Source organism: Variovorax sp. AC194 (genome assembly GCF_979257995.1).
Map to the genome: position 1 here is coordinate 1,539,938 of NZ_OZ409823.1, position 110,678 is coordinate 1,650,615.

At 68.2% G+C, this 110,678-nt stretch carries 104 protein-coding genes and 1 pseudogene (1 of these 105 cut by a window edge); 51 read left to right on the forward strand and 54 right to left on the reverse strand.

Going from position 1 to position 110,678, the window contains the following annotated elements:
- The 11 genes from ACZYRS_RS07415 to ACZYRS_RS07465 all read right to left on the reverse strand — a co-directional run.
- Positions 1-1,140 carry the 5' portion of an aldehyde dehydrogenase family protein gene (locus ACZYRS_RS07415; RefSeq protein ID WP_463418717.1) on the reverse strand. Its footprint begins 300 nt before the window's first position, so the window shows 1,140 of its 1,440 coding nt (coding positions 1-1,140); the start codon lies at positions 1,138-1,140; the stop codon falls past the left edge of the window.
- A gap of 51 nt (positions 1,141-1,191) precedes the next feature.
- Positions 1,192-1,545, reverse strand: coding sequence for a cupin domain-containing protein (locus tag ACZYRS_RS07420; protein WP_198785006.1), 354 nt, complete (start codon positions 1,543-1,545; stop codon positions 1,192-1,194).
- Positions 1,546-1,796: 251 nt separating this feature from the next.
- A complete protein-coding gene (locus ACZYRS_RS07425) occupies positions 1,797-3,275 on the reverse strand; it encodes an NAD-dependent succinate-semialdehyde dehydrogenase (protein WP_463418718.1) in 1,479 nt (492 codons plus the stop codon).
- Between the two features lie 40 nt (positions 3,276-3,315).
- Complete coding sequence (locus tag ACZYRS_RS07430) at positions 3,316-4,404, reverse strand: tartrate dehydrogenase (RefSeq protein ID WP_463418719.1); 1,089 nt, start codon at positions 4,402-4,404, stop codon at positions 3,316-3,318.
- Positions 4,405-4,415: 11 nt separating this feature from the next.
- Positions 4,416-6,062 carry an ABC transporter ATP-binding protein gene (locus ACZYRS_RS07435; RefSeq protein WP_463418720.1) on the reverse strand — a complete coding sequence of 549 codons (1,647 nt, stop codon included), beginning with the start codon at positions 6,060-6,062 and terminating at the stop codon, positions 4,416-4,418.
- A complete protein-coding gene (locus ACZYRS_RS07440) occupies positions 6,062-6,994 on the reverse strand; it encodes an ABC transporter permease (protein WP_463418721.1) in 933 nt (310 codons plus the stop codon). The genes ACZYRS_RS07435 and ACZYRS_RS07440 overlap by 1 nt, the downstream gene beginning before the upstream one ends.
- A gap of 10 nt (positions 6,995-7,004) precedes the next feature.
- The gene (locus ACZYRS_RS07445) at positions 7,005-7,961 is read right to left on the reverse strand and encodes an ABC transporter permease (RefSeq protein ID WP_463418722.1); all 957 of its coding nucleotides are present in this window, start codon (positions 7,959-7,961) and stop codon (positions 7,005-7,007) included.
- A gap of 34 nt (positions 7,962-7,995) precedes the next feature.
- Entirely contained in the window at positions 7,996-9,618 is a 1,623-nt protein-coding gene (locus ACZYRS_RS07450; RefSeq protein WP_198785012.1) for an ABC transporter substrate-binding protein, read from the reverse strand.
- A gap of 65 nt (positions 9,619-9,683) precedes the next feature.
- Positions 9,684-10,976: an NAD(P)/FAD-dependent oxidoreductase gene (locus ACZYRS_RS07455; RefSeq protein WP_463418723.1), complete on the reverse strand. Its 1,293-nt coding sequence runs from the start codon at positions 10,974-10,976 to the stop codon at positions 9,684-9,686.
- A gap of 31 nt (positions 10,977-11,007) precedes the next feature.
- Positions 11,008-11,673 (reverse strand): haloacid dehalogenase type II, encoded by a 666-nt coding sequence (locus ACZYRS_RS07460; protein ID WP_198785014.1) that lies wholly within the window; start codon positions 11,671-11,673, stop codon positions 11,008-11,010.
- A 16-nt stretch (positions 11,674-11,689) separates the two neighbouring features.
- Positions 11,690-11,950 carry a hypothetical protein gene (locus ACZYRS_RS07465; protein ID WP_463418724.1) on the reverse strand — a complete coding sequence of 87 codons (261 nt, stop codon included), beginning with the start codon at positions 11,948-11,950 and terminating at the stop codon, positions 11,690-11,692.
- 236 nt (positions 11,951-12,186) lie between these two features.
- Here ACZYRS_RS07465 and ACZYRS_RS07470 point away from each other — a divergent pair, with 236 nt between their 5' ends.
- The 4 genes from ACZYRS_RS07470 (at position 12,187) to ACZYRS_RS07485 (ending at position 16,175) form a co-directional block, all read left to right on the forward strand.
- Complete coding sequence (locus ACZYRS_RS07470; protein WP_198785016.1) at positions 12,187-13,065, forward strand: GNAT family N-acetyltransferase; 879 nt, start codon at positions 12,187-12,189, stop codon at positions 13,063-13,065.
- A gap of 12 nt (positions 13,066-13,077) precedes the next feature.
- Positions 13,078-14,025 carry a 2-hydroxyacid dehydrogenase gene (locus ACZYRS_RS07475; RefSeq protein WP_463418725.1) on the forward strand — a complete coding sequence of 316 codons (948 nt, stop codon included), beginning with the start codon at positions 13,078-13,080 and terminating at the stop codon, positions 14,023-14,025.
- Positions 14,026-14,198: 173 nt separating this feature from the next.
- A complete protein-coding gene (locus ACZYRS_RS07480; RefSeq protein ID WP_463418726.1) occupies positions 14,199-15,602 on the forward strand; it encodes an aminotransferase class III-fold pyridoxal phosphate-dependent enzyme in 1,404 nt (467 codons plus the stop codon).
- Positions 15,603-15,680: 78 nt separating this feature from the next.
- On the forward strand, positions 15,681-16,175 hold the full coding sequence (locus ACZYRS_RS07485) for an Lrp/AsnC family transcriptional regulator (RefSeq protein WP_013539071.1): 495 nt from the start codon (positions 15,681-15,683) through the stop codon (positions 16,173-16,175).
- Positions 16,176-16,208: 33 nt separating this feature from the next.
- Here ACZYRS_RS07485 and ACZYRS_RS07490 read toward each other — a convergent pair whose 3' ends face one another.
- Together ACZYRS_RS07490 and ACZYRS_RS07495 are read right to left on the reverse strand one after the other, a co-directional pair.
- The gene (locus tag ACZYRS_RS07490) at positions 16,209-17,762 is read right to left on the reverse strand and encodes an amidase (RefSeq protein ID WP_463418727.1); all 1,554 of its coding nucleotides are present in this window, start codon (positions 17,760-17,762) and stop codon (positions 16,209-16,211) included.
- On the reverse strand, positions 17,762-18,736 hold the full coding sequence (locus ACZYRS_RS07495) for a Bug family tripartite tricarboxylate transporter substrate binding protein (RefSeq protein WP_463422462.1): 975 nt from the start codon (positions 18,734-18,736) through the stop codon (positions 17,762-17,764). Before ACZYRS_RS07495 ends, ACZYRS_RS07490 begins: the two co-directional genes overlap by 1 nt.
- Positions 18,737-18,929: 193 nt before the next feature.
- On the opposite strand from ACZYRS_RS07495, the gene ACZYRS_RS07500 reads away from it, so the two are divergent.
- Positions 18,930-19,841, forward strand: coding sequence for a LysR family transcriptional regulator (locus tag ACZYRS_RS07500; protein WP_463418728.1), 912 nt, complete (start codon positions 18,930-18,932; stop codon positions 19,839-19,841).
- Between the two features lie 76 nt (positions 19,842-19,917).
- Here ACZYRS_RS07500 and ACZYRS_RS07505 read toward each other — a convergent pair whose 3' ends face one another.
- Positions 19,918-20,124, reverse strand: coding sequence for a hypothetical protein (locus tag ACZYRS_RS07505; protein ID WP_463422565.1), 207 nt, complete (start codon positions 20,122-20,124; stop codon positions 19,918-19,920).
- A gap of 463 nt (positions 20,125-20,587) precedes the next feature.
- Here ACZYRS_RS07505 and ACZYRS_RS07510 point away from each other — a divergent pair, with 463 nt between their 5' ends.
- The gene (locus tag ACZYRS_RS07510) at positions 20,588-21,367 is read left to right on the forward strand and encodes a winged helix-turn-helix domain-containing protein (RefSeq protein ID WP_463418729.1); all 780 of its coding nucleotides are present in this window, start codon (positions 20,588-20,590) and stop codon (positions 21,365-21,367) included.
- 99 nt (positions 21,368-21,466) lie between these two features.
- On the opposite strand, the gene ACZYRS_RS07515 is transcribed toward ACZYRS_RS07510, so the two are convergent.
- Positions 21,467-22,405 (reverse strand): LysR family transcriptional regulator, encoded by a 939-nt coding sequence (locus ACZYRS_RS07515; RefSeq protein WP_463418730.1) that lies wholly within the window; start codon positions 22,403-22,405, stop codon positions 21,467-21,469.
- A 69-nt stretch (positions 22,406-22,474) separates the two neighbouring features.
- A complete protein-coding gene (locus ACZYRS_RS07520; RefSeq protein ID WP_463418731.1) occupies positions 22,475-23,413 on the reverse strand; it encodes a LysR family transcriptional regulator in 939 nt (312 codons plus the stop codon).
- Between the two features lie 335 nt (positions 23,414-23,748).
- Between ACZYRS_RS07520 and ACZYRS_RS07525 the strand changes: the two genes are divergently transcribed.
- From ACZYRS_RS07525 to ACZYRS_RS07540, 4 genes are all read left to right on the forward strand, one after another.
- The gene (locus tag ACZYRS_RS07525) at positions 23,749-24,354 is read left to right on the forward strand and encodes a winged helix-turn-helix transcriptional regulator (protein WP_463418732.1); all 606 of its coding nucleotides are present in this window, start codon (positions 23,749-23,751) and stop codon (positions 24,352-24,354) included.
- A 41-nt stretch (positions 24,355-24,395) separates the two neighbouring features.
- Positions 24,396-24,893, forward strand: a complete 498-nt coding sequence (locus ACZYRS_RS07530) for a MarR family winged helix-turn-helix transcriptional regulator (protein ID WP_463418733.1) — start codon at positions 24,396-24,398, stop codon at positions 24,891-24,893.
- A gap of 161 nt (positions 24,894-25,054) precedes the next feature.
- Positions 25,055-26,299, forward strand: coding sequence for an acyl-CoA dehydrogenase family protein (locus tag ACZYRS_RS07535; protein WP_463418734.1), 1,245 nt, complete (start codon positions 25,055-25,057; stop codon positions 26,297-26,299).
- Between the two features lie 620 nt (positions 26,300-26,919).
- Complete coding sequence (locus tag ACZYRS_RS07540) at positions 26,920-28,137, forward strand: hypothetical protein (RefSeq protein ID WP_463422463.1); 1,218 nt, start codon at positions 26,920-26,922, stop codon at positions 28,135-28,137.
- A gap of 73 nt (positions 28,138-28,210) precedes the next feature.
- On the opposite strand, the gene ACZYRS_RS07545 is transcribed toward ACZYRS_RS07540, so the two are convergent.
- Positions 28,211-28,768, reverse strand: a complete 558-nt coding sequence (locus ACZYRS_RS07545; protein ID WP_463418735.1) for a MarR family winged helix-turn-helix transcriptional regulator — start codon at positions 28,766-28,768, stop codon at positions 28,211-28,213.
- 318 nt (positions 28,769-29,086) lie between these two features.
- On the opposite strand from ACZYRS_RS07545, the gene ACZYRS_RS07550 reads away from it, so the two are divergent.
- The 11 genes from ACZYRS_RS07550 (at position 29,087) to ACZYRS_RS07600 (ending at position 39,275) form a co-directional block, all read left to right on the forward strand.
- Positions 29,087-30,001 (forward strand): LysR family transcriptional regulator, encoded by a 915-nt coding sequence (locus ACZYRS_RS07550; RefSeq protein WP_463418736.1) that lies wholly within the window; start codon positions 29,087-29,089, stop codon positions 29,999-30,001.
- 148 nt (positions 30,002-30,149) lie between these two features.
- Positions 30,150-30,659, forward strand: coding sequence for a type IV pilin protein (locus ACZYRS_RS07555; RefSeq protein ID WP_463418737.1), 510 nt, complete (start codon positions 30,150-30,152; stop codon positions 30,657-30,659).
- Positions 30,656-31,243, forward strand: coding sequence for a GspH/FimT family pseudopilin (locus tag ACZYRS_RS07560; protein ID WP_463418738.1), 588 nt, complete (start codon positions 30,656-30,658; stop codon positions 31,241-31,243). The genes ACZYRS_RS07555 and ACZYRS_RS07560 overlap by 4 nt, the downstream gene beginning before the upstream one ends.
- Complete coding sequence (locus tag ACZYRS_RS07565) at positions 31,240-31,656, forward strand: fimbrial assembly protein (protein ID WP_463418739.1); 417 nt, start codon at positions 31,240-31,242, stop codon at positions 31,654-31,656. The genes ACZYRS_RS07560 and ACZYRS_RS07565 overlap by 4 nt, the downstream gene beginning before the upstream one ends.
- The gene (locus ACZYRS_RS07570) at positions 31,653-32,777 is read left to right on the forward strand and encodes a PilW family protein (protein WP_463418740.1); all 1,125 of its coding nucleotides are present in this window, start codon (positions 31,653-31,655) and stop codon (positions 32,775-32,777) included. The genes ACZYRS_RS07565 and ACZYRS_RS07570 overlap by 4 nt, the downstream gene beginning before the upstream one ends.
- Positions 32,774-33,412 carry a pilus assembly PilX family protein gene (locus ACZYRS_RS07575; protein ID WP_463418741.1) on the forward strand — a complete coding sequence of 213 codons (639 nt, stop codon included), beginning with the start codon at positions 32,774-32,776 and terminating at the stop codon, positions 33,410-33,412. Before ACZYRS_RS07570 ends, ACZYRS_RS07575 begins: the two co-directional genes overlap by 4 nt.
- Positions 33,409-37,185: a pilus assembly protein gene (locus ACZYRS_RS07580; protein ID WP_463418742.1), complete on the forward strand. Its 3,777-nt coding sequence runs from the start codon at positions 33,409-33,411 to the stop codon at positions 37,183-37,185. The genes ACZYRS_RS07575 and ACZYRS_RS07580 overlap by 4 nt, the downstream gene beginning before the upstream one ends.
- Before the next feature lie 38 nt (positions 37,186-37,223).
- On the forward strand, positions 37,224-37,928 hold the full coding sequence (locus ACZYRS_RS07585) for a hypothetical protein (RefSeq protein WP_463418743.1): 705 nt from the start codon (positions 37,224-37,226) through the stop codon (positions 37,926-37,928).
- Entirely contained in the window at positions 37,925-38,467 is a 543-nt protein-coding gene (locus tag ACZYRS_RS07590) for a GTP-binding protein (RefSeq protein WP_463418744.1), read from the forward strand. Before ACZYRS_RS07585 ends, ACZYRS_RS07590 begins: the two co-directional genes overlap by 4 nt.
- A complete protein-coding gene (locus ACZYRS_RS07595) occupies positions 38,464-38,859 on the forward strand; it encodes a roadblock/LC7 domain-containing protein (RefSeq protein ID WP_463418745.1) in 396 nt (131 codons plus the stop codon). Before ACZYRS_RS07590 ends, ACZYRS_RS07595 begins: the two co-directional genes overlap by 4 nt.
- A gap of 56 nt (positions 38,860-38,915) precedes the next feature.
- Entirely contained in the window at positions 38,916-39,275 is a 360-nt protein-coding gene (locus tag ACZYRS_RS07600) for a hypothetical protein (protein ID WP_463418746.1), read from the forward strand.
- Between the two features lie 44 nt (positions 39,276-39,319).
- Here the strand turns inward: ACZYRS_RS07600 and ACZYRS_RS07605 are convergent, their stop codons facing one another.
- Positions 39,320-40,360, reverse strand: coding sequence for an AraC family transcriptional regulator (locus tag ACZYRS_RS07605; RefSeq protein ID WP_463418747.1), 1,041 nt, complete (start codon positions 40,358-40,360; stop codon positions 39,320-39,322).
- Positions 40,361-40,556: 196 nt separating this feature from the next.
- On the opposite strand from ACZYRS_RS07605, the gene ACZYRS_RS07610 reads away from it, so the two are divergent.
- The 5 genes and pseudogenes from ACZYRS_RS07610 to ACZYRS_RS07630 all read left to right on the forward strand — a co-directional run bounded on the left by ACZYRS_RS07610 (position 40,557) and on the right by ACZYRS_RS07630 (position 45,644).
- The gene (locus ACZYRS_RS07610; protein WP_463418748.1) at positions 40,557-41,348 is read left to right on the forward strand and encodes an SDR family oxidoreductase; all 792 of its coding nucleotides are present in this window, start codon (positions 40,557-40,559) and stop codon (positions 41,346-41,348) included.
- Positions 41,349-41,383: 35 nt separating this feature from the next.
- Positions 41,384-42,622 (forward strand): styrene monooxygenase/indole monooxygenase family protein, encoded by a 1,239-nt coding sequence (locus ACZYRS_RS07615; RefSeq protein ID WP_463418749.1) that lies wholly within the window; start codon positions 41,384-41,386, stop codon positions 42,620-42,622.
- A gap of 14 nt (positions 42,623-42,636) precedes the next feature.
- A pseudogene (locus ACZYRS_RS07620) lies at positions 42,637-43,878 on the forward strand (styrene monooxygenase/indole monooxygenase family protein); the annotation flags it as partial.
- Positions 43,876-44,373, forward strand: coding sequence for a flavin reductase family protein (locus ACZYRS_RS07625; protein WP_332875207.1), 498 nt, complete (start codon positions 43,876-43,878; stop codon positions 44,371-44,373). The pseudogene ACZYRS_RS07620 and the gene ACZYRS_RS07625, both read left to right, overlap by 3 nt.
- 50 nt (positions 44,374-44,423) lie before the next feature.
- Positions 44,424-45,644, forward strand: a complete 1,221-nt coding sequence (locus tag ACZYRS_RS07630; protein WP_463418750.1) for a dienelactone hydrolase family protein — start codon at positions 44,424-44,426, stop codon at positions 45,642-45,644.
- 31 nt (positions 45,645-45,675) lie between these two features.
- Here the strand turns inward: ACZYRS_RS07630 and ACZYRS_RS07635 are convergent, their stop codons facing one another.
- Positions 45,676-46,530 carry a LysR family transcriptional regulator gene (locus ACZYRS_RS07635; RefSeq protein ID WP_463418751.1) on the reverse strand — a complete coding sequence of 285 codons (855 nt, stop codon included), beginning with the start codon at positions 46,528-46,530 and terminating at the stop codon, positions 45,676-45,678.
- A gap of 96 nt (positions 46,531-46,626) precedes the next feature.
- Here ACZYRS_RS07635 and ACZYRS_RS07640 point away from each other — a divergent pair, with 96 nt between their 5' ends.
- The gene (locus tag ACZYRS_RS07640) at positions 46,627-47,940 is read left to right on the forward strand and encodes an aspartate aminotransferase family protein (protein ID WP_463418752.1); all 1,314 of its coding nucleotides are present in this window, start codon (positions 46,627-46,629) and stop codon (positions 47,938-47,940) included.
- Positions 47,941-48,001: 61 nt separating this feature from the next.
- Here the strand turns inward: ACZYRS_RS07640 and ACZYRS_RS07645 are convergent, their stop codons facing one another.
- The 3 genes from ACZYRS_RS07645 to ACZYRS_RS07655 all read right to left on the reverse strand — a co-directional run bounded on the left by ACZYRS_RS07645 (position 48,002) and on the right by ACZYRS_RS07655 (position 51,418).
- Positions 48,002-49,459, reverse strand: coding sequence for a catalase (locus ACZYRS_RS07645; RefSeq protein WP_463418753.1), 1,458 nt, complete (start codon positions 49,457-49,459; stop codon positions 48,002-48,004).
- 163 nt (positions 49,460-49,622) lie between these two features.
- Entirely contained in the window at positions 49,623-50,333 is a 711-nt protein-coding gene (locus ACZYRS_RS07650) for a nitroreductase (RefSeq protein WP_463418754.1), read from the reverse strand.
- An 89-nt stretch (positions 50,334-50,422) separates the two neighbouring features.
- On the reverse strand, positions 50,423-51,418 hold the full coding sequence (locus ACZYRS_RS07655) for a LysR family transcriptional regulator (protein WP_463422464.1): 996 nt from the start codon (positions 51,416-51,418) through the stop codon (positions 50,423-50,425).
- Positions 51,419-51,573: 155 nt separating this feature from the next.
- On the opposite strand from ACZYRS_RS07655, the gene ACZYRS_RS07660 reads away from it, so the two are divergent.
- Together ACZYRS_RS07660 and ACZYRS_RS07665 are read left to right on the forward strand one after the other, a co-directional pair.
- Positions 51,574-52,569, forward strand: a complete 996-nt coding sequence (locus ACZYRS_RS07660; protein ID WP_463418755.1) for a tripartite tricarboxylate transporter substrate-binding protein — start codon at positions 51,574-51,576, stop codon at positions 52,567-52,569.
- Between the two features lie 48 nt (positions 52,570-52,617).
- Positions 52,618-53,157 (forward strand): 4-hydroxylaminobenzoate lyase, encoded by a 540-nt coding sequence (locus tag ACZYRS_RS07665; RefSeq protein ID WP_463418756.1) that lies wholly within the window; start codon positions 52,618-52,620, stop codon positions 53,155-53,157.
- 23 nt (positions 53,158-53,180) lie between these two features.
- Here the strand turns inward: ACZYRS_RS07665 and gcvA are convergent, their stop codons facing one another.
- Complete coding sequence (gene gcvA / locus ACZYRS_RS07670) at positions 53,181-54,080, reverse strand: transcriptional regulator GcvA (protein ID WP_463418757.1); 900 nt, start codon at positions 54,078-54,080, stop codon at positions 53,181-53,183.
- Positions 54,081-54,180: 100 nt separating this feature from the next.
- On the opposite strand from gcvA, the gene ACZYRS_RS07675 reads away from it, so the two are divergent.
- From ACZYRS_RS07675 to leuB, 4 genes are read left to right on the forward strand one after another with little or no spacing between them, the layout of a single operon-like run.
- A complete protein-coding gene (locus ACZYRS_RS07675) occupies positions 54,181-55,179 on the forward strand; it encodes a Bug family tripartite tricarboxylate transporter substrate binding protein (protein ID WP_198785034.1) in 999 nt (332 codons plus the stop codon).
- A 28-nt stretch (positions 55,180-55,207) separates the two neighbouring features.
- Positions 55,208-56,626: a 3-isopropylmalate dehydratase large subunit gene (gene leuC / locus ACZYRS_RS07680; protein ID WP_463418758.1), complete on the forward strand. Its 1,419-nt coding sequence runs from the start codon at positions 55,208-55,210 to the stop codon at positions 56,624-56,626.
- A 24-nt stretch (positions 56,627-56,650) separates the two neighbouring features.
- Complete coding sequence (gene leuD / locus ACZYRS_RS07685; protein ID WP_198785036.1) at positions 56,651-57,256, forward strand: 3-isopropylmalate dehydratase small subunit; 606 nt, start codon at positions 56,651-56,653, stop codon at positions 57,254-57,256.
- A 23-nt stretch (positions 57,257-57,279) separates the two neighbouring features.
- On the forward strand, positions 57,280-58,359 hold the full coding sequence (leuB, locus tag ACZYRS_RS07690; protein ID WP_463418759.1) for a 3-isopropylmalate dehydrogenase: 1,080 nt from the start codon (positions 57,280-57,282) through the stop codon (positions 58,357-58,359).
- A gap of 73 nt (positions 58,360-58,432) precedes the next feature.
- On the opposite strand, the gene ACZYRS_RS07695 is transcribed toward leuB, so the two are convergent.
- Entirely contained in the window at positions 58,433-58,978 is a 546-nt protein-coding gene (locus ACZYRS_RS07695; RefSeq protein ID WP_463418760.1) for a MarR family winged helix-turn-helix transcriptional regulator, read from the reverse strand.
- Between the two features lie 123 nt (positions 58,979-59,101).
- On the opposite strand from ACZYRS_RS07695, the gene ACZYRS_RS07700 reads away from it, so the two are divergent.
- Complete coding sequence (locus ACZYRS_RS07700; RefSeq protein ID WP_463418761.1) at positions 59,102-60,082, forward strand: tripartite tricarboxylate transporter substrate-binding protein; 981 nt, start codon at positions 59,102-59,104, stop codon at positions 60,080-60,082.
- Here ACZYRS_RS07700 and ACZYRS_RS07705 read toward each other — a convergent pair whose 3' ends face one another.
- Positions 60,083-61,300: an ABA4-like family protein gene (locus ACZYRS_RS07705; RefSeq protein WP_463418762.1), complete on the reverse strand. Its 1,218-nt coding sequence runs from the start codon at positions 61,298-61,300 to the stop codon at positions 60,083-60,085.
- A gap of 151 nt (positions 61,301-61,451) precedes the next feature.
- Here ACZYRS_RS07705 and ACZYRS_RS07710 point away from each other — a divergent pair, with 151 nt between their 5' ends.
- Both ACZYRS_RS07710 and ACZYRS_RS07715 read left to right on the forward strand, forming a co-directional pair.
- Complete coding sequence (locus ACZYRS_RS07710) at positions 61,452-62,060, forward strand: TetR/AcrR family transcriptional regulator (RefSeq protein ID WP_198785042.1); 609 nt, start codon at positions 61,452-61,454, stop codon at positions 62,058-62,060.
- Between the two features lie 174 nt (positions 62,061-62,234).
- Positions 62,235-63,140, forward strand: coding sequence for a DMT family transporter (locus ACZYRS_RS07715; RefSeq protein WP_463418763.1), 906 nt, complete (start codon positions 62,235-62,237; stop codon positions 63,138-63,140).
- A gap of 4 nt (positions 63,141-63,144) precedes the next feature.
- On the opposite strand, the gene ACZYRS_RS07720 is transcribed toward ACZYRS_RS07715, so the two are convergent.
- The 7 genes from ACZYRS_RS07720 to ACZYRS_RS07750 form a co-directional block, all read right to left on the reverse strand.
- Positions 63,145-63,426, reverse strand: coding sequence for a hypothetical protein (locus ACZYRS_RS07720; RefSeq protein WP_463418764.1), 282 nt, complete (start codon positions 63,424-63,426; stop codon positions 63,145-63,147).
- A 233-nt stretch (positions 63,427-63,659) separates the two neighbouring features.
- Positions 63,660-64,205: an Rrf2 family transcriptional regulator gene (locus ACZYRS_RS07725; RefSeq protein ID WP_198785045.1), complete on the reverse strand. Its 546-nt coding sequence runs from the start codon at positions 64,203-64,205 to the stop codon at positions 63,660-63,662.
- A 29-nt stretch (positions 64,206-64,234) separates the two neighbouring features.
- A complete protein-coding gene (locus ACZYRS_RS07730) occupies positions 64,235-64,933 on the reverse strand; it encodes a Bax inhibitor-1/YccA family protein (RefSeq protein ID WP_463418765.1) in 699 nt (232 codons plus the stop codon).
- A gap of 154 nt (positions 64,934-65,087) precedes the next feature.
- Positions 65,088-65,453, reverse strand: coding sequence for a hypothetical protein (locus ACZYRS_RS07735; RefSeq protein WP_463418766.1), 366 nt, complete (start codon positions 65,451-65,453; stop codon positions 65,088-65,090).
- A 76-nt stretch (positions 65,454-65,529) separates the two neighbouring features.
- A complete protein-coding gene (gene yccS, locus ACZYRS_RS07740) occupies positions 65,530-67,740 on the reverse strand; it encodes a YccS family putative transporter (protein ID WP_463418767.1) in 2,211 nt (736 codons plus the stop codon).
- 54 nt (positions 67,741-67,794) lie between these two features.
- Entirely contained in the window at positions 67,795-68,502 is a 708-nt protein-coding gene (locus ACZYRS_RS07745; RefSeq protein WP_463418768.1) for a response regulator, read from the reverse strand.
- Entirely contained in the window at positions 68,499-70,088 is a 1,590-nt protein-coding gene (locus ACZYRS_RS07750) for an ATP-binding protein (RefSeq protein ID WP_463418769.1), read from the reverse strand. Before ACZYRS_RS07750 ends, ACZYRS_RS07745 begins: the two co-directional genes overlap by 4 nt.
- A gap of 309 nt (positions 70,089-70,397) precedes the next feature.
- Here ACZYRS_RS07750 and ACZYRS_RS07755 point away from each other — a divergent pair, with 309 nt between their 5' ends.
- Positions 70,398-70,673 carry a hypothetical protein gene (locus ACZYRS_RS07755; RefSeq protein ID WP_463418770.1) on the forward strand — a complete coding sequence of 92 codons (276 nt, stop codon included), beginning with the start codon at positions 70,398-70,400 and terminating at the stop codon, positions 70,671-70,673.
- A 289-nt stretch (positions 70,674-70,962) separates the two neighbouring features.
- On the opposite strand, the gene ACZYRS_RS07760 is transcribed toward ACZYRS_RS07755, so the two are convergent.
- The 3 genes from ACZYRS_RS07760 to ACZYRS_RS07770 form a co-directional block, all read right to left on the reverse strand.
- A complete protein-coding gene (locus tag ACZYRS_RS07760) occupies positions 70,963-71,646 on the reverse strand; it encodes a response regulator (RefSeq protein ID WP_463418771.1) in 684 nt (227 codons plus the stop codon).
- A gap of 25 nt (positions 71,647-71,671) precedes the next feature.
- A complete protein-coding gene (gene bamA / locus ACZYRS_RS07765; RefSeq protein WP_463418772.1) occupies positions 71,672-74,074 on the reverse strand; it encodes an outer membrane protein assembly factor BamA in 2,403 nt (800 codons plus the stop codon).
- 66 nt (positions 74,075-74,140) lie between these two features.
- Positions 74,141-74,797 carry a nuclease-related domain-containing protein gene (locus tag ACZYRS_RS07770; protein WP_198785059.1) on the reverse strand — a complete coding sequence of 219 codons (657 nt, stop codon included), beginning with the start codon at positions 74,795-74,797 and terminating at the stop codon, positions 74,141-74,143.
- Positions 74,798-75,021: 224 nt separating this feature from the next.
- Here ACZYRS_RS07770 and ACZYRS_RS07775 point away from each other — a divergent pair, with 224 nt between their 5' ends.
- From ACZYRS_RS07775 to ACZYRS_RS07785, 3 genes are all read left to right on the forward strand, one after another.
- Positions 75,022-76,179: a porin gene (locus ACZYRS_RS07775; RefSeq protein WP_198785061.1), complete on the forward strand. Its 1,158-nt coding sequence runs from the start codon at positions 75,022-75,024 to the stop codon at positions 76,177-76,179.
- 395 nt (positions 76,180-76,574) lie between these two features.
- Positions 76,575-77,168 (forward strand): ATP-binding protein, encoded by a 594-nt coding sequence (locus ACZYRS_RS07780; RefSeq protein WP_463418773.1) that lies wholly within the window; start codon positions 76,575-76,577, stop codon positions 77,166-77,168.
- A 73-nt stretch (positions 77,169-77,241) separates the two neighbouring features.
- Positions 77,242-77,769 carry a hypothetical protein gene (locus ACZYRS_RS07785; RefSeq protein WP_463418774.1) on the forward strand — a complete coding sequence of 176 codons (528 nt, stop codon included), beginning with the start codon at positions 77,242-77,244 and terminating at the stop codon, positions 77,767-77,769.
- 10 nt (positions 77,770-77,779) lie between these two features.
- On the opposite strand, the gene ureG is transcribed toward ACZYRS_RS07785, so the two are convergent.
- The 7 genes from ureG to ACZYRS_RS07820 form a co-directional block, all read right to left on the reverse strand.
- The gene (ureG, locus tag ACZYRS_RS07790; protein ID WP_463418775.1) at positions 77,780-78,430 is read right to left on the reverse strand and encodes an urease accessory protein UreG; all 651 of its coding nucleotides are present in this window, start codon (positions 78,428-78,430) and stop codon (positions 77,780-77,782) included.
- A gap of 18 nt (positions 78,431-78,448) precedes the next feature.
- Positions 78,449-79,129, reverse strand: coding sequence for an urease accessory protein UreF (locus ACZYRS_RS07795; protein ID WP_463418776.1), 681 nt, complete (start codon positions 79,127-79,129; stop codon positions 78,449-78,451).
- A gap of 26 nt (positions 79,130-79,155) precedes the next feature.
- The gene (gene ureE, locus ACZYRS_RS07800) at positions 79,156-79,746 is read right to left on the reverse strand and encodes an urease accessory protein UreE (protein WP_463418777.1); all 591 of its coding nucleotides are present in this window, start codon (positions 79,744-79,746) and stop codon (positions 79,156-79,158) included.
- 90 nt (positions 79,747-79,836) lie between these two features.
- Complete coding sequence (gene ureC, locus ACZYRS_RS07805; RefSeq protein WP_463418778.1) at positions 79,837-81,579, reverse strand: urease subunit alpha; 1,743 nt, start codon at positions 81,577-81,579, stop codon at positions 79,837-79,839.
- Positions 81,580-81,582: 3 nt separating this feature from the next.
- Positions 81,583-81,888: an urease subunit beta gene (locus ACZYRS_RS07810; RefSeq protein WP_257861769.1), complete on the reverse strand. Its 306-nt coding sequence runs from the start codon at positions 81,886-81,888 to the stop codon at positions 81,583-81,585.
- Positions 81,889-81,893: 5 nt separating this feature from the next.
- The gene (locus ACZYRS_RS07815) at positions 81,894-82,493 is read right to left on the reverse strand and encodes a HupE/UreJ family protein (protein ID WP_463418779.1); all 600 of its coding nucleotides are present in this window, start codon (positions 82,491-82,493) and stop codon (positions 81,894-81,896) included.
- Positions 82,494-82,518: 25 nt separating this feature from the next.
- A complete protein-coding gene (locus ACZYRS_RS07820) occupies positions 82,519-82,821 on the reverse strand; it encodes an urease subunit gamma (protein ID WP_018906796.1) in 303 nt (100 codons plus the stop codon).
- 107 nt (positions 82,822-82,928) lie between these two features.
- Between ACZYRS_RS07820 and ACZYRS_RS07825 the strand changes: the two genes are divergently transcribed.
- The 3 genes from ACZYRS_RS07825 (at position 82,929) to ACZYRS_RS07835 (ending at position 88,373) form a co-directional block, all read left to right on the forward strand.
- Positions 82,929-86,522 (forward strand): hybrid sensor histidine kinase/response regulator, encoded by a 3,594-nt coding sequence (locus tag ACZYRS_RS07825; protein WP_463418780.1) that lies wholly within the window; start codon positions 82,929-82,931, stop codon positions 86,520-86,522.
- Positions 86,523-86,551: 29 nt separating this feature from the next.
- Positions 86,552-87,556, forward strand: coding sequence for a response regulator (locus tag ACZYRS_RS07830; protein WP_198785088.1), 1,005 nt, complete (start codon positions 86,552-86,554; stop codon positions 87,554-87,556).
- Positions 87,557-87,650: 94 nt separating this feature from the next.
- Entirely contained in the window at positions 87,651-88,373 is a 723-nt protein-coding gene (locus ACZYRS_RS07835) for a hypothetical protein (RefSeq protein ID WP_463418781.1), read from the forward strand.
- A 27-nt stretch (positions 88,374-88,400) separates the two neighbouring features.
- Here ACZYRS_RS07835 and ACZYRS_RS07840 read toward each other — a convergent pair whose 3' ends face one another.
- Entirely contained in the window at positions 88,401-89,321 is a 921-nt protein-coding gene (locus ACZYRS_RS07840; protein WP_463418782.1) for a LysR substrate-binding domain-containing protein, read from the reverse strand.
- Positions 89,322-89,423: 102 nt separating this feature from the next.
- On the opposite strand from ACZYRS_RS07840, the gene ACZYRS_RS07845 reads away from it, so the two are divergent.
- Positions 89,424-90,662 (forward strand): threonine synthase, encoded by a 1,239-nt coding sequence (locus tag ACZYRS_RS07845; RefSeq protein ID WP_463418783.1) that lies wholly within the window; start codon positions 89,424-89,426, stop codon positions 90,660-90,662.
- An 18-nt stretch (positions 90,663-90,680) separates the two neighbouring features.
- Entirely contained in the window at positions 90,681-91,661 is a 981-nt protein-coding gene (locus ACZYRS_RS07850; RefSeq protein ID WP_463418784.1) for a Bug family tripartite tricarboxylate transporter substrate binding protein, read from the forward strand.
- A 14-nt stretch (positions 91,662-91,675) separates the two neighbouring features.
- Here ACZYRS_RS07850 and ACZYRS_RS07855 read toward each other — a convergent pair whose 3' ends face one another.
- Positions 91,676-92,302 carry a helix-turn-helix transcriptional regulator gene (locus ACZYRS_RS07855; protein ID WP_463418785.1) on the reverse strand — a complete coding sequence of 209 codons (627 nt, stop codon included), beginning with the start codon at positions 92,300-92,302 and terminating at the stop codon, positions 91,676-91,678.
- A gap of 104 nt (positions 92,303-92,406) precedes the next feature.
- On the opposite strand from ACZYRS_RS07855, the gene ACZYRS_RS07860 reads away from it, so the two are divergent.
- On the forward strand, positions 92,407-93,555 hold the full coding sequence (locus ACZYRS_RS07860) for a threonine synthase (protein WP_463418786.1): 1,149 nt from the start codon (positions 92,407-92,409) through the stop codon (positions 93,553-93,555).
- Between the two features lie 9 nt (positions 93,556-93,564).
- Here ACZYRS_RS07860 and ACZYRS_RS07865 read toward each other — a convergent pair whose 3' ends face one another.
- Positions 93,565-94,551: an ornithine cyclodeaminase family protein gene (locus ACZYRS_RS07865; RefSeq protein ID WP_463418787.1), complete on the reverse strand. Its 987-nt coding sequence runs from the start codon at positions 94,549-94,551 to the stop codon at positions 93,565-93,567.
- Positions 94,552-94,607: 56 nt separating this feature from the next.
- Positions 94,608-94,916 carry a hypothetical protein gene (locus ACZYRS_RS07870; protein ID WP_463418788.1) on the reverse strand — a complete coding sequence of 103 codons (309 nt, stop codon included), beginning with the start codon at positions 94,914-94,916 and terminating at the stop codon, positions 94,608-94,610.
- Between the two features lie 182 nt (positions 94,917-95,098).
- Here ACZYRS_RS07870 and secA point away from each other — a divergent pair, with 182 nt between their 5' ends.
- From secA to ACZYRS_RS07895, 5 genes are read left to right on the forward strand one after another with little or no spacing between them, the layout of a single operon-like run.
- On the forward strand, positions 95,099-97,885 hold the full coding sequence (gene secA, locus ACZYRS_RS07875) for a preprotein translocase subunit SecA (RefSeq protein WP_463418789.1): 2,787 nt from the start codon (positions 95,099-95,101) through the stop codon (positions 97,883-97,885).
- 29 nt (positions 97,886-97,914) lie between these two features.
- Positions 97,915-99,144 (forward strand): bifunctional glutamate N-acetyltransferase/amino-acid acetyltransferase ArgJ, encoded by a 1,230-nt coding sequence (gene argJ / locus ACZYRS_RS07880; RefSeq protein WP_463418790.1) that lies wholly within the window; start codon positions 97,915-97,917, stop codon positions 99,142-99,144.
- The gene (locus tag ACZYRS_RS07885; protein WP_093438874.1) at positions 99,141-100,016 is read left to right on the forward strand and encodes an ATP-binding protein; all 876 of its coding nucleotides are present in this window, start codon (positions 99,141-99,143) and stop codon (positions 100,014-100,016) included. The genes argJ and ACZYRS_RS07885 overlap by 4 nt, the downstream gene beginning before the upstream one ends.
- Positions 100,013-100,471 carry an NUDIX domain-containing protein gene (locus ACZYRS_RS07890; protein ID WP_463418791.1) on the forward strand — a complete coding sequence of 153 codons (459 nt, stop codon included), beginning with the start codon at positions 100,013-100,015 and terminating at the stop codon, positions 100,469-100,471. The genes ACZYRS_RS07885 and ACZYRS_RS07890 overlap by 4 nt, the downstream gene beginning before the upstream one ends.
- A 55-nt stretch (positions 100,472-100,526) precedes the next feature.
- Positions 100,527-102,473: an acyltransferase family protein gene (locus ACZYRS_RS07895; RefSeq protein ID WP_463422465.1), complete on the forward strand. Its 1,947-nt coding sequence runs from the start codon at positions 100,527-100,529 to the stop codon at positions 102,471-102,473.
- A gap of 15 nt (positions 102,474-102,488) precedes the next feature.
- On the opposite strand, the gene ACZYRS_RS07900 is transcribed toward ACZYRS_RS07895, so the two are convergent.
- The 8 genes from ACZYRS_RS07900 to pilB all read right to left on the reverse strand — a co-directional run bounded on the left by ACZYRS_RS07900 (position 102,489) and on the right by pilB (position 110,657).
- Positions 102,489-102,701: a DNA gyrase inhibitor YacG gene (locus ACZYRS_RS07900; RefSeq protein ID WP_198785108.1), complete on the reverse strand. Its 213-nt coding sequence runs from the start codon at positions 102,699-102,701 to the stop codon at positions 102,489-102,491.
- Positions 102,698-103,453, reverse strand: a complete 756-nt coding sequence (gene zapD, locus ACZYRS_RS07905) for a cell division protein ZapD (RefSeq protein ID WP_198785111.1) — start codon at positions 103,451-103,453, stop codon at positions 102,698-102,700. Before zapD ends, ACZYRS_RS07900 begins: the two co-directional genes overlap by 4 nt.
- Before the next feature lie 36 nt (positions 103,454-103,489).
- On the reverse strand, positions 103,490-104,503 hold the full coding sequence (locus tag ACZYRS_RS07910) for a hypothetical protein (protein WP_463418792.1): 1,014 nt from the start codon (positions 104,501-104,503) through the stop codon (positions 103,490-103,492).
- Between the two features lie 12 nt (positions 104,504-104,515).
- Complete coding sequence (locus ACZYRS_RS07915) at positions 104,516-106,009, reverse strand: MBOAT family O-acyltransferase (protein WP_463418793.1); 1,494 nt, start codon at positions 106,007-106,009, stop codon at positions 104,516-104,518.
- 73 nt (positions 106,010-106,082) lie between these two features.
- Entirely contained in the window at positions 106,083-106,691 is a 609-nt protein-coding gene (gene coaE / locus ACZYRS_RS07920) for a dephospho-CoA kinase (RefSeq protein WP_463418794.1), read from the reverse strand.
- Between the two features lie 10 nt (positions 106,692-106,701).
- Entirely contained in the window at positions 106,702-107,667 is a 966-nt protein-coding gene (locus tag ACZYRS_RS07925; protein ID WP_463418795.1) for a prepilin peptidase, read from the reverse strand.
- Positions 107,667-108,899 carry a type II secretion system F family protein gene (locus ACZYRS_RS07930; RefSeq protein WP_198785121.1) on the reverse strand — a complete coding sequence of 411 codons (1,233 nt, stop codon included), beginning with the start codon at positions 108,897-108,899 and terminating at the stop codon, positions 107,667-107,669. Before ACZYRS_RS07930 ends, ACZYRS_RS07925 begins: the two co-directional genes overlap by 1 nt.
- Before the next feature lie 24 nt (positions 108,900-108,923).
- On the reverse strand, positions 108,924-110,657 hold the full coding sequence (gene pilB, locus ACZYRS_RS07935; RefSeq protein WP_463418796.1) for a type IV-A pilus assembly ATPase PilB: 1,734 nt from the start codon (positions 110,655-110,657) through the stop codon (positions 108,924-108,926).
- Between the last annotated feature and the right edge of the window lie 21 nt (positions 110,658-110,678).

Below are 110,678 nucleotides of genomic sequence, written 5' to 3' on the forward strand. Positions count from 1 at the left end.
CCGCATCGCGGGCGTCACTTCGGACAGCACCGTCGGCCGCGCGAAGTAGCCGTGCGCCAGGCCCGCGGGCCTGCCGGGACCGCCGCAGACCAGCCTGGCGCCTTCTTCGATGCCGCTGGCGATCAGCGCCTGCACCCGCGCGTACTGCGCGGCGTTGGCGATCGGGCCCATCGATGTCTTCTCGTCGCGCGGGTCGCCCACCGCGATGCCCCCCGCCGCCGCCAGTGCCAATGCCTCGACCTCGGCCAGCCGCGATGCGGGCACCAGCATGCGCGTGGGCGCGCTGCACGACTGGCCCGCGTTGCGCATGCCCGCCAACACGCCCTTGGCCACGCCTTGCTCGAAATCGGCATCGTCCAGAAAGAGGTTCGGCGACTTGCCGCCCAGTTCCTGCACCACGCGCTTGACCGTCACCGCGGCCGCCTGGGCCACGAGCACGCCGGCGCGCGTCGATCCGGTGATGGAGATCATGTCCACATCGGGGTGCGCCGCCAGCGCCGCACCGACCACTTCGCCCGTGCCGCCGACCAGGTTGAAGACCCCGGCGGGCGTGCCCGCATCGTGCATCACCTGCGCGAAGAGCTGCGCGCTGTAGGGCGACAGCTCGCTGGGCTTGAGCACGACCGTGCAGCCGGCGGCGATGGCCGGCGCGACCTTGGCGGTGATCTGGTACAGCGGCCAGTTCCATGGCGTGATCAACGCGCACACGCCGATCGGTTCCTTCGAAATGGCGATGCCGTCTTTGCGGGACAGAAAGCTGTAGTGCGCAAGCACTTCCATCTGGGTGCGAACGTGCGCGATGCCGAAGGGCACGTGGGCAGAGCGGGCGAACGCGATCGGCGCGCCCATCTCCGCCACGATGGCTTGCGCGAACGCTTCCGCACGCTCCTCCAGCAGCGCGAGGATTCGGCCCAGCAGCGCCAGCCGATCCTGGACGGTGCTTCGAGAAAACGTCTCGAACGCGCGCCGTGCCGCGGCGACGGCCAGTTCGACGTCGGCCGAGGAACCCGCCGCGACATGCCCGATGACCTCTTCGGAAAACGGATCGACGACCGCGATGCTTGCGGCACCGGCGCGGTCCTGCCAGCCCCCATCGATGTAGAGCCGGGTGTCGTCGCGCCTGAGGTGGTTAACTGCCATGCCAAACTTTCATTCGATGGAGCGTCCGGCCGCGGCCGGTCAAACTTCGGTTCAAGCGATAACCCACACCTTGCGCACCGTCTCGATGGTGCGCCAGGTGCCGACATAGCCCGGCTTCATGATGAAGCAGTCGCCCGCCTTGAAGGTCGAGGGCGGCTGGCCCTGCTCGGTGATTTCCACCACGCCCGAAAGGATCAGGCAGAACTCCCACGCCTCTCCCTTGATGGAATGGTTCACGCCCACGCTCGACTCGAACACGCCCGCGCGCACCTTGCCGTCCTTGGCGCTGTCCACATCCCAGTTGCGGCATACGACATCGCCCTCGATCACGCGTTCTGCCGGCGGACGGTATTCACGCGGCTCGCCGAGTTCGTCGAAGTTGAAAGGCACAAGAAGTCTGGACATGAGGAACCTTGTTCGCATGGATCGGATGGTGGCTCCATGCTAGAGAAAGCACTGCCGCGTTGGTGCTGAACCATGTACCCCGAAAAGCGTGAAATGCGTGTTTGCGAGTGCCCATCGGTGGATCGTGCCGGCACCGGAAAACGGGTGACGTGTTCGCATGGCAAGGCACGCGGGCTCAGGCGATTTCACTGGCTTGCGCGGTCTTGTCGAACACGAGGCCGAATGAACGCCGATGGCCGACTCGAGCGCGCCTACAACCCGCCCTGGCACAGGTACTTGATGTGCATGTAGTCGTCCAGGCCGTGCACCGAGCCCTCGCGGCCATAGCCCGATTCCTTGACCCCGCCGAAGGGCGCCGCCTCGGCGGCCAGCGCGCCTTCGTTGATGCCCACGATGCCCGATTCGAGGGCCTCGGCCACGCGCCAGATGCGGCGCACGTCGCTCGAATAGAAGTACGCGGCAAGCCCGAAGGGCGTGTCGTTGGCGGCCGCGATCACCTCGGCCTCGGTCTCGAAGCGCGTGACCGGAACCACGGGCCCGAAGGTTTCCTCGCAGCTGCATTCCATGCTGGCGTCGGCGTTCACCAGCACGGTCGGCGCGTAGTAGTTGGGACCGTCGCAGCGCGCCGAACGCAGCCGCTCGCCGCCGACCGCGATGCGCGCGCCCCGGGCCACGGCATCGCGCACATGGCGCTCGATCTTGTCGACGGCGCGCGCGTTGATCATCGGGCCGATCTGCGAGTCGGGCTCGGCGGCGGGGCCGACCTTCAGTGCGCCGACGCGCGCCGCCAGCTTGTCGACGAAGGCCTCGTGCACCTTGGCCTGCACGAACACGCGGTTCGGGCACACGCAGGTCTGTCCGCCGTTGCGGAACTTGGCGGCCATCAGGCCTTCCACCGCGGCGTCGATGTCGGCGTCCTCGAACACGATGAAGGGCGCATTGCCGCCCAGCTCGAGCGAGAGCTTCTTGAGCGTATCGGCCGAGGCGCGCGCGAGGTGCTTGCCGACCGGCGTGGAACCGGTGAAGCTGATCTTGCGCACGCGCGCATCGGCCAGCCACACATCGACCACGTCGGGCGTGCGTTCGCGCGACGCCGTCACGATGTTGAGCACGCCCGCCGGCACGCCCGCTTCCTGCGCGAGCTTCACGAGCGCGAGCGAAGTGAGCGGCGTGTCCTCGGCCGGTTTGCAGACCACGGTGCAGCCCGCGGCCAGCGCGGGGGCGATCTTGCGGGCGATCATCGCGGCCGGAAAATTCCACGGCGTGATGGCAGCCACCACGCCTACCGGTTCTTTCAACGCGAGCATGCGCCGGCCGCTCACCGGTGCGGGAATCACCTCGCCATTGGCGCGCGTGGCCTCTTCGGCGAACCATTCGACATAGCTGGCCGCATAGGCCACTTCGCCGCGGCCCTCGGCCAGTGGCTTGCCCTGTTCGCGCGAGATGAGGCGGCCCAGATCCTCCTGATGCGCGAGCATCAGGTCGTTCCAGCGCTTGAGGATTTGCGCGCGCTGCTTGGCCGGCACGGCGCGCCACGCGGGGAAGGCGGCATGCGCCGCATCGACCGCGGCGCGCGCGTCGGCGGCGGTGCCGTCGGGCACGCTCGCGAACACGGCGTCGGTGGCGGGATCGGTCACGTCGAGCCGGCGGGCATCGCTGGCTTCGCGCCATTCGGCGCCGATGAGATGGCGGCCAGGCAGCAGGTCCTGGCGTTGGAGAGTGAGTGGCATGGAATGAAGAGGTCGGTGAGGAGTTGGAGCAAGAAACGCTTCAGGCCGCGGCGACGCGCTCGGCAACGGCGATGCCCAGTTCCGTCGTGGAAGCCGTGCCGCCCAGATCGCGCGTGCGTGGCCCGTCGCGCAGCACCGCCTCGATGGCGCCGAGGATCGCGTCATGCGCGGCGCGGCCCGCGCCCTGGCCCTGCGTGAGAAAGTCCAGCATCAGCGCGCCCGACCAGATCATCGCGATCGGGTTGGCGATGTTCTGGCCGTAGATGTCGGGCGCCGAGCCGTGCACCGGCTCGAAGAGCGACGGAAACTTGCGCTCCGGATTGAGGTTGGCCGAGGGCGCGAGACCGATCGTGCCGGTGGTCGCGGGCCCCAGGTCCGAGAGGATGTCGCCGAACAGGTTGCTCGCCACCACCACGTCGAAGCGCGTGGGCTGCAGCACGAAGCGGGCCGAGAGGATGTCGATGTGCTGCTTGTCGATCGTCACTTCGGGGTACTCGCGGCCGATGGCATCGGCGCGGCCGTCCCACCACGGCATGCTGATCGCGATGCCGTTGCTCTTGGTGGCCACCGTCAGGTGCTTGCGCGCGCGGCCGCGGGCCAGCTCACAGGCGTAGCGCAGCACGCGGTCGGTGCCATGGCGCGAGAACACCGACTCCTGCACCACGATCTCGCGCTCGGTGCCTTCGTACATCACACCGCCGAGCGACGTGTATTCGCCCTCGGTGTTCTCGCGCACCACCAGGTAGTCGATGTCGCCGGGTTTGCGGCCGGCCAGCGGGCAGGGCACGCCCTCGAAGAGGCGCACCGGCCGCAGGTTGATGTACTGGTCGAACTCGCGCCGGAACTTCAGCAGCGACCCCCAGAGCGACACATGGTCGGGCACGGTCGCGGGCCAGCCGACGGCGCCGAAGAAGAGCGCATCGACGCCCTTGAGCTGCGCCTTCCAGTCGTCGGGCATCATCTGGCCGTGCGCGGCGTGGTAGTCCGCGCTGGCCCAGTCGAAGGTGCGGCAGTCCAGCTCGAAGCCGAAGCGCTCGGCCGCGGCCAGCACCACGCGCAGGCCCTCGGGCATCACTTCCTTGCCGATGCCGTCGCCGGCGATCAGCGCAATGCGAAAGGTCGGGGTCATCTCGGTCCTTGTCATGGTGTGGCGGTGGCGGTTGCCGTGGCGGTCGCGGCGCGGTCCATCTCGTCGAGCCAGCCGCAGCGCAGTTCGGGGACCGAGCGCGCCAGCAGCTCGTAGTAGGGGTGGTGCGGGCCGCGGTCGTAGTCGGCGCGCGCCACCTGCGCGAGCTTCTTGCCGTGCTGCATCACCACGATCTCGTCGCACACCGCGCGCACCGTGTGCAGGTCGTGGCTGATGAAGAGGTACGACACCCCCAGCTCGCGCCGGAGGTCCGCCATCAGGTCCAGCACCGCCGCGCCGACCACCGTGTCCAGCGCGGAGGTCACCTCGTCGCAGAGGATCAGGTCCGGATCGGCCGCCAGCGCGCGCGCCAGGTTCACGCGCTGCTTCTGCCCGCCCGAGAGGCCGCCCGGCAGGCGCCCGGCCACCGTCTGCGGCAGCTTCACCAGGTCCAGCAGCTCGCGGATGCGGTGGCGCAGCGGCTCGCCGCGCAGGCCCTTGTAGAACTGCAGCGGCCGCGCCAGGATGCGCTCGATGGTCTGCGACGGGTTGAGCGCCGTGTCGGCCATCTGGAACACGATCTGGATGCGGCGCAGCTCGTCGCGCTCGCGCTGCCGCAGCGTCGGCTTCAGTTCGCGGCCATGGAACAGCACGCTGCCGTGGCTGGGCTCCAGCAGGCCCGCCACCGCGCGCGCGAGCGTGGTCTTGCCCGAGCCCGATTCGCCGATCACACCGATGGCCTGCCCGCGGTAGAGCTTCAGGTCGATGCCTTCCAGGATCGGCTTGGCCGGACGCCCCTGCGCGTCCACCGGGCCGTAGCCGGCCGAGAGCTGGCGCACCTCGAGCAGCAGCTCGGGATCGTCGCTCGCGGCCTGGGCCGGTGCGCGCACCGCCGGCCGGGCGGCGGCCAGCAGACTCTTGGTGTAGTCGTCGACCGGCGTTGCCAGCAACTGCGCGGTCGCGTTCAGCTCCCGCATGGCGCCGTTGCGCAGCACCAGCACGTGGTCCGCCATTTGCGCCACCACCGCGAGGTCGTGGCTCACGTACACGGCGGTCGCGCGGCGCTCGCGCACCACGCGCCGGAAGGCGCGCAGCACCTCGATCTGCGTGGTCACGTCCAGCGCGGTGGTCGGCTCGTCCAGGATCACCAGGTCGGGGTCGCCGATCAGCGCCATCGCCGCCATCAGCCGCTGCAGCTGGCCGCCCGACACCTGGTGCGGATAGCGCGCGCCGATGCCTTCCGGGTCGGGCAGCGCGAGTTCGCGGAACAGCTGCACCGCTTTCGCCTCGGCCTCGGCCCGCTTGCACAGGCCGTGGATCACCGTGGGCTCGACCACCTGGTCCATGATCGTGCGCGAAGGGTTGAACGATGCAGCCGCGCTCTGCGCGATGTAGGCGACGGTGCGGCCGCGCAATGCGCGCTGCGCACGGGCATCGAGCGCCAGCACGTCGATGTCGCCGATCTGCACGCGGCCGGCCGCGATGCGGCAGCCGCTTCGCGCATGGCCCATCAATGCGAGCGCGGTGGTGGTCTTGCCCGAGCCCGATTCGCCGATCAGCGCCAGCACTTCGCCGGGCCGCACCGAGAAGCTCAGGGAATCGACCAGCGTGCTGCCGCCGGCCACGATGCACAGGCCTTCGACGGTGAGTGGGGCGCCCATCAGCGTGCTCCTCGTTCGCGCGCGGCACGGCCGGGCAGGTTGTCGATGACCAGGTTCACCGCGATGGTCAGGCTCGCGATGGCCAGCGCCGGCACGATCACCGAGGCGCCGCCCATGGCCAGCGCGCCGATGTTCTCGCGCACGAGCGAGCCCCAGTCGGCCGCCGGCGGCTGGATGCCCAGCCCGAGGAAGCTCAGGCTCGCCAGCAGCAGCACGACGTAGACGAAGCGCAGCCCCAGGTCGGCCAGCATCGGGCCCAGGATGTTGGGCAGGATCTCGCGCAGCATGATGTAGAGCGTGCCTTCGCCACGCGTGCGCGCCACGGTCACGTAATCCAGCGCATTGATGTTCACGGCCAGCGAGCGCGCCATGCGGTAGGCGCCCGGCACGTAGATGATGGCCGCGGTGACCACCAGCATCGCCACCGACGAGCCGAAGCCCGCCACCATGATGAGCGCGAACATCTTGCTCGGGATCGCGGTCAGCGTGTCCAGGCCGCGGCTGAGCAGGGTGTCGGTCCAGCGGCCGCTGGCGGCGGCCAGCAGCGCGAGCGTGGTGCCGGTGCCGCTGGCCAGCAGCGTGGCCAGCAGCGCGACGCCGATCGTGTAGCGCGCACCTTCGATGATGAGCGCCAGCATGTCGCGGCCCAGGTAGTCGGTCCCGAGCCAGTGCGCCGCGCTCATCGGCTCGAAGACGTTGGAGGTGCCCATCGCCGCCGTGCCGTGCGAGAGCAGCCATGGACCCAGCAGCGCCGCGAGCAGCCAGAACAGCAGGACCGCCAGGCCCAGCAGGCCCGAGACGCCGAAGCCGCCGAGCCACGGCAGCATGCGGCGCCTGCGTTCCTGCGGTGCCGGCACCACTGGCACCACTGGCACCAGGGGCACCACGGGCGCCGCGGCACTCGCGGCGGCTGAAGAGGTGGAGGTTTCCATGAGGTTTCCTTCAGCGATGCCGCAGCCGCGGGTTGGCCAGGATGCCGAAGATGTCGGCCGTCGTCACCAGGATCAGGTAGGCGCAGCAGAAGATCATGGCGCAGGTCTGCACGAGCGGCATGTCGCGCTGCGAGACGCCGTCGACCATGAGCTTGGCGATGCCCGGATAGTTGAAGATCGTCTCCACGATGATCACGCCGCCCAGCAGGTACGACAGGCTCAGCGCCACCGCATTGGCGATCGGGCCCACCGCATTGGGCAACGCATGCGCGAGCACCATGCGCATCGGCGAGGCGCCCTTCAGGCGCACCATCTCGATGTAGGGCGCCTCCAGCTGGTCGATCACCGCGGCGCGCGTCATGCGCATCATCTGCGCCACGATCACGCAGCACAGCACCAGCACCGGCATCGCGAAGGCGCGCAGCAGCTGGCCCAGCGACTCGATGTCGTTGACGAACGAAAGCGCCGGCAGCCATCGCAGCTTGACCGCGAACACCAGCACCGCCAGCGTCGCGACCAGGAACTCCGGCACCGACACCACCGCCACCGCGCTGGTGGAGGCGGCGCGGTCGAACCACGAGCCGCGCCACACCGCCGAGGCGATGCCCAGCGCCAGCGCGATCGGCACCGAGAACAGCGCCGTGACCGCGGCCAGCAGCAGCGAGTTGGGCAGGCGGCTCGCAATCAGCTCGGCCACCGGCATCTGCGTGGTGGCCGAGAGACCCGGGTCGCCCTTGAGCATGCCCAGGAGCCACTTCGCATAGCGCTGGGGCGCCGGCACGTCCAGGCCCATCTGGGCGCGCAGCGCAGCCACCGCTTCGGGCGTGGCGTCCTGGCCCAGCTGCTCCTGCGCGGCATCGCCGGGCAGCACCGCGGTGATCGCGAACACGATCACCGACACTGCCAGCAGCGACACGAGCGCGAGCGCGATGCGCTGGCCCAGGAGCTTGAGGATCACGCGGTTCATGGCGAACATCCGATCGAGCGACGGCCCGCGCGGCTCATGCCTCGAGCCACACGTTCTCGGCGAAGTTGTAACCCATGAGCCCGCCCAGCGGAATGGGCGCGAGGCCCTTGAGCTTGGCGCTGTGGCCGTCGATGCTCGCCAGGAACAGCGGGATGCCGATGCCCGCGTCCTGGTGGATCATGGTCTGCATGTCGGCATACATCTGCTTGCGCTTGGCCAGGTCGGTTTCGGCGCGCGAGGCCAGCAGCAGCTGGTCGAACTTCTCGCTCTTCCAGCGCGACTCGTTCCATGCCGCGCCCGACTGGAAGAACTGCGTGAGCAGCACGTCGGCGCTCGGTCGCGGGTTCACGTTGCCGAAGCCGACGTGGCTGTTGAGCCAGTGGTTGGACCAGTAGCCGTCGGCCGGCATGCGCTTGATATCGAGCTCCAGGCCCGCGCGCTGCGCCGTCTGCTGCAGCAACAGGGACATCTCCACCGAGTACAGCGCCGCGGGCGATGCCACCATCGGCACCTTGCCGGTGATGCCGGCCTTCTGCAGGTGGAACTTGGCCTTGTCCAGGTCGAAGGGGCGCTGTGGCAGGCCGGCGAAGTGGAAGCGGTTGGTCGGGTCGATGGGCTGATCGTTGCCGATCACCGCGTAGTCCAGCGCGATGGTCTTTTTCATCTGCTCGCGGTCGAACAGGTGCTTCATGCCGAGCACGAAATCCGGGTTGGCGCCCGGCCCCACGTCCTTGCGCATCACCAGGTCGGAGTACTGGCCCGACTGGGTGACGAAGATGCCGAAGCCGGGCGTGCCCTTCACGCGGTCCACCGAGCGCGGGTTGACCGAGCCCACCAGGTCCATGCCGCCGGAGAGCAACGCGTTCACGCGCGCGCTCTCGTCGCCGATGCCCACGAATTCGATCTCGTCCAGGTAGGGCCTGCCCGGTTTCCAGTAGGCGTCGTTGCGCACCACCAGCGAGCGGATGCCGGGCTTGAATTCCTTGAGCTTGTAGGGGCCGGTGCCGATGCCCGCGTTGAAGTCGGTGGTGCCCTCCTTGACGATCTGGAAGTGCGAGGTGCCCAGGATCACCGGCAGGTCGGCGTTCGGTGCGCTGAGCACGAAGGTCACCTCGTTCGCGCCCGTGGCCTTGGCGCTCTCGATCTGGTCGGCCAGCACCTTGGCCTTGGACGCGGTGGCCGGGTCCTTGTGGCGCATCACCGAGAACACCACGTCGGCCGGCGAGAGCGCCTTGCCGTCGTGAAAGGTAACGCCCTTGCGCAGGGTGAAGACCCAGGTCTTGGCGTCCTTGGTGCTGAACGATTCGGCCAGCGCGGGCTGCGGCGTGAGGCTGCCGTCCAGCGAGGTCAGGCCGTTGTAGACCATGTTGCAGCGCGAGTAGTCGGTCTGGTTCGACTGCTTGGCCGGATCGAGCGTGTCGGTGGCCGCGGCCGTGGCGCCCGCCACCCGGATGCGCCCGCCGCGCCGCGGCGTCTGCGCATGCGCCGACACCGCCATGCCCGCCAGGCTGCCGGCCAGCGTGGCCTGCATGCCGCCGGCCACGAGCATCGCCAGGATGTCGCGCCGCGAGGCGCCGCGCTGCAGCGACCCCATCATGCGAAGGCTTTCGCCGGGGCCGACGAGTTGTTCGAGGCTCTTGTTCTTGCTGTCGCTCATGGTGGGTACTCCTGGGAGGCCGTGGGTGGAAGAAATCGAGGGGAACGCAGATCGGGCGGCGGCGCTCAGGCCAGCCTGTCCTTGAGCCGGTAGTACATGCCCACCGCCGGCAGGAACCAGGGCGGGCCGAAGTGACCGGGAATGGCGGGCCAGTCGCGGCCCTGCCAGGGGTTGGCGCGCGCATCGCCGCCCATCGCGGCGGCCATGCGCTCGCCCATGTGGACCGACATCTGCGTGCCGTGGCCGCTGTAGCCCATGGCGTAGTAGAGGCCGTCGCGCTCGCCGGCATGGGGCAGGCGGTCCTGTGTCATGTCCACGAGGCCGCCCCAGCAGTAGTCCAGCCGCACGGCGCCCAACTGCGGAAAGGTCTGGGCCAGCCCTGCGCGCAGGACCTCGCCGCTCGCCGCATCCGACTGCGGGCTGGAGACGGCGAAGCGCGCCCGCCCGCCGAACACCAGCCGGTGATCGGCCGTGAGGCGGAAGTAGTGATGGATGTTCGCCACCGTCGTGTAGGTGCGCCGCGCCGCCAGCAGCGCCTGCGCGCGCTCGGCGCCCAGCGGCTCGGTCACCACGATGAAGCTGCCGATCGGCACGATGCGCCGGCGCAGCCAGCCGAAGCTGCCGTAGCCCCCATGGCGCGTGGCGCCGGTGGCCAGCAGCACCTGCTGCGCGGTGACGCTGCCGCGCGCGGTGTGCAACCGGTGCGCGTGGCCCTGGCCGATGCGCTCGATGCGTTCCACGGCGGTGGCGGTGTGGATCTGCGCGCCGTGGCGCTGAGCGGCGGTGGCCAGGCCGTGGGCGAAGCGGCCCATGTGCATCTGGCCGCTGCGCTTGTAGAGCAGCCCGCCGTGGAAACGCTCGCTCTGCACCTCGGCGCGCACCTGTGCCGCGTCCAGCACTTCGACGTCGGTGTCCACGCCGTCGTCGGCCAGGCGCTGCGCGCTGCGTTCGAGCGCGGCCATCTGGTTCGCCCGCGTGGCGAGCTTGAGCTTGCCGTGGCGCAGGAAGTCGCAGTCGATCTCCTCCTCGCGCACCAGCCGCGCCACGCTGTCCACCGCGGCGTCGTAGGCGTGGTACCAGGCGCGGGCTTTCTCGATGCCGACCTTGGCCGCCACATCGGCATAGTCCATGGCCAGCCCGTTGTTCACGTGCCCGCCGTTGCGCCCCGATGCTTCGGCCGCCACCCGCGTGCCGGCCTCCAGCACCGCCACGCGGGCGCCGCGCCGTGCGAATGCCAGCGCCGCCGACAGGCCCGTGAAGCCGCCGCCCACGATCGCGACGTCGACCTGCCCCGGCAGCGCGTGCGCCGCGGGCGAGAAGGCCGGTGCCGAATCGGTCCAGTAGGAATCGAGCTTCATGGCATGAAGAGAAGAGCGGACCGCTGGCGGATCAGAGGCCCACGACGCCGGGAAGGCCGCCGATGTCCTTGATCTCCGTGTAGCGGTAGGCCGGGTTGCCCGGGCCGTGGCCGCGGTTCACGAACACCTTGTTGACGATGCCCATGTCGTCCGCCGACATGAGGTCGTAGCGCAGGCTGGACGACACGTGCAGCACGTCTTCCGGGTTGCAGCCGAGCGAATCGAGCATGTACTCGAAGGCCTGCAGCCGCGGCTTGTACGCCTGCGCCTGCTGCGCGGTGTAGACGCGATGAAATGGCGCGCCGAGCATGGCCACGTTCTTCTGGATCTGGTCGTCCGAGGCGTTCGAGAGAATCACCAGCGGGATCTCCTTGGCCACCTTGGCCAGGCCCGCGGCCACGTCGGCGTGCGGGCCCCAGGTGGGCACCGCGTCGTAGTACTTCTGCGCGTCGCTGTCCAGGTACTGGATCTTCCATTTCCTGCACAGGCGCCGCACCGCGTTCTTGAGCACCACCTCGTAGGGCTTCCAGGCGCCCAGCACCTCGTCGAAGCGATAGGCGGTGAAGTTGGCGACGAACTCGGCCATGCGCTCGGTCGGAATGCGGTCGGCGAAGAGGTCGGCGGTCATCTCGTCCATGCGGAACCGGGTGAGGGTGCCGTAGCAATCGAAGGTGACGTATTTGGGACGGAAGGTCATGGTCTCGAATCCTTTTTCAACGGTGGCGGAAAGATGGTGATTGCGACAAGCTCATTACGAAGTGATTGCAGCACGCAGCCGCTTGGGGGATGTAGGGAAAAACGGCGTCCGCCGCAACGAAGCTGCGGTTTGCAGGGCCGATGACGGCATGCCGTGCGGTCTGCCCTTTGTGCGTGCGGCCATGCACCTCGGTGCGCCGCGCCAAAGCCGGCGAGCACGCTTTTGAAGCGCGGGCCGGCGTCGGCTGCTGGATGTGTCGTGGCGCGAAGCGTTGCATGGCGATGGAGCGATGGAGCGAAGAGAAGCGGCATGTGGGAATGGCGATCGATGCTAGGCAGGTTGGCGCAGCATTTGTGTGCGTATGAGGGCGCGCCACCGCAGCGAATTGCAAAACCGGGGGGCGCGGCGGGCGAAGCTTGCGAGTTGCGGCGCAGGCCTGATTCGCTCTGGTGCGGCGCGGCGATGTCGTCCAAGATGGACGCGAAATTTCCACCGCCACAGAGAGTTTTTCCGATGCCCGAACCCACTTCGAACGCACCCGCCATGGACGGCGTGGTGCTCAGGCCGATGACGCCCGCGGACCTGCCGCGCGCGCATGCGCTGTCCGCCGAACTGCGCTGGCCGCATCGCCCCGCGGACTGGGCGCAGACCTTCGCGCATGCCGAGGGCATCGCCGCCGAGCGCGACGGCGAGATCGTCGCGACCGGCCAGCGCTGGCTCTGGGGCGAGGGCCACGCCACCATCGGGCTGGTGATCGTTTCGCCCGCGTGCCAGGGCCGCCGCATCGGGCACCGGCTGATGAGTGCGCTGCTCGAAGGCCTGGAAGAGCGCACCGTGCTGCTGCATGCGACCGCCGAAGGGCGCGGCCTTTATGAGCGGCTGGGTTTCGTGCGCACCGGCGAGATGCGCCAGCACCAGGGCATCGCGTTGCCGCCGCCGCTGGTCGCGCTGAAGCCGGGCTGGCGCCTGCGCCCCGCGGGCCTGAACGAATTGCCCGCGCTGCAGGCGCTCGATGCGGCGGCGCGCGGCATGCGGCGCGATGCGCTGATCGCCGATCTGCTGCAGAGCGCCGATGCCTGCGTGGTGCTCGATCGCGACAACGAGCCGGTCGGCTTCGCGATGCTGCGGCGCTTCGGTCGCGGGCATTCGATCGGCCCGGTGGTCGCCCCCGATGCCGAAGGCGCGAAGGCGCTGATCGCGCACCTCGCGGGACTGAATGCCGGCCAGTTCACGCGCATCGACATCGACTTCGCAAGCGGCCTGGCCGAGTGGCTCGAGAGCATCGGCCTCTTGCGCGTGGACGCGCCCACGACGATGGTGCGCGGCACGCCGCTGGCCGTGCCGCCGGCGGGACCGACGCTGTTCGCGATCGTCACGCAGGCCGTGGGCTGAAGGGGCGAGCCCATGATCACCACCATCACCACCACCACCTTCCTCTACAAGTCGGACCCCGTGCGCGGGCGCCAGTGGGCCGAGGTGTTCGGCCGCCGCCGGCCCGACATCGACTTTCGCATCTGGCCCGACATCGGCGATCCGGCGCAGGTGCGTTTTCTTGCGGCCTGGGAGCCGCCGGCAGACATGGCGGCGCGCTTCCCGAACCTGCAGGTGCTGTTTTCCTCGGGCGCGGGCGTCGACCAGTTCGACTTCGCGGCACTGCCGCCCGCGCTGCCGGTGGTGCGCATGGTCGAGCCCGGCATCGTGCGCGGCATGGTGGAGTACGTGACGCATGCGGTGCTCGGCCTGCACCGCAACATGCCGCAGTACGAGCGCCAGCAGGCGCAGGGCCTGTGGAAGCCGCTGCCGGTGCTGCCGGCCGGCGAGCGGCGCATCGGCGTGCTGGGGCTGGGCTCGCTCGGGCAGGCCGCACTGGCGCAGCTCGTCGCGCTGGGCTTCGACTGCGCCGGATGGAGCCGCTCGCGGCACGCGGTCGAGGGCGTGCGGTGCCATGCCGGCGCCGATGAACTGCCGGGCTTCCTCGCGCGCACCGACATCCTCGTGTGCCTGTTGCCGCTGACCGATTCGACGCGCGGCTTCCTCGATGCGCGGCTGTTCTCGCTGCTGCCCGCGGGCGCGGGGCTGGTGCACGTGGGGCGCGGGCCGCAACTGGTGGATGCGCACCTGCTCGCGGCGCTGGCCAGCGGGCAGATCGGCGATGCGGTGCTCGATGTGACCGACCCCGAGCCGTTGCCGCCGACGCACGCCTTCTGGGGCCATCCCCGCATCCGGCTCACGCCGCACATCGCGAGCATGACGCAGCCGCTGAGCGCCGCGCAGGCGCTGCTGGACAACCTCGCGCGCTTCGAAGCCGGCGAGCCGATGGTCGGCCTGGTCGATCGTGCGCGCGGGTATTGAGGGGCGCGATCGGTCGGCTTGAAAAGACGACCGCACGATCTGCTGAGCGCGCCGCACACAACCGCAGCCTGCTGCGCGCAGCACCCCCAAAGCAGCACCACCTCGCGCGATGCGCCGCCTAAGCTGGAGGCATCGAAAGCCTTCTTCGCTCTCGCTTCCACACACACACCGTCATGACGCATCCCACCGCATTGCCCCACCATGCCGCGCTCGACGCGATCGACCGCGCGCACCTCATCCATCCCGTCTCGCCCTGGCGCGTGCACGAGCAGCGCGGCCCGACCGTGCTGGCCTCGGGCCGCGGCGCCTGGTTGACCGACGGCAGCGGCCACGAACTGCTCGATGCCTTCGCGGGCCTGTGGTGCGTGAACGTGGGCTACGGGCAGGAGAGCGTGGTGCAGGCCGCCGCCGAGCAGATGCGCCGGCTGCCGTACGCGACCGGCTACTTCCACTTCAGCAGCGAGCCGGCCATTCGCCTCGCGGAGAAGCTGGTGCAGATCACGCCCGCGTCGCTGACCCGCGTGTACCTGACGCTGGGCGGTTCCGATTCGGTCGATGCGGCGGTGCGCTTCATCGTGCAGTACTACAACGCGACCGGCCGGCCGGCCAAGAAGCAGTTCATTGCGCTGGAGCGCGGCTACCACGGCTCGTCGTCCACCGGCGCGGGCCTCACGGCGCTGCCGGCCTTTCACCGCGGCTTCGACCTGCCGCTGCCCACGCAGCACTACATCGCCTCGCCCTATGCCTACCGCCGCGCCGACGGCGGCGACCCGCAGGCGCTGATCGCCGCGTCGGTCGCGGCGCTGCGCGCCAAGGTGGCGGAGCTGGGCGCCGACAACGTGGCCGCCTTCTTCTGCGAACCCATCCAGGGCTCGGGCGGCGTCATCGTGCCGCCCGTGGGCTGGCTCAAGGCGATGCGCGAGGCCGCGCGCGAGCTGGACATCCTCTTCGTCGTGGACGAGGTCATCACCGGCTTCGGACGCACCGGCCCCATGTTCGCCTGCGAGGCCGAAGGGGTGGAACCCGACCTCATGACCATGGCCAAGGGGCTCACCGCCGGCTATGTGCCGATGGGCGCCACCCTGATGTCCGAGAAGGTGTACGCCGGCATCGCCGACGGCGCACCCGCCGGCGCGTCGATCGGCCACGGCGCCACCTATTCGGCGCACCCCGTGGGCGCCGCGGTCGCGCTGGAGGTGCTGCGGCTCTACGAAGAAGGCGGCGTGCTGGCCAACGGCCAGCGCGGCGCCGCGCATTTCGCGGCCGGGCTCGATGCGCTGCGCGGCCATCCGCTGGTGGGCGATGCGCGCCACCGCGGCCTGCTGGGCGCGCTGGAACTGGTGAGCGACAAGGCGAGCAAGCGCGGTTTCGATTCGGCGCTCGGACTGTCCGAGCGCATCTTCGCCGCCGGCTATCGCAACGGGCTGGTGTTCCGCTCCTTCGGCGACCACATCCTGGGCTTTGCGCCCGCGCTCACCTTCACCGAGGACGAATTCGCGCAGCTGTTCACGCGGCTCGCGAAGACGCTGGACGACGTGCTCGAGGCGCCCGACGTGCGCGCCGCGCTGGCCGCCTGAACGGGCCGGCGCGCAAAAGCCCCCGGCATCACCGGGCGACGACGCAGAATCGGATCTTTCCCGTCATCAGGCACCGCCATGTCAGAAGCTTTCAAGATCGACCGCCTGGACCTGCGCATCCTGGCCCAGTTGCAGAAGAACGGGCGCATGACCAACGTGGACCTGGCGGACGCGGTCGGACTGTCGCCCAGCCCGTGCCTGATCCGAGTCAAGCGGCTGGAGCAGGCCGGCTACATCGCCGGCTACGGCGCGCACTTGCGGCTGGAGAAGCTCGGCGACACGCTGACGGTGTTCACCGAGGTCACGCTGCAGGACCACCACCGCGAGGACTTCGTGCGCTTCGAGGCCGCGATCCGCGAGGTGGACGAGGTGCTGGAGTGCCACCTGGTGAGCGGCGGCTACGACTACCTGCTGCGCTTTCTCACGCGGGGCGTGAACCATTACCAGGAAGTGATCGAGGGCCTGCTGGAGCGCAACATCGGCATCTCGAAGTACTTCAGCTACATCGTCATCAAGTCGCCGTTCATCAAGACGCACTGCCCGATCGAGCGGCTCTTTCCCCACGAGCATTGACCGGGCTTTGGACGCGGCGAATGCCGCGCATCCTCAGACGGCGGAGATGGCAGACGCCGACGCGGTTCCGCCGCCGCCCCGCAACGCCGGCGGCGTCCTGACGATCGAGGTCAGCGCGGGTTCGGCCGCGCGCAGCGACGCCAGGTCGGGCCGCGGGCGGCGCAGCTGCGCGTGCGCCGCGAAGGCTTTTTCCATCGCCCATGCCGCGCCCAGCACCTGGTGGTCGGCCCGAAAGCCGCCCACGACCTGCAGGCCGAACGGCATGCCGGCGTGGTCCAGCCCGCAGGGCAGCGAAATGGCCGGATGCGTGGTGAGCGTGACCACGTAGGTGAGCGCCAGCCAGCGGTAGTAGTTGGCCTGCGGCTCGCCGTTGATGTGGGCGGCATACAGCTGCGTCCATGGAAAGGGCGACACCGGCGTGGTGGGCGAGAGCACCAGGTCGTAGTCGGCGAAGGTCGCCTGGAAGCGCTGGATGAGCCGCGTCTGCTCGGCCTGTGCCCAGGCGCTGTCCAGCAGGCTCATGCGCGCGCCCATTTCGTAGTTCGCGCGCGGGTTGGGCCCCAGGCTCTCGGGGTCGCGCTCGTAGGCGGCCTGCATGCCCGCCACGAAGGCTTCCGCGCGCAGCACGTCAAAGCAGCGGTGCGCCTCGCCCAGCTCGAAGTCGACGCGGTCGCAGCGGCGAAACAGGTGCCGCATCGCCTCGATCTTCTGGCGGAAGACCGCGCGGATGCGCTCGTCCACGGCGCAGGTGCCGAAATCTTCGGTCCACGCCACGCGCAGGCCGGCCAGGTCGACCTGCTGGGGCGCGAGGAAGGACATCGGATCGAGCGGATAGCTCAGCGGGTCGCCCGCGTGCGGGCCGGCCGAGGCGGCCAGCTGCAGGCAGGCGTCTTCCACGGTGCGGCCCATGGGGCCGACGACTGAAATGGGCGTCCAGCCCAGGGGCTTGCGCACGCTGGGCACGATGCCCGGCGAGGGCCGGAAGCCCACCACGCCGCACTTGGCCGCCGGAATGCGCAGCGACCCGCCGGTGTCCGAGCCCGTGCACACCGGCAGCATGTCGCAGGCCAGCGCGGCCGCCGAACCGCCGGAGGAACCGCCGGCATTGAGGTTCGGATCGAAGGGGTTGCCCGTGGCGCCCCACACGTCGTTGCGCGAGTTGGCGCCCGCGCCCATCTCGGGCACGTTGGTCTTGCCCGCCACGATGGCGCCCGCGCGGCGCAGGCGCGCCACCAGCTCGATGTCCTGCGTGGGCACGTGGTCGCGGTAGATCGCCGAGCCCCAGGTCGTGAGCAGGCCTTCGGTGGGCTCCAGGTCCTTCACGCCCAGCGGCAGGCCGTGCAGCAGGCCGAGCGTGTCGCCGCGCATCACCGCGCTTTCGGCCGCCGCGGCCTCGGCGCGTGCGCGCTCGAAGCACGTCGCGGTCACCGCGTTGACGAAGGGGTTCACGCGCTCGATCCGCGCAATGCACGCCTGCAGCAGCTCGACGGGCGAGATGGCCTTGCTGCCGATCAGGCGGCGCAATTCGACGGCGGATTTCTCCACGAGCTCGCAGCCCGCGGTGTGAGAGGTGGTGTTCGGCTTCATCAGTCGGCGGTGATGTTCGCGCGCGCCGCAACGGCGCGCATCAGGGGCAGTTCCCGGTTGATGAGTTCGCTCGACGCGGCGGCGTTGCTGAAGGCCGGCTCCAGCCCCTGGCCCAGCAGCTTGGCGCGCGTGTCGGGGTCGGCGATGGTCGCGACCAGCGCTTTCTCCAGCCTGGCCTTCACATCGGCGGGCAGGCCCTTGGGCGCCGCCAGCAGCAGCCACGAATCCATGTCCACGCCGGCGTAGCCGCTCTCGGCGAACGTGGGCACGTCGGGCAGCAGCGCCGAGCGCCTGGCCGTGGTCAGCGCAATGGCCTTGACCTTGCCGCTCTTGAGCTGGGGCATCGCGGCGCTCACCGTGTCGATGCTGAACTGGATCTGGCCGCCCATGAGATCGGTCATCGCGGGGGCGCTGCCCTTGTAGGGCACGTGCGTCATCTTCAGGCCGGTCGCATGCAGCACGCTTTCGCCGGCGAACTGCGCGGTGGTGCCAGTGCCGAAGGAGCCGTACGAATACTTGCCCGGCGCGGCCTTCACGTAGTCCACGAACTGCTGGACCGTCTGCACCGGCACCTCGCTGTTGGCCAGCAGGATCAGCGCCACGCGCCCCGCTATGCCGATCGGCTCGAAGCTCTTGACCGGGTCGTAGGGCAGGTTGGGGCGGATCGCCGGGTTGACGGTGAAGGTGGAGCCCGAACTGAGCAGCAGCGTGTAGCCGTCGGGCGCGGCCTTGGACACATAGCTTGCGCCGACCACCGTGCCGGCGCCCGCGCGGTTCTCGATCACCACGGGCTGGCCGAGCTCCTTGCCCAGGCGCTGCGCGATCACCCGCCCGTTGACGTCGGTCGCGCCGCCCGGCGGGAAGGGAATGACCAGCGTGACCGGATGCGAGGGAAAGTCGGCCGCGGCGGCCGGCGCGACGGCGCCGAGCCCGAGCCCCAAGCCGAGGCCGCACAGCAGCGCCGTGCGCGTCATGCGCTCGATACGCGAGAAATGATTCATCGTGAACTCCTGGGATTTCGACGGGGAATTTCGGCGGGGACTTCAGGGGCCGGCGGATTCATCCTAGGAGCGCCACGCCGGTGCCACAAGCGCAATGTTTAGAATTCTTCGTTGCCGAATCGGCAATCAATGCAGGCCGCGTCGCCTTGCGTCAAAGGAGAAATTCATGCCGCTTCGCGCCTTGCAGGAAACCGCCGTTCGCTACTTTCTCGAGGTCGTGAAAACCGGCTCGGTGAAAGAGGCCGCGCTCAAGCTCAACGTGGCGCCCTCGGCGGTGAGCCGGCAGGTGGCGCGGCTGGAGCGCGAGCTGGACACCCTGCTCTTCGAGCGCCATGCGCGCGGCATGCAGCCCAATGCCGCGGGCGAGCTGCTGGCCGCGCATGCCAAGCGGGCGCAGCAGGACATCGAGCGGGTCGCGAACGATATCGCCAGCCTGCGCGGGCTGCGCAGCGGGCATGTGCGCGTGGCGAGCACCGAGGGCTTCGCCTTCGATTTCGTGCCCACGCTGATCGCGCACTTTCGCCGCAAGCACGAGGGCATCCGCTTTCACCTGGAGGTCTGTTCGCTCGCCGATATTTCCAGGCGGGTTCGCGATGGCGAAGCGGACGTGGGCATTACCCTGAGCGCCGTGCCCGAGCCCGGCATCGAGATCGAGCTGCGGCACCCGAGCCCCATCCTGGCCGTGATGGCCAGGGCCCATCCGCTGGCCTCGCAGCGGCAGCTGTCGCTGCGCCAGGTGGTGGGCTACCCGCTCGGGCTTCCGCAGGAGGACAGCTCGATACGCCGCCTGCTGGACGCCAGCTGCACCCGGCAGGGCCTGCGCTATGCGCAAGCCATGTCCAGCAACCACGCGAATGCGCTGCTGAGCTTTGCGGCGGCCGGCGGCGGCATCGCCTTCTACGGTGCGCTGTCGATACGCACGTTGCTGCAGAGCAAGGCGCTGGTGGCCATCCCGTTGAAGGACCGCGAAATGAACGCGCGGCACCTGGAGATCGAGACCATGGCCGGCCGGTCGCTCCCCGATGCGTCCAAGGCCTTCGTGCGGTATCTGGTGGACGCCATCAAGACCAGCGGCTGACGATCGCACGGCCTCACGCGGCTCACGTGGCTCACGCGGCCTCGCGTTGCAAGCGCCGGCCGCGCGGAATGCAGGATCAACCGGCCTTGCGCGCCGTCACCCATTGCGCCGGCGCGAGCGCCGCGGCCACCACGCGCACTTCGCCGATGTTGCCGAAGAAGCCATCGGCGCGCGCCCCGTCCCACGAGCCGCCGCCCACCACCCACGGCGAAGTGGCCGAGAGCGTGGCCAGGCCTGGAACGGCCGCGGCGTTGTGTAAGGCCAGACGTTGCGAAGCGCGCAAGCGTAGAAAGCGTCGATGACGTTTCGGTGTAGGGCCGATGACACTTGTTCGCCGCTCGCTGCGCCGAAGGTTTTTTTCGATCGATCCGGTGCGATGGCGCAGCTTCGAAGATGCCGAATTCCCGACGTTGGCATTGGCGTTCCATCGAACCCTCGGCCCCTCTGGTGCAAGCTCTCCACGGCCCCGATAAGGATCGTCGCCGGTGCGCTGCGACGTGGCCGAAAGGCAGACGTCATTCCATCGATTGCATGGAAAAGTGAGAGGCTTGATCTCATTCATCGACGCAATGAAGAAAACTCCCTGCGAAGGGGCCGATCGCCGTGGTGAAGCGGGGTGTCGAGAGACGATGATGAATTAGGTCAACGATCTATCGCAAACCTATAAAAGCGCGACAGCCCCTCCTGGCGCTGGAACAGGAGAGATCGTGCGACTTCATGTTTCCCCACTTCCTTTCGAGACCGTATTGAGCGGCTCGTTTCTCGGCACCGGCCAAGCGGGCGCGGTTCAGGTCGATGAGGAGATCGACCCCTTGCGCATCCTGCTCATCGACCACCAGTCGACCCAGTGCAGCTCGTTCAGCGAGGGGTTGGAGCGCAACGGCTTTGCCATCGATGTCGCGACCGGCGACAACGCCACGGCGAACGCGGCGCTCGCGCAAGACTACGCGCTCATCCTCCTGAATTCGATGCGGACCGGACACGCGGGACTCAGTGCCGTCCAGGCGATCCGGCGCAAGACCGATGCGCCTCTGCTGGTCTTGTCCGAACGCGACAGCGTTGCCGCTCGCATCGCGGGTCTGGAACTGGGAGCGAGCGACTACCTGGTCAAGCCCTTCTCGCTCTCTGACCTGCTTGCGCGCGTCAAGGCGTTGGCCCGCCGCCCGCGCGTGGTCCGCCAGCCGGTGTTGCGCATGGGCGATCTGGAACTCGACGAGCGCACCACGAGGTGCACCCGCGAGGGCGCGGAACTCGATCTGACCCGGATGGAGTTTGCGTTGCTGCTCGTGCTGCTTCGCAGCCAGGGCGAAGTGCTATCCCGCCAAGAGCTCTCGCAGCGCGTATGGAACAGGGAGTTCGACGCCAGGAACAACGCCATCGACGTGGCCGTGCTGCGCCTGCGAAGCAAGCTCGATGCACCGTTCGAGACGAAGCTGCTGCATGCCGTGTGGGGCAGGGGATATGTGCTCGAGGAGCGCTTTCAGGAGCGTGTTGAAGGGCCCGTTCTGGGGCCTGTTGGCGCTTGATCGCGCAAGCCGACAGGGCCTGGCGCTTCGCGAGGATGACGCAGGCAAGCTGCCCATCGTCGCGCGTCGTCGCACATCACCGGCCGCTGAGCGGCGCGCTCAGCCCGGCGGGCCCTGGTCTGCTCCGGCATCCATGCGCAGGACGGCCTCGTGCATCAGTCCGCGCAGCCAGGTCAGCCCCGGGTCCCGGGTGCGGTGCCTGTGCCACTGCTGCATCTGCGCCATGCCGGGCATCGGTGTGGGCAGCGCGAACAGCGTGACCGGCAGCGACTTGCGGGCGATGCGGGCGAGCCTGGCATGCATGGTGGCGATGCGCTCGGTGCCCACGACCAGATGCGCAGCGCTCACGAAGCTGAAGGTCGTGACCTCGATGTGCTCCGCCTTGAGGTAGCGCTGCTTGTACCAGCCCTCCAGCGTCGGCTTGTCCATGGCCGGAGGCTGCACGGCCACATGACCGCCTGCTTCGTATTGCCCCCGCGTCAGTCCACCCGATCGCGCAAAGCGGCTGTCGTTGCACACCACGCAGCAAAACTCTTCCTCGAACAGCAACTCGGTGGGATGGTCCTGCAAGGCGTAGCTGCGCGGGATCACCATGAGGTCCGTCTCGCCGCTGTCCAGTGCACGCTGGGGCCGGTCCAGCAACGGCACCAGGTCGAAGCGCACGGTGCGCGACTGGCTCTCGGCCAGCGCCAGCAGGTGGGGTATCAGGACGGCTGCCGTGTAGTCGGAGACGACCAGCTGGAATCGTCGGTCCGACGCCGACGGATTGAACTCGGGAGGCGTTGCAATGGCGGTGTCTATGCGCGCGAGGACCTCGCGCACGGCGTCCTTCAATACCGCGGCCCGGTCGGTGAGCTCCAGCTTGCGGCCCACGGGTACCAGCAGGTCGTCGTCGAAGTAAGCCCGCAGCCGCGCGAGCGCACTGCTCATTGCGGACTGGCTCAGGTGCAGTTGCGCCGCCGCCCGGCTGATGCTGCGCTCCCGCAGGAGCGCATCCATTGCCACCAGCAGGTTCAGGTCCAGGTTCTGGAATCGCATGATTTTTCTTCTTCTCCTCCGGGTTCGGATGACGGAGCCATCCTTTGCATGGGCGCGGCTGCGGCGCGTTCAACCTGCCTGGCGCTTGTCGGTTGCGGCATCCATGCGCAGAGCGGCTTCATGCATCAACCCGCGCAGCCACAGCAGCCCGGGGTCCCGGCTGCGGTGCCGGTGCCACTGCTGCATTTGCTCCATGCGCAGCGGTGGCGTGGGCAGCGGGAACAGCGTCACCGGCAGCGATTCGCAGGCGATGCGAGCGAGCCTGGCATGCATGATGGCAATGCGCTCGGTGCCCACGACGAGATAGGGCGCACTCACGAAGCTGAAGGTCGTGACCTCGATGCGCTCTGCCTTCACATAGCGTTGCCTGAACCAGCTCTCCAGCGTCGGCTTGTCCATGGCCGGAGGCTGCACCGCGACATGGCCGGCCGCTGCGTACTGCGCGAGCGTGAGTTCGCCGGACTGCGCGAAGCTGCTGCTGTTGCACACCAGGCAGCAAAGCCCTTCCTCGTACAGCATCTCGGCGGGGTGGTCCGGCAAGGCGTAGGTGCGGGAGATGACCATGAGGTCCGTATCGCCGCTCTCCAGGGCGCGCTGGGGCCGGCCCGGCACCGGTACCAGGTCGAAGCGCACGGTGCGCGATTGCTGCGCGGCCAGCGCGAGCACATGCGGTATCAGGATCGCCGCGGTGTAGTCGGAGACGGCCAGCTGGAACCTGCGGTCCGAGGCCGGCGCGTCGAACTGCGGCGCCGTGGCGATGGTGGTGTCCACGCGCATGAGGATGTCGCGCACGGCGTCCTTCAGCACCTCGGCGCGGCTGGTGGGTTCGAGCTTGCGGCCCACCGGGACCAGCAGGTCGTCTTCGAAGTAGGCCCGCAGCCGCGCGAGCGAACTGCTCATGGCCGACTGGCTCAGGTGCAGGTGCTCCGCCGCCCGGCTGATGCTGCGTTCCCTCAGCAACGCATCCAGAGCGACCAGCAGGTTCAGGTCCAGCTTCTGGAATCGCATGGTTGCTCTTCTCGCGGATTTTTGTGCGGGTCCACCCTTTGTTCCGGTGTGGATGCGGTGCCGGCCTCCGTTCGATGCCCAGGTATCTCCCATATCGATACGAGGTATCGAGCGAAACGTTTTTGTGTATGCATCCCGCGCTCCTATGCTTCGCCACTTCGTTGCATTACCGTTTGTTTCACCATCTCTGCCTACCGTTTTTTCCCTAATCCGCCCTGTCCGTCAATTCATCGCCGACAAGTCTTCCTTGTCTTTGCCAGGTGGTCAGGTTCCAGGCGGGATCGAATCTCCAACTCCAGAGTGATTGCTTGCCCCATGCATCTCGAAGGCAACGCATGCCCAGGCTGAGGCTCGGCTTGTTCAGATTGCCGGCCGTCGAAGTCGTCGTCGTCCAGACGATCGTCCGGCTGTCCGCACAGAACGGCGCGTTCCCCTGGAAGCTGGTCGATGCCCCGCCGTTCGACGCGTTGATCGTCGACGCAAACCTCATCGAAGACCGTTTGGCCGAGGTCGAGCAGATGGCGCCCGCGGTGCTGACCGTGACGCGCACGCATTCGGCGGGCACGGCGAACACACTGGAGCGCCCGATCCGTGCCGAGAAGCTGCAGCATTGGCTCGTGAACACAGGCCAGGAACTTCTCGAGGCACGGCGATCGACGGGCCCGGCAACGCGGGTGTCGGCGATGCCGCAGGCGCTCCTCGACTCGGCGCGCTTCTCGTTGCACCGCTGGCCTCCGGCCGCCTTGATGGGGCGCAGCGAGGACAGCGACCGAATGGCGAATCTGCTCTGGCGGCGCCCACTGAGCGCGAGCGAGCTGGCCGACCGCTGCGGGCAATCGGTGTCCCGCTGCATGCGTTTCCTGCAGGCATTGCGCAACGCAGGCGTGTTGGAAGTGCATGCATCGTTGCCCGCAGGAAATTCCCGGCCCCAACCCTTCTGATCCTTCCGATTCATATGCGCGCTTTCCCCGACGCGGTTGCCTTGCGCACACCCCAATCGCTGGACCACCTGCTCCTCTACCGGATATGGCGCGCGGCATGCGTGAGCAATGGCATGGTGACCCGGATGGTCGAGGGCGGCTTCGGCATCACGCGCCGCGAGCTGGGAATGATCGGCGTGCTCGAGGAGCTGGGGGAGATTCCCGCCTCGAAATTTGCCGAGCGACTGCACCTTGACCGCGCGAGCGCCTCGCTGGCCCTGCGCAGCCTGACCGAGAAGAAGCTGGTGGAGCGGCGCCAGGACGAAGGAGACGGCCGCATCGTGCATGTGCGCCTGAGCCCCGCGGGCCAGCAACTCTTCGACGATCTCTTCCCACGGCTCTCGCGCCTGAACGTCGATCTGCTCGATGGCATCGATGCCGCGCAGCTGGAAGTTTTCCTGGACTGCCTGCAGGGCCTCGAACTGCGTGGAAGCGAGCTGAACGAGCAAGGTGCGAGCACCGGCAAGAACCAGCCGTCGCGCGAGCGGCAGGCGGCATAGACGCAGCGTTCGCGGGCCGCACGAAGCGGCCAGAACCTCGGCTGCGGCATGGACCGGGGCCGCGCGCGCCGTCATGCAGGAGACAGCCCGAGGGCCGCGGGCCGGGCACCATCGCGCAGGTCCATTCCTCGACCCGCAACCCCAACCCGGAAGACATCCGCATGGAATTCGCCTACACGCCCAAGGTCCAGGATCTGCGCACGCGCCTCCTGGCCTTCATGGACGCGCACATCTACCCGAACGAGAAACGCCAGGCCGAGGAGGCGCACCAGTCGTGGCTGAATGCGCAGAAGAGCGGCGGCTTCTACACCGGCCTGCCGCTCCTGGAGGAACTCAAGGAAAAGGCGCGCGCCGCGGGCCTCTGGAATCTCTTCCTGCCCGAGACCGCGCACGGCGCGGGGCTCTCGAACCTGGAATACGCGCCGCTGTGCGAGATCATGGGCCGCCGCTACTGGAGCGCCGAGGCCTTCAACTGCAGCGCGCCGGACACGGGCAACACCGAGGTGATCGAGCGCTATGGCTCGGCCGCGCAGAAGGCGCGCTGGCTGCAGCCGCTGCTCGACGGACAGATCCGCTCGGCCTTCGCGATGACCGAGCCCGCCGTTGCATCCTCGGACGCCACCAACATCGCATGCAGCATCCGGCGCGAGGGCGACGAGTACGTCATCGACGGGCGCAAGTGGTACATCACCGGTGCGATGAACGAGCGTTGCAAGCTCTTCATCCTGATGGGCAAGACCGACCCCGACAACGCCGACCGCCACCGCCAGCAGTCGATGGTCATCGTGCCGGCCGACACGCCCGGCATCACGGTGCTGCGCGACATGGCGCTGGTCAATCACTACGACGCGCCCTTCGGCCACCCGGAGGTGCTGTTCGAGAACGTGCGCGTGCCGGTGGACAACATCCTCTTGGGCGAGGGCCGCGGCTTCGAGATCGCGCAGGGGCGCCTCGGCCCGGGGCGCATCCACCACTGCATGCGCATGATCGGCATGGCCGAGTCGGCGCTGGAGATGATGTGCGAGCGCGTGGTATCGCGCGTGGCCTTCGGCAAGCCGTTGGCCGAGCAGGGCGTCTGGCGCGAACGCATCGCCAAAAGCCGGATGCTCATCGACCAGACGCGCTGGATGGTGCTGCACGCGGCCTGGCGCATGGACACCGTGGGCAACAAGGTGGCGGCCAAGGAGATCGCGATGATCAAGGTGATTGCGCCCAACAACTGCATCCAGGTGATCGACGATGCGATGCAGGCCTTCGGCGCGATGGGACTGAGCCAGGACACGCTGCTGGTGAACTTCTGGGCCTACGCGCGCCATCTGCGCATGGCCGACGGGCCGGACGAAGTGCATCGCAACGCGATCGCCAAGCACGAGCTCGCGGGCTACCGGCCGAAGCAGAAGGCCTGAGGCCCTGGGCCCTTCAGGCTCTCGCCGGGCAAGCCGCATCAGGCCCGGCCGGCGCCGCAATCTCCGTGGAGATTCGGCGATCCGGGGCGGTGTTGTTTTCGTTGTCGGATAAAGGCACTGAGAACGCAGAGAGGGACAGAGAGAGAGCGCTGTGATCGGGGTTCCCCCGGTCGCGCGCAGGAACTTGCGCACCGCATTGTTGGCGCGGCAGGTACTTTGCGCCAGCAGCAGGAATGAAATTCAGCCACTCGGTTTTCGTCGCAATCGACAAGGCAGCCCGTGTCGAATGCAAATCCGCTGCGCGACCTGCATGCTGTTCGCTCCGGAGAGGTCGCGTCATTGCGCTGAAAAATGAGTGGCTGCATCTCACTTTTTCGCCTAGTCGAAGGCAGCCGCACCTCGAACAATCGCCACCTTCGGTCTCGTCATGACGCGGGCCACGGTCGGCTTGCCCCTGCCTTGCGTTCGATCGACTGTCGATGTCCAGGCGGCTTTCGGTCGCCGACCGATCGCCGCGGGCGAAGTACGCATTGCGCGCCGCAGCCGGTCGTCTCTTCAAACTCAAACTCAAACTTCGTAGCTCCATGAATCTGTCCACTCGACGATGCGTTTCCGTGCTGATGCTTTCGGCGCTCTTGTCCAGTTGCGGTGGTGGCGGCGGTGGCAATCAAGGCAGCAGCTTCGCCGGCCTCGCCGGCGTGGGCGGCAACGGTGGCAACCAAGGCGGCAATGCCGGCGCGCAGGGGAGCGATGGCCAGAGCGGCACCGGCACTGCGGATGGCGGCGCTTTGCCCGTCGCGGCGAGCACCGCCTTGGTCATGCAGCTCGGCAAGCCCGCACGGGTGCTGATCGGCCTGGGCGCGGCCAGCTCCATCGATCAGATGAAGAGCCAGGACATCCACCCCGACATCGTGGACACCTACCTCGTGGGCGTCGGCCCGAAGTCCTGGCCCTTCTGGAACAGCCCCGACGGGGCCTACCTCACGGTCACCGCGCAGGCCATCCAGGCCTACGGCGCGACTCCCATGTACACGCTCTACCAGATGCAAGGTGACCTCAGCCGCATCGACGATGCGGCGTTCATGAACACGTACTGGGCGCAGCTGCGGCTGATGTACCAGCGCATTGCAGACCTGCGCAGCCCCGTCCTGGTGAACCTGGAGCCGGACCTCTGGGGATTCCTTGCATCGCAGGCGCCCGGACGCGATGCGACGCGGGTGCCGGCCGTCGTGAGCAATCAGGCCGAATGCGCCGGCTTGCCCGACACCGCCGCGGGGCTCGGCCAGTGCCTCGTGCAGATGGGCAGGCAGATCGCGCCCAAGGCGCTCCTGGGATTCCCGCCGGCCTTCTGGAGCGGCACCCCCGCCGAGATCGGGGCGCAGATGCGCGCGGTCGGCGCCGACCGCGCGGACTTCATCGTTGCGCAGACGAGCGACCGCGATGCCGGCTGCTGGGAGGCCGCATCGCCGCCGGACGAATGCCTCGGGCGAACCGGCCCGTTCTATTGGGACGCAAGCAACAAGACCAGCCCGAACTTCCACGATTCGCAGAACCAGGTTTCGGACTACCGCGCGGCGCTGGGCAACGGCCTTCCGATCCTGTGGTGGCAGACCCCGATGGGTGTGCCGTCCGACACGCCCGGCGGCAGCGACCAGCGCTACCGCGACAACCATGTCGACTACATGCTGCGCAACACCCAGGAGTACGGCGACATCCACACCTTCGGCATCGTCTTCAGCCCGGGTGGGAGCCACCAGACCTCGATCGCCACCGACGGCGGCCAGTTCGCGCGCCTCTCTGGCCAGTACCTCGCGCGAGGCGGTGCCGCCTTGAAGTAGCGGTGGGCCGGCGCCGCATGCATGGGCGCAGGGCGGAATCCGCTGAACTGCTCGGGGCCCGAGCGGCCCTTCGCTACCTCAGGCAGAGGTCGACCTGCCGGGACCAATGGTGGCGTGTGCCACCCGCGCGGCGATCGGCTTTTTCCGGCACGGCACGCTGCGCATTCAACGCGCTGCCGCGCGACTCGAGCACGCGCAGGCACTGGAGAAAGGTGTCGTGGTGTTCGGCGTCGAGGGCTTCGAGCAGTTCGATGTTGAGACTGGCAATGCGTGGGAACAACTCGCCGAAGACCTGTCGGCCGGCATCGCTCAACTGCACGTGGACTTCGCGGCCGTCGTCGGCGCTCTGGCGCCGCTCGATCAGGCGCTTGTCCAGGAGGCTGCGCAGGGCGCGCGATGTGCGCACGCGGTCCAGTTGCAGTTGCTCGGCAAGCGCCGAGGGCCTGATCTCGCCGACCTGCGCGAGCATGCCGATCATTCCCCACTCGCGGTGCGTGATGCCGAAGGCCCCTTCCACGATGCGTGTCGCCATGGCCGTGCTTTCGCGCGTGGCACGCCACAGGCGGTAAAGCAGGAGGTCGTCCAGTGCGCGCGGCGCGCGCAGTGCTGTCGTGTCGGGAAAGGCTTGCATGTGGATCAAGGCTCGGTGACGAAGCTGCCGGGTAGTTGATTAGGTCAATTGATCGTTATGTTTTTATAACCATCAACAGACGACATGCTGCGACAACTTGGCGCGAACGGCGAGCTTTTTTCGCAAAGTACATCGCGCTGCCGGGGATGTCAGCTGCCGTTCAGCGTGCCGGGTGAGGGGCGTACCTCAAGCACGCCGGCACCCCATGGTGGTGCATCCGGCGCACCCCCGATTGGTGCTTGCTAAGGCGGTCAAGAAAGTTGGAGAAGCGCCAAGAAAAGTCGGCTCGCGCCCGACGAAAACAACAGGAAGAATCTCATGCTCGATCTGAACGAAGTGGCGATGTTTGTGCAGGTGGCCCGCAGCGGCAGCTTCGCCGAGGCGGCAAGGCGATTGAGCGTGCCTTCTGCCACGGTGAGCCGCCGCATCCAGCAACTGGAGGCGCGGCTGGGCACGCGGTTGATGCAGCGTTCGACGCGCAAGCTCACGTTGACCAGCGCCGGCGAATCGTTTCATGAGCGATGCGGCCCGGCGGTCGAGGAACTCATCGAGGCCGGTCAACTGCATGTGGCGGACAACGCGGAGCCGAGCGGCGTCGTGCGCGTGACCGCGCCCACCAGCTTCTTCGACTTCTTCCAGATGCAATGGGTGGAGATGTTTCTGGCCGAGCATCCGCTGGTGCGCCTGGATTTCGTGCTCAGCGATGTGCTGGTCGACCTCATTGCGGACCGCATCGACATCGCGTTTCGCGGCGGGCCCCTGCAGGACTCCTGCTATGTGGCCCGGCGCATCTTCGCGAGCTACGGCGAACTGACGGCCAGCCCGGCCTATCTCACCGCGCTTGGCGTGCCCACGACACTCGAAGACCTGAGCGAGCACGAGTGCCTGGTGCGGCCCGATGCCAGCGGCAACGCCATCTGGCGCCTGCAGGACGCCGAGGGTGTGGAGACCGACGTGCGCGTGAGAGGGCGTTTCAACAGCAACGCGCAAGAGGTGCTGCGCAAGGCCGCATGCGCGGGCCTGGGCATCGCCGCGCTCCCCTCGATCCTCACGGCCTCCGACATCGCCGCCGGCAGGCTGGTGCGGGTTCTGCCCGAATACACGCGGGCAGGCCGCGGCCTGAGCGTTGTCTACCCCAGTCGCCAGCAGCGCCCGCTGGCCGTTTCGATGTTCGCCGACATGGCCGTGGAAAAACTGAGCCAGCTGGCTTGGGCGCCCGCATCTGGTGCGTAGCGTGGGGCCGCGCCCATTGCCCTTAAAAATGAGTGGCTCTATTTCATTCGTCGGTCTAGTCGAAAGTATTCGCCCCTGCAAACAATCGTCACATTGGTTTCTTGATGACACCGGCAACGAGCCGGGCTTTTGTGGCAGGGAAGCAGCAATGCACATACGAATTTCGACGACGGCGAGGCAGCAGCACGCAGCCGTCGCCGCGCACCGACCCGTCGCGGGCTTCACGTTGATCGAGATGATGATCACCGTGGCCATCGTGGCCATCCTCGCGGCGATCGCCATTCCCAGCTATCGCGACTACGTGCTGCGAGGGCAGCTCGTCGACGGCACCAACGGCCTGTCGGTCATGCGCGCGGACATGGAGCGCTACTACCAGGACAACCGGACCTATCTCAAGACGGGCGCCTTCGTTCCGCCGTGCACCGCCACTGCTGCCCGCGCCAACGTCTCGGGCACTTTCCAGCTGTCTTGCGCGGCCACGCCCGCGGCCACCTCCACCACGTACACGCTGCAGGCCGTGGGCAGCGGTCCGACCGACGGATTCACCTTCAAGGTGGACCAGCTGGGCGTCCAGAGCACCACGGTCACCAACAAGACGGGCTGGACGGGCTGCGACAAGGCCTGGGTGACGCGACGAGGCCAGGCGTGCCCCGCATGAAGAATCGCCGCACCCGGGCGGCGGGATTCACCCTCATCGAGATGATGGTGACGATCGCGTTGATGTGCATCCTCACGATGCTGGCCATGCCCTCGTTCACCACCTGGGTTGCCAACAACAAGGTGCGCACCGTCAGCGATTCGCTGCAGAACGGCTTGCGCTTCGCGCAGTCCGAAGCGTTGCGCCGCAGCCGGCCCATGGTCTTCTCGCTCACCGACAGCGCCGCGCCCGACAAGGCACTGGCCGCCGTGGACAACGGCGGCTACTGGTCGATCAATGTCTCCAAATCGAGCCTGGATGCGAGCAGCGCGTTCGTGCAGGCGGGCGTGCTTTCCGATGTGGCCTCCGGCGTCGGCATCACCGGGCCGGCGGCCATCTGCTTCAACGCCATGGGGCGCCTGGCCGCGAACACCGACACCGGCGTGAACGGCGCCAGTTGCAACACCGGCTCTTCTGTCTTTGCCTACGGAATCGGTGCGACCGGCTCCGACCGACCGCTGCGCGTGCTCGTCGGCCTGGGCGGCCAGGTCCGCATGTGCGATCCGGCCCGCAAGCTCGCCGATTCCCCTGACGGCTGCCCATGAAGAAAAGTCTCCGCAACGCCTCTGCGTCGAGGCAGCAGGGCATCGCCCTGCTCGAAGTGCTCGTCTCGCTCCTGCTGTTCTCGCTGGGCATCCTCGGGCTCATCGGCCTGCAGGCGCGCGCCATCGGCCTGTCGACGGACGCGCAGGACCGCAACCGCGCCGCCTTGCTGGCCAACGACGTCGCCAGCGCGATGTGGCTGGGCAAGTCGGTGGCGGTGGACACCGGCGCGACCTCGGTCTGGCAGAAACGTGCAGGCGATGCGGCGGGCGCGGGCCTGCCGGACGGTGTGGTGACCGTCACCGCGGTGAGCGGCACCACCAACAGCGCCGACATCCTCGTCACCTGGAAAGCGCCCGGCCGCGCGGCCGCCGACCAGCGCAGCACGCTCACTACGCGGGTGACCCTGCCATGAAGCAACGCGGTCTCACGCTGATCGAGCTGCTGGTGGCCATGGTCATCGGCCTGATCGTGACGCTGGCCGTGACCAGCATCGTGGTGACGGGCGAGAGCCACAAGCGCATCACCACCTCGACCAACGACATGGAGCAGGCCGGCGCGTACGCGGCCTTCGTGCTGGACCGCGCCGTGCGCAGCGCCGGCTCGAGCCTGGTGCAGTCGGTGCAGCCGACGGACCGCGGCGTCTTCGGCTGCAAGCTCAACGTAGCGGCCAGGTTGCCGGCGAGCGAATTTCCAGCGTCCTTCAAGGAGGCCTTTCTGGCCAAGGCCGCATCGGACTTGCGGGTGGCGCCCTTGCTCATCGGCAAGCGCCAGTCCGACACCGACTCCGACGTGCTGGTCGTCATGGGCGGCGATGCGGTGGCCGGCGGCGTGCCGCGCGGCCTGACGGACCCGGGCAGCGCAACGACGCTCGCGATGGACAACACGGTCGGCGTGTCCGCGGGCGACCTCGTGCTGGTGAGCCAGCAGGGCACGACCGACTGCCTGCTCGAGCAGGTCTCGGGCGTCGCGAGCAAGGTGCTGACGCTGGGCGGCGAGGACTACACGGCCGGCGAGTCCACCTCGCTGCAGACCCTGGCGGCGAGCACATCCACCTATGTCACGCCGCTGGGCAATCCCGCCAACGGCAACGTGCAGTTCCAGCTCTTCGGCGTGGGCGACAACCGCACGCTGGTCGGCTACGACCTGCTGCAGGGCGCCGGCGGCGCGACGCAGGCGCTGGCCGACGGCGTGGCCGAACTGCATGCCATCTACGGCGTGGACAGCGACGGCGACGGCATCCTGGACAGCTGGGCGGACCCGGGCGCCGCGGGCTTCGACATCGCCGCGGTCATGCAGACGCCCGAGACGATGCGCAAGATCGTCGCCGTTCGCATCGCGCTGGTCATGCGCAGCGCGAACAAGGAGAAGGAGGCCGTGTCCTCCGCCACTCTCAAGCTCTTCGGCGCCGACTTCCAGGACGCCTCGAAGAATCCGATCGCGCAGACCGTGACGTTGGGCGAGGACGAGCAGCACTACCGCCACCGGGTCGTCGAATTCACCATTCCGCTGCGCAACATGCTGCTGCTGCCATGAAGATTTCCAGGGTCTCCTCCCCTTCCTCTTGCGCTTCACGGGCCGGACGCCAGCGCGGCGTCGTCCTGCTGCTGTGCCTCATCGTGCTCGTGATCCTGCTGGCCGGCGGGGTCGCGGTGGTGCGGTCCATGAACACCTCGCTGACCTCGGCCGGCAACCTGGCCTTCCGGCGCGACCTGGTGAACCAGGGCGAGCGGGCCGTGTCCTTCGTGCTGGCGAACAAGCTGGCCAGCGGCGGCGCGCTCGCCAATGCGACCGACGATCTGCCGGGCGAGAACTTCAAGGCGACCAAGCTGGACACCAACACGCAAGGCGTGCCGCTCGCGCTGCTGGACGACAAGACCTTCGCCACCGTCGACAAGGCTGCCAACGACCTGGCCGACACGGTGGCGCAGGTCAGCATCCGCTACGTGATCGATCGCCTCTGCAGCAGCACCGGCCCGGCCACCAGCACCGGCTGCGTCCAGTCGTCCGCGGCCCCTGCCGGCGGCACGGCCAGCCCGACGCCGCCGCCCGCGCCGCCCACCGCCACGGTCTACCGCCTGAGCCTTCGCGTCAGCGGTCCGCGCGACACGCAGGTGTTCATGCAGTCCACGTTCACCAAGCCAGACCAGGAAGGCACAGCATCTCCATGACAAGCGTTTTTCGTCGTCCGCCGACTGTCGACGGGGCCCGCGGCATCGGTGCGGTCGCGGCCGCCTGCCTGGTCCTCTCGCTCTGGAGCACGGCCGCGCTGGCAGCCACCGCGAAGCTGTCGGACCAGCCGGTGTTCGCCACCTCCGACGTGCCGGGCAACCTCGCGCTCGCACTGTCGGTGGAGTACCCCACCGCGATCAGCGTGGCGAACCTCTACGACTACGCGGACGCCACCGAATACCTGGGCTACTTCGATCCCCGCAAGTGCTACACGTACCAGTACGTCAAGCCGGCGCAGAAAAAGGGCGCCGCCTCCGACAGCTACTTCCAGCCCGCGGGCGCGGCCACCGGCGCCAGCAAGCACGGCTGCTCGGGCCAATGGAGCGGCAACTTCATGAACTGGGCCACGATGCAGACCATCGACCCGTTTCGATGGGCACTCTCGGGCGGCTACCGCAGCGTCGACACCGTGGGCGAGACCATCCTGGAGAAGGCCTGGGGCTCCAGCCAGGGCAACCCGACCAACTTCCCGTTGCGGGGAACCGACCAGGGCTCGGGGCACAAGCTGCCCAAGGCGTCGGTCGCCTCGGCCACGCCGTTCGGCAACTGGAGCAACTTCAACACCAGCATCTGGTCGCGCGGCAACACCATGGTGTTCACCGGAACCGGCGACCCCAACGGCGCCGGAGACGACCTGAAGGACCTGGACGCCGCCAACAACGCGAAGAAGGCGAACGCCGTCTACCAGGTCTATGTGCGGGTGAAGGTGTGCGATGCGTCGGCCTCGGCCGGCGGCGTGGAAGCCAACTGCGTCAGGTACGGCGCCAACTACAAGCCCGAAGGCCTGCTGCAGCAGAACGCCAACAAGATCCGCTACGGCACCTTCTCGTTTCTCAACGCCGGCGGCGACGCGCAGCAGGGCGGCGTGATGCGCGCGCCGATGGGATTCATCGGCCCGACCTATCCGCAGCCGCTGTCCACCGCGGTGGTCGCCAACACCCGCGGCGAGTGGGATGCCGCGACCGGCATCATGAACACCAATCCGGACAGCGTGTCGGCCGCGGCGAGCGGCGTCAGCCAGAGCGGGGTGATGAACTACCTGAACAAGTTCGGCCAGTCCGCCCGGAACTACATGACGTACGACAACGTCAGCGAGCTCTACTACGCGGCCGTGCGCTACTTCGAGAACCTGGGCAACGTGCCCGAATGGACCAACTCGGTGGCGGCCGACGTGGCCGGCAGGGACACCCGGCTGGACGGCTTTCCCGCGGTGGCCGACTGGAGCGGCAAGGACCCCATCGCCTATTCGTGCCAGAAGAATTTCATCCTGGGCATCGGCGACGACCACACCCACTACGACTACAACGTGGGCGGAAGCGCCGCAACGAGCTGGCGGCCCGATCCCGCAACGGTTGCCGCGGACTCGTTGAACAAGGCGGATGCGTGGACGAAGAACCTGCAGACGCTGGAAGGCTTCAAGACCCCGACGCCCTGGTGGAAGTCCGGCGGCTCCGATTCGACCTACTACATCGCGGGCCTGGCCTACGGCACGCACGTCAACGACATCCGCCCCGACATGGCCGGCGTGCAGACCATCTCCACCTACTGGATGGACGTGATGGAGTACCAGCGCGCCGAGGACCTGAACCCCTACTACCTGGCGGCCAAGTACGGCGGCTTCAGCGTGCCCGCGGCCTACGACCCGGCCAGCACCGCCGCGCCGCTCGCCAAGGAATGGTGGAACACCTCGGGCGACAGCATCGACATGAACGGCAACAAGCGTCTTCGGCCCGACAACTATTTCCTGGCCGGCAATGCCGGACAGATGGTGAGCGGCCTGCGCGCGGCGTTCACCGACATCGCCAACGCCATCAAGGCCTACACCACGTCTTTCTCGCTCTCCACGGCGCAGGCCGCGTCCTCCGGCAGCGCCTCGTATGCATCGCAGTACGACTCCAAGGGATGGACCGGCGTGGTCACCGCCAGCAAGCTCACCTTCGCCAGCGACGGCACGCCGTCCGCCGCGCCGGTCTGGACCACCAGCACCACGCTGGAGGCGCAACTGGCCAACGGCGGCTGGGACACGGCGCGCCGCGTCGTGACATGGGACGGCAGCAAGGGCGTGGCCTTTCGTGCCGGCAGCGTGACCTCGGCGCAACTGGCCGCCCTGGCTCCCGCCTACGCCACCACCACCAGCAGCACCGAGTACCTGAACTACCTGCGCGGCGATCGCAAGAACGAGGGCAGCTCGACAGCGGCCGCAAGCACGCGGGCACTGCGCAGCCGGGCCTTGCTGCTGGGCGATATCGTCAACTCGAAGGTCGCGCCCGTGGGGCCGCCCGCCACCGGCTATTCGGAGAAGAGCAACCCGGGCTACGCGGCCTTCAAGACCCGATGGGCCCAGCGCCCCACCATGGTCTACGTGGGCGCCAACGACGGCATGCTGCACGCATTCAACGGCGCGCTGGACGGCGCGACCGCCGGGACCGAGCAGTTCGCCTACGTGCCGGCCGCGCTGTTCAACGGGCCGAACGGCACGCCGCAGGTGGACGGCCTCGCCCAACTGGGAAGTCCCAAGTACGCCCACCGCTACTACGTGGACGCGACGCCGCTGGTCTTCGACATCGACCTGAACAGCGCCGGCGGCACATTCACCACCGCGAGCGGCGGCAGCGGCGCCGACTGGCACAGCCTGCTGATCGGCGGGCTGGGCAAGGGCGGCAAGAGCTACTACGCCATCGACGTGACCGACCCGGCAGGCATGGGCAGCGAAGCCGCGGTGGCGGGCAAGGTGAAGTGGGAATTCACCGACCCCACCATGGGCTACAGCTACGGCGCGCCGACGCTCGCCAAGACGAAGAAGTACGGCTGGGTCGCGATCCTCACCTCGGGCTACAACAACAGCGACGGCAAGGGCTACCTGTACATCGTCAACCCGAAGACCGGTGCGCTGCTGGAGAAAATGGCAACGCCCACGTCCTCCAGCGGCCTTGCGCAGGCGTCCACGTACATCGTGGATCGTGCGGACAGCACGGCCGATTCCGTCTACGCGGCGGACCTGGACGGGCAGCTCTGGCGCTTCGATCTGAGCGCCGCCAAGGGCAGCACCGCGCCCTACCCGGCGCCGACCTTGCTGGCCACGCTGACCGACGCGTCGGGCAACGCGCAGCCTGTCACCACCGCGCCGCTGATCGAGATCAACCCGGTCACGCGCAAGCGCTTCGTGCTGCTCGGAACCGGCGAGCTGCTGGATGCCTCGGACGTGACTTCGAAGGCGCCGCAGTCGTTCTACGCCATCGTGGACGGCACGGCCGGCAGCTTCAACGCCGTGAGCGCTCCCATCACGCGCAGCCAGCTCACCCGGGTGGACGACGTGTTGAAGGGCATCAGCCTCTCGAACACGTCGCCCGGCTGGTACCTGGACCTCGGTGTCGATGCCAATGTCGGCTGGCGCCTGGTCTCCAACCCGGCGGCCTTCAACGGCATCGTGGCTTTCTCCAGCCTCCTGACCACCGGCGATGCCTGCAGTCCTTCGGGGCAAAGCCATACCTATGCCATCAACTACGGAACGGGGACCTCGGTGCTGCTGCCCGCCGGAACCGCGTATCAGAGCTTCTCCACAGCCGTTACCGACCTGCGATTCGTGAGCGTGGACGGCACCACCCGCATCATCGTCGGGACGGACGGAAGGCCGGTCCCCGTGAAGGCCGACCTGACCAAGGGCATCTCGCTGCGCCTGCTGAACTGGCGCGAAGTGCCGGCGGTGAACTGATGCCTGATGCGCAACCGCATGCGCAAGGAAGGCGCGACATGACCGTTCTGAGACTCGGCGTCCACGGGTTGCCCGCGCCCGAGGCGGCCGTGATCCGCACCATCGTGCAGCTGTATGCGAACGATGTGGCCTTTCCGTGGACGATGGTCGATGCGCCGCCGTACGACGCATTGCTCGTCGACGAGAGCGCGACGGCCACCGAGCGCGCCGAGTTCGCCCGCATGGCCGGCGCCGTGCTCGCGCTCGCCCGCAGGAATTCCGGCGGCTTGCCGCATACGATGGAGCGCCCGATACGCGCCGACAAGCTGCAGCAATGGCTCAGGCGCACCGAGCGCGCATGGCTGGACGCGCGGCCCGCGACGCTCGCGCACGCAGCCATGCAAGAGCAGGCCGCGCTGGAAATCGAGGTTTCCGATGCGGTCCGCTTCACGCTGCAGCGCTGGCCTTCGGCCCTGCTGTTGCGCAACGACCCGGGCAAGGTGCGCATGGCCAGCCTGCTGGCGCGCCGCACGCTGAGCGCGATCGAGCTGGCCGAGCTGGGCGAGATACCGCTTCCCCGGTGCGTCACGTTCCTGCAGACGCTGCGCTCGGCCGGCGTGCTGGAGCTGCATGTGGAGCGCGCCGCCGCAAGGGGCCATGCGCCGGCGCCGGGCGTGCAGGGAACGTCCGCCCCGATGCGCGGCGAATTCATGCGCAGCCTCATCGGCGGCATCCGTCGCCGGCTGGGGCTCCCAGCGCCATGAGGGAATACAAGATCCTCTTCACCGGCTCGGTGGGTGCCGGCAAGACCACCGCGATCGGCTGCGTGAGCGATGCGATGCCGGTCATGACCGACGTGCGCAACTCCGACGCATCGATCGACAAGGAACGCACCACCGTGGGCCTGGATTTCGGCCTCCTCACGCTGGAGAGCGGCGACCGCGTGCGCATGTACGGCACGCCCGGGCAGCCGCGCTTCGAGTTCCTCTGGAAGATCCTGGTGCGCAACGCGTTGGGCGTGATCGTGCTGATCGACAACTCGCGGCCCGATCCGCTGGCGGACCTGGCCATCTACATGGCCGGCTTTTCCGAGGCGCTTCGCACGATGCCCTGCGTCGTCGGCGTGGGGCGGCTGCAGGCGCATCCGGTGCCGACCCTGGACGACTACGCGCAAGCGCTCGCCGCGACCGGCCGGGTGCAGCCGATTCTCGAAGTGGACGTGCGAGACAGGCGCGATGTGCTCCTCTTGATCGACACGCTGCTGGTGCAACTCGAAGCTGACTGTGGGAGAGAGACGAAGTGATCGATCGACAGGACCTGTCCCGTACGGCAGCGGCGCACGCGCAGCGCGAGGCCCGCAAACTGGTCGACGAGCTGGACGGCGTGACGGCCGCGGTGATTGCGACCATCGACGGCTTCAATGTGGCCTCCGCGGTCATCGGCGATGCGGACCCCGCCCGCGTCGCGGCGATGGCCAGCTCCATCGTGGCCATCGCCAGCGTCGTCTCCGAAGAGGCGGGCCTGGGCCGCCACAAGAGCGTGATCGTGCAGACGGAGTCGGGCTTCGCGGTTTTTTGCAGCGTGCCCCGGCGCGACGTCGAACTCGTCATCAACGTTCTCGCCCGCGATGCGGCCGTTCTGGCGCTGGTCGCCTATCGGGCCGCGCAGCTGGCCAGGACCCTCACCGACGCGTGACCCATCGAGCGGGCACGCCGCATTTTCCCGACCGTTTTTTTTGACTGGAGAACAACTTGGCAACCATCAAGCAGACCCTGGACGACATCCTGACCCTGGACGGCGCCATGTGCGCGGCCGTGGTCGACTCGGCCAGCGGCATGATCCTGGGCACCGCGGGCGCGGGCCTGGACATGGAGATCGCCGCGGCCGGCAACACCGAGGTCGTGCGCGCCAAGCTCAAGACGATGCGGGCGCTGGGCCTGAGCGACGTGATCGAGGACATGCTGATCACGCTGGGAAAGCAGTACCACATCATCCGTCCCTCGGCCTCCAAGGAGGGTGTGTTCATCTACGTCGTGCTGGACAAGCAGCGCGCGAACCTCGCGCTGGCGCGCCGCAAGACCCAGGAGGTCGACAAGGTGATGGATTTCTGAGGCCCCGGACGGCGTACCGGCGGGCCGCTCGGCCTCGCACCGCCTCAAAGGCCTTGCGATCCCCGCGATCCCTGTGTCTCGGACGGCCGCTCCCCGAAGCGCGCACGGTATTGCGCCGCGAAGTGCCCCATGTGAAGAAATCCGTATTTCTGGGCCGCCTCGCGCACGCCGCTCCCTGCGGCGCCGGCCGAGGCCTGCAATTCGGCGCGGACCCTCTCCAGCCGCATCTCGCGCAGGAACTCCATGGGCCCTTGCCCCGCATGCGCGCGAAACGCCATCTGCAACGCCCGCGCACTGCACCCGACTTCCCGGCAAACATCCGCCAGCGACAGCGGCTCCTGCGCATGCGCAGCCATGTATTCCTGCGCCCTGCGCACCACCCGCGGCAACAGCCGCCGCTGCGCATCCCCGGCGAGCGCGCGTGAGTAGTTGTGCCCCGCCGACATCAACAGGCTGGACATCAGATAAGCCTCCGCATGCTCCCCCAGCGCGCTGCCAGTCTGCAGCGCATTCCCTGCATCGAGCGTCAGCCGCAGGTAGTCGATGAAGTGCACCAGCGGCGCCAGCGCCGGGTTGTCCAACGGCACCCCCAGGTCGAACACCAGCGCCTGCCCGACAGGCGCCTGCAGCAATGATTCCAGCCGCGTGAGCAGCGCCGAGCGCGCCAGCTGCACGATCAGGTGCGGGCTGTCGTCGGCCCAGCGCATCGAGAGCGGCTCGGTCGGCGAGGGCAGCGACGCGAGCCGCGGCGTCGCATCCACCTGCTGCGCGCCGCAACGGATCTCCGCACCGCCGCGCAGCGGAATCTGCAGCAGGAAAAAGTCCTGCAGATACCCCGGATCGATCTGCACGCCGGGCCCGTACTGCACGTAATTGAGGCTCACGTCCCGGTGCAGCCGCGCGCTGTGGTGGCAGGCGTCCAGTTCGGTGCGGGGCTTCAGCATCACCAGCCCGTGCGGGCAGAACACGCGCGCGACGCTTTCGCGCGCCTCGTCCATGTCGTGGCTCTCGAACAGCCGATAGCGCTGCAGCGGCAGCGCTGGAAGGGCCTGCAGAGGCAGCGTGGGGGTGGTGACGGTTTCCATGGGGGCGAGGGCACCGTAGCAAAAACCATCCCCGCCCACAATTCGGACCTCCCCTCGGCAAAAACCTGCGTGCCAGGGACATCGCCTGCGTTTGCGGGACGCTCCGGCGGCCCGCCCCCTCGTAACGTTCGTCCCACAGGCCAGCCCGGCCTGCGTGATCAATCCATCGATCGACCCACCGAGGAGAGCCAACGTCATGTTCAAGGGACTCGCAGGCAAGAGCGCCATCGTCACCGGCGGTGCCACATTGATAGGCGTGGGGCTGGTGCGCGCGCTGCATGCGGCCGGCGTGAAGGTCGTGGTCGCCGACATCGATGCCGACAACGGCCAGGCGCTGGCCGATTCGCTCGGCGCGGGCGTGCGCTTCGTGCGCACCGACATCACCGACGACGCGCAGGTGAAGGCGTGCGTGGCCGAGGCCGCCGCGCAGCACGGCGGGGTGCACTTTCTCGTCAACCTCGCGTGCTCGTACGTGGACGACGGCTTCAAGTCGCCGCGCGCCGACTGGCTCACCTCGTTCAACGTGAACGTGGCCAGCGCGGTGGCAATGCTGCAGGCCGCGCACCCGCACATGGTGGCGGCCGGCGGCGGGGCGGTGGTCAATTTCACGAGCATCTCTTCGCGCGTGGCGCAGACGGGGCGCTGGCTCTATCCGGTGAGCAAGGCCGCGATGGCGCAGCTCACCCGCAACATGGCGATGGACCTCGCGCAGGACAACATCCGGGTGAACAGCGTCTCGCCGGGCTGGACGTGGTCGGCCGTGATGGAGCGCCTGAGCGGCGGCGACCGCGCCAAGACCGATCGCGTGGCCGCGCCCTTTCACCTGCTTGGGCGCGTGGGCGATCCGGACGAGGTGGCGCAGGTGGTGCTCTTCCTGTGCTCGGACCACGCGAGCTTCGTGACCGGCGCCGACTACGCGGTGGACGGCGGCTACGCCGCCATGGGCCCCGAGCAGGCCGTGCCCGCCATTCCCCAGCTGATGGACTGAACAGCGCTCTGCGCAGAACACCAAGGAGAAATGAAATGAAGCGAATCGCCATCGTCGGCGCGGGCCAGTCGGGCCTGCAACTGGGGCTCGGCCTGCTCTCGGCAGGCTACGAGGTCACGATGTTCAGCAACCGCACGGGCGAAGACATCCGCCGCGGCAAGGTGATGTCGAGCCAGTGCATGTTCGACACCTCGCTGCAGATCGAGCGCGACCTGGGCCTGGACCACTGGGCGAGCGTTTGCCCCACAGTGGACGGCATCGGCCTGGCCGTGCCGCACCCCGAGCAGAAGGGCGCCAAGGCCATCGACTGGGCCGCGCGCCTGAACGCGAGCGCGCAGTCGGTCGACCAGCGCGTGAAGATCCCGGCGTGGATGGACGAATTCCAGAAGAAGGGCGGCGAGCTCGTCTTCAAGGACGCAGGCATCGACGAGCTGGAAGCGTGCACGCAGCGCCACGACCTCACGCTGGTGGCGAGCGGCAAGGGCGAGATCTCCAAGCTCTTCGAGCGCGACGCGCACAGGTCGCCCTACGACAAGCCGCAGCGCACGCTGGCGCTCACCTATGTGAAGGGCATGGCGCCGCGCGCGCCGTTCTCGGCGGTGTGCTTCAACCTGATTCCCGGCGTGGGCGAATACTTCGTGTTCCCGGCGCTCACCACGACGGGGCCGTGCGAGATCATGGTGTTCGAAGGCGTGCCCGGCGGCCCGATGGACTGTTGGGCCGACGTGAAGACGCCCGAGGAACATCTCGCGCGCAGCAAGTGGATCCTGGACACCTTCACACCATGGGAGGCCGAGCGCTGCAAGGACATCGAGCTGACCGACGACAACGGCATCCTCGCGGGCCGCTTCGCGCCGACGGTGCGCAAGCCCGTGGCAACGCTGCCATCGGGCCGCAAGGTGCTGGGCCTGGCCGACGTGGTGGTGCTCAACGATCCGATCACGGGGCAGGGCTCGAACAACGCGGCCAAGTGCGCCGACACGTACCTCAAAAGCATCCTCGCGCGCGGCGACGGCGCGGCCGATGCGGCCTGGATGCAGCAGACCTTCGACCGCTACTGGTTCGGCTACGCGCAATGGGTCACGCAGTGGACCAACATGCTGCTCGCGCCGCCGCCGCCCCATGTGCTCAACCTGCTCGGCAGCGCCGGTGGGGTGCCGCCGCTGGCGAGCGCTTTCGCCAACGGCTTTGACGATCCGCGCACCTTCTTCCCGTGGTTCGCGGACCCCGCAGAGTCGGAGCGCTACATCGCCACCTGCGCGGCCGTCGCGTAACCCGGAGCGAGCGCATGAAGCAGCGACGCGTGGCCATCGTTGGCGCCGGGCAGTCCGGCATGCAGCTCGCGCTCGGCCTGCAGCGCGCGGGGCACGAGGTGACGGTGTTCTCCAACCGCTCGGCGCGCGAGATTCTCGAAGGGCCGGTGATGTCCAGCCAGTGCATGTTCGAGACTGCGCTGCAGACCGAGCGCGAACTGGAACTGGATGGGTGGGCCGGCGCATGCCCCGCCATCGAAGGCATCGGCATCGCGGTGCGCAACCCCGAGGGCGGCAAGGCCATCGAATGGCACGCGCGGCTCGATGGGCCCGCGCAGTCGGTCGACCAGCGGCTCAAGATCCCCGCGTGGATGGCCGAGTTCGAAAAGCGCGGCGGGCAGCTGGTGCTGAAAGACGTGGGCCTCGACGACCTGGAGACCTGCGCGCAGACGCACGACCTCGTGGTCGTGGCGAGCGGCAAGGGCGAGATCTCGAAGCTTTTCGAGCGCGACGATGCGCGCTCGCCGTGCGACCAGCCGCAGCGCGTGCTGGCGCTCACCTACGTGAAGGGCATGAAGTCGGCCGATTCGTATGCGCGCGTGTGCTTCAACCTGATTCCGGGTGTGGGCGAGTACTTCGTGTTCCCGGCGCTGACCACGACAGGGCCCTGCGAGATCATGGTGTTCGAAGGCGTGCCCGGCGGCCCGATGGACTGCTGGACCGATGTGAAGACGCCGCAAGAGCATCTCGCGCGCAGCAAGCAGATCCTCGAGACCTTCCTGCCGTGGGAGGCCGAGCGCTGCACGCACATCGAGCTGACCGACGACCACGGCATCCTCACGGGCCGCGTCACGCCGACGGTGCGCAAGCCCGTGGCAACGCTGCCATCGGGCCGCAAGGTGCTGGGCCTGGCCGATGCGGTGGTGCTCAACGATCCGATCACGGGGCAGGGCGCCAACAACGCGGCCAAGTGCGCCGACATTTACCTGAAGCGCATTCTCGAACACGGCGACGCGCCGTTCGACGCCGCCTGGATGCAGGAGACCTTCGACCGCTACTGGGAGGGCTACGCGCGCTGGGCCACCGACTGGACGAACAGCCTGCTCGCGCCGCCAACCTCGCACCTGCAGAAGCTGCTGCAGAGTGCGACCCACATGCCCGCGGTGGCGAGCACCATCGTCAATGGCTTCGACGATCCGCGCGTCTTCGCGCCGTGGTGGTTCGACGCCGCGGAGGCCGACCGCTTTCTCGAAACCCGGGCGCGCGAGGCGGCCGTGGACCGCTTCGACCGGCGCGACTTCCGCAAGGCGCTCGGCCAGTTCAGCACCGGGGTGACGGTCATCACTACCCGCGCCATCGACGGCCGCCGCGTGGGCATGACCGCCAATTCGTTCTCCTCGGTCTCGCTCGATCCGCCGCTGGTGCTGTGGAGCCTCGCGCGGCAGGCGCCGAGCGTGGCCGATTTCACCGGCGCCAGCCACTTCGCGATCAATGTGCTCGCGGCGAACCAGCATCACCTGTCGCGGCAGTTTTCCACGCCGCAGGCGGACAAGTTCGCCAGCGTCGACTGCTGCGAGGGCACGGCCGGCGTGCCGCTGCTGGAGGGCGCCATCGCGCGCTTCGTCTGCCGCAACGTGAAGCAGTACGACGGCGGCGACCACCTCATTTTCATCGGCGAGGTGGAGCGCTACGATCGCCTGGACGGCGAGCCGCTGGTCTTTCATTCGGGCTACTACCAGGTGACGACCAGGCACCCCGAATGCATGCAGTGAGGCACGCGGCCCCGCACCACCCTCTCACCTCACCCCACGGAGCAGTTCACATGCAGCAAAAAATCCGCATCCAGGCCACCGACGGCAGCGGCAGTTTCAACGGCTATCTCGCACTGCCCAAGGGCGGCAGCGGCCCCGGCCTGGTGATCGCGCAGGAAATCTTCGGCATCAACCACACGATGCGCGAGGTGGCCGACTACTACGCCGAAGAAGGCTACGTCGTGCTGGTGCCCGACCTCTTCTGGCGCCAGGAGCCCGATGTCGAACTCGGCTACAGCGAGGCCGACTGGCAGCGCGCGTTCGCGCTCTACGGCGGCTTCGACGAGGCCAAGGGCATGGAAGACATGCAGGCCGCGATCACGGCGCTGCGCCAGCGGCCCGAAGTGCAGCACAAGAAGGTCGGCGTGCTGGGCTTTTGCCTCGGCGGCAAGCTCGCGTACCTGGCGGCCTGCCGCACCGATGCGGACGTGGCCGTGGGCTACTACGGCGTGGGCATCGACGCCGCGCTCGGCGAGGCCGATCAGATCAAGCGCCCGCTCACGCTGCACATCGCCGAGCTCGACAAGTTCTGCCCGCCCGAGGCGCGCGACCGCATCGTGCAGACGCTGCAAGGCCGGCCCGGCGTTTCGCTCTACGTGTACCCCGGCATGGACCATGCCTTCGCACGCAACGGCGGCGAGCACTTCCACAAGCCCTCGGCGCTGATGGCGCACGAGCGCAGCATCGCCGCGCTCAAGGGCGCGATCGGCCCGAACTACGATCTCTCGGCGCTCTGGGACAAGCACTGCGAGTACGAGTTCGGCACGCGCAACGTCGACGACACGATGGGCACCATGGTCGCCGAGCCGTATGTGAACCACATCCCGACCATGACGGGCGGCGTGGGCCACAAGGCGCTGCACGCGTTCTATACGAACCACTTCGTCAACAGCAATCCGCCCGATACCTCGCTGGTGCCGATTTCGCGCACCGTGGGCGCCTCGCAGGTGGTCGACGAGATGCTGTTCTGCTTCACGCACACCACCGAAATCCCGTGGATGCTCCCGGGCGTGCCGCCGACCGGCAAGCGCGTGGAGATCCCGCTGCTCGCGGTCATCAAGTTCCGCGGCGACAAGCTCTACCACGAGCACATCTACTGGGACCAGGCCAGCGTGCTGGTGCAGGTGGGCCTGCTCGATGCGAAGCTGCTGCCGGTGGCGGGCATCGAGACGGCGCGCAAGCTGCTGGACGAGACGCTGCCGTCGAACACCTTGATGCGCGAGAGGGGCTAGGCCGCGGCTGGGGCTGGGCGGGCTAGGCCGCTCAAGCCGCCGGAAGAAACTTCCTGACATGCGCCGCGAATGCAGCCGTCAACGCTGTCGGCGCCTCGCGGTCGAACGCCAGCGTGACCCCGACGCTCGGCAGATCGGGAAACCCTTGCGCTGGGGTGAGGATCTGCAGGTCGTCGGGAACGGCCGTGCGCGTGAGCACGATGACGGCCTGGCCCGAGCGCGCCATGCCGACCAGGCCCGAGAGGCTGCTGCTGGCATAGGCGAGCCGGTAGGCGCGGCCCGCGGCTTCGAGCGCTTGCCTGGGCAGCCGGTGGTCCAGCGCATCGGGTGCGCCCAGCGCGAGCGGCAGCGGGTCCAGCGACGCGGCAACGCCGTCGCGGTGCGCCACCCACACGAGCGGCTCGTGGCGGATCACGTCGCCGGCCGTGTCACTCGCCACCGACACCAGCGCCAGGTCCACCGCGTGCCGCGCCAGGAGCTCTTGCAGCCGCGGCGTCGGCGCGCACATCACTTCCAGCTGCACGCGCGGATGCAGGCTCGCGAAGCTCTGCAAGAGGTACGGCAGGAAGACGACCGCATAGTCGTCAGGGCAACTGAAGCGCAGCACGCCCGACAGCTGCTCGCCGCGCAGCTCGGCCAGCGCCTCGTCGTGCTTGCGCAGCAGTTCGCCCGCGCGCACGAGGAGCCGCTCGCCGGTCGCGGTGAGCGTGACGCCTCGGCCGGTGCGGTGCAAGAGCGGCTGCTCGACGATGCCTTCGAGCCGCTGCATCTGCATGCTCAGCGCCGACTGCGTGCGCCCCACGCGCACGGCCGCCTGGCCCAGCACGCCGGTCTCGGCGATGGCGACGAAGCTGCGCAAGAGGTCGATGTCCAGCGACTGGCTCACGGCATGAATTCTCCTGATAGCTGATGTCAAAACAATTCGCTTCCCGGCGGAGGCGCCCCTGCGTAATGTGCGTCATTTTGATCGGCACGCATCGACATGAGCAGCAACGACGACCCCAAGTTCTGGCAGCAGGCCCGGCAGCACCTGGTGCGCTACGGCGGCACCTTCGAGCCGTTGATCATCGAGCGCGCACAGGGCTGCTTCGTCTACGACGCCGATGGCCGCGGCATCCTGGATTTCACCTCGGGCCAGATGAGCGCGCTGCTGGGGCATTCGCACCCTGACATCGTCGCGGTGGTCACCGAGCAGATCCGCTCGCTCGACCACCTCTTCAGCGGCATGCTGTCGCGGCCGGTGGTGGCGCTCGCCGCAGAGATCGCGCGGCACGCGCCGCCGGGGCTGGAGCGCTGCCTCCTGCTGAGCACCGGCGCGGAGTCGAACGAGGCGGCGCTGCGCATGGCCAAGCTGGTGACGGGCCGGCACGAGGTGGTGGCCTTCACGCAGTCGTGGCACGGCATGACGGGCAGCGCGGCCGCGGCCACCTACAGCGCCGGCCGCAAGGGCTACGGGCCGGCCGCGGCGGGCTCGCTGGCCATACCGGCGCCCAACGCCTACCGGCCGCGCTTCGCGACGCCGGACGGCGCGCTCGACTGGCGCCGCGAACTCGACGACGGCTTCGAGCAGGTCGACCGGCAGTCCACCGGCGCGCTGGCCGCCTTCATCGCCGAGCCCATCCTCAGCAGCGGCGGCATCCTGGAGCTGCCGCCCGGCTACATGGCGGCGCTCAAGCAGAAGTGCCAGGAGCGCGGCATGCTGCTGATCCTGGACGAGGCGCAGACCGGCGTCGGGCGCACCGGCCTCATGTTCGCGTGCGAGCGCGACGGCGTTGCGCCCGACATCCTCACGCTCTCCAAGACGCTGGGCGCGGGCCTGCCGCTCGCGGCGATGGTGACGACCGCCGCCATCGAGGAGGAGGCCCACGCGCGCGGCTTCCTCTTCTACACGACGCACGTCTCCGATCCGCTGCCGGCCGCGGTCGGGCTGAAGGTGCTGGAGGTGGTGGAGCGCGACGGGCTGGTCGAGCGCGCGCGTGTCGCGGGCGCGCGTCTTGAAAAGGGACTGCGGGAGCTTCAGTCGCGCCACGCATGCATCGGCGACGTGCGCGGCCGCGGCCTGCTGCTCGGGCTGGAAGTGGTCGCCAGCCGCGAGACGCGCGAGCCGGCCTTCGAACTGGGCGAAGCCGTCACACGCGAGTGCATGAAGCTCGGCCTGAGCATGAACATCGTGAAGCTGCCCTCGATGGGCGGCGTGTTCCGCATCGCGCCGCCGCTGACGATCAGCGACAGCGAGATCGATCTGGGCCTGGAGCTGCTCGACAAGGCGATCGCGACGGCGGTTCGCGGCGCGTAGCGAACGCAGAAAGCCCCGGCGTCGGTGCCGGGGCCCGCGCTCAGCTCATCAGCTCATCAGCTCAAAGGCCCAGCGCCTTCGCCACGCCCGCGCCGTAGGCCGGATCGGCCTTGGTGCAGTTGTCGATGTGCCGGCGCTTGATGAATTCCGGCGCATCGCCCATCGCGCGCGCCGTGTTGCCGAACAGCGCCTCCTGCTGCTCGGGCTTCATCAGGCGGAACAGGTCACCCGGCTGCTTGTAGTAGTCGGCGTCGTCCTCGCGGAAATTCCAGAAGTCCGCATCGCCGCGCAGCTTGAGCGGCGGCTCGCGGAAGTCGGGTTGCTCCTGCCACTGGCCGAAGCTGTTGGGCTCGTAGTGCAGCGTGCCGCCGTAGTTGCCGTCCACGCGCATCGTGCCGTCGCGGTGGTTGCTGTGCACCGGGCAGCGCGCGGCGTTCACCGGGATCTGGTGGTGGTTCACGCCCAGTCGGTAGCGCTGCGCATCCGAGTAGGCGAAGAGGCGCGCCTGCAGCATCTTGTCGGGCGACACGCTGATGCCGGGCACGAGGTTGTTGGGCGCGAAGGCGCTCTGCTCCACGTCGGCGAAGAAGTTCTCGGGGTTGCGGTTCAACTCCATCACACCCACCTCGATCAGCGGGTAGTCCTTCTTGGGCCAGACCTTGGTGAGGTCGAAGGGGTGGTAGGGCACCTTCTCGGCATCGGCTTCGGCCATCACCTGCACGTACAGCGTCCACTTGGGGAAGTCGCCGCGGCCGATCGAGTCGAACAGGTCGCGCTGGTGGCTCTCGCGGTCGCCGCCCACCAGGGCCGAGGCCTCGGCGTCGGTGAGGTTCTCGATGCCCTGCTGCGTCTTGAAGTGGAACTTGACCCAGAAGCGCTCGTTGGCCGCGTTGACGAAGCTGTAGGTGTGCGAGCCGAAGCCATGCATGTGGCGGTAGCTGGAAGGAATGCCGCGGTCGCTCATCACGATGGTGACCTGGTGCAGCGCCTCGGGCAGCAGCGTCCAGAAGTCCCAGTTGTTGGTGGCGCTGCGCATGTTGGTCTTGGGGTCGCGCTTCACAGCCTTGTTGAGGTCCGGAAACTTGCGCGGGTCGCGCAGGAAGAACACCGGCGTGTTGTTGCCCACCAGGTCCCAGTTGCCTTCCTCCGTGTAGAACTTGAGCGCGAAGCCGCGGATGTCGCGCTCGGCATCGGCCGCGCCGCGCTCGCCGGCCACGGTAGTGAAGCGGGCGAACATCTCGGTCTTCTTGCCCACGGCGGCAAAGAGCTTGGCGCGGGTGTACTTCGTGATGTCGTGCGTGACGGTGAAGGTGCCGAAAGCGCCCGAGCCCTTGGCGTGCATGCGGCGCTCGGGAATGATCTCGCGGTTCAGGTTGGCCAGCTTCTCGAGCAGCCACACGTCCTGCATCAGCACGGGGCCCCGCGGGCCGGCGGTGAGGCTGTTCTGGTTGTCGACCACGGGCGCGCCGAAGGCGGTGGTCAGCGGGGTCTTTTTGGAATCATCGGTGGGATTGGTCATGGGTGTCCGTCTTTTGGGGATGAAAGCGGTGCCACTCTACGTTCATTCGATGGCGGTTCACAACCTCGCCCTATGGCCATGCGGGGCGCTTGCCCGAAAGGGGGAGCGCGGTGGCATACGAAAGGATGAGTGCGCCCTCACGCCGCGCCGTCATGTCACGCCTTCACGCCGCATCGTCGAAACCGTGGAACGTCGCGAACGCCTGCACCGGGTCCCTGGGCATCGCAAGGCGGTGCAACGGCGCATCGGTCTGCGCGTAGCCCAGCGACATGCCGCACACCACCGTCTGGCCCGCGGGCAATTGCAGGCATTCGCGGATGACCGGTTCGTGCCGCACGAAAGACACCTGCGGGCAGGTGTCGAGCCCGCGCGCCTTGGCCGCGAGCATGAAGGTCTGCAGGAACATGCCGTAGTCGGCCCAGCTGTGCGGCATCAGCCGCTCGTCGATCGTGAAGATGAGGCCGATGGGCGCATCGAAGAACAGGTAGTTGCGCCCCGTCTGCGTGTAGCGCGCGGCCGCATCCGCGCGGTCGATGCCCAGCGTCGTGTAGTAGCGCGCGCCGAAATCCGATTGCCGCGACCTGCACGGCGCGGGCAGCTCGTCGGGAAAGTGCCGCGAGGCCGGCAGGTCGTCGCGCTCGTGCGAGCGCAGCAGCGCCTGGCTGAACCGGCGCTTGGCGTCGCCTTCGAGCACGTGCACCGACCAGGGCTGCGTGTTCGAGTTGCTCGGCGCGCAGCGCGCGACCTCGAGGATTTCCACCACCAGCGCCTTGGGAACCGGTGTGGGCTGGAAGGCGCGAACCGCCGCGCGCGAGCGGATGACCTCGTCGACAACGCCTCGCGCCGCGTCGTCCTTGGGGGGAGCTTTCGTCATGGCGCGATGCTCGCACGCAGGTGCGCGGCTGCCCATTGAAACTTGCACAGCATGGGTATGCACGCCGTCGGATTTGGGTGGGTTACCCCTTAGCTCACGCTGCGCGAGAGGCCCTCGCCGCGCGTGGATTCCGCGAGTTCCGTGAGCTGCTCCCGGAGCCAGACGTGGGCCGGATCGTGTTCGTGGCGCCGGTGCCAGATCGCGCGCAGGCTCCCGTTCGCCACCTCGTAGGGCAGCGGCTTTGCATGCAGGTCGCCGCGGCGCACGAAGGCCTCGGCGAGCGGCGCGGGCACGATGGAAACCATGTCGGTGCCCAGCAGCAGATCGGGCACCGCGAGCGAGTGCGGCACCGTGATGCGGTAGCGCGGGCGCCGGCCGATGGCCGCGAGCGCATCTTCCAGCGCCTGCCGGTCGAACATCTCCGACTGGCGCGCCAGCCCGCGCTCGACGATGTAGCCGCTCACCGCGCCTTCCTCCTGGCCGCCGAGCGACACGGTCACCAGCGGAAATTCCGCCAGGTCTTCCACGCGCAGCCGGCGACGACGCAGCGGATGGCCCTTGCGCATGACCAGCACGTCCTCCTGCGTCCACACGGGCCCGCTCTGGAAGCGCGGCGGCACCTCCGCGAAGATGCCGATCGCCAGGTCGATGCGGCCCACGTCGATCTGCTCGGCCAGATCGAGCCGCGTGGACGGCCGCACGACCAGGTCCACTGCCGGCGCGAGGGCGTTCACGCGGTGGCTCAGGTCCACCAGCAGCACCGAGGTCACGTAGTCGTTCGCAGCCAGCACGAAGGTGCGCGAGGCGGTGGCGGGATCGAAGGGCTGCACGCCCAGCGTGTCGTGGATGCTGCGCAGGGCCTCCCGCAGCGGCGCGGCCACGGCCAGTGCGCGCGCGGTGGGCTCCATGCCGCGGGCGGTGCGGATGAAGAGCTCGTCCTGCAGCGCTTCGCGCAGGCGCGACAGCGCATGGCTGATCGCGGACTGGCTCAGGTGCAGGCGCTTGCCCGCGCGCAGCAGGTTCTGGTCCTCGAAGACGGCATCGAAGACGCGCAGCAGGTTCAGGTCCATCCGGCTCGGGTTCACCGCCATCTCGTTCTCCTCATGTTGCACGCGCTGCATTGTCGTGTTGCAGATTCATCGCTTCCAGTGGCGGATGCCCGGTGGCACCGTTCGCCCATGCGTTGCCGTCGAACCGGAACATCGCCGAGACAGGGCCGAGACAACCAACTGGAGCAATCATGGTGCATCACATTTCGAGGCGGACTTTCGCCAAACGCGCTGCGTGTCTCGTGCCGGGCGCGGCGCTGCTGCCGGCTCTCGCATTCGCGCAGGGCGATGCGGCGATGGGGCGGCTGATCGTGGGCTATCCGCCCGGCGGCACGCTCGACCAGACCGCGCGGCGCCTGACCGAAGCGTGGCGCACGCAGGGCCGGCCGTACCTGGTGGACAACCGGCCGGGCGCCGCCGGGCGCATTGCCAATGCGCAGCTCAAGCGCGAGAAGCCGGACGGCAGCGTGCTCCTGTGCACGCACACCTCGGCCATGACGATCTACCCGCACGTGTACACCCGCCTCGCGTACGACCCCGCGAAGGATTTCAGGCCCGTCGCCTTGCTGTCCTCCGCGGCCTGCGCCCTGGCCGTGAGCAGCGCGGTGCCGCCCGAGGTGAAGACGCTGGCCGACTACGTGCGCTGGCTCCAGCGCACCGAGACCGGACGCACCTACGCATCGCCCGCGGCCGGCTCGCTCGCGCAGTTCCTGGGCTACCGCTTTTCGCAGGCGGCGGGCGTGCCGCTCACGCACGTGGCCTATCGCGGCTCCGCGCCCGCGGTGCAGGACCTGCTGGGCGGCCAGATTCCCGCCTACCTCGGCTTCGTGGGCGACTTCCTGCAGTACCTGGACAGCGGCAAGCTGCGCCTCCTGGCCGTGACCAGCGAACGCCGCTCGCGCTTTCTGAAAAACGTGCCGACCTTCGCGGAGCAGGGCTTCGAGACCGTGACCGGGCTCGAGAGCTACGGCGTCTACGCACCGGCCGCCACGCCGGAGAAAACGGCGGCCGCGCTCGCCGAAGCCACGCAGGCCGCATCGCGCGACAGCACGCTCATCGCCGGCCTCTCGCAGATCGGCCTGGAAGTGGCCTACCTCGGGCCGGCCGACTGCGTGCGCCTCATCGCCGCCGAGCAGGAGCGATGGAAGCCGGTGGTCGCGGCCTCCGGCTTCAAGGCCGACGAGTAAGGCGGGCAAGCAAGAAAACCCCTCAAGCAGAAAAAGGAAAAAACACCCATGACCGACCAGGAACAACTGATCGAGACCAGCCTTCCGTTCCTCGCGGAAATCCAGAACATGACCACGGGCACCGAGGTGGAGCAGTGGCTCAACGCCACCTACCCGCCGGGCTCGCCGCTCTACGACGCGCTGGCCGCGCTGGTGCAGGCGGGCGTGCGCGACGGCTGGGCCGCCAACGTCGAGATCCAGGGGCGCAAGTACCGGCGCGCGCGGCTGTGCGATCCGTCGGCGCGCACGTTCGGCTTCAGCATCACCGCGGTCTACATGGACAGCGCGGACAACACGCAGGGCAACCCCGAGGAGAGCTTTCGCGGCGACTACCACGCGCACCCCTACGGCGAATTCAACATGGTGGTGCCGCTGAACGACGGCGCCGCGCTGGCGGGGCCCAACGGGTGGTGCTACGGCGGATGGACCGCGCCCGCGCCGGGGAGCCATCACTATCCGGAGGCCAAGGGCGGCGCTGTCATCGCGCTGTTCTATCTGCCGGCGGGGCGGATTTCGTACGACATGAAGGCGCCGGGCATCGCGTCGTAGCGCACGCGTCGCACAAGTCTTGTTCAGGCCTCGCTGGCCGCGGCTTCCGCTGCGATCCAGCTCTCGAAATCGCGCACGCGCTGGGGCACCGGCCGGTCCGCGCGCCAGGCCATGAAGTAGCCGCCCTCGGTGGGCACGCGCAGGTCGAAGGGCGCCGCCAGCCGGCCGCTGGCCAGGTCGTCGCGCACGAACGCGAAGAGGCCCACCATCACGCCCAGCTCCTCGGCCGCCGCCTGGTAGGCCATGGCGGCGTTCTCGAACTGCAGGCCGCGCCGCGTGTCGATGCCGGGCGCACCGGCCGCCGCGAGCCAGGTCTGCCAGTCGTGCGGCCGGTTGAGCGAACTGAGCAGCGCCTGGTGCGCGAGATCGGCCGGCGCCTTCAGCGGCGGCTCGCGCCGCAGCAGCGCCGGCGCGCACACCGGCAGCAGCGTCTCGCGGAACAGCAGCCGGTAGCCGGGGCCGACCGGCGGGCTCGGCTCCGAGTGGATGCTCACGTCGATGTCGTCGCGATCGAAATCGGTCGGCTTGTGCGAGGTGGTGATCTGCACGTCGATGCGCGGATGCAGCGCATGAAAGCGCGCGAGCCGCGGAATCAGCCAGCGGATCGCAAACGTCGGCGGCAGCTTGATGCGCAGCAGCCATTCGTCGGGGCTCTGCTGCTGCAGCTGGCGGGTGCCGTGCTCGATCTGGTCGAGGGCCACCCGCATGCTCGCGAAATAGCTCTCGCCCGCGGGCGTGAGGCGGATGCCGTGCCGTCCGCGCTCGAAGAGCTGCACCCCGAGCCAGTCTTCCAGCGTGGCGATGTGACGGCTGACGGCGCCCTGCGTCACGAACAGCTCCTGCGCGGCGCGCGTGAAGTTGCCGCAGCGCGCGGCCGCCTCGAAGGCGCGCAAGGCGTTGAGCGGGGGCAGTTTGCGTGTCATGGGGTATGAAGTTTACTCATGCCTGCATGCCTTTATTGTGATTGCGAGGCGTGCGGGTCGAGGCATAGCATGCGCTCATTACAAAGACAGGAGACACGCGATGACGATGAAGAAACTGCATGCCTGCTTGCATTCTTGCCTGATGACCGCGGTGCTGCTCGGCGCGCACGGCGCGGCATCGGCCGATGACTCGGCCGCCAAGGGCTATCCCGCCCAGCCCATCAAGCTGATGGTGCCGTGGCCCGCGGGCGGCGGCGTGGACACCACCGCGCGCATCGTGTCCGAGCTCTTGGGCCATCGCCTGGGCCAGCCCTTCGTGGTGGACAACCGCGCGGGCGCGGGCGGCAACATCGGCACCGAGCTCGCGGCGCGGCAGAAGGCCGATGGCTACAACCTGCTGATGTCCTCGATCAGCCCGAACGCGGTCAACATCAGCCTCTACACCAAGCTGGGCTTCGATCCGGTGAAGGACTTCGAGCCGATCGTCTACGTCTCGGCCGTGCCCAACATCCTGGTGGTGCCGGCCAACTCGCCGTTCAAGACGGTCAAGGACGTGATCGACGCGGCGCGCGCGAACCCGGGCAAGCTCAACTACGGCTCGGGCGGCATCGGCTCCTCGCAGCATCTGGCCGCGGTGCAGTTCGCCGCCGCCGCGAAGATCGACATCGTGCACGTGCCCTACAAGGGCACCGCGCCGGCCGAGGCCGACCTCGCGGCGGGCCATGTCTCGCTGATGCTCGACACCACCACCTGCCTGCCCTTCATCGCCGGCGGCCGCATGCGCGCGCTGGCCGTGGCCTCCAAGGTGCGCAACCCGGCGCTCCCCGATGTGCCGACCTTCGACGAGGTGGGCCTGAAGGGCGTCTACGCCTCGTCGTGGTACGGCCTCTCGGCGCCGGCCGGCACGCCGCGCCCGATCATCGACAAGCTCAACGCCGAGGCCAACGCGGTGCTCAAGTCGCCCGAGTTGCAGAAGCGCATGGCCGCCTTCGGCGCCGAGGTCGGCGGCGGCACGCCCGAGGACTTCGGCCGCTTCATGGCGAGCGAGACCAAGCGCTATGCGGAGATCGTGCGCATCTCCGGCGTGAAGCTCGACTGATCGTTTCTTCCTTTTCTCCTTTCCCCTCATGTCCCTCGCTCCCCGCACCCTCTTCGACAAGATCTGGCAGCCGCACGTGGTGACGCAGCGCGACGACGGCCAGAGCCTGCTGTACGTCGACCGCCACCTGGTGCAGGACGGCTCCGCGCCGGCCTTCGAGATGCTGCGCCAGCGCGGCCTTCCCGTGCGCCGCCCGGAGCGTGCCTTCGCCACGCCCGACCACTACGTGCCCACCGGCTCGCGCGCGCTCGCCGACATCGCCGACCCCGAGAAGCGCGCGATGGCACAAGCGCTGCAGGACGACAGCGCGGCCGCTGGCATCCGCTTCTTCGGCCTCGATGATCTGCGCCAGGGCATCGTGCATGTGGTGGGCCCGGAGCAGGGCCTGAGCCTGCCGGGCAGCGTGATCGTCTGCGGCGACAGCCACACCGCCACGCACGGCGCGCTCGGCGCGCTGGCCTTCGGCATCGGCGCCTCGGAAGTGGCGCACGTGCTCGCCACGCAGACGCTGTGGCAGCGCAAGCCCCGCACGCTGCGCGTGACGATCGACGGGCGGCTGTCCGAGGGCGTTTCGGCCAAGGACATCATCCTGGCGGTCATCGCGCGGCTGGGCGCTGCGGGCGGCACGGGGCACGTCATCGAATACGCGGGCGAAGCGATCCGCGCGCTCTCGATGGCGGGGCGCATGACGGTGTGCAACATGTCCATCGAGGCCGGCGCGCGCGCGGGCATGGTGGCGCCCGACGACACCACCTTCGAATGGCTCGCGGGCCGGCCCGAGGCGCCGCAGGGCGCCGCGTGGGACGAGGCCGTCGCGCGCTGGCGCGAGCTGCCCAGCGACGAGGGCGCGGTGTTCGACGCCGAGCTGCGCCTCTCGGCCGGCGACATCGCGCCGATGGTCACCTGGGGCAACAGCCCCGAGGACGCGCTGCCGATCACCGGCCGCGTGCCCGACCCCGCCGACGCCACCACCGCCGAGCGCCGCGCATCGATGCAGCGCACGCTCGCCTACATGGGTCTCGAAGCGGGGCAGATGCTCGACGAGGTGGCGGTCGACCGCGTCTTCATCGGCTCCTGCACCAACGGCCGCATCGAGGACATGCGCAGCGCCGCCGAGGTGGTGCGCGGGCGGCGCGTGGCCGAGGGCGTAGAGGCCTGGGTCGTGCCCGGCTCGGGCCTCGTGAAGCAGCAGGCCGAGGCCGAGGGGCTCGACGCCGTGTTCCGCGCGGCGGGCCTGCAGTGGCGCCATGCCGGCTGCTCGATGTGCCTGGGCACCAACGGCGACCAGGTGGCCGCGGGCCAGCGCTGCGCCTCGACCTCCAACCGCAACTTCGTCGGCCGCCAGGGGCCGGGTTCGCGCACGCACCTCATGAGCCCGGCGATGGCCGCGGCCGCCGCCATCACAGGGCGGCTCACCGACGTGCGCAGCCTGCTCGCATCGCACTGACGACAACCTTCGAACAGCCATCCCATGGAAGCTTTCACACGACTCGAAGCGCTCGCGGCACCGCTGCCGCGCGCCAACATCGACACCGACCAGATCGTGCCCGCGCTGTACCTGCAGAAGCCGCGCTCCGACAACTTCGGCGACTATCTTTTTCATGACGTGCGGCACGACGTGCATGGCCGGCGGCGCGATGAATTCGTGCTCAACGCGCCGGTGTATGCCGATGCGCGCATCCTGGTGGCCGGTCCTAATTTCGGCTGCGGCTCGTCGCGCGAGCACGCGGTCTGGGCGCTGTACGACGGCGGCTTTCGCGCGGTGATCGCGCCGAGCTTCGGCGACATCTTCTTCAGCAATGCGTTGAAGAACGGCCTCTTGCCGGTGCGCCTGCCCGAAGCCGTGGTGCAGCGAATGCTGGACGACCTGCTCGCCGCACCCGGCACGCGCATGACCGTCGATTTGCGCACGCAGACCGTCACCGGCCCGCACGAGCGCGTCGAGCCCTTCCGCATCGACCCGTTCCCGCGCCAGTGCCTGCTCGAAGGCCTGGACGAAATCGACTACACGCTGGCGCAGCACGCGGCCATCGACGCATTCGAGCAAGGCCGCGCGCGCGGCGCGGCTCCTCTTTGAAGTGTGACCCTGAAAGGTTTGAAATGAAGATTGCAGTGATGCCGGGCGACGGCATTGGCGGCGAGGTCACGGCGCAGGCCGTGAAGGTGCTCAAGGCGGTGGTGGGCCACGGCCAATCGCTCGAACTGGTGGAAGCGGCGATCGGGCAGGCCGGCATCGACGCCGCCGGCGATCCGCTGCCCGCGGCCACGAGCGAGATCGCGCGCAAGGCCGACGCCATCTTGTTCGGCTCGGCCGGCATGCCCGGCGACGAGGAGATCCCGTTCATGATGCGGCCGGGCGCGAGCCTGCTGCGCTTGCGCAAGGAGCTGGGGCTCTTCGCGAACTTCCGGCCGGCTTTTCTTTTCCCCGAGCTGATCGGCGCTTCGACGCTCAAGCCCGAGGTGGTCGACGGGCTCGACCTGATGATCCTGCGCGAGCTCACCGGCGACGTGTATTTCGGCGAGCCGCGCGGCAGCGGCCTCAACGCCAACGGCGAGCGCGAGGCCTTCAACACGATGCGCTATTCGGAGCCCGAAATCGAGCGCATCGCGCACGTCGCGTTCCGCACCGCACGCGCGCGCAGCCGCAAGCTCTGCTCGGTCGACAAGGCCAACGTGCTCGAGGTGATGCAGCTGTGGCGCGAGGTGGTCACGCGCGTGGGCAAGGACTATCCGGACGTCGAGCTCACGCACCTCTTCGTCGATGCGGCGGCGATGCAGCTGATGCGCACGCCCAGGCAGTTCGACGTGATCGTCACCGGCAACATCTTCGGCGACATCCTCTCGGACGCCGCCGCGATGCTCACCGGCTCCATCGGCATGCTGCCCTCGGCGTCGATGGCGGCGGGCAGCTTCGGGCTGTACGAGCCGGTGCACGGCACCGCGCCCGATATCGCGGGCAAGAACCTGGCGAACCCGCTGGCCTCGATCCTGTCGATGGCGATGATGCTGCGCTTCTCGTTCGACCAGGCGGGCAATGCGCAGCGCGTGGAGGGCGCCGTGCGCCGCGTGCTGGCCGAGGGCCTGCGCACCGGCGACATCTTCCAGCCCGGCTGCACGCGCGTGGGCACCCAGGAGATGGGCGATGCGGTGGTGGCGGCGCTCGGCAAGGCCGCGGCCTAGGGTCTGACGCAGCACCAGCACCAGCACCGGGATGTGCGGGTGCGCGAGCCCATGAGGTGTGTGCGCGATGCGCTCAGGGGCCGCGCTTGGGCCAGTGGTGGCGCGTGCCGCCCGCGCGGCGGTCGGCCTTTTCCGGCACCACGCCCTGCGCGCTCAATTCGGTGCCACGCGATTCGAGCCGGCGCAGGCACTGCAGAAAGATCTCGATGTGCGCGGCATCCATGCCGTCGAGCAGTTCGGTGTTCAGGCTCGCGATGCGCGGGAACAGCTCGCCGTAAAGCTGCCGGCCCGAAGGGCTCAGGCGCACATGCACTTCGCGGCGATCCTCGGCGTCCTGGCGGCGCTCCACCAGTTTCTTGTCGGTGAGGCTGCGCAGGCCCCGCGAGGTGCGCACGCGGTCCAGGTCGAGCCGCTCGGCGAGTGCCGAGGGCGTGAGCTCGCCGACCTCCGCGAGCGTGCCGATCATTCCCCATTCGCGGCGCGTGATGCCGAAGCCGCCTTCGACCATGCGCGTTGCCATGCCGCTGCCGGCACGCGCGGCGCGCGAGAGCCGGTACAGGAGCAGGTCGTCCAGGGAACGGGGAGCGCGCAGGGCGCCCGCATCGGGAAAAGCTGACATGGAAATGGCAAGGGGTTGTGGCTGCGCCGCCTCGGCAGCCGATGATGGATTAGATCAACTATTTGTTACCTACGTATAAACAAAGTAACAAAAGCCGGCCTGTCGCCGGAAGCAGGAGATCTCGTGGCCATTGTCTTTTCCCGGCGAAAGCTCACCGCATGGTGCATCGCCGCCTTTGCGGGTTTCGCCGCCGTCGCGTCCGCTCAAGCGCAGAACCTGGACGGCCCGCTCACGCTCGTCGTCGGCTACGCGCCCGGCGGCAGCACCGACCGCATGGCGCGGCTCATCGCCGAACGGCTGAGCCCGAAGCTCGGCGTCGCCGTGACGGTCGAGAACCGCCCCGGCGAAGGCGGCCGGCTCGCGGCCAAGCAGATCAAGCGCGCGACCGCCGCAGAGAACATCCTGATGCTCGGCAATCCGGCCGTGATGCTGATCGCGCCGCTCGTCATCAAGGACGCGGGCTACGACCCCGACAAGGACTTCGTGCCCGTCTCCCAGGTCAGCAGCTACGACTTCGCGCTGGCCGTGGGCAACAAGCTGCAGCTGGACCGCGCGATGTTCCTGGTGGGCCGCCTCTGGGCGCATCCGGAAGAGGCCGTCTTCGGCGTGCCGGCCACCGGCAGCCTGCCGCACTTCTTCGGCCTCATGGTGGGCGATGCGCTGAGCGTGCAGCCGCAGATCAAGGGCTACGGCGGCTCGGCGCCGCTGTCGGCGGACCTGAGCGGCGGCTCACTGCCCATCGCGATCGACACGCTCGATTCGCTCTATGCGCAGCACGTGGCCGGCAAGATCCGCATCCTGGCGGTGTCGGGCAAGAAGCGCGCGAGCTTCGCGCCCTCGGTGCCGACGTTCCGCGAGGCCGGCATGAAGATCGATGCCGACGGCTGGAACACCTTCTTCGCGCCGAGCAGCTTGCCGCAGCCGAAGGTGCAGCTGCTGGCCACGAAGATCCGCGAAGTCATGCAGGACCCGGGGCTGCAGAAGGCAGCCGATGCGCTCTACATCACGCCGGTCGTGAGCACCGCCGCGGAAACCGCGCAGATGCTCAAGGCCTACCGCCAGCAATGGGAACCGGTGGTGCGCCGCTCGGGCTTCGCGCCCTGATCAGTTCGCGAGCGCAAGCAGCGGCACGCCCGCATACGCGAGCCTGAACGCGTAGACGATGGCCGCCGCATAGCCGGCGGTCACCAGCCAGACTGCTGCGCGCCCGAACGGCACGCGCCACATCGCGATCAGCGCGCCGGCCAGCGGCAGCACCTGCTGCGCATGCACGCCGAGAAAATGCGGCACGCGCAGATCGCCGCCGGTGGCCGACCAGCCCAGCACGGGCAGCATCGCGCCGCCCGCGAGCGCGCCGAAGGTCGGGCCTTCGTGCTGGCTGATCGCGATGCCCGCGCCCGCGCCAGCCACGAAGGTCAACACGAGGCCGATCACCGTCGCGAGCCGGTAGGCCGGCGGCAGCGCGCCGCCGTGGCGCGCGAACTGCCAGGCGAGCGGCAAGGCCGTGACATTGAGCGCCAGCGCGCCCACGCCCATCAGCGCGTACATCACGGCGTGGAAGACCGAGCTGTTGTTGAAGTGCGAGGCCTGTCCGAGCGCGGCCTGCAGCGTGATGTAGCCGACCTCGAAGGTGCCAGCGGCGATGACGACGGCGACGATGGCGCGCACCACGGGCGAGTCGCGGCGCTCGCGCGGCAGGTCGCCGACGAGCCAGGCCATGGTGAGTGCATAGAGGCTCACCGAGGCCATGAACTTCAGCGGCTTGACCCACACGCCGACGCCGTTCAGCGTGCGCGGATCGAAGTAGCTCGCCACCAGCGCGGGTACCATGATCGCGAGCAGCAGGCCGCCGAATTCCGCGAGTTGCGGCTGGCGTGTGTAGAGCGCACGCGCGAGCCGCATGGAGGCCGGTGCCACGCGCAGCGCCAGAAAGGCCAGCAGCCCGACCGGTCCGAACAGGAAGGTGAGCGCGAAGCAGGGGATCAGCAGCACCGGCGCGATGCCGGCGCGCTCGCCTTCGCGCGCGATCCAGGTGCCCACGAAGAGATCGAAGGCCAGGTAGTGGAACCACCCTGCGGTGAGCAGGCCCGGATGCTGGAACAGCGCATGCACCGCCGACAGCGAGCTGTAGCCGCCGCCCTCGGCCGACGACCAGTACGTGGCCATCAACCACCAGTAGACCAGGCCGAGCCCGACCGGAATGACGATGCCGGTCAGTGCCCAGATGGCGGGCTTGGCGCGGCCGAGCCAAGGCGCCGCGCCCAGGGCCGCCCAGGCGGGAAGGGCGATGGTGCCGCCTGCGCTGAAGAGTGAATCGAACATGAGGGCCTCGCTTGAAAAGGGTCGGGACGAGAAAGGATGGGTGCTATCTTGACGGTGTTTAGATAAAAACGCCAGCACAATTTGAACGGTGTAAAGTTCACGCTTCGAAGACTCCGGACATCGAGCAGCCATGGCGGCAAGAAAAAAACCAGTGCAAGTCCCCGCGCCCTACCACCATGGGGACCTGCGCGCGGCGTTGATCCAGGCCACCGAAGGCCTGCTGGCCGAGAGCGGCATCGAGGGGTTCTCGCTGCGCGAGGTGGCGCGCCGCGCGGGCGTGTCGCCCGCCGCGCCGCTGCATCACTTCGGCAGTGCGGCGGGGTTGCTGACCGAGGTGTCCATCCTCGGCTTCGAGGAGCTCACGCGCTGCCTGCGCGAAGGCACGGCGACAGGCGGCGACGACCCCGCGCGCAGGCTGCGCGGCCAGGGCGTGGGGTATGTGCAATTCGCGCTGGCGCATCCCGGGCGCTTTCAGCTCATGTTCCGCAAGGACCGCCTCGTGTGGGACGAGCGGCTCAAGCACGCGGCCGACGCGGCCTTCCTCGAACTCGAGCAGGTGGTGCGCGACTACACGCGCTGGGGCCGCGACAGGCCGCTGGACCACGCGACCCAGGCTGCTGTGATCGCGGCCTGGTCCACCGTGCACGGCTTCGCGCATCTGGCGCTCGACGAGAAGTTCGGCGGCCCCGCGGATGCGCAAGGCACCCGGAGTTTTGTCGACGGCATGCTGCCGGAAATCATGCGGCAGCTCTGGCCCTGAGCCCGCTCGGGAAACCTGCGCGGGCCACAGCGACCGCAGCGCCTGTAACCGCCGCCGGATCGTGTGAGCGATCTCCAGTGAACGGGGCTGCCGACCTGATTTTCGTTGGCAATCTGGCGTTCGCGCCTTCTTCAAAGCATTTTCATTCGGTGCCGAAGCTGGCACGCTCGACCCATGCAAACCAAGCTTCGCGGCGCGCTCGAGATGAGCGCCGCCATGGTGATTTCCGGAACCATCGGATGGTTCGTCGTGCGCTTCGACCAGCCGCTGGTCGACGTGCTGTTCTGGCGCTGCGTGTTCGGCGCGGCCACGCTCTTCGTCGCGTGCGCCGCGCTGGGCGTGCTGCGCCGCGGCCTCACGCCGCGCACCTTCGCGCTGGCCGCGTTCGGCGGCGTGGCGCTGGTGGCCAACTGGCTGCTGATCTTCGCGTCGTTCTCGCGCGCATCGATCTCCATTGCCACCGCGGTCTACAACACGCAGCCCTTCATGCTCGTCGCGCTCGGTGCGCTGCTGTTCTCCGAACGGCTCACCGCGATGAAGGTGGGGTGGCTGTGCATCGCATTCGCGGGCGTCGTACTGGTGGCGCAGGCAAAAGGTGGTGGTGCCGGCGGTGGCGGCGGGGACTACTTCACGGGCGTGCTGATGGCACTGGGCGCGGCCTTCTTCTATGCCGTGGCCGCCATCGTCGCGAAGAAGCTGGGCGACATGGCGCCGCACCTCATCGCGCTGATCCAGGTCTGCGTCGGCATCGCGATGCTCGCGCCGTTCGCGCACCTGCGCACGCTGCCCACCGACGCGGCCACCTGGGGCGTTCACCTCACGATGGGCGTGATCTACACGGGGCTCGTGTTCATCCTGCTGTACGGCGCGATCCAGAAGCTGCCGACGACGGTGGCCGGCGCGCTGTCGTTCATCTACCCGCTGGTGGCGATCGGCGTGGACTTCGTGGCCTTCGGCCAGCGGTTGACGCCGGCGCAGCTCGTGGGCGCAGCGGCCATTCTGCTCGCGGCCGCGGGCATGACTTTCGGGTGGACCTTGCCCGGACTGCGGGGACGCTCGCCCGCGGCGCGCAAGGGCTGAGGGCTCACGAAGCGCGCGACCCGGGCGACTGCAGATGCCGCTGCAGCCAGGCCCGCATCATCGTGCGCCGCTCGATGCCGGGAGCTGCCGCGAGAAAGGCTTCCGCATCCGCCCTGGACAGCGGCTCGGACCGCGCCACCGTGGTCGCCACGGACTGCACCTGCAGCCAGAGCGCGCCGCAATGGACGCACGAACGGATCGTGAGTTCGTACGCGTCGACCCGCCCAAGGTACGCCTCGGTGGGGTCGCGCCCGGGCGTGCCGCAGCAGGTCCATTCGAGGCTCATGTCTTGCGGCCGTCGCGCCGCGTTCGCCCATCCCGCGAAGCGGGACCAGAGGCTTGTTCTTGCTTGCATGTCGATGCTCCGACGGCCACGCTGCGATGGATTCGAGCGGCGGACCGGAGCAGCAAGGCTATCGAAGCGCGCGTAAAAAAGGCGCAAAAAAAGCCAACGATCGGCGCGGCTTTGGACCGCTTCGAATCGTTGGCTGCCCACTCGCGTGGGTGCCGGATCGCCGCCTACCCGGCGCGCTGCTGGCGCCGGCCCAGCGCGAACACCGAGTTCGGCGCGTCCACGACGAAGGGCTTGCGTGCGGGCGTGCCGACCACGGTCGTGCGCCTGCTGCCGGCCACGCTGGTGGCGGCCTGCACGCCCTTGGCTTTCTGCTCGTCGACCAGGCTCTGCAGCGAGATCGATTTCAAAAACTCGACCGCCCGCAGGTTGACCGAGGCCCAGAGCTCGTCGACCTCGCAGCGGCCGGTATCGTCCACGTCGTCGCCCGCGCGGCGGCGCGTGGTCTCGTTGCCGTGGTCCTCGATGGAGAGCACGATGTCGGCCACGCTGATGAGCGCGGCCTTGCGGCTGAGCGAATAGCCGCCGCCCGGCCCGCGCGTGGATTCGACCAGGTCGTTGCGGCGCAGCTTGGCGAACAGCAGTTCAAGGTACGACAGCGAGACCCGTTGGCGCAGGCTGATGGAGGCCAGCGTGACCGGGCCCGAGCGGCCGTGCAGGGCGATGTCGATCATCGCGGTGACCGCGAAGCGGCCCTTGGTAGTGAGGCGCATGGAAAGCTCCCTTCGTGACTTGGTGAGCGTTACTCGTCCCGGCCGCCGCCCATGCCCAGAAGGGCGAGCAGTGCCTGGAACACGTTGTAGATGCTGAGATAGACGCCCAGCGTGGCGGAGATGTAGTTGGTCTCCAGGCCGTCCTTCACGCGCTTGAGGTCATGCAGGATGAAGGCCGAGAAGATGCCGATGGCGGCGACCGCCAGCGTCATCATCAGCGCGCTCGACTGGATGAAGAAGTTGGCGATGCCGGCCACCAGCAGCAGGATGGCGCCGATGAAGAGCCACTTGCCCATGGACGACAGGTCGCGCTTGATGACCGAGGACAGCGTGGCCATGCCCAGGAAGATCGCGCCGGTGCCGGCAAAGGCCGTCATCACCAGGTTCGCGCCATTCGAGAGGCCCAGCACCGAGCCTACGAGGCGCGAGAGCATCAGCCCCATGAAGAAGGTGAAGGCCAGCAGCACCGGCACGCCGGCGGCCGAGTTCTTGGTCTTCTCGATGGCGTACATGAAGCCGAAGGCGCCGCCCAGGAACACCATGAGGCCGATGCCCGGCGACATGGCGCGCGCCAGGCCCGTGGACACGCCGATCCAGGCGCCCAGCACGGTGGGGACCATCGACAGCGCGAGCAGCCAGTAGGTGTTGCGAAGAACGCGGTTGCGTTCCTGGGCCGACGCGACGGGTGCGTCGAAGCCGGGGTGGTAGATGGGTTGACCGTTGTTCATTCTGATTCCTTGATCGGGCGCCCCGGCGGTGCGGGAACGCGGTGTGGCACGGGAAAAAAGCGGGGTGTTCGCGATGCGAGCGGTTGCCGGAATGCGGCGGCGCGGTCGGATCGACAAAGAGGGAGCCGCAAAGGCTCCAGGTCGCGGCGGAGCCTTAGGCGACCAGGGCGGTGCCGCGGGGTGGCCGCTTGGGCCGATCGAGGAGCGGTGAGAGCGCGGGCGTCAGGGCGAGGCCGCGCGGTTGTTCCGAGAGAAAGAGCACGACCGGCACGGGGTGCCGGGCATCGACCAGTTCGACGTGCTCGGAGCCCGCCTCTTCATGGGAGGGGAGCTCGTCCGCCAGGTCCATGGCGTCGCTCACGAAGGCATCGGAGAGCGACATGCCGGTCGTCACACAGGTCTGCATGTCGGCGCCCGCATGCGCGGGATGCCCGGCGCCCATCAGGCCCTGCGCGAACACGGCAAGGCCGTAGCAGGACAACATGAGGGTGAGGACAGTAGCGGCGAACCAGCGTGACATGAAGCCGCGATTTTACCCGGCGCGCCCCGACCGGCCTTTTTACGGGTTGTTTCGCCCATCCGGACGGTCGGACGTTTCAGGTTTCCAGGGCGGCGGGCGCCGCCTCGTCCCCGGGCTGCAGCCACTCGCGCGCATGGGTGCGAAGCGCGTCGATCTGCAGCCAGACCAGCGCCAGCTCGGTGTGGATGGTGCGTTCCGCCGCGCCGGCATCGCCCGCCGGCGCCACGGCGGCCGCGAGGGCTGCGCGAACGGCCGGCTCGGTGGCGGGCTCGTCCGCGATCGCGCCGCCCTGCAGCCCGCCGGCCAGCGCATCGAGCGCCGCCGCCGCGCCTTCGGCCGCCTCGCGCAGCACCGCCATGTGCGGCGAATCGGGCAGCGCGGCGCGGTGCGCGCCGAGCGCCGACAGGTAGCTCAGCAGCGTGTGCGAGCGGATCAGGAAGCGCAGCGCGATGCCCGCGCGCGGCCGCACATAGCCCGGCTCGCGGAACATGTCCGACACGGCGGTGGAGAGCGCCGCATCGGCGTTGTGGTCGTTGCGCCGCGCGAGGCGGTAGTCCAGGTGGTCGCGCGGGCCGGTGCCGTACTGCTCGACGATCCGGCGCAGGTACCCCGCGTGGCTGCGCATGGCGGTGGCGGCCAGCTCGTTGATGCGCCGCGCCTGCCAGTGCGGCAGCACCAGGAGCACCGCGAGGCCGGCGATGGCGCTGCCGATGGCGGTGTCGACCAGTCGCGGCACGAGCAGGAGGCCGCTGTCGCCCACCTGGTTGAAGCACATCAGCACCAGCAGCGTCATCGCGGCCGTGGCGAGCAGATAGCGCGTGGCGCGCGTCGCGAAGAACAGCACGCCGGCCGCGACCGCGATCACCGACTGCACCAGCGGCTGCGGAAAGAGCTGCAGCAGCGCCCAGCCCGCGACCACGCCCAGCGCCGTGCCGGCGATGCGCTGGCCCATGCGGGAGACGGTGTCGCCGAAGGTCTGCTGGCACACGAACAGCGTGGTCAGCAGGATCCAGTAGCCCTGCGCGGGGTGGATGGCCTGCATCACGCCGTAGCCCGCGGCCAGCGCGATCGCCAGCCGCAGCGCATGGCGAAAGAGCGGCGAGCGCGGCGTGAGCTGCCGCCGCACGCGCTCGGCCGCATCGCGCCACGAACGCGGCGAGCGGTTGAAAAGGCCCATCTCGGTCCGTCCGGCGCGCGCCGACGGCTGGCTCGCACCGGCGAGCTGGCCGTCCAGCTGCGCGAGGTTGCGCGCGAGCGCCTCCACAGATGCGAGCAATGCCAGGCGATCGGGCGTGGTGGCGCGCGCCCGTTCGTGCTCGATGGCGCCGCGCAGGTCGGCCAGCGCCTGCACGGTTTCCTCGCCCACCTCGAAGGGCTCGCGCCGCGCGATCGAGCCGGCCAGCCGCTGGCACGCCAGCCCCTGCAGGCCGAGCACGCGCTGGCAGCGGTACAGCAGGTCGCTGTGGAAGAAGGCATCGGCCAGCGCGTTGTAGTCGTCGTGCGAGGAGCTCGCGCGCTCGTGAACGTCCTGCGCGATCAGGTAGAGCCCGCGGTAGCGCGAGAGGCGCCCGGTCGGCGCCCGCGCGCCGATGCGGCGGAAGATGCTTTCCTTGGCGGCATTGAGCTCGCTCACCACTTCGGCGTTGAGCTGTGCGAGCGAGAGCCGCTTCTGCGCGATGTCGATGCCCCGCAGCGGCTCGAACAGCGACGCCTTGAAGCGCACGAAGTTGCCCAGCACCGTGAACAGCGTGACCAGCCGCGCCTGCACCGGCTGCGCCGGAAAGGCCGCGCACCACAGCACCGAGAACACGCCGTACCACGCGGCACCGGCCAGCAGCAACAGCGGCTCGCGCCCTCCATCATGGCCGTGCGTGGCCTGGTTCTCGATGCCCAGCGTCGCGTACATCGCCAGGATCAGCGTCGCGTAGGCGATGGCCTTGTAGCGCGCCTCCACCGCGCCCAGCATCGTGAGCCAGAAGGCCGCGAACGCCAGCCCCGCGATGAAGAGCACCGGCCGGCCGAACAGCGCCTCCACCGAGAAGGACACCACCGCGAAGCACGCGAGCGTCACAAGCTGCGCGCGAAAGCGGCCGCGCCAGCTGTCGTCGGTCTCGGCGAGCGCGCTCGCGATGGCGCCGAGGAAAAGGGGAATCACCGCATCGGGATGGCCGGTGTAGCCGCACACCGCCATGAGGCTGCCGAGCGTGAGAAGAATGCGCAGCGGTTGCGCGCGGGAGGCAAAGGAACGCAGGCGCTGGCGCAGCGAATCGGGGGACAGGGGAAGCATGGCTGCAATCTTGCACGATGCATGCCACGGCGCCGCCACGCTCCGGCCATCGCGTCAGCCCTGCGGCGGCGCCTCCCACGCGAAGCCCACGCCATAGACAGAACGAATCCAGTCGTGCGAAGGCGACACCGCGCCCAGCTTGCGGCGCAGGTTCTTCACGTGGCTGTCGATGGCGCGCTCGGTCACGTCCACCGTGTCGTCGTAGGCGAGCTCCAGCAACCGCGCGCGCGAGAAGATGCGCCCCGGATGCCGCGACAGCACCTGCAGCAGCCCGAACTCGCGGCGCGTGAGGTTCAGCGGCGTGCCTTCGAGCGAGGCGCGCCAGTGCACGTCGTCCAGCACGAGGCCCGGTGCATCGCCTTGCGGAGCCTGCCCGGGCACTTTCCCGGCCACGTTCCCGGGCGCCGTGCGCCGCAGCACCGCGCGCACCCGCGCCACCAGCTCGCGCGGCGAGAAGGGCTTGCACACGTAGTCGTCCGCGCCCAGTTCCAGCCCGAGCAGGCGATCGACCTCCTCGATGCGCGCGGTGAGCATGATGATCGGATGCGCCGTGTGCTCGCGCGCACGGCGCAGCACCTCGATGCCATCCAGCCGCGGCAGCATGATGTCCAGCAGCGTCAGGTCGGGCGGCGATGCGACGATGCGCTCGAGCGCGCTCTGTCCGTCGGTGAAGTGCTCGGTCTCGTAGCCGGTGTGGCGCAGGTAGTCCTGCACCACCGAGGCGATGTCGATCTCGTCCTCGACGATGACGATGCGTGTCATGCGGATGCCGCCAGCGGAAGGGTCAGGGTCATGCGCAGGCCGCCCAGCGGCGAGGCCGCCGCCTCGATGCTGCCGCCATGCGCCTCGATGGTCGCGCGGCAGATCGACAGGCCCAGGCCCGAGCCGCCGAGCGCACGGCTGCGCGAGGTCTCGCCGCGGAACAGGCGATCGAAGAGGCGCGGAATTTCTTCCTCCGACACGCCCGGCGCGCTGTCGTCGAACAGCAGCGTGAGGCAGTTGCCGGTCCACGCACCCTCGACGGTCACCTCGATGCGAAGGCGCCCGCCGGCATCGGTGTAGGCCAGCGTGTTCTCCAGCAGGTTCATGAACACCTGGTGCAGCCGGTGCGCGTCGCCGTCGATCACCGGCTGGGCCGATGCGGCGATGCGGTCGATCGCCTCCCGGTCGACCGCGATGCCGCGCTGGGCGAAGCGGTCGCGCGTGTGGTCCAGCGCCTCCTTCAGCAGCGTGAGCGGAAACACCGCGGTGGTGAGCAAATCGTTCTGCGGCTCGCGCATGCTGCTGCGCAGGTCGTCGACCAGCTGGCCGAGGCGGATCACCTGGCGGTGCATGCGCAGCGCGGTGCGTTCGTCGAAGGTGCGCACGCCGTCCTGCAGCGCCTCGATTTCCGCGCGCATCGCCGCGAGCGGCGTGCGCAGCTCGTGCGCCGCATCGGCCAGCCACGCGCGGCGCGAGGCCTCGACCTTGTCCAGTCGCTGCGCCATGTCGTTGAAGGTCTTGCCCAAGAGCGCGAGTTCGTCCGAGCCATGCACGGCCACGCGTGTAGAGAGGCGCCCGCGCGCCACGTCCTGCGCCGCCTGCGTCAGCGCATCGATGGGCTTGAACCAGCGGCGCGCCAGCAGCCACGACAGCACCAGCGCAAAGGCCAGGCCGCACATTCCGGTGAGCGCGATCACGCCGGACTGGCGCGCGAGGAAGGCGCGGTCGGCCTCGCTTTCGAAGCCCTGCGCGGGCGCGAGCGCCAGGTAGCCGACGACCGAGCGCCCACGCCGGATCGGCATGCGCGCGGCGTTCTCGAAATCGATGGTGGCGCCGACCACGAGAGCCCCCTGCGCATCGAGCACGGCCAGGCGCTGGTAGATCGAATCGGCGGCCGAGCGCGGGTCGGGAAAGAACCAGGGCGGCGGCGGCATCGAGAAGCGCCGGGGCAAGAGGTCCAACTGCGGCGACGCAGAAGAAGCAGAAGAAGAGGCGGGCGGCTGCGGCGGCGGCGAACCGTTGTCCGGGTCGCCGTCGGGGCGTGCCGTGCGGCGCTCGTACCAGGGCGGCAGCCGCCGGTCGTCGGGGCTGGCCGCGCCGTCGAGCACGATCGCCAGCTGGCCCATGCGCAGGCGGTGCCAGGCCTCGTCGTTGTCGCGCAGCTTCTTCCAGTCGCCGTTGGCGACGTAGTGCTTCAGGAGGAGCTGCGAGAGCCAGTCCATGCGCCGGATCTCGATCTCGGCGACGTAGGCGCCCAGCCCCCGCTGCAGCGCAATGATGGAAAAGCCCACGAAGCTGAGCAGCAGCACGATCAGCAAGGCGGCCAGCGCCAGGAAGATCTTGCGGGAGAGGGTCAGACGCGGCATGGGCTCAGAAGGCGTGAATGAATCCGGCGTGCCCGAGCAGCCTGCCCAGGCGCGCCCAATCAAGGCGCAAAGCGCAGCCATAGCTCGGGCTATGGCGAGCATTTGCAACGCCGAGTGGGCGCGCCTGGGCGGGATGAGCGGGCATGGTGGATTCGTTCACGCCTTCTCAGGGCATGGCGGCATTCTGCGGCATGCGTTTCGGGCAGGGGGCGTCATAGGCAAGCGGCGGATCATGGCGGCCAAATGGGGAGGAATCTGGGAGAACCCGCTCCCACATTTCTCCCGATTCGAAACGCACGATGCGTGCCCATGAACCCGGCCACGCTTCGCTCACCGAAAAAGTTCCTCCCGGCCTTCGCGGCCGCCGCGCTGGCCTGGGCCAGTCCCGGGCATTGCGCGCCGGCGCGCTCGGCCTGGTCGTGGGCCGATGTCTGGTCCGATCCCGGCATGGACCTCGTCCTGCTGTGGCTGACGGCGATCTTCTGGGTGGTCACGCATGTGTGGACGCTGCTGGTGGTCTGGGCGGAAGCGCGCGCCACGCGTGCCGAAGCGCCGGGCGGCGAAGCCGAGGAGGAAAGCGCATGAGCCGCAACGCACCATCCGTCGAAGGCTGAGCGTTGCGAACCGCGATGCCGTCTCACAGCGAAACCGCCTGGGTACATGCCGCGGCGACACCGTCAACTGACGCGCTGCCGTTGGTGCAGCGCCTCATGGGCCTGTTGGCCTTCATCGGACTGGCGTTGGGCGCTTGCATCGCCGCGCGCGGCGGATGCAGCGAGCGCCACCCGGCCGAAGGGCGCAACGCGAGTCTTTCGACCCTCGCGCCCATCATGCGCACTGGTCCCGCCACGCCGCTCGAAGCCGCGTGCCGCGCTCAGGCCGGCCGTTCCGCAAAGCTGAAACCCACGCCGTAGATCGACCGAATCCAGCCGTGCGAGGGCACCGCGGCCGTGAGCTTCTTGCGCAGGTTCTTGATGTGCCCGTCGACCGCACGCTCGTTCACGTCCAGCGCTTCCGGAAACGCCGCCTCCAGCAGCTTGGAGCGCGTGAACACCCGCCCCGGATCGCGCGACAGCGTGCGCAGCAGCAGGAGTTCGCGGCGCGTGAGATCGAGCGCGTGCCCCTCCAGGTGCGCGCCGCCGTGCGCGTCCCGGAACGACACCGACTTCGACGGCGCCGCGCAAGCCCCGTCCCGCTGCGCATGGCGGCGCAGCACCGTGTGCACGCGCGCCACCACTTCGCGCGGCGAGAACGGCTTGCAGACGTAGTCGTCCGCGCCCAGGTCGAGCCCGCGCAGGCGATCGACCTCGCGCGTGCGCGCCGTCAGCATGATGATCGGATGGTCGCTGTGCGAGCGCACCTTCTGCAGCACCTGGAGGCCGTCGATCTGCGGCAGCACCACGTCGAGCAATGTGAGCGCGGGCGGCGAACTCAGGATGCGGTCCAGCGCCGCCGCGCCGTCGCCGATGTGCTCGACCTCGTGGCCGGCGTTGCAGAGGTGGTCCAGCAGCGCCGAGGCGCTGTCGCGCCCGTCTTCAACCATCAGGATGCGGCTCATGGCGTGGCTCCTTCCTTGCTTCTTTTCAAAAGGACGTGCCGATCTGGAACTGGAAGCGCTGCGTGCGGTCCGCCGCGATGCCGTTGGCGGTGTCCTCCTTCTGGTAGGCGAGCGGCACCGCGTACGCCAGGCGCAGCGGGCCGAGCGGAGAGATCCAGCTGATGCCCAGGCCCGCCGATGCGCGCAGGCGGTTCTGCGCTTTCCATTGCGCATCGGTCATGCTGGCCGTGCGGTCGGCGAACACGTTGCCCGCGTCGAGGAAGGTGTAGAGCCTGAGCGACCGGTCGTTGCCCGCGCCGGGGAAGGGCGTGCTGAACTCCATGTTGAAGATCGCCTTGCGTGTGCCGCCCAGCGAGCCGCCCGTGACGGCATCGACCGGCCCGAGCGAGTTCTGCTCGAAGCCGCGGATCGAGCCGAGCCCGCCCGCGTAGAAGTTCTTGAAGATCGGGAAGGTGCTGCCGCTCAATGCCTTCGCATAGCCGAGCTGGCCGTTGATGGCGAGCGTGTATTGCTTGGAGAGCGCGAAGTACTGCTGGTACTGGTAGTCGGTCTTGAGATAACGCAGCGCGCTGCCCACGCCCACTTCGAGGCTCGCGCGCTGCAGGCGGCCGGTGGTCGGCACCAGCGCGCTGTCGCGGTCGTCGCGCGACCATCCCACCGTCGCGGGAATGCCCACCACGTCGCTGCCGGTGCACACCACGCTCGGCGCGGTGCCGGTGCACTTGAAGTAGTCCAGGTAAGCCTGCGGCGTGCCGGTGTAGACGTAGGAGCCGTCGACCAGCGTGTACGAACCGTTGGTGCCCGGCGTGAACGAATAGCGCTCCACGCCGATGCCCAGGAACACCGTGTCCAGCTCGCCCACCGGCAGCCCGAAGCGCACCGAGCCGCCGTCGCTCGCGAGCTTGTAGTTGCCGTCGGCCTCGTAGTAGGGCCGCGTGGTGGTGTGGAAGACATTGACCGTGCGCGAGATGCCGTCCTTCGTGAAGTACGGATCGGTCGCGGTGAGCGAGATCGAGCGGTTGTACGAACTCGTGTTGACCTGCAGCCCGAGGTAGTTGCCCGAGCCGAACACGTTCTCCTGCGTGATGCCGAAGCTCAGCGAGATCTTGTCGGTCGACGAGTAGCCCGCGCCCAGCTGCAGCGAGCCCGTGGGCTTCTCGGCCACGTTCACCGCGAGGTCGATCTGGTCGTTGCTGCCCGGCACCTCGGCGGTCTCGACGTTCACCTCGGTGAAGTAGCCCAGGCGATCGACCCGGTCGCGCGAGAGCTTGATCTTGTTGCCGTCGTACCAGGCGCCTTCGAACTGGCGGAACTCGCGGCGGATCACCTCGTCGCGCGTGCGCGCGTTGCCGCCGATGTTCAGGCGCCGCACGTACACGCGGCGCGCAGGTTCGGCCTTCAGCACCATGGTGACGCGGTTCTTGATGCGGTCGATCTCGGGCTCGGCCTTCACGCGCGCGAAGGCGTAGCCGAAGGTGCCGAAGTAGTCGGTGAAGGCCTTGGTGGTGGCGGCCACGTCCTCGCCGTTGTACGGGGCGCCGGGGCGCACCGTCACGAGGGTCTTGAACTCGTCTTCGCGGCCGAGGTAGTTGCCCTCGAGCCGCACGCCGGCGACCGCGAACTTCTCGCCTTCGGTGATGTTGAGCGTGAGGTCCAGCGACTGCCGGTCCGGCGAGATGGCGACCTGCGTGGAGTCGATGCGAAATTCGAGGTAGCCGCGCGTGAGGTAGTAGCTGCGCAGCGTTTCCTGGTCGGCCGCGAGCTTGCTGCGCGAATACTGGTTCGACTTGGTGTACCAGGCGAGCCAGCCGCCGCTGTCCTGGTCGAACAGGTCGAGCAGCGTGCCCTCGCTGAAGGCCTGGTTGCCGACGACGCGCACGCTCTTGATGCGCGCCGACTCGCCTTCGACGACGGTGAACGTGAGGTTCACGCGGTTGCGCTCCAGCGGCGTGACGGTGGTCACCACCTCGGCGTTGTAGAGGCTGCGGCTCACGTACTGGCGCTTGAGTTCCTGCTCGGCGCGATCGGCGAGCGCCTTGTCGAAGGGGCGGCCTTCGGCAAGGCCGATTTCCCGCAGCGCCTTTTGCAGTGCGGCCTTCTCGAATTCCTTGGTGCCCACGAAATCGACGTCGGCGACGGTGGGGCGTTCTTCCACGACAACGACGAGCACGTTGCCGTCGACATCGATGCGCACGTCCTTGAAAAGGCCCAGCTCGAACAGTGCGCGGATGGCGGCGCTGCCGCGTTCGTCGCTGTAGTTGTCGCCGGCCTTGATGCCGAGCGTGGAGAAGACGGTGCCCGGCTCTACGCGTTGCAGGCCTTCGAGCCGGATGTCGCGCACGGTGAACGGATCGGCGGCCCATGCGGGCGCAGCGGCCATCGAGAAGAACAGTGCAGCGACGGCCGCGAGGAACTTGGGAAGTTGCATCGCCGCATGGTCTTCGCCAATGTCGGAGAAATATGGGACGCCCTCCGGTGCGTTCGGTAAAGAGCGTTACTGCAACCCCATGGCGCTCACGGCGGGCCATTGCATCGAGAGAGGCTGTTCGCTTCTTTCGCGGCAGTTCTGCAGGTGCGTCTCCATGGACAGGTCGCCCTGGATGTCGAGCAGGCGCTGCACGGTGCGCTCGACCGCATGGGCATCGAGCAGCGGATAGGTGCGCGCGGTGCGTCCGTTGTTGCGCACGAGCCGCGCGATGTAGGGCAGGTCTTGCTGCGTGATGACGGCGGCGGGCATCACGCCTTCGAGCTCGACGCCTTCGCACGGCAGCAGCACGAAGTATTGAAGGCGCAGGTCGTCGGGCAGCAGGCTGCGCAGTTGCGTCGTCTTGCGGCCGCCTTGCCATGCGGGGTCTTTCACTTCGCGTGCGCGCGTGCATCCGTTGATCCGCAGGAACCAGCGCGGCGGGGCTTCGCCGGACTTCTTCCGGTAGACGAAGGCGTTGCGCCATGCCTTGATCTCGAACAGGTAGACGCCGGTCTCGCACACGATGACGGCGTCGATGCGCGCCGTGGGAACCGCGCACCCCGAGGGCATCGGGATGATGAGGTTGCGAAGAATGCGCAGGTGCGAAAAGGCCGGCGTGAATGCGTTGGACAGCTGCTGTATGCCCAGCGATGCGGCGACGGTGCTTTGCAAAACAATGGTCATGTGGACTCCTTCGGAAGGCCGAAGCATTGCCGGGCTTTTGGGAGACTTTTAGTACGTGCCGTTCAAAGGTGCGTCGATGCCGCCGGCCGCTCGAACCCCGACGCGTGCGCTCAAAACAACACCGCATGCAAAGCACGCCGCATCCACCAGATTCCTCCAAATTTGAACGAGACCATGCGTTCAGCCGCTCGATGAAGAGCAGCTGAAAACCCGGAGAAACCTGAATGAAGAAATCCCTCACGGCACTCGCCGCGCTGGCCGTCACCGGCCTGGCCTCTGCCCAATCGTCCGTCACGTTGTTCGGCGTCATCGATGCCGGCGTGACCTACCAGAGCGCCACGTCGCGCGACCCGGTCACCGGTGCGAGCAGCAAGCAGAGCCAATGGAGCCTGGCCAACTCCGGCTACAACTCCAGCCGCATCGGCTTTCGCGGCACCGAAGACCTGGGCGGCGGCCTCGCGGCGAGCTTCTGGCTCGAAGCGCCGATCGGCAACGACGACGGCGCCACCGGCATCGCCAACTTCAACCGCCGCTCCACCGTCAGCCTCTCCGGCGGCTTCGGTGAAGTGCGGCTGGGCCGCGACTACACGGCCACCTTCTGGAACGACACGGTGTTCGATCCGTTCGGCACGAACGGATCGGGCTCCAGCGCGATCTACTCGGTGAGCGGCGGCGCGGGTCTTGCCAACTCGAACTACGCGCGCGCGAGCAACATGGTCGGCTACTTCCTGCCGCCCAACCTCGGTGGTTTCTACGGCCAGGTGCAGTACAGCCTGAACGAGAACACCAAGACCAGCGCGACCGACACGACCGCCGAGATCAGCAGCAGCGCCGGCCGTTATGTCGGCGGCCGTTTCGGCTATGCGAACGGGCCGCTCGACATCGCGCTGGCGGTGGGGCAGAGCGTTGCGGTGGACACCACCACGCTCACGCGCAAGGTGCAGACCGTCAACCTCGGTGCGTCGTACGACTTCGGCCCGGTCAAGCTCTTCGGCGAACTCTCGAACGTGCAGAACAAGTTCGCGCTCGCCGTGGGCAACAGCCACGACAGCTACAACGGCTATCTCATCGGCGCGAGCATGCCGGTGGGCGCGGGCCTGATTCGCGCGTCGTACTCGACGGTGCGCTACAACGAAGGCGCCGTCGGCATCACCGGCGAAGACCCGCGCGTGAACAAGTTCGCGATCGGCTATGTGCACAACCTCTCCAAGCGCACTGCGCTGTATGCCACTGTCGCCCGCGTGAACAACCGCAACGACGCGGCCTACACCGGCAGCCTGGCGGCCGCGGCCACCACCGGCTACGGCAGCAGCGGCGTGGGCTTCACGGGCCTGCCGCGTTCGTCGACGGGCTACGACTTCGGCATCCGCCACGCGTTCTGACCGCGCACCCGGCCCGGTGCGGCAGGGCGCTGCCCTTGTCGCACGCGGGCGGCTTTTTTTCAACGTCGTGAGTTGCTTTCAAAGATGACGCAAAGAATCCATCACCTCGCAGGCGTGCTGGCGGCGGCCGGCCTGTCGGGTTGCATCATGCTGCCGCCACCCATGCCCCCGAGGTCGCCACCGGCGTTTCGCGGCGGGCCACCATTTCCGATGGCCTTCGAGCATCGCAGTCCACCGATGGCGCGTTGGGATGTGTGCGAGGGCCAGCTTGAAGGGGCGCGGCCTGCGCTGCCCGGTCCGCGCGCGGATGCGCTGTCGGGCACCTGCGAGCGCGGTGCTTCGGGTGCACTGGAATACCGCGGGCCCGGGCCGCGCTGAAGAGAAGGATTGCACGCATGTACTCAGGCAATCTCGGGCTCGGCATCGCTGCGGTCATCGGGCTCGGACTCGCTGGCGTGGTCGCGATGATGGGCGCTTTGCTGATCGCGAACCTGCAAGCCGGCGCACAGGCGCGCGGCATGGCGGAACAGGCACGCGACGATGCGCGGCAGAAGATGCGCGCGAGCAGCGTGCAGGACCTGCGGCCGCTGCTCGGCGCGACGCCGGATGCTGCGAGCATTCGTTTCGATGTCCAACTCCCGCCTGATGCCGTGCCCATCTTCGCCATCGAGGCGGAGCTGCGCGACCTGCTCGCCAAGGTCGCGGCGCATGCGGCGAGCGTGATGTCCGCGGGCGCGACGTTGCAGGTCTCCGCGCGCGTGGAACGCGGGCATGCGGTCGTTCACTGGCGCGATCTCGATGCGGAGGATGTGCGGCCGCCGCTCGCGCGGTTCTTCGATGCGCTCGATGCCGCCTCGCAAGCCAGTGCGCGCGTTTGCGAGCGCATTGCCAGCCGCCACGGCGGGCGCTTCTATTCGGCACCGCATGCCGATGGCGCGCTGGGCCTCACGCTGCGGCTGCCATTGCACGAGCCCACCGCCGGGTCTTGAAGGGCGTGGGCTGCCGCGCCGTGGAACTCCGCGTCATACTCGCGGTCCCACGGTGCCGCCGCCTTTCCTTCCGATGCCGAACGTGCGATTCACAGCTTCCCCGATCCTTGTCCGTGCGCTCGCCGCGAGCGCGGTCTTCTTCGCCACCGGTGCACTGCATGCGCAGGCCTTGCCGCCGGGCGTGCGCCTGGGCATGACGGCCGATGAACTGCGCGCTGCATTGCCCGCCGCCGAGCGCGTGCAGCGCCCGCAGCGCTTGACCGGCGGTTTGCTCGGAAGCTGGCGCGCAACGCCTGTCGAGATCGCGGGGTTGATGTTCGAGCCGACCTTCTTCTTCGCGGCTTCGGAATTGCGGCGCGTCGAATACGTGGCCACGGCGCAGGCCGCGCCCGACAGCGGCGCATCGGCGTTCGGCCAGCTCGTGCAGTGGGGGCGCGGCGTGTTCGGCAACGAACTCGCGTCGCGCGATCCGGGCAGCGCCTATGCGGCGTGGACGAGCGGCGACACCGATGTCTACGTGCAGCAGGTGAGCGACCCGCGCCGCGCGAGCGTGCGCCTGGTCTACAAGGCGCGGCAGCTGCGGGACGGCAGCGAGCTCTGAGCGTGCCCGCTCAGGCTGCGTTGAGCATGCCGCGTTCCTCGATGAACGCCACCACCTCGGCCACGCCCGTGTGGGTCTTCAGGTTCGTCATCACGTAGGGCCGCTGGCGGCGCATGCGCTGCGTGTCCTGCTCCATCACTTCCAGGCTCGCGCCCACGTAGGGCGCCAGGTCGATCTTGTTGATCACGAACAGGTCGCTCTTGGTGATGCCGGGGCCGCCCTTGCGCGGGATCTTCTCGCCGGCCGCCACGTCGATCACGTAGATCGTGAGGTCCGACAGCTCCGGGCTGAAGGTGGCCGCGAGGTTGTCGCCGCCCGATTCGACGAACACCACGTCGGCATCGGGAAAGTCCTCGAGCATGCGGTCGATGGCTTCCAGGTTGATCGACGCGTCTTCGCGGATCGCGGTGTGCGGGCAGCCGCCGGTCTCCACGCCCATGATGCGTTCGGCGGGCAGCGCGCCGGCCACCGTCAGGAGGCGCTGGTCTTCCTTGGTGTAGATGTCGTTGGTGATCGCCACGAGGTCGTACTTGTCGCGCATCGCCTTGCAGAGCATCTCCAGCAGCGTGGTCTTGCCCGAGCCGACCGGGCCGCCGATGCCCACGCGCAGCGGCGGCAGTCTCTTGGTTCGGTGGGGGATGTGGTGCAGGGCGGAGGTCATGGGCGTTGTCCGGTTCGGTCAGCTTCGAAAGAGGCGGGAATATTGTGTTTCATGGCGGGCCGACAGCACGGCCAGCAAAGGGGCGAAGGCCTGGCGTTCGTCGTCGCCCAGGCGCATCGCGCGGTCGACAGCCGCGGGGATTTCGTTCGCGAGCTGCGCGAGGATGCGCTGGCCCGCGCTCTGGCCGAGCGGCACCGCCTTCACGGCGGCAGCCACCATGTTCTCGGCCCAGCCGAAGGCGAAGGCCAGGCACCCGTCGTGCACCGTGGCACCGGTGCGGCCGAGCGCGAAGGCGAAGGCCACGGGGTAGCTGGCGGGCAGGTCCGTGAAGACCGCGGCCGTGTCCGCGTGGTGCAGCTTGAGCCACTCGACGAAGGAGCGGCCCATCTGCTCGGTCTGCAAGAAGAACTCGGCCGATTCGCGGGTGGCGAGGACCCATGCGTTGAGCCGGCGGATGCGCGCCGCATCGTTCGCGCGCCAGGCGGGGATGGCCTGCGCGACCAGCGCGAGGTCGCCGCGCGCGAAGCTCAGGTGCAGCTGGTCGGCGAGCCATTCGGCGGCCTTGGCTTCGGAGTCGAGGCCGGCCCATTCGACTGCCGCCTCCACGCCTTCGGAGTACGAGAAGCCGCCCACGGGCAAGGCCGGGGAGGCGAGCCAGATGAGCTGCAGCAGGCTGTGGGCGCTGGCCGGGTCGGGCATGTCAGCTTTGCGCCGCGTGCGCCGGATCAGGCATGGTCATGGTCGTGGTCGTCGAGCAGTTCGGGCGCGAGCACGAGCGGCTGGGGGCCCTTCGCGTGCGAATGATCGTGTTCGTGGCTGTGGTCATGGCCAAGGTGGTCATGGCTGCCGTGGCCGTGCTCGTGCGACCCATAGGCGCCGCCCTCGGGCTCGAAGGCTTCTTCCACCGCGACGACGATCAGGTGCATCGAGCGCAGCATGTCGGCCAGCACGTGGTCGGGTTCGATCTTCAGGTGATCGGGCTTCAGCTCGATCGGCACATGCCGGTTCCCCAGGTGATAGGCCGCGCGCGTCAGGTCGAAGGGCGTGCCATGGGCCATGCAATGCGTGATGCGCAGCACCGGCTGCGGCGCCGCGATGACGCGGACCAGCGAGCCGTCCTCGGCCACCAGCACATCGCCGCCGCGCACCGCGGTGCCGCGCGGCAGGAAGATGCCGATCTGCCGGCCTTGCGAATCGGTGGCGTCGAAGCGGCTTTTCTGGCGGACGTCCCAGTCCAGCTCGATGGTGGCGGCGCGCTTGAGCAGCACGGGCGCAAGGCCGCGGCCCTGCGGCATGAGTTTGTTGGCGGTGAGCATGGTGCGAAAAAGGAGCGCCCGGAGGCACCCGTTGGCTGGATGAATACCTTCGAGGATACGCAGCCTGTCAAGCAGGCGCATGCCCTGGCTTCAGAAGAGGAAATACCGCTGCGCCATCGGCAGCAGCTTCGCCGGCTCGCAGGTCAGCAGATGCCCGTCGGCACGCACCGCGTAGGTCTGCGCATCGATCTCCATCTTCGGCGCGTAGCCGTTGTGGATCAGGTCTTTCTTGCGCACGTTGCGGATGTTCTTCACCGCGCTCAGGTTCTTGGCCAGACCGTAGCGCTCCTTGATGCCCGAAGCCAGACCGGCTTGCGAGACGAAGGTCAACGAGCTCTTCGCGAGCGAGCCGCCATACGCGCCGAACATCGGGCGGAAGTGCACCGGCTGCGGCGTGGGAATCGATGCGCTCGGGTCGCCCATCGCGGCCATCGCGATCGTGCCGCCCTTGAGGATGGTGAAGGGCTTCACGCCGAAGAAGGCCGGCTTCCAGATCACGATGTCGGCCCACTTGCCGACTTCGAGCGAGCCGACCTCGTGCGCGATGCCGTGCGCAATGGCCGGGTTGATCGTGTACTTGGCGACGTAGCGCTTGGCGCGGAAGTTGTCGTTGCGTTCGCTGTCTTCGGGCAGCGTGCCGCGCTGCACCTTCATCTTGTGCGCGGTCTGCCAGGTGCGGATGACGACCTCGCCCACGCGCCCCATGGCCTGGCTGTCGGAGCTGAACATGCTGATCGCGCCCAGGTCGTGCAGCACGTCTTCGGCGGCGATGGTTTCCTTGCGGATGCGCGACTCGGCGAAGGCCAGGTCCTCGGCGATGCCGGCGTCCAGGTGGTGGCACACCATGAGCATGTCGACGTGCTCGTCCAGCGTGTTCACCGTGTAGGGCATCGTGGGGTTGGTCGACGACGGCAGGAAGTTCGCCTCGCCCACCACGCGCAGGATGTCCGGCGCATGGCCGCCGCCCGCGCCCTCGGTGTGGAAGGCGCAGATCGCGCGGCCGCCGACGGCCGCGATGGTGTTCTCCACGAAGCCCGATTCGTTGAGCGTGTCGCTGTGGATCGCCACCTGCGTGTCGGTGGCGTCGGCCACATCGAGGCAGTTGCTGATGGCCGCGGGCGTGGTGCCCCAGTCTTCATGCAGCTTGAGGCCAATGACGCCGGCTTCGATCTGCTCGTGCAGCGCATCGGGCAGGCTCGCGTTGCCCTTGCCGAGGAAGCCCAGGTTCATCGGAAACGCATCGGCCGCCTGCAGCATGCGCTCGATGTGCCAGGGGCCGGGCGTGGCGGTGGTCGCGAAGGTGCCGGTCGCGGGGCCCGTGCCGCCGCCGAGCATGGTGGTGACGCCCGAGGACAGCGCTTCCTCGATCTGCTGCGGGCAGATGAAGTGGATGTGGCTGTCGATGCCGCCCGCGGTGACGATGTTGCCTTCGCAGCTGATGATCTCGGTGCCCGGACCGATGACGATATCGACACCCGGTTGCACGTCGGGATTGCCGGCCTTGCCGATGGCGGCGATGCGGCCATCCTTCAGGCCGATGTCGGCTTTCACGATGCCCCAGTGGTCCAGGATGAGCGCGTTGGTCAGAACCGTATCGACGGCGCCACCGGCCGTAGGGCCGCTGCCTTTGCCATCGCGGGTGCGCTGCGACTGCGCCATGCCGTCGCGGATGGTCTTGCCGCCGCCGAACTTCACCTCTTCGCCGTAGCCGCCGGCGCGCAGCGTGTAGTCGGCCTCCACTTCGATCAGGAGTTCTGTGTCTGCAAGGCGGACCCGGTCACCGACGGTGGGGCCGAAGATTTCCGCATAGGCGCGTCGCCCGATGGTGGCCATGTTTTAGAGCTTTCCTTGAACCAGGCCGCGAAAGCCATAAACGATGCGATCGCCCGAGTAATCGACCAGCTCGACCGTGCGCTGCTGCCCCGGCTCGAAGCGCACCGCGGCGCCCGAGGCGATGTTCAGCCGCATGCCGCGCGCGGCCTCGCGGTCGAAGCCGAGCGCGCCGTTGGTCTCGGCGAAGTGGTAGTGCGAGCCGACCTGGATCGGCCGGTCGGCGGTGTTCTGCACCACCAGCGTGAGCGTGCGGCGGCCGGGGTTGAGCGTGTGCTCGCCGTCGTCGGTGAGGAGTTCGCCGGGGGTCATGGCGATCAGACGGCCTGGGCCAGCAGCGCTGCGCCGAGCACCACCACGGCGGCACCGGCCACGCGTGGCAGCCAGGCGTTGGCATGGCGCAGCGCCCATCCGAGCGCGATGCCCGCGAGGTGCAGCGCGACGGTCGCGCTCACCATGCCGGCCAGCGTGAGCGCGGCGCCTTCTTCGCTCGCGAGTTCGTAACCGTGGGCCACGCCGTGGAAGACGGCGAACACGCCGACCACGGCCATGGCGACGGCGGCCGGCAGGTGAATGCGAGTGACCACCAGCAGGCCCAGCACCAGCAGCGAGGCCGCGATCATCGGTTCGACGGCCGGCAGCTGCACGCCGGCCAGGCCCATCAACGCGCCCACCAGCAGCATGCCCGCGAACGCCAGCGGCGCCCACAGCAGGTCGGGCCAGGCGCGGCGCGCGGTCAGCGCGCTCCAGAGGCCGACCGCGACCATGGCGGCGAGGTGATCGGCGCCGGTCAGCGGGTGCAGGAAACCGGTGGTGAAGCCGTGATGCAGGCCGCCGTCGACGCCGGTGTGGGCGCTGGCTGCCAGCGGCAGCAGGAGGGCGAGCAGGGCGAGGGTCTTGGAAGTGGTGTGACGCATGGCGGTTCTTCTTTTCGAGGGCGGGTCAGACGATGGGCTGGTGGACGGTGACCAGCTTGGTGCCGTCCGGAAAGGTGGCTTCGACCTGGATGTCCGGAATCATCTCGGCGATGCCGTCCATCACGTCGGCGCGGGTGAGCACCGAGCGGCCCTCGCTCATGAGCGCGGCGACGCTCTTGCCGTCGCGGGCGCCCTCCATCACGGCGGCGGAGATCAGGGCGACGGCTTCGGGGTAGTTGAGCTTCAGGCCGCGGGCCTTGCGCCGTTCGGCCAGGAGCGCCGCGGTGAAGATCAGCAGCTTGTCTTTTTCGCGCGGGGTCAGTTCCATGGGAGCGGCATCGGGTGGCTGGGGGAAGAGTCGGCCATTATGGGCAAGCCTTCTTCTTTGCAACAGTCGTGCCCTGTTCGCCAAAAGTCGTACGGATGGCACGAAAGATGCACCGAAACGGTGTGAACCCAGACGCCCCGCCCATCCCCTCCGACGACGCCCCCCAGCGCATCGTCAAGGTCCGGCGCGACTACAACAGCTGGGTCGCGAGCGAAACGCTGGAGGACTACGCGCTGCGCTACACGCCGCAGCGCTTTCGCAAATGGTCCGAATGGCGGGTGGCCAACACGGCGTTCGGGGCGGCGTCGTTCCTCATCCTGGAGGCGGTGGGTGCCACGCTGCTGGTGCAGTACGGCTTTGCCAACGCCTTCTGGGCGATCCTGGTCACGGGGCTCATCATCTTCCTGGCGGGCCTTCCGATCAGCGTGTATGCGGCGCGCTACGGCGTGGACATGGACCTGCTCACCCGCGGCGCGGGCTTCGGCTACATCGGCTCGACGCTCACCTCGCTGATCTACGCCTCGTTCACCTTCATCTTCTTCGCGCTCGAGGCGGCGGTGATGGCCTACGCGCTGGAACTGGCGCTGGGCATTCCGCCGGTCTGGGGGTACCTGGTGTGCGCGCTGGTGGTCATTCCGTTGGTCACGCATGGCGTCTCGGCCATCAGCCGACTGCAGCTGTGGACGCAGCCGCTCTGGCTGGTGATGCTGGTGGTGCCGTTTGTGTTCGTGCTCGTGCGCGATCCTGGTGCGTTCGCGGGCATCGTGCACTACAACGGGGTCAAGGCGGCCACCAAGGGTTTCGATCTGCACCTGTTTGGCGCCGCTTTGACGGTCGGCATCGCGCTCATCACCCAGATGGGGGAGCAGGCCGACTACCTGCGCTTCATGCCCGCGCGCACCGCCACCACCGGCGGGCGCTGGTGGTCCGGCGTGCTGGCGGGCGGCCCGGGCTGGGTGGTGCTGGGCGTGTTCAAGATGCTGGGCGGGGCGCTGCTGGCGTACCTGGCCATCACGCACATGGTGCCGGTGGAGCGCGCGGTCGATCCGAACCAGATGTACCTGGCGGCCTACGAATACGTGTTTCCGAACTACGGCTGGGCGGTGGCGGCGACGGCGCTGTTCGTGGTGATCTCGCAGCTCAAGATCAACGTGACCAACGCCTATGCCGGCTCGCTCGCCTGGAGCAATTTCTTCTCGCGCGTGGCGCACAGCCATCCGGGGCGGGTGGTGTGGGTGGTGTTCAACGCGCTCATCGCCTTCATGCTGATGGAGATGAACGTGTTCGAGGCGCTGGGCGATGTGCTCGGGCTTTTCGCCAACATCGCCATCGCCTGGATGATGTCGGTGGTGGCCGACCTGGTCATCAACAAGCCGCTGGGGCTCTCGCCGCCGGGCATCGAGTTCAAGCGCGCGCACCTGTGGGACATCAACCCGGTGGGCGTGGGCGCGATGGCGCTGGCCTCGGTGCTGTCGATCACCGCGCACCTGGGCGTGTTCGGGCCGCTGGCGCAGGCGTTCTCGGCGCTCATCGCGCTGGGCACCGCGCTGGTCGCCTCGCCGCTGCTGGCGTGGGCCACCGGCGGCAAGTACTACCTGGCACGGGCCTCCGACGCGACCGGTGCCGTGCCCTTCGCGCCGGCGGCGGGCGGACGCGCGGTGCGCTGGGCGCGCGTCGAATCGGACGACACCGGCAGCTACCAGCGCCTGAAGGTACAGCACTGCGTGATCTGCGAGCGCGAGTACGAAGGGCCGGACATGGCGCATTGCCCGGCGTACCAGGGCGCGATCTGTTCTCTCTGCTGCACGCTCGATGCGCGCTGCGGCGACCTCTGCAAGCCGCATGCGAGCCTGTCGTCGCAATGGTCGGCCGTGCTGCGCTGGCTGCTGCCGCGCCGCAGCTGGCGCTACCTGGACACGGGCCTGGGGCACTTCCTGCTGCTGATGCTGGTCATCGTGCCGCTGCTGGCCGTGGTGTTCGGCGTGCTTTATCAACAGGAACTGCGGGCGCTGGCCGAAAGCGCGCTCGAACTCGCGTCGCAGGCCCGCGCGTCGGAGGTCTGGTCGGGCGTGCAGCAGTCCGCGCTGCGCTCGGGTTTCCTCAAGGCCTACATGGCGCTGCTGGTCATCGCTGGCATCGTGGCGTGGTGGCTGGTGCTCGCGCACCAGAGCCGCAAGGTTGCGCAGGAAGAATCGAACCGGCAGACCCACCTGCTGCTGCGCGAGATCGAGCTGCACCGCGAAACCGACCGCGCCCTGCAGGCTGCCAAGCAAACGGCCGAAGAGGCGAGGGCAGTCGCCGAGCAGGCCCAACGCGCCGCCGACCAGGCCAACCAGGCCAAGAGCCGCTACATCAGCGCCATCAGCCACGAGCTGCGCACGCCGCTCAACAGCATCCTGGGCTACGCGCAGTTGATGGGCGAGGACCACTCGGTGCCGCCGCACCGCCAGCAGGCGGTGGCGGTCATCAAGCGCGGCGGCGAGCACCTGCTCTCGCTCATCGAGGGCACGCTGGCCATCGCGCACATCGAGGCCGGCAAGCTCACGCTGCATGCGCGGCCGATGCGCTTTGCCGACACCATGCGGGAGCTGGCCGACATGTTCGAGCTGCAGGCGGCCGAGAAGGGGCTGCAGTTCCGCTTCGAGGCGGCGGGCGCCTTGCCCGAGGTGGTGCGCGCCGACGAGAAGCGCGTGGGCCAGATCCTCATCAACCTGCTGGGCAATGCGATCAAGTTCACCGCGGCGGGGCAGGTCACGCTGCGGCTGGCCTATGCGCGCGAGTTTGCGGCCATCGAGATCGAGGACACCGGCCCGGGCATGACGGCCGCGGACATCGAGCGCATCTTCGAGCCCTTCACCCGCGGCAACGCGGCCGCCTCGTCGGCGCCGGGCGCGGGCCTGGGCCTGACCATCGCCAAGATGCTCACCGACCTGATGGGCGGCGAGATGAAGGTGCAGAGCACGCCGGGCGTGGGGTCGCTGTTCTGCGTGCGGCTCTTCCTGCCGCGCGTGCACGACACGGCGGCGGGTGCGACGAGGCCGGTGCCGGTGGCGCGGGCGCGCCGCGGCTACGAAGGCGCACGCCGGCGCCTGCTGGTGGTCGACAACGAAGAGGCCGATCGCGACCTGCTCGACCACGTGCTTGCGCCGCTGGGCTTCGAGCTGCGCACGGCCGCCAGCGGCCACGATGCGCTCGACCTCATCGCCGCGGGCTACCGGCCCGATGCGATGTTCGTGGACCTCGCGATGCCCGGCATCGACGGCTGGGAGACGATCCGCCGCGCGCGCAAGCTCGGCCTGGCCGATGCGTCCGTCGCCGTCGTCTCGGCCAACGCCTTCGACAAGGGGCTGGACAACGACGTGGGCATCGCGCCTGAAGATTTCTTCGTGAAGCCCGTTCGCCACACCGAGCTGCTCGACTGGCTGGAGCGCCGGCTCGGCCTCAAGTGGACCGACATGGCCGCCGCGTTGCCGCCGGCGGCCGCGCCCAAGACGATGCAGCCGCCCTCGCGCGAGCGCCTGCGCGCACTCGACGAAGCGGTGAGCCTGGGCTACTTTCGCGGCATCATGAACCAGCTGGACGACATCGACACCGAACAGCCCGAGTGCATGGCCTGGACCGAGGCGCAGCGCGTGCTGGCGCGCCAGTTCCAGTTCGAGGCCATGAGCCGGGCGCTGGCCGAAGCAGTGAGTGCGCCATGACCTCGACCCCCTCGATCCCACCCTTTCCCATGGAGCCGTCCCCGCTCGCCCGGGCGCTGCGCGACGAGGGCGTCAACAGCGATCTCGTGCTGATCGTGGACGACGTGCCCGACAACCTCGCGGTGCTGCACGACGCGCTGGACGAATCGGGCTACACCGTGCTCATCGCCACCAGCGGCGAGCAGGCGCTGCAGCGCGCCGCGCAGGCGCGGCCCGACATCGTGCTGCTCGACGCGATGATGCCGGGCATCGACGGCTTCGAGGTGGCGCGGCGGCTCAAGGCCGATGCGGCCACCGCGCACATTCCCATCGTGTTCATGACGGGCCTGACCGAAACCGAGCACCTCGTGGCCGCGCTGGAGGCGGGCGGCGTCGACTACGTCACCAAGCCCATCAAGCCCAAGGAAGTGCTCGCGCGCATGAACGTGCACCTGCAGGGCGCGCGACGCGCGCGGCAGGACGCGCGGCAGGCCGGCCAGGCGCGCAATGCGCTCGATGCCTTCGGCTACGCGAGCATCACCGTGCGGCTGCCCGAAGGGCGGCTGATCTGGCAGACGGCCCTCGCGCGCGACCTGCTGCACCGCTACTGCGAAACGCGCGCGCCCGAGACGCCGCCCGCGGTGCTCGAATGGCTGCTGCGCCACACGCCCGATGCGCGCCAGCGCGGCATCGAGCCGCCCGCGCTCTCGATCGCGCAGGGCGCCAGCAGCCTCACGCTGCGCCTGCACCAGCAGACCGGGCAGGACGACGACGGGGACGAGTGGATGATCATCATGCGCGAGGTGTCCGACACCGGCGTGATCGAGGCGATGAGCCTGAGCCTGAAGCTCACCGCGCGCGAGGCCGAGGTGCTGTACTGGGTGGTCAAGGGCAAGACCAACAAGGACATCGGCGAGATCCTGGGCAGCAGCCCGGCCACCGCCAAGAAGCACCTAGAGCGGGTGTACGTGAAGCTGGGCGTGGAGACGCGCACGGCCGCGGCCGGCGTGGCCATCAAGCGCATCCGCGAGCTGCAGCCCCAGTTCGAGATCTGAACGGGCCCCGTCGCGCCTTGCATCCTGTTGCGGCGCGTCACCGCGCCGACTTTCCGCCTCCCTAGAATGGTCCGAGGGCCTCGGGATGCGCGCGATGAAGAACAGGCAGAAAACAACGATCCGGCGACTGCGTTGCGGCTGGCTGCTGGCCGCGTCCTGCGCGCTGGCGGGCACGGGCGCGCGGGCCGCCGGCCATTTCGACGTGGACGATGCCGGCACGCTCGATCCCGGCCAATGCCAGTACGAGACCTGGTGGGGCCGCACCGGCGTCGAGCCGGTCACCGGTTTTCACATCGGGCCGTCGTGCCGGGTGGGCCCCGTCGAGCTGGGGCTGAACGTCGACCGGCTCTCGGTGCAGGGCGCACAGAGCGTTCACTCGGTCACCGCCGGTCCGCAGCTCAAGTGGACCTTCCTCGGGCAAGCCGCGGACGCGCCGCTCAGCGCGGCCCTCTCGATGGGCACCATCTCCGACCTGAAGCGCGGCGGCCGCATGGGCGGGCAGTTCGTGCTGCCGGTGACATGGCGGCCGACGGGCACCTTGCAGATCCACGCGAACCTCGGCGCCGACTGGGCGCTCGGCACGGGTCTGCGCACGCCGCGCGGTGGCATGGCCGCCGAATGGGCGCTCAACGATGCGGTGTCGGTGATCGCGGAGCGCAATCGCGCGTCGAGCGTCTGGACGTCGCGCATCGGCGGCCGCTTCAGCCTCACGCCGCTGATCAGCGTGGACATCAGCGCCTCGCGCACCCGGCCGCCCGGGGGGCGCAGCGTGAACGGCTTCGTGGTCGGCCTGAACCACGAATTCAGCTGGAAGTGAACCGGCCTGAGGCCTGAGGCCTGACGTCTAGCGCAAATGGTGCTGCATGCGCTTCTCGTCCTCGGCCAACTGCAGGCGCATGAGCGAGAGAAAGTCCCGCGCCGTGGCCGAGAGCACCTTGCCCGCCGGCAGCGCCAGGATGCAGGTGAAGTGCACGTCGATCGAGAGCCGCCGCACCACCAGCCCGCGCTCGGCGTAGTCGAGCGCGGTGATCGGATTGACCAGCCCCACGCCCAGGCCGCGCAGCGCCATCTCGCACACGCTGGCCGCGTAGGGCGTCTGCACCAGCACGCGCGGTGCCACGCCGTAGGGCGCGAGCGCGGCCTCCAGCCGCTGGTGCGAGGGGTCTTCGGGGTTGAGCGCGAGAAAGGGCGCTTCCGCCAGTTGCTCCGGCTTGATGGTCTTGAAGCGCGCGAGCGCGTGGCCCTCGGGCATCACGACCACGCCGGGCATGCGCGAGAAGGTCGAGTGGTCGATGCCTTCGAGCGAGAGTTCGTCGGCCATGAGCCCGAAGTCGGAGATGCCCATGGCCACGCGGTCGCGCACGTCCTTGGAGCTGAGCACCTGCAACGACACCTGCGGCCAGGGGCTCGCGCCGCGGTGCGCCTTCAGGCGTGCGAGGGCGCGCGGCATGAAGCCCAGGCCGTAGGCCGGAAAGCAGCTGAGCTCCAGCTGGGTGACGCCGAAGTCGCGCAGGCTCTTCACGCGGTGCTCGATGGCGTCCATGCCGATGAAGACGCGCTCCACCTCGATCCACAGCGCGCGCGCCTCCGGCGTGGGCACCAGCCGCCCGCCCGTGCGCTGGAACAGCAGCATGCCGGCCTGCGCCTCCAGCCGCTTGAGCGACTGGCTGATGGCGGGCTGCGTCACATGCAGCAAGGCGGCGGCCTTGCGGGTGGAGCTGCCGCGCATCAGGGCTCGGAAGGTCTCGATTTCGGCGAATCGCATCGATGGCCACCGATAAGTTTATTTATCGATTGAGTATCTGGAGGTGCGTAATTTTATTTCCGAATGCATAAGATTTGCGCACAACTTCCAAACCTCCTCCCCGTGACGCCCTCGCCAGTTCTGGACTTCAAGTTCGCCGCCCTGCCCGCGGACCCCTCGGCCCACCACCCGGGGAACGCCACGGGCAGCGCCCTGGCCCGGACGTTCAAGCCGGTGCGCAATCCGCGCCTGCGGGGCTTGCAGTGCCTGCGCTGCGATGCGCTCTATCCGGTCACGCTGACGCACGACGGCTGCCCCGCCTGCAAGCGTGCGGGTTTTCATGTCGCGCTGCGCGCGAGCTACCTGCCCGAGGTGACGGAAAGGCCCGACGCGATCCCCATGCCCTACGAGCCGGGCTTCACGCTCGGCGAGGGCCACACGCCGATGCAGGAGATGCCGGAGCTGGCGCGGCACTTCGGCGTCGCGCGGCTCGGCCTCAAGGACGAATCGAGCAACCCCACCGGCTCGCACAAGGACCGCATGACCGCGGTGGGCGTGGCGCAGGCGCTGGACTTCGGCGCGCACACGCTGGTGCTCGCCTCGTCGGGCAACGCGGCGGTGTCGGCGGCGCACTACGCGTGGGCCGCGGGCCTGCGCTGCGAGGTGGCCACTTATGAAGGCATGCCGGCCACCTATTCGCGGCAGCTCGATGCGCTGGGCGCGCGGCGCTATGTGTTCGCCGACAACGCCGGCCGCTGGGCGTTCGTGCGCGAGCGCTCGCAGTACCCCGGCTACTTCGCGCTCACCAACTACCGCCTGCCCGCGCTGGGCAGCGCGCCGCTGGCCATCGAGGGCTACAAGACCATCGCCCCCGAGTGCGTGGCCGATGCGGGCGTGCCGGACCACATCGTGATTCCCACCGCGCGCGGCGATCTCGCCTGGGGCATCTACGCGGGCTTTCGCGACCTGCTGGCCGCGGGGCGCATCGCGCGCCTGCCGCGGCTCTGGCTGGTGGAGCCGTTCCCGCGCCTGGCGCGCGTGTTCGCGGGCGGCGCGATAAACGGCAGCTATCCGGGCCATACCGCGCAGTTCTCGACCGCCGGCGCCACCGTGACCTACCTGCAGTGGCAGGCCGCGTCGGCCACCGGCGGCGGCGCGGTGGTGGTGACCGACGACGAGGCGCGTGCGGCGCGGCGGCTTCTCACCGCCGCCGGCGTGAGCGCCGAACTGTGCGCGGCCGGTGGCCTGGCTGCGCTGCGGCAGTTGCGCGAGACGAATGCCATCGCCGCCGATGCGCATGTCGTGCTGATGCTCACCGCGAATGCGTCCAGCGATCCGAGCTGGCCCGATCCGCCCGTCTAACCCCCCGAAGGAATCACCATGCCGACGATGCATCGCCGGGCCTTTCTGGCCGCCGGCTCTACAGCCCTGCTCGCCGCAGCGCAGCCTGCGTGGGCCGCCTACCCCGAGCGGCCCATCAAGCTCGTCGTGCCCTGGGCCGCGGGCGGCAGCACCGATGCCATCGCGCGCGCCATGGCGCAGCGCATGAGCCAGACCATCGGCAGCCCGGTGATCGTGGACAACCGCCCCGGCGCGGCCGGGATGATCGGCACCGACGCCGCCGCCAAGGCGGCGCCCGACGGCTATACCATCGCCATCGTCGAGCTGCCGCACGCGATTGCGCCGGCGGTGACGGCGAAGCTGCCGTACGACCTGCTGCGCGACTTCACGCCCGTGACCATGATCGGCACCTCGCCGCTGGTGTTCTTCGCGGGCATGGACGAGGACAGCAAGGACTTCAAGACTTTCCTGAAGACGGCCGCTGCCACATCGTCGCCACCGGCCATCGCGCACAGCGGCGCGGGCACCGTGAGCCATCTGGCGGCCGAGATGCTCGCGAGCCGCACGAAGATCCGATTCAACATGGTGCCGTACAAGGGCTCCGCGCCGGCGCTGACCGACGTGGCCGCCGGCACGGTGGCCGGCCACTTCGCGACGCTGGCCAGCGGCTCCAGCCTCGCGGGCGGCAACAGGATTCGTCCGTTGCTGGTCACGAGCACGCAGCGCGTGAGCATCGCCGGCCTGCAGAACGTGCCCGCGCTCGCGGAGAACAACTTGAAGGGCATGGAGATCGACCAGTGGTGGGCGATGGTCGCGCCGGCCACCACGCCGCTCGAGGTGATCGAGAAGCTGCGGCGCGAGGCCATCGCGGCGCTGGAGCACCCCTCGGTGAAGGAGCGGATGGCGGTGCTGGGCGTGCAGATGAAGGGCTCGACGCCCGGTGAGCTGCGCGCGTTCCTCCGCTCGGAGGCCGAGCGCTGGCAGAAGGTCGCGCACGAGGTCGGCCTGCAGCCGCAGTAAGCCCCGGCTCGCCGCTACTTCGCGTCGCTGTACACGGTGGCGCGCGAGACGCCCATGTGCGCCGCCGCGATCTCGGCGCCGCGGCGGATTTCGAGGAAGCCGGCCTTCTTCAACTCCTGCACGAGTTGCTTGCGGTCCGCGGGCTTCAACGATCGCGAACTCGTCGCGCGCGCGGCGGCGAATTCGTCGATGCGCGAATGGATGCGGTCGGAATGGTTGGCGCCGGTGTCGAGGTGCTCGTGCACTTCGCGGTCGTCGATGCGCGTGAACTGCGAGATCGCGCCCTGGAAGCTCTGGAACAGCGTGAGGTCCACGTTCAGGCACAGCGCGGCCACGTACTCGCCGCTCTCGTCCTTCACGCCGATGGAGGTGCTCTTGACCTTGCGGCCGTCGGCGAAGGTGTTGGCGTAGTTCGCGATGACCGCCGGGTACTCGGGGTCGCGGATGCGCGCCAGGCCCAACTCGGTGACCGACTGCCCCACCTGCCGCCCGCTCAGGTTGTTCTGGATCGCGTAGATCGCGTTCTTCGGATTGCTCAGGTCGTGCACCACGACTTCGCAGAAGGGCGCAAAGGTCTCGCCGAGGCCCTCGGCCATGTTGCGCAGCATCTCCAGGACCTGCTTGTCGGACTTCTTCTTCATGGGGGGGAATGTATCCAGTTCTGGACGAAGAATCCAGACTGTACGGAAAGTCTATACTTGGATGTATTATCCAGATTCAGAAAGATCCTCCAGGAGCATTGCGCATGACACGCCAGGAACCCGCACGCTATATCGATCCCCGCACCGGCCGCTACCACGACCTCTCGGAGCGCCGCTGGCGCTCGGACGACGGCAATCCGATGATGGTGACGCCGCTGCCCGGCATCACCCGCGACGACATCGATGCGCGCGAGCGCTCGGTGTGGCGCTACCGCGCCGCGCTGCCCGTGGCGATCGACCAGCCCGCGAGCATGGGCGAAGGCTGCACGCCGCTCGTGCAGAAGCGTTGGGGCGGCCTCGAGCCGCACTTCAAGCTCGAATGGTTCAACCCGACCTGCAGCTTCAAGGACCGTGGCGCGTCCGTGATGATTTCGTTCCTGCGCCAGCTGGGCGTCGACGCGGTGCTGGAAGACAGCTCGGGCAACGGCGGCGCGGCCATCGCTGCCGCGGGCGCGGCGGCCGGCATCAAGGTGAAGGTGCTCGCGCCCAGCTACACGCCGGCGCCCAAGGTGGCGCAGATCCGGGCCTTCGGCGCCGAGGTGCAATTGGTGCCGGGCCCGCGCGAGGAGTCCGAATACGAGGCGGTGCGCCAGTCCGAATCGATCTTCTACGCGAGCCACAACTGGCATCCGTTCTTCCTGCAGGGCACGAAGACGCTGGCCTATGAACTCTGGGAAGACCTGGGCTTCGTCGCGCCCGACAACGTGGTGATTCCCGCGGGCGCGGGCAGCAATGTGCTCGGCTGCTGGATCGGCTTCAAGGAGCTCCTGGCCGCCGGGCAGATCGCGAAGCTGCCGCGGATCTTCGTCGCGCAGCCGCTGAACTGCTCGCCGGTCGATGCGAGCTTCGTCGCGGGCGTGGACACGCTGGTCGATCGCATCGTGAAGCCGACGATCGCCGAAGGCACGGCCATCAAGCGGCCCGTGAGGCTGCAGGAAATTCTTCAGGCGTTGCGCGAGACGAACGGCAAGACGGTGGCGCTGACCGAAGCGCAGATCGCGGCGGCCGTGCGCCGGCTGGCTTCGACGGGGCTCTATGCCGAACCGACGTCCGCCACGGCGGCTGCGGCCATCGATGTGCTGGCGCAGCGGGGCGACATCCGGGCGAGCGAAACCACGGTCGTGCTGCTGACTGGCACCGGCTTGAAGTCGACGCAGTTCATGACCGAGCTCTTCGGCGGCGCTGCCGCCTGATCGGTTGCGCTACCAGGGCCAGGCTAGGCGCGTGCCTGTGCCCGTGGCGGCCGCGCGTTCGTGGAGCAGGCGCGCGACGGTCAGGTCCTGCAGCGCGAGGCCTGTCATGTCGAAGACGGTGATGTCGCCCGGAGCGCGCTCGAATGAAGTCTTGCCGCTCAGCAGGTCGCCCAGTTCGGTGGTCACGGTATCGAGCGCCCATTGGGTTTCGCCGATCTGCTGCGCCTGCGTGCGGTCATCGACGACAAGGCGCACGCGCGGCAACAGGCCTTCGGGGAGTTCGCGCTTGCCTCGCGTGTCGGCGCCGACGCAGTTCAGGTGCGTGCCGGGTTGCACGGCCTCCAGATCGAACAGCGCGCCGCCGCCGGGCGTGGCGGTGATCACGATGTCGCTCTGCGCGACGGCCGCGTTGCGGTCGGCGGCGGGTGCGATGCTGCAGCGGGCGGCGAAGTCGTCTTCGAATGCGGCGTTGCGCTGCCCATCGGCGCTCACGTAGCGCACCTCGCGCAGCGAGGGCATGAGGCGCAACGCGAAGTCGAGCTGGATGCGCGCCTGCACGCCGGTGCCGAAGATGCACGCGCGCGTGCTGTCGGGCCGCGCGAGCTGCTGCAGCCCGAGCCCGCCCGCCGCGCCGGTGCGCACGGTCGTGATCGCGTTGCCGTCGATCACGCACAGCGGCCGGCCCGTGGCGGGGTCGATCAGCAGGATCGTCGCCTGGTGCGGCTCGCCGCCGCGCTGCCGGTTGGCGGGCCAGAAGCCGGCGGCCTTGAAGCCGAGCAGGCCCTGCGCCTGCACGTCGCCCGACTTGATGCCGAACACGCCGCCCGTGGCGAGCGGCTCCCGCACGACCGGGAAGACGCGGCCTTCGCGGTCGCTGTGGAGCACGAAGGCCTCGCGCACGGCTTTCAGCACATCGTCGGGGGAAAGGAGGGCGTTGACCTGGTGCTTGTCGAGCAAGAGGAGCAGCGCGTCGGCGGGCGACGTGAAGGGTGTCATCTGGAAATATTATCTATTTCCAGACAAAAAATCAATCGAAGGCGGCGGCGGCCGGCTCAGCGCCCGGTGTGCACCTTGATGCGGATCGTCGCCACGTCCCAGCCACGGTTCTTGAGCCGCGTGACCAGCATCGGCGCGAGCTGGCGCAGCTTGGCGGCCGCGGCGCTGCCCTTGACCAGCAGGCACCAGACGTCACCCTCGGCGGGGCCCGCCTGCACGGCCGCCCGCATGGCTGGCGGGATGAGCCCTTCCACGGCTTTCAGGCGCTCGGCGCTGTCGCGCGCGCGCGCCATCAGGCCGCCCAGCGTGGGCGAGCCTTCTGCAGCCTGGTGCAGGCTGATGGCGGGGGCGAGGCGGCGATACATGGGTAATCCGGTAGGTCGTAACAAGACAGCTAAAATGCCCGGTTTGCCGGCGTTCGCGCCGGAAAAAAGGCTGCTCAACCTCGAACTTGATTTCGAAACGAGCGCGCCCAACTGCTTTCACCATATCTTAGGGAATCCGGTCGCAGTGCCTGTCGTGTCAGGCGCACGCCCATCTCCACCCAATGGCAACCAACTTCCTGACCCAGATCTTCGGCAGTCGCAACGACCGGCTCCTCAAGCAGTATCGCAAGACGGTGGAACGCATCAATGCGCTCGAACCCGAGTTCGAGAAGCTCAGCGACGACGCGCTGCGCGCCAAGACGCAGGAGTTCAAGGACCGGGTGGCCAAGGGCGAATCGCTCGACGCCCTGCTGCCGGAGGCCTTCGCCACGGTGCGCGAAGGCTCCAAGCGCATCATGAAGATGCGCCACTTCGACGTCCAGCTGCTGGGCGGCATGGCGCTGCACAACGGCAAGATCTCCGAAATGCGCACCGGCGAAGGCAAGACGCTGACCGCGACGCTGCCGGTGTACCTGAATGCGCTGTCCGGCAAGGGCGTGCACGTGGTCACGGTGAACGACTACCTGGCAAGCCGCGACGCCAAGTGGATGGGCCGGCTCTACAACTTCCTGGGCCTCACGGTGGGCATCAACCTGCCGCAGATGCCGCGCGAGGAAAAGCAGGAAGCCTACGGCAGCGACATCACCTACGGCACCAACAACGAATACGGCTTCGACTACCTGCGCGACAACATGGTGTACGAGCCGGGCGACCGGGTCCAGCGCGTGCTGAACTACGCGATCGTCGACGAGGTCGATTCGATTTTGATCGACGAGGCCCGCACGCCGCTGATCATCAGCGGCCAGGCCGAAGACCACACCGACCTTTATTTGGCCATCAACAAGGTGGTGCCCCTCCTGACCAAGCAGGAAGGCGAAGCCGACCCGCGCACGGGCGAAGGCGTCACGGTGCCGGGCGACTTCACGGTCGACGAGAAGACGCACCAGGTGTTCCTGACCGAAGACGGCCACGAGAACGCCGAGCGCATCCTGGGCGAGCTCAAGCTGATTCCCGAGGGCGCGTCGCTCTACGACCCGGCCAACATCACGCTGATGCACCACCTGACGGCGGCGCTGCGCGCGCGTCACCTCTACCACCGCGACCAGCACTACGTGGTGCAGCAGGGCGAAGTGACCATCGTGGACGAATTCACCGGCCGCCTCATGACGGGCCGCCGCTGGAGCGACGGCCTGCACCAGGCCGTGGAAGCCAAGGAAGGCGTCGAGATCCAGGCCGAGAACCAGACGATGGCCTCGATCACCTTCCAGAACTACTTCCGCCTGTACGGCAAGCTGGCCGGCATGACCGGCACGGCCGACACCGAGGCCTACGAGTTCCAGGAAATCTACGGCCTCGAGACGGTCATCATCCCGCCCAACCGCATCAGCAAGCGCGAAGACCAGCTGGACCGCGTCTACAAGACCACGCGAGAGAAGTACGAGGCGGCCATCCAGGACATCCGCGAGTGCTACGAGCGCGGCCAGCCGGTGCTGGTGGGCACTTCGTCCATCGAGAACTCCGAAATCATCGACGGCCTGCTCACGCAGGCGGGCCTGCCGCACCAGGTGCTCAACGCCAAGCAGCACGCGCGCGAAGCCGACATCGTGGCGCAGGCCGGCCGCACGAAAATGATCACCATCGCGACCAACATGGCCGGCCGCGGCACCGACATCGTGCTGGGCGGCAACATCGAGAAGATGATCGAGGCGATCGAGAACGACGAAGGCCGCGACGAAGCCACCAAGGAAGCCGACATCGCCCACGTGCGCACCGAGTGGACCAAGGACCATGATTTCGTCAAGTCGCTCGGCGGCCTGCGCATCATCGCCACCGAACGCCACGAGTCGCGCCGCATCGACAACCAGCTGCGCGGCCGCTCGGGCCGCCAGGGCGACCCGGGCTCCTCGCGCTTCTACCTGAGCCTGGACGATCCGCTGATGCGCATCTTCGCGGGCGACCGCGTGAAGGCGATCATGGACCGCCTGAAGATGCCCGACGGCGAGGCCATCGAGGCGGGCATCGTCACCCGCAGCATCGAGAGCGCGCAGCGCAAGGTCGAGGCGCGCAACTTCGATATTCGCAAGCAGTTGCTCGAGTACGACGACGTGTCTAACGACCAGCGCAAGGTGATCTACCAGCAGCGCAACGACATCCTGGACGCGGCCGACCTCACCGCGCAGATTGCCGCGCTGCGCGAAGGCTGCTTCATGGACCTGGTGCGCCAGTACGTGCCGGCCGAATCGGTCGAGGAGCAGTGGGACCTGGAAGGCCTGGAGAAAACGCTCTTCACCGAGTGGGGCCTGGACATGCCGCTCAAGAAGGAGGTCGAGGCGTCCGACGCCATTTCCGACGAAGACGTGCTCGAGAAGGTGGTCAAGGCCGCCAACGAGACCTTCGACGCCAAGCTGGCGCTGATCGGCCAGGAGAACTTCACCCAGTTCGAGCGCATGGTGCTGCTGCAGAGCATCGACACCCACTGGCGCGAACACCTGGCCTCGCTGGACTACCTGCGCCAGGGCATCCACCTGCGCGGCTATGCGCAAAAGCAGCCCAAGCAGGAATACAAGCGCGAAGCCTTCGAGCTCTTCGGCCAGTTGCTCGACTCGGTGAAGAACGAAGTCACGCGCCAGCTCATGACGGTGCGCGTGCAATCGGGCGAGCAGCTCGAGGAAGCCGCCGAAGCCATGGAAAGCCGCGGCGAGAACGTGGCCAACATCACCTACAGCGCGCCGACCGAGACCGGCGAGGTCGAGGTGCGCGTCGATGAGGAAAACCAGCGCCGCCTTGCGGCCGTCGGCACCGGCGCCCTGAGCGCCGAGGCCGCCGCCTTCGCCCGCGTCGGCCGCAACGATCCGTGCCCCTGCGGCAGTGGCAAAAAATACAAGCAGTGCCACGGCAAGCTGAGCTGACGTCCCGAACCTTTCATTGAGAGAACCCCATGCCCGTGAACCTGTCCGCCCCTGATCCCGCCGCCTTGTTCGCGGTGCCCGGCGTCCGCATCGGCGTGGCCGAAGCGGGCGTGCGAAAGGCCAACCGCAAGGACCTGACCGTCGTGCTGATCGACGAAGGCTCGGCGGTCGGCGGGGTGTTCACGCAGAACCGTTTCTGCGCGGCGCCGGTGCAGGTCTGCCGCGATCACCTGGCGGCCAACTACGGCATTCGCGCGATGGTGATCAACACCGGCAACGCCAACGCCGGCACGGGCGAAGACGGCCTGATGCGCACGCGCTCCACCTGCATCGCGCTCGCGCGCAAGCTGGAAATCGCGCCCGAGCAGATCCTGCCGTTCTCCACCGGCGTGATCATGGAGCCGCTGCCGGTGGACCGCATCGAAGCGGGCCTGCCCGCCGCGCTGGCCGACGCCTCGGAAAACCATTGGGCACGTGCCGCCGAAGGCATCATGACCACCGACACGATCCCCAAGGCGTTCAGCCGGAAGGTGCAGATCGGCGGCGCCACCGTCACCATCACCGGCATCAGCAAGGGCGCCGGCATGATCCGCCCGAACATGGCGACCATGCTGGGCTTCATGGCCACCGACGCGAAGATCGATCCGTCGCTGATCCAGCCGCTCGCGAAACTCCTGGCCGATGGCTCGTTCAACCGCGTGACCATCGACGGCGACACCTCGACCAACGACTCGTTCGTCGTCATCGCCACGCAGAAGGCGGCGCACGCGACCATCACCTCGCTCGAATCCGCCGAAGGCCAGGCCCTCGTGGCGGCCATGCAGGACGTGGCGCGCCTGCTGGCGCAGGCCATCGTGCGCGACGGCGAAGGCGCGACCAAGTTCATCACCATCCAGGTCGAAGGCGGCCGCGACGCTGCCGAGTGCAAGCAGGTGGCCTATGCGATCGCCCATTCGCCGCTGGTGAAGACCGCGTTCTACGCCAGCGACCCGAACCTGGGCCGCATCCTGGCGGCCGTCGGCTATGCGGGCATCGCCGACCTCGACCAGACCGGCATCGACCTGTTCCTGGACGACGTGCATGTGGCGGTCAAAGGCGGGCGCAACCCGTCGTACCGCGAGGAAGACGGCCAGCGCGTGATGAAGCAGAGCGAGATCACGGTGCGCGTCGGCCTGGGTCGCGGCACTGCCAGCGAAACGGTGTGGACCTGCGACTTCAGCCACGAATACGTGACCATCAACGCCGACTACCGGTCATGAACGAGCAGTTCCAGAAGCTGATCGAGCGCGCCGAACAGCTCATTACCCGCATCGAATCGATCCTGCCGCAGCCGCTGTCGGCGCCCGCGGACTGGAACGCTTCCATCGCCTGGCGCTACCGCCGCCGCAACTCCGGCCATGGGGTGCTGGAGCCCGTGAAGCACGTGGCCACGATGGCGCTCGATTCGCTGAAAGAAATCGACGTCCAGAAGGAAAAGATCGAGCGCAACACACGCCAGTTCGTCGAAGGCAAGCCGGCCAACAACGTGCTCTTGACCGGCGCGCGCGGCACGGGCAAGTCGTCGCTGATCCGCGCCTGCCTGCAGGCCTATGCGCCGCAGGGGCTGCGCCTCATCGAGGTGGACAAGGCCGAGCTGGTCGACCTGCCCGACATCGTCGAGGTGGTCTCGCAGCGGCCCGAGAAGTTCATCGTCTTCAGCGACGACCTGAGCTTCGACGAGGGCGAGCCGGGCTACAAGGCGCTCAAGTCGATCCTGGACGGATCGATCGCGGCATCGACGCCCAACGTGCTGATCTACGCGACCAGCAACCGGCGCCACCTCTTGCCCGAGTACATGAAGGAAAACCTCACGTACACCCACACCGACGATGGCGAGGTGCATCCGGGCGAGGTGATCGAGGAGAAGATTTCGCTGTCCGAGCGTTTCGGCCTTTGGGTGAGCTTCTACCCCTTCAGCCAGAACGAGTACCTCACGATCGTGGGGCAGTGGCTCTCGTCCTTCGGCGTCGATGCGGCCGCCATCGCGGCGGCGCGGCCCGAGGCGCTGGTCTGGGCGCTGGAGCGGGGTTCCCGCAGCGGCCGCGTGGCCTACCAGTTCGCCCGCGACTACGCGGGGCGGAGCAACGCGTGAGCGCGCAAGAGAACGGCGCGCGCGAGCACACCGAGGTCGCGGTCGGCGTGCTGATCCGCCTGGCCGACGATGCCTTGCTGCTCTCGACGCGGCCCGAAGGCAAGGCCTACGCCGGCTACTGGGAGTTTCCGGGCGGCAAGATCGAAGCCGGCGAAACCGTCGAAGAGGCGCTGCGCCGCGAGTTGCAGGAAGAGCTCGGCATCACCATCGAAGGCGCCTCGGTCTGGAAGGTGACGGAGCACGACTATCCGCACGCGCTGGTGCGCCTGCACTGGTGCAAGGTGACCGCGTGGACCGGCGAATTCGAGATGCGCGAAGGACAGGCCATGGCGTGGCAGCAACTGCCGCTCGAGGTGGCGCCGGTGCTGCCGGGCGCGCTGCCGGTGCTCGAGTGGCTGGTGCAGGAGCGCGGCCTGCCCGCTTCGGCGGCGCTGGCCGTCTCGACGCTGGCCTGATGCGGGTGACCAGCCGGCACGACGGCCGCACATGGCCCGAGGCCTGACCCCGAAGATGCATCCCAAGTACCGCCCCGACATCGACGGCCTGCGCGCCGTCGCCGTGGCGTCCGTGCTGGCCTTCCATGCGTTTCCCGATGCGCTGCCGGGCGGCTTCATCGGCGTCGACATCTTCTTCGTGATCTCGGGCTTCCTGATCACGACGATCATCATGCAGAGCCACGCGGCGAGCGATTTCAGCTACCGCGATTTCTATGCGCGGCGCATCCGGCGGATCTTTCCGGCGCTGATGCTGGTGCTGGCCGCCACGTTGGCTTTCGGCTGGTATGCGCTGCTGCCGCGGGAGTTCGCCGAGCTCGGCAAGCAGGCGGCGGGCGGCGCGGCCTTCGTGGCCAACTTCATCTTCTGGGGCGAGTCGGGCTACTTCGACACCGCGGCCGAGACCAAGCCGCTGTTGCACCTGTGGTCGCTGGGCATCGAGGAGCAGTTCTATATTTTCTGGCCACTGCTGCTGGGCGTGGCGTGGCGGCGGCGCTGGCCGGTCGTGCGGCTCTTGTGGGTGATCGCGGTGGCGTCGTTCCTGGTCAACGTGATGACGGTGCATCCGTTCCGCGAGGCGGCGTTCTATTCGCCGCTGTCGCGCTTCTGGGAGTTGATGGTGGGCGGCATCCTGGCGTGCATGCGGCTCAAGCCCGTGGTGCCGAGCGCGTGGCGCAGCCATCTCCAGTCGGTGCTGGGCGCCGGGCTGATCGTGCTGGGGCTCGTGATGACGCGCAGCGACAAGGCCTTCCCCGGCTGGTGGGCGCTGCTGCCGACGCTGGGAGCGGTGAGCTGCATCGCGGCCGGCCCGGGCGGGGTGCTCAACCAGTACCTGCTCTCGAACCGGGTGATGGTGTGGATCGGTCTCATCAGCTATCCGCTCTACCTGTGGCACTGGCCGCTGCTGGTGTACGCGCGGATCGTGGAGGAGGGCCACCCGTCGGCCTGGGTGCGCGCAGGGGCGGTGGTCGCGAGCGTGTTGCTGGCGTGGGCCACGTACCGTTTTCTCGAGCGCTTCACGCGGGCGCGCACCGGCGTCGGCATGCTGCGCGCGCTGGCCGGTTCCGGGGTGGCGGTCGCGCTCGTCGGCGTGCTGGCGCTGGGCGGCATGCCGCCGCGCAACGGCAGCGACCTCTTGCGCAAGGTGACCGACGCCACGGTGGACGACAACTACTACGACGGCTTCAAGCAGGAAAAGCTCGGAGCGCACAAGGTCGAGCGCACCGGCAACGGCGCGCGCAAGGTGCTCCTGATCGGCGACAGCCACGTGCAGCAGTACGCGCCGCGCGCGCTGGAACTGGCGCGTAGCGCCCCCGGGCAGATGGCCACTGCGTACTTCGCGACCTATGGTGCCTGCCCGCCCGTGCCGGGCGTGCTGTCCGATGGCAACGAAGGCTGCGACAAGGCGCGTACCGGCATGCTCGAACTGGCGCTCGATCCGCGGATCGACACGGTCGTCGTCGGGGCCTGCTGGAACTGCTACTTCACCGGGAATTTCCCGCTGGCCTTCTACTTCCAGGACGGCGCTTCGGCCTATCCGATCAACAACGGCGGCCCAGGCCTCGCTCGCTCGCTCGATGCGCTCGAAAAGCTGCTGACCACGCTGGTCCAGAGCAAGAAGAAGGTCTATTTGCTGCTGGACAACGCGCGCGGCGTGGAGTTCGAGCCGCGCCGCCTGATCGAGGGCAGCCGCATGGGCCAGATGACGGCGCTGACCAGCACCACCACCGGCCCGCTGCCGCCCGAGCAGGCGCAGCTGGACGAGCGGTTGAAGCGCATCGCCGCATCGAGCGGCGCGCAGGTCATCGACGTGCTGGCGCAGCTGTGCAAGTCGGGCGAATGCGTGCGGTCCATGCCGGACGGCACGCCGGTCTACAAGGACCGCGAGCACCTGCGGCCCTTCTACGTGCGGGCGCACGCGGGCTATCTGGACAAGGTGTTTCTCGGGGACGGCGGCCGCTAGGCGGGCGCCGAAACTCTACTGGAGCTTGGGATCGCCGAACGGATCGTCGTCGGGCGGTGCCTCGGCGGGCATCCGGAATTCCTCGCTGGCCCAGGCGCCCAGATCGACCCCCTTGCAGCGCGCGCTGCAGAAAGGCCGGTAGGGGTTGGAAGGCGCGTAGATGCTGTCGCCGCCGCATGCGGGGCAACGGACGATCCGCTCGCCTTTGTCGTTCACCCGGGTCGTCATGCGCAGAGCGTCAGTTCGAAGGGCGCGTCTTCCGTGCTCTGGTGCAAACGGTCGTCGGCCTCGTGCCGCATGAGCCGGACCGAAACCATGAGGCGGTTGCCGCTGATTTCGGGGACCAGCCCGAGCCGGGGATCGATGCGCAGCCGCAGCAGCTGGAAGCTGCGCCCCTGCGGCAGGTTCTGCTGGAATTGCCCGTTCGTGGCGATGACCTTGTAGGGCACATCGGCGTCGCGCAGCAGCTTGAGCAAGAGGTAGATGGAGGAGGCCAGCGGCGAGAGCGTGTTCGACCAGCGCTCCAGGTCCACGCGGCGGCTGGCCGGCGCGCGGTGCTGCCAGGCGTAGTAGGCGGGCAGGTCGAACTCGCAGGTGCCGCCCGGAATGCCGGCGCGGCTGCGGATGCTCATGAGCCACTCGTTTTCCGTCAGCGACTGGCCGGCCTTGCCGGCGACGCCGTTCAGGGCTGCGAAGTTGCCTTCGAGCTGGCCGACCACCTGGTCGAGCACGGTTTCGGCGATGGCCGGATTGCCCCGGTAGCTGTTGAAGACGTTCTTGTGCTTGTCCAGGTCGCGCAGCACATCGGCCTTGAGGTCGGCGCGCGCGGCCACGTCCATGATCTCGAAGATCGTGATCAGGGCGAAGTGATGGGACAGCGGCGATTCCGAGGGCACCAGTTCTCCGAGGCGACGGAACAGGTGTTCCAGCCTCAGGTAGGTGCGGATGCGCTCGTTGAAGGGGTACTCGTAAAGGATCACGCGTTTTTATCGGTTTCCTGTCGCGGGATCATAACTTCAGGGTGATTTGGAAGGGGGCGTCGGAAGCACCTCGCGCACGGCGGCCAGCATGCGGTCGCCGAGCAGGAGCTGTCCGTGCATCGACATGTGAGTGTCGTTCGAGAAATAGAAATCGCGGACCTGAGTGTGTTTCTCGCGTGTAAAAGCGAAGAGGTCGGGCCCCGTCAGCTTCGATTCGCGGAAGCCCGTTTCGAAATCCTTCGAGTAGTCGGGCTTCAGGTACACCGTGGTCTTGTTGGGGATCACCATCCACATGATCGGGATGGCGGTGTGCGCCGCCGTGAAATTCTTCATCCACGCCAGGTGCGCGAGGGTCAGCGGACCGTTGTCCTCGTCTTCGGCGAAGAACGGCATCTTGTCGCACGCGTGGTGCGAGAAATACTTGCAGCCGTTGGGCACCGGGCGCACCCAGGTGTTCCAGTCGAAGTAGGTGTCGGTTGCAGACTTTTTCGCTTTCCATGTGTTGTAGTACGTGGTGATGCCGGTCATGAACTGGACGTTCCAGTTGGGCGAAGGGTCGGGCACGGTCTCGTCCGGCTTGACCAGGGGATGCGGCATGGCGTCGTAGGGCATGCGCATCTTCTGGCACTTCGCGCTGTCCTTGGTGCGGTCGCCCAGGAGGCGTTCGACGCTCTCGATGATGATCAGCTTGCCCTTGAAGCCCGAGCGCTGGACCCACTGGTCGAAGTCGCCGCACAGCGCGTTCTCGTACTGGCCCCAGTAGCTGGTCGAGACGCGGTAGCCGGCTGCCACGAGCTTGGACTGCCAGCGGAAGGTCATGGAGAAGCTGTCGCCGATGACCATGATGTCGGCCTGATCGACCGGCGTGCCCTTGAGCAATGCGGGGTCGACCTTGGGCGGGGGCGCGGTCCAGCCGAACTCGCGCTCGGACAGCCGCCCGATCCGCGTGAGGTCGCCGTAGGGAATGGGGCTGGTCAGCGAAACGATCCACAGCCCCATCAGCACGATGTAGCCGATGAAGAAGAACCGCAGCCAGACTTTCGCGGGCATCGTCATGTCGAATCAGAATTGGAAGTAGAGGAACGGGCTGTAGTTGCCCAGCTTCGAGACGCACCAGGCGAACAGCGCGAAGGTGCCGATGGCCAGCACCGCGGTCGAGAGCCACGCCATGACCGGGCGGCCTGCGACGGCCTTCGGATGCGGAATCCAGCGCTCCAGCGTGATGGTGGGCGGCAGCGCCAGGCAGATGACGATGCCCACCAGCAGGGTCTGGAAGAACTCGGGCTTGCGGAACGGCACAGGGCCCAGCTCGCTGAACGCCGACGGCGGCGCGCCGTGCAGGCCGAGCATGCCCTTGTAGATCGCCATGGCCGTGTGCATGCCATCGGCGCGGAAGACGATCCAGGCCACCACCACGCAAAGGAACGTGAGGAACCAGCCCAGCAGGCGCGCGATGCGCCCGGGCGTGGCGTTGCGTCGCACCTTGGCGTTCCAGAGGTGATTGATCATCAGGAAGATGCCGTGCAGGGCGCCCCAGATCACGAAGGTCCAGGCGGCGCCGTGCCAGAGGCCGCCCAGCAGCATCGTGAGGAACAGGTTCAGGTACCGCCGCGCCGGCCCCTTGCGGTTGCCGCCCAGCGGCACGTAGAGGTAGTCGCGCAGGAAGTTCGACAGCGAGATGTGCCAGCGGCGCCAGAACTCGATGATGTTGGTCGACTTGTAGGGCGAGCGGAAGTTGAGCGGCAGCTGCACGCCCAGGCACAGCGACAGGCCCACCGCCATGTCCGAGTAGCCCGAGAAGTCGAAATAGATCTGCAGCGTGTAGGCCAGCGCACCGAACCACGCGGTGTAGAGCGTGGGCTCGATGCCCTTGTGCACGCCGTTGAACATCATGTCGGCGTACTGCCCCAGCGGGTCGGCGATCAGGAGTTTCTTGGCCAGGCCGAAGACGAAGACCGCGATGCCGATCGCCACCTTGTTCGGGTCGAGCCGGTAGGTGGAGGGGTTCGCGAACTGCGGCATCATCTGCGCGTGATGCAGCACGGGGCCCGCGATGAGGTGCGGGAAATAGGTCACGAACAGCAGGTAGTGGATGAAGCTGCGCTCGTGCACCTTGCCCTGCCAGCAGTCAACCAGGAAGGCGATCTGCGTGAAGGTATAGAACGAGATGCCGATCGGCAGCACGATGTGCACCAGCTCGACCGGCGTGAGTCCCGCCGCGACCAACCCGGCATCGACGTTTTCCAGGAAGAAGTTGGCGTACTTGAAGACGGCCAGCACACCCAGGTTGACCACCAACGCGGTGATCAGCAGCGTCTTGCGCTTGCGGTCGTCGCGGCCCGGCGCGGGCGACAGGCGCAGGCCGAACCAGTAGTTGACGCAGATCGAACCCAGGAGCAGCGGCAGGGCCTGCACGCTCCACCAGCCGTAGAAGAAGAGCGAAGCCAGTGCGAGAAAACCGGCGGCGGCGCGGGCGTTGCGCTTGCCGATCAGGAAGAACCCGATCAGGACCAACGGGAAAAAGACAAAAATGAAGGGATACGAGTTGAAAAGCATCTCGGGGAGGGCACTGCGGCGAGCGCCTTTTTGTCGTAATCGTTATGCAGCCGCGGCGGCGGCAGGTCTCGGATTATCGCGTGGTGGCCGCAGCCCACTGCTTCCAGAGACCCTGCACTTCGGTTTCGAGTTCCGCGAGCGTCAATGACTCGTTGAAAATGACCGCGTCCGCGGCCGCCCTGCGCAGCCGGCGCGGGGCTTGCTGGGCGATCACTGCGTCTACGGCTTCGGGCGTCCAGCCCGAGCGCGCGACGACGCGTTGGCGCTGCGTGGCTTCGGTGGCGTCGACCACCAGCACCCGGTCCACGATGGCGCGCCAGCGCCCGGATTCGACGAGAAGCGGCACGTCGAACACCACGACGGCGTCGTCACCTGCGGCTGCGGCCTGGCGTTGGGTTTCGGTGCCGATCAGCGGGTGCAGGATGGATTCGAGCCGCAGCTTGGCGCCCGCATCGGCGAACACGATCTGGCGCATGGCGGCCCTGTCGAGGCTGCCGTCCGGGGCGATGACGCTGCGGCCAAAGGCGGCTTCGAGCGCCGGCATCGCGATGCCGCCGGCTTGCGCGATGCTGCGGGCGATCGCATCGGTGTCGACCAGCACGGCGCCCTGGGCAACCAGCAGGCCAGCGACGGTGCTCTTGCCGCTGCCGATGCCGCCTGTCAGGCCGATGCGCCGAACCATGCGCAGTGTCTCAGTGGATCAGCGCGCCGAGCGGGAAAGCGAAGGGCACCCATTGCCGCACGACTTCAGGACCGATCACGAGGCACACGAGTCCCGCGCCGGCCAGGAAGGGACCGAACGCGATGGGGATGTCTTTATGCGCCAGCTTGCCGACGACACGCAGGGTGATACCGATCACGGCGCCCACCAGCGAAGAGACGAGGATGATGGCGATGAGGTAGTCGGCACCGAGCCAGACGCCCAGCGCCGCGAGCAGTTTGAAGTCTCCATAGCCCATGCCTTCCTTGCCCGTGACCAGGCGGTAGGCATGGTACACAAGCCAGAGGCTCAGGTAGCCGAACACCGCGCCCCACACGGCCGAACTCAGGGGCACGCCGGTCCAGCCCATGGCCGCGCCGACGAGGCCGAGCCAGAGGAGGGTGTAGTTCAGCGAATCGGGCAGGAACTGGGTATCGAAATCGATCAGGAACTGGCAGATCAGCAGCGCGGCGAACGCTGCCCACAACGCGCCCGTGGGGGTGAGGCCGAAACGCCAGCCGCAGAGGGCGAAGAGGGCGCCGGTGACGATTTCGACCAAGGGGTAGCGCGGGCTGATCGAGGTCTTGCACGACGCGCAGCGGCCGCGCAGGAACAGGTAGCTCAGGACGGGGATGTTCTGGTACCAGCGGATCTTGTGGCCGCAGGCGCCGCAACGGGAGGCGGGGCGGGTGAGGTCGAAGGGCGGGAGGTTTTCGATCGCCACGGCGGCTTTGTCCGCTGCGGCCTCGAGCCCTGCGGGTGGCGCGGCCTTGGGGCCGAAGACCAGCGACCACAGCGAAGGCGCGTCCTTCGAGGTCATGAGATTGGCGACTGCGTCGGAGAGCCAGTCGCGGTACATCATGACCGGGGTCCGGTAGATCACGACATTCAGGAAGCTGCCGATCAATAGCCCCAGCACGCCGGCCAACGCGGCGTCGAACCCTTGCGAAACCGGCATCAAACGACTTGGCCGAGCTTGAAGATGGGCAGGTACATGGCCACCACGATGCCGCCGATGATCGTGCCGAGGAACACGATGATGATGGGCTCCATCAGGCTGGAGAGGCCTGCAACCATGTCGTCGACTTCGGATTCGTAGAAGTCGGCCGCCTTGCCCAGCATGTGATCGATCGAGCCGGACTCTTCGCCGATCGCGGTCATCTGGATCACCATCGAGGGGAAGAGGTTGACGTTGGTCATGGCCGCGGTGAGGCTGGTGCCGGTGGAGACTTCCTGCTGGATCTTGGCCGTCGCATCGCCGTACACGGTGTTGCCCGAGGCGCCGCCCACAGAGTCGAGGGCTTCGACCAATGGCACGCCAGCAGCAAACATCGTGGCAAGCGTTCGCGTCCAACGTGCGATGCAGGATTTTTCGATCAGCGAGCCGAACACCGGAATGCGCAAGAGCACGCGGTCCATGAATTTCTGAACGCGCTCATTGCGCTTCCAGGCTTGCATGAAGAAGTAGAGCCCCCCGCCAAGTCCGCCAAAGATCAGCCACCAGTACGAGACGAAAAATTCGCTGATGCCGATCACGATCACCGTAGGCGCAGGCAGGTCGGCACCGAACGAGGTGAACACCTCCTTGAAAGCCGGAATGACGAAGATCATGATGATTGCGACCACAATGAACGCGACCACGACCACCGAGATCGGATACATCAACGCCGACTTAATCTTCGACTTGATCGCCTCGGTCTTTTCCATGTAGGTGGCCAGACGATCGAGCAACTCTTCAAGAATACCGGCCGCTTCGCCGGCTTCCACCAGGTTGCAGTACAGGTTGTCGAAATACTTCGGAAACTTGCGAAACGCGGCCGAGAGCGATGTGCCGGTTTCCACGTCGCTGCGGATGTCATTGAGCAGCTTTGCCACGCTCGCATTCGCATTGCCGCGGCCGACGATGTCGAAGGACTGCATCAAGGGCACGCCGGCCTTCATCATGGTGGCCAGCTGGCGCGTGAAGATCGCGATGTCCTTCGGCTTGATGGCCTTGCCCGAGCGCATGCGGCGCTTCTTGATCTTGCTGGCGAGAACGCCCTGGCGACGCAGCGCGGCCTGGACCTGGTTTTCACCGGCGGCCCGAAGCTCGCCGCGCACCAGCTTGCCGTTGCGGTCCTTGCCTTCCCACTCGAAGACAAATTCCTTGTGCATGATCTTGGAGGAGCGGGGGGATGCCACTGTTGCCATTCGATCTCCGGTATTCAGTGTTCGTTATTCATTGGTGCAGGCCACCACTTCTTCGAGCGAAGTGAGACCCTGCTTGACTTTCCCGAGGCCCGATTGGCGCAGCGAACGCACGCCCTCGGCTTCGGATTGCTGCGCGATGTCGAGTGCGCTGCCATCGCGCAGGATGATTTCCTGGATGGCTTCGGTGATCGGCATCACCTGGTAGATGCCGACCCGTCCCTTGTAGCCGCCGCTGCAGGCGGAGCATCCGACCGGGCGGTAAGGCTTCCACGTGCCGTCCAGGTCCGTTTCCTTGAAACCCGCGTCGAGCAACGCTTCTCGGGGGATGTCGACCGGCACGCGGCACACCGTGCAAAGCCGTCGCGCAAGACGCTGCGCGGTGATCAGGATCACGCTCGAGGCGATGTTGAACGGCGCGATGCCCATGTTGCGCATCCGCGTGAGCGTGGTGGGCGCATCGTTGGTGTGCAGCGTCGAGAGCACCAGGTGGCCCGTTTGCGCGGCCTTGATCGAGATGTCGGCGGTTTCGAGGTCGCGGATTTCGCCGACCATGATGATGTCCGGATCCTGGCGCAGGAACGCGCGCAATGCGGTGGCGAAGGTGAGGCCGGCCCGCTCGTTGACGTTGACCTGGTTGACGCCGGGCAGGTTGATTTCGGACGGATCTTCCGCCGTCGCGATGTTCACGCCCGGCTGGTTCAAAAGATTCAGGCAGGTATAGAGCGAGACCGTCTTGCCCGAGCCCGTGGGTCCAGTGACGAGCACCATGCCGTAGGGGCGGCCGATGGCGTGAAGGAGGCGTTCTTTTTCGACCGCGTCGTAGCCGAGCGCGTCGATGCCCAGGCGAGCGCTGCTCGGGTCAAGAATACGCACCACGATCTTTTCGCCGAACAGCGTGGGCAGCGTGCTCACGCGAAAGTCGATCACGCGGTCCGGCCCGATCTTGAGCTTCATGCGGCCGTCCTGCGGTACGCGCTTCTCGGAGATGTCGAGCCGGGAAATGACCTTGATGCGGGACGCCAGCTTGTCCTTGATGACCGTGGGTGGACTGGCAATTTCGCGCAACTCGCCGTCGACCCGGAAGCGCACGCGGTAGTGGTGCTCGTAGGGCTCGAAGTGGATGTCGGAGGCGCGCATGCTGACTGCGTCGAGCAGCATCTTGTGAAGAAAGCGCACGACGGGCGCATCTTCGACTTCGGCGATAGCCTGTTCGCTGACATCGCCCGCGGTTTCGGCGCTGACATCGTCGAACTCGAACTCGGAGCCGACGATGCTGTTGATGGTCTCCGCAGCGCTTGCTGCGGCAGCGTCAATCATTCGCGAGAGCTTGTCGTACTCCGCGATGACCCAATCGACGCCCATCTGCGACGCGAACTTGATCTTCTCCGCCGCTTGCTGGTCCGAAGGGTCAGCTGTTGCGACGATGAGACGGTTGTTGCGTTTGCTCAGGACAACGATGCGGTACGCATGGCACAGCTTCGGATCGAGCAAATCCTTGGGCAGGCGCTGGTGATCGATGGCATCGAGATCGAGCAGCGGGGCGCCGAAGGCTGTGGAAAGGGTGTGGGCGAGGTCCGCTGCGGACACAGCACCCGTGCCAGTCAACTCTGCAATGAAACTGGTACGGCCGCTCAGGGACTTCTGGTAGATGTCCTCGGCGATCTTTGCAGGCAATTTGCCGGCCGAAACGAGAGCGCGCGCCAAGCCCGGGAGGGCGATTTGCGAGAGTTCTTTAACTGGAAGTTCGGCAGCGGCCATTCAGCGAATGCAAAAGATGTG

Excerpts from the sequence above, each read along its gene's own strand:
- ACZYRS_RS07420 (WP_198785006.1), bottom strand. The coding sequence starts at position 1,545 with ATGTCCAGACTTCTTGTGCCTTTCAACTTCGACGAACTCGGCGAGCCG.
- ACZYRS_RS07425 (WP_463418718.1), bottom strand. The coding sequence starts at position 3,275 with ATGCCACTCACTCTCCAACGCCAGGACCTGCTGCCTGGCCGCCATCTC.
- ACZYRS_RS07430 (WP_463418719.1), bottom strand. The coding sequence starts at position 4,404 with ATGACCCCGACCTTTCGCATTGCGCTGATCGCCGGCGACGGCATCGGC.
- ACZYRS_RS07435 (WP_463418720.1), bottom strand. The coding sequence starts at position 6,062 with ATGGGCGCCCCACTCACCGTCGAAGGCCTGTGCATCGTGGCCGGCGGC.
- ACZYRS_RS07440 (WP_463418721.1), bottom strand. The coding sequence starts at position 6,994 with ATGGAAACCTCCACCTCTTCAGCCGCCGCGAGTGCCGCGGCGCCCGTG.
- ACZYRS_RS07445 (WP_463418722.1), bottom strand. The coding sequence starts at position 7,961 with ATGAACCGCGTGATCCTCAAGCTCCTGGGCCAGCGCATCGCGCTCGCG.
- ACZYRS_RS07450 (WP_198785012.1), bottom strand. The coding sequence starts at position 9,618 with ATGAGCGACAGCAAGAACAAGAGCCTCGAACAACTCGTCGGCCCCGGC.
- ACZYRS_RS07455 (WP_463418723.1), bottom strand. The coding sequence starts at position 10,976 with ATGAAGCTCGATTCCTACTGGACCGATTCGGCACCGGCCTTCTCGCCC.
- ACZYRS_RS07460 (WP_198785014.1), bottom strand. The coding sequence starts at position 11,673 with ATGACCTTCCGTCCCAAATACGTCACCTTCGATTGCTACGGCACCCTC.
- ACZYRS_RS07465 (WP_463418724.1), bottom strand. The coding sequence starts at position 11,950 with ATGCAACGCTTCGCGCCACGACACATCCAGCAGCCGACGCCGGCCCGC.
- ACZYRS_RS07470 (WP_198785016.1), top strand. The coding sequence starts at position 12,187 with ATGCCCGAACCCACTTCGAACGCACCCGCCATGGACGGCGTGGTGCTC.
- ACZYRS_RS07475 (WP_463418725.1), top strand. The coding sequence starts at position 13,078 with ATGATCACCACCATCACCACCACCACCTTCCTCTACAAGTCGGACCCC.
- ACZYRS_RS07480 (WP_463418726.1), top strand. The coding sequence starts at position 14,199 with ATGACGCATCCCACCGCATTGCCCCACCATGCCGCGCTCGACGCGATC.
- ACZYRS_RS07485 (WP_013539071.1), top strand. The coding sequence starts at position 15,681 with ATGTCAGAAGCTTTCAAGATCGACCGCCTGGACCTGCGCATCCTGGCC.
- ACZYRS_RS07490 (WP_463418727.1), bottom strand. The coding sequence starts at position 17,762 with ATGAAGCCGAACACCACCTCTCACACCGCGGGCTGCGAGCTCGTGGAG.
- ACZYRS_RS07495 (WP_463422462.1), bottom strand. The coding sequence starts at position 18,736 with ATGACGCGCACGGCGCTGCTGTGCGGCCTCGGCTTGGGGCTCGGGCTC.
- ACZYRS_RS07500 (WP_463418728.1), top strand. The coding sequence starts at position 18,930 with ATGCCGCTTCGCGCCTTGCAGGAAACCGCCGTTCGCTACTTTCTCGAG.
- ACZYRS_RS07515 (WP_463418730.1), bottom strand. The coding sequence starts at position 22,405 with ATGCGATTCCAGAACCTGGACCTGAACCTGCTGGTGGCAATGGATGCG.
- ACZYRS_RS07520 (WP_463418731.1), bottom strand. The coding sequence starts at position 23,413 with ATGCGATTCCAGAAGCTGGACCTGAACCTGCTGGTCGCTCTGGATGCG.
- ACZYRS_RS07525 (WP_463418732.1), top strand. The coding sequence starts at position 23,749 with ATGCCCAGGCTGAGGCTCGGCTTGTTCAGATTGCCGGCCGTCGAAGTC.
- ACZYRS_RS07535 (WP_463418734.1), top strand. The coding sequence starts at position 25,055 with ATGGAATTCGCCTACACGCCCAAGGTCCAGGATCTGCGCACGCGCCTC.
- ACZYRS_RS07540 (WP_463422463.1), top strand. The coding sequence starts at position 26,920 with ATGCTTTCGGCGCTCTTGTCCAGTTGCGGTGGTGGCGGCGGTGGCAAT.
- ACZYRS_RS07545 (WP_463418735.1), bottom strand. The coding sequence starts at position 28,768 with ATGCAAGCCTTTCCCGACACGACAGCACTGCGCGCGCCGCGCGCACTG.
- ACZYRS_RS07550 (WP_463418736.1), top strand. The coding sequence starts at position 29,087 with ATGCTCGATCTGAACGAAGTGGCGATGTTTGTGCAGGTGGCCCGCAGC.
- ACZYRS_RS07555 (WP_463418737.1), top strand. The coding sequence starts at position 30,150 with ATGCACATACGAATTTCGACGACGGCGAGGCAGCAGCACGCAGCCGTC.
- ACZYRS_RS07560 (WP_463418738.1), top strand. The coding sequence starts at position 30,656 with ATGAAGAATCGCCGCACCCGGGCGGCGGGATTCACCCTCATCGAGATG.
- ACZYRS_RS07565 (WP_463418739.1), top strand. The coding sequence starts at position 31,240 with ATGAAGAAAAGTCTCCGCAACGCCTCTGCGTCGAGGCAGCAGGGCATC.
- ACZYRS_RS07570 (WP_463418740.1), top strand. The coding sequence starts at position 31,653 with ATGAAGCAACGCGGTCTCACGCTGATCGAGCTGCTGGTGGCCATGGTC.
- ACZYRS_RS07575 (WP_463418741.1), top strand. The coding sequence starts at position 32,774 with ATGAAGATTTCCAGGGTCTCCTCCCCTTCCTCTTGCGCTTCACGGGCC.
- ACZYRS_RS07580 (WP_463418742.1), top strand. The coding sequence starts at position 33,409 with ATGACAAGCGTTTTTCGTCGTCCGCCGACTGTCGACGGGGCCCGCGGC.
- ACZYRS_RS07585 (WP_463418743.1), top strand. The coding sequence starts at position 37,224 with ATGACCGTTCTGAGACTCGGCGTCCACGGGTTGCCCGCGCCCGAGGCG.
- ACZYRS_RS07590 (WP_463418744.1), top strand. The coding sequence starts at position 37,925 with ATGAGGGAATACAAGATCCTCTTCACCGGCTCGGTGGGTGCCGGCAAG.
- ACZYRS_RS07605 (WP_463418747.1), bottom strand. The coding sequence starts at position 40,360 with ATGGAAACCGTCACCACCCCCACGCTGCCTCTGCAGGCCCTTCCAGCG.
- ACZYRS_RS07610 (WP_463418748.1), top strand. The coding sequence starts at position 40,557 with ATGTTCAAGGGACTCGCAGGCAAGAGCGCCATCGTCACCGGCGGTGCC.
- ACZYRS_RS07615 (WP_463418749.1), top strand. The coding sequence starts at position 41,384 with ATGAAGCGAATCGCCATCGTCGGCGCGGGCCAGTCGGGCCTGCAACTG.
- ACZYRS_RS07630 (WP_463418750.1), top strand. The coding sequence starts at position 44,424 with ATGCAGCAAAAAATCCGCATCCAGGCCACCGACGGCAGCGGCAGTTTC.
- ACZYRS_RS07640 (WP_463418752.1), top strand. The coding sequence starts at position 46,627 with ATGAGCAGCAACGACGACCCCAAGTTCTGGCAGCAGGCCCGGCAGCAC.
- ACZYRS_RS07645 (WP_463418753.1), bottom strand. The coding sequence starts at position 49,459 with ATGACCAATCCCACCGATGATTCCAAAAAGACCCCGCTGACCACCGCC.
- ACZYRS_RS07650 (WP_463418754.1), bottom strand. The coding sequence starts at position 50,333 with ATGACGAAAGCTCCCCCCAAGGACGACGCGGCGCGAGGCGTTGTCGAC.
- ACZYRS_RS07660 (WP_463418755.1), top strand. The coding sequence starts at position 51,574 with ATGGTGCATCACATTTCGAGGCGGACTTTCGCCAAACGCGCTGCGTGT.
- ACZYRS_RS07665 (WP_463418756.1), top strand. The coding sequence starts at position 52,618 with ATGACCGACCAGGAACAACTGATCGAGACCAGCCTTCCGTTCCTCGCG.
- gcvA (WP_463418757.1), bottom strand. The coding sequence starts at position 54,080 with ATGACACGCAAACTGCCCCCGCTCAACGCCTTGCGCGCCTTCGAGGCG.
- ACZYRS_RS07675 (WP_198785034.1), top strand. The coding sequence starts at position 54,181 with ATGACGATGAAGAAACTGCATGCCTGCTTGCATTCTTGCCTGATGACC.
- leuC (WP_463418758.1), top strand. The coding sequence starts at position 55,208 with ATGTCCCTCGCTCCCCGCACCCTCTTCGACAAGATCTGGCAGCCGCAC.
- leuD (WP_198785036.1), top strand. The coding sequence starts at position 56,651 with ATGGAAGCTTTCACACGACTCGAAGCGCTCGCGGCACCGCTGCCGCGC.
- leuB (WP_463418759.1), top strand. The coding sequence starts at position 57,280 with ATGAAGATTGCAGTGATGCCGGGCGACGGCATTGGCGGCGAGGTCACG.
- ACZYRS_RS07695 (WP_463418760.1), bottom strand. The coding sequence starts at position 58,978 with ATGTCAGCTTTTCCCGATGCGGGCGCCCTGCGCGCTCCCCGTTCCCTG.
- ACZYRS_RS07705 (WP_463418762.1), bottom strand. The coding sequence starts at position 61,300 with ATGTTCGATTCACTCTTCAGCGCAGGCGGCACCATCGCCCTTCCCGCC.
- ACZYRS_RS07715 (WP_463418763.1), top strand. The coding sequence starts at position 62,235 with ATGCAAACCAAGCTTCGCGGCGCGCTCGAGATGAGCGCCGCCATGGTG.
- ACZYRS_RS07720 (WP_463418764.1), bottom strand. The coding sequence starts at position 63,426 with ATGAGCCTCGAATGGACCTGCTGCGGCACGCCCGGGCGCGACCCCACC.
- ACZYRS_RS07725 (WP_198785045.1), bottom strand. The coding sequence starts at position 64,205 with ATGCGCCTCACTACCAAGGGCCGCTTCGCGGTCACCGCGATGATCGAC.
- ACZYRS_RS07730 (WP_463418765.1), bottom strand. The coding sequence starts at position 64,933 with ATGAACAACGGTCAACCCATCTACCACCCCGGCTTCGACGCACCCGTC.
- ACZYRS_RS07735 (WP_463418766.1), bottom strand. The coding sequence starts at position 65,453 with ATGTCACGCTGGTTCGCCGCTACTGTCCTCACCCTCATGTTGTCCTGC.
- yccS (WP_463418767.1), bottom strand. The coding sequence starts at position 67,740 with ATGCTTCCCCTGTCCCCCGATTCGCTGCGCCAGCGCCTGCGTTCCTTT.
- ACZYRS_RS07745 (WP_463418768.1), bottom strand. The coding sequence starts at position 68,502 with ATGACACGCATCGTCATCGTCGAGGACGAGATCGACATCGCCTCGGTG.
- ACZYRS_RS07750 (WP_463418769.1), bottom strand. The coding sequence starts at position 70,088 with ATGCCGCGTCTGACCCTCTCCCGCAAGATCTTCCTGGCGCTGGCCGCC.
- ACZYRS_RS07755 (WP_463418770.1), top strand. The coding sequence starts at position 70,398 with ATGAACCCGGCCACGCTTCGCTCACCGAAAAAGTTCCTCCCGGCCTTC.
- ACZYRS_RS07760 (WP_463418771.1), bottom strand. The coding sequence starts at position 71,646 with ATGAGCCGCATCCTGATGGTTGAAGACGGGCGCGACAGCGCCTCGGCG.
- bamA (WP_463418772.1), bottom strand. The coding sequence starts at position 74,074 with ATGCAACTTCCCAAGTTCCTCGCGGCCGTCGCTGCACTGTTCTTCTCG.
- ACZYRS_RS07770 (WP_198785059.1), bottom strand. The coding sequence starts at position 74,797 with ATGACCATTGTTTTGCAAAGCACCGTCGCCGCATCGCTGGGCATACAG.
- ACZYRS_RS07775 (WP_198785061.1), top strand. The coding sequence starts at position 75,022 with ATGAAGAAATCCCTCACGGCACTCGCCGCGCTGGCCGTCACCGGCCTG.
- ACZYRS_RS07780 (WP_463418773.1), top strand. The coding sequence starts at position 76,575 with ATGTACTCAGGCAATCTCGGGCTCGGCATCGCTGCGGTCATCGGGCTC.
- ACZYRS_RS07785 (WP_463418774.1), top strand. The coding sequence starts at position 77,242 with ATGCCGAACGTGCGATTCACAGCTTCCCCGATCCTTGTCCGTGCGCTC.
- ureG (WP_463418775.1), bottom strand. The coding sequence starts at position 78,430 with ATGACCTCCGCCCTGCACCACATCCCCCACCGAACCAAGAGACTGCCG.
- ACZYRS_RS07795 (WP_463418776.1), bottom strand. The coding sequence starts at position 79,129 with ATGCCCGACCCGGCCAGCGCCCACAGCCTGCTGCAGCTCATCTGGCTC.
- ureE (WP_463418777.1), bottom strand. The coding sequence starts at position 79,746 with ATGCTCACCGCCAACAAACTCATGCCGCAGGGCCGCGGCCTTGCGCCC.
- ureC (WP_463418778.1), bottom strand. The coding sequence starts at position 81,579 with ATGGCCACCATCGGGCGACGCGCCTATGCGGAAATCTTCGGCCCCACC.
- ACZYRS_RS07810 (WP_257861769.1), bottom strand. The coding sequence starts at position 81,888 with ATGACCCCCGGCGAACTCCTCACCGACGACGGCGAGCACACGCTCAAC.
- ACZYRS_RS07815 (WP_463418779.1), bottom strand. The coding sequence starts at position 82,493 with ATGCGTCACACCACTTCCAAGACCCTCGCCCTGCTCGCCCTCCTGCTG.
- ACZYRS_RS07820 (WP_018906796.1), bottom strand. The coding sequence starts at position 82,821 with ATGGAACTGACCCCGCGCGAAAAAGACAAGCTGCTGATCTTCACCGCG.
- ACZYRS_RS07825 (WP_463418780.1), top strand. The coding sequence starts at position 82,929 with ATGCACCGAAACGGTGTGAACCCAGACGCCCCGCCCATCCCCTCCGAC.
- ACZYRS_RS07830 (WP_198785088.1), top strand. The coding sequence starts at position 86,552 with ATGGAGCCGTCCCCGCTCGCCCGGGCGCTGCGCGACGAGGGCGTCAAC.
- ACZYRS_RS07835 (WP_463418781.1), top strand. The coding sequence starts at position 87,651 with ATGAAGAACAGGCAGAAAACAACGATCCGGCGACTGCGTTGCGGCTGG.
- ACZYRS_RS07840 (WP_463418782.1), bottom strand. The coding sequence starts at position 89,321 with ATGCGATTCGCCGAAATCGAGACCTTCCGAGCCCTGATGCGCGGCAGC.
- ACZYRS_RS07850 (WP_463418784.1), top strand. The coding sequence starts at position 90,681 with ATGCCGACGATGCATCGCCGGGCCTTTCTGGCCGCCGGCTCTACAGCC.
- ACZYRS_RS07855 (WP_463418785.1), bottom strand. The coding sequence starts at position 92,302 with ATGAAGAAGAAGTCCGACAAGCAGGTCCTGGAGATGCTGCGCAACATG.
- ACZYRS_RS07860 (WP_463418786.1), top strand. The coding sequence starts at position 92,407 with ATGACACGCCAGGAACCCGCACGCTATATCGATCCCCGCACCGGCCGC.
- ACZYRS_RS07865 (WP_463418787.1), bottom strand. The coding sequence starts at position 94,551 with ATGACACCCTTCACGTCGCCCGCCGACGCGCTGCTCCTCTTGCTCGAC.
- ACZYRS_RS07870 (WP_463418788.1), bottom strand. The coding sequence starts at position 94,916 with ATGTATCGCCGCCTCGCCCCCGCCATCAGCCTGCACCAGGCTGCAGAA.
- secA (WP_463418789.1), top strand. The coding sequence starts at position 95,099 with ATGGCAACCAACTTCCTGACCCAGATCTTCGGCAGTCGCAACGACCGG.
- argJ (WP_463418790.1), top strand. The coding sequence starts at position 97,915 with ATGCCCGTGAACCTGTCCGCCCCTGATCCCGCCGCCTTGTTCGCGGTG.
- ACZYRS_RS07885 (WP_093438874.1), top strand. The coding sequence starts at position 99,141 with ATGAACGAGCAGTTCCAGAAGCTGATCGAGCGCGCCGAACAGCTCATT.
- ACZYRS_RS07895 (WP_463422465.1), top strand. The coding sequence starts at position 100,527 with ATGCATCCCAAGTACCGCCCCGACATCGACGGCCTGCGCGCCGTCGCC.
- ACZYRS_RS07900 (WP_198785108.1), bottom strand. The coding sequence starts at position 102,701 with ATGACGACCCGGGTGAACGACAAAGGCGAGCGGATCGTCCGTTGCCCC.
- ACZYRS_RS07910 (WP_463418792.1), bottom strand. The coding sequence starts at position 104,503 with ATGCCCGCGAAAGTCTGGCTGCGGTTCTTCTTCATCGGCTACATCGTG.
- ACZYRS_RS07915 (WP_463418793.1), bottom strand. The coding sequence starts at position 106,009 with ATGCTTTTCAACTCGTATCCCTTCATTTTTGTCTTTTTCCCGTTGGTC.
- coaE (WP_463418794.1), bottom strand. The coding sequence starts at position 106,691 with ATGGTTCGGCGCATCGGCCTGACAGGCGGCATCGGCAGCGGCAAGAGC.
- ACZYRS_RS07925 (WP_463418795.1), bottom strand. The coding sequence starts at position 107,667 with ATGCCGGTTTCGCAAGGGTTCGACGCCGCGTTGGCCGGCGTGCTGGGG.
- ACZYRS_RS07930 (WP_198785121.1), bottom strand. The coding sequence starts at position 108,899 with ATGGCAACAGTGGCATCCCCCCGCTCCTCCAAGATCATGCACAAGGAA.
- pilB (WP_463418796.1), bottom strand. The coding sequence starts at position 110,657 with ATGGCCGCTGCCGAACTTCCAGTTAAAGAACTCTCGCAAATCGCCCTC.